Raw genomic sequence first — 115,343 nt, forward strand, 5'->3', positions numbered from 1 at the left:
GTCTATTGATTTTGGTGAAGGTAAGAAGTTGCACCGCCAAGCACTTGAGCTACAAGATTTAGGTCACGCTTTTGATGATGAACTACTGTTCGAAAAGGGTAATTTACTTCTAGAAGCGGGAACTCGTTTAGCGGTAATAGGTGAAAATGGCGTGGGTAAGACAACATTCCTTCGCTGCCTAGTCAACGAGTTAGAACAAAACCACGGCATTGTTAAGTGGTCTGAAAATGCTTCTATCGGTTACTGTCCTCAGGATAGTACAGCTGATTTCGATAACGATTTAAGTATCTTCGATTGGATTTCACAGTGGCGTACAACGAAACATGATGACTTGATGGTACGTGGTATTTTAGGTCGCCTTCTATTCACTGCTGATGACGCCAACAAAAAAGCAAAGAATTGTTCTGGTGGTGAAAAGAACCGCTTACTGTTTGGTAAGTTAATGATGCAAGACGTCAATGTTCTGGTAATGGATGAACCAACGAACCACATGGATATGGAAGCCATTGAAGCGCTAAACAACGCTTTGAAAAAATATGAAGGTACACTAATTTTTGTCAGCCATGACCGCGAGTTTGTATCATCTCTTGCAACATCAATTATTGATGTGAAAGACAAGAAACTTGTCAACTTCCAAGGCACGTATGATGAGTACCTTGCACATCAACAGAAAATGTTAAGCGTCGCATAAAGCATTACGGCTTAGAAATAAACGGCCTCGTTATTGAGGCCGTTTACTATTGATGTTGTGACTACTGAGAACTTGATGCTCAGCTATCACTTAAGCAGTCTTCACATCCTGCTCAGGCACCTGCACGATAGACTCGCTAAGCAAACCCGCATAAATACCGTTATGCGCAATTAGCTCTTGATGATTACCCCGCTCTACGATTTCACCTTGTTCTAGCACTAAAATCATATCCGAATGGCGAACTGTACTCAGGCGGTGTGCAATGGCGATAACGGTTTTCTCTTTAAACAGTCGCTGCATCGCTTTTTGGATCAGATCCTCTGTAATGGAGTCAACAGAACTTGTGGCTTCATCCAGCATCATTACCTGACCGCCCTGTGCAACCGCACGTGCAAACGAAATTAGCTGAGTCTGGCCTACAGAAAGGTTCGAGCCGTTTTTATCCAAACGGAAATCATAGCTTTGAGGAAGTTGTTCAATGAACTTATCAGCAAAAACATAGCGTGATGCCTGCTCGACCTGTTCACGAGTGATAACCTCCTTACCCAGAGCGATATTGAACTCTATACTCTCTTCAAACAGGTAAACGTCCTGCATCATCAATGAAAATAGATGGGCTGAGTCCTCAATCGAAATTTCAGAAAGCTCTATCCCATTTAAAAGGATACTTCCTTCATAACCTTGATATGTTTTTGAGAGCAGACGCAAAATGGTCGACTTGCCTGATCCGGTTGAGCCCACCAGCGCAATCTGATGGCCCTTGTCCAAAGTAAAGGACACATTGTTCAGTACGTAGGGAGAATCCTCTTTATAGCGGAAGCTGACGTTCTTAAATTCAAGGCTGACAAATTCACTAAGCTGCTCTTTCACCTTGTGACTAGGCTGTAGTTGACGCCCTTCTTCTTCCATAGGCTCGACAAAGAGTTCTTCAATATGGTCGAAAGCAGCAAAGGAGCTTTGGATGGAAGCAATCTGCGAGGTAAAGTCCCGGATAGGCACAAAGACTTTTTCCAGCGTATTAATAAACGCGATCAAAACCCCCAAGGTTAAGGCGTTTTGCATCACCTGACCAGAACCATACCAGATCATCAACGCGATAGTGACTGAGGTAACGCCGGAAATAAAGGCAAACAAAATAGCATCATATTTATTTGCTTTCATTTGAGCTTTTAAAAACTCGTCAGTATAGCCTTTGTACTTAGCTTCAACTTCCTCTTCTGCGCGATACAATTGGACTGTTTTTACGCCAATTAACACTTCCTGCAAGAAACCAATACCCCGCGCTAATGCCGAGCGTGTGATTTGATACGTTGCCCGAAGACGGTTTCGAACATACCGAGTGAGAAACATCACGGGCGGCATGATGACCAAGACAATGAGCGTCAGTTGCCAATCGATAAATAACATCATCACCAGCAGTGCTATGGTATTAATGGAGTCTTTAACCAACCCAACAATGGATTGAACGAAGGATTCACCAATAGTTTCCAAGTCACTCGTCAAGCGAGAAAGTGTTACCCCGGTCGGCGTATTGTCAAAATAGCTACGTGGCAATTTCAACACGCGCTCAAACAGCACCGTTCGCATATCCGTTATGGTGTGCTGACCGGTTTTTCGGAGTTGGTACGAATAGGTGGTATCCACCACATAGCTGACAACAAGCACGATAAGCAAATAGAAAATGTGAAGCAGCAATCCATCCATATTTCCCTGAGTAAGGTGAGTATCAATCACCTTTATAATCAACCAAGGGAACAACAGGCTAGTGATCACTGTCAGCGGCAGCATGGCAATACCAAGTAACGCAGACCTTCTGTACTTTTTAGCAAATTTAAAAAAGTGCTTTAAGTATTTAACATCAACACCTTTCAACATGCTTGAGTCTCCGTTTCATTTTGCTGCAATTGCCATGTTTCGTAATAGTAAGGACACGTTTGGAGTAACGTGGCATGGGTACCTTTGGCAATAATCTTACCTTCATGGAGTACGATAATTTCATCCATATACTCAAGCGCATTGACACGGTGTGATACCACAAGTACAGATTGTGTGCTCACCTGGCCAAACAGACCTTCTAGGATCTTACGTTCGGTTTCGTAATCAACAGCTGAAAGCACATTATCCATAATGATCAGGTCACTGGGTTGAAGCAGTGCGCGAGCAATACTTAAACGTTGTTTCTGACCACCGGACAGCATAATTCCTTTTTCACCAACAAGCGTCTGATCACCGTCTTTAAAACGTGTCACATCACTGGCCAGTTGACTCAGTTCAAGCACCTCATCGACTTGCTGTTTCGTAATATCTGCATCACGGCTACCAAAGCGAATATTCTCTTCCACCGTTGCCGAGAATAGATAAGGATCCTGAGTCACAGTTTTTACGAATCGACGTAAATCACTACGCGAAAAAGTTGTTATGTCTTTATCGCCAAGGAGTACGGAATGTGCCGGCACATCAAGGTGGTGGTTAAGGCAATTAACGAGTGTTGTCTTACCTGCACCAATACTGCCCAATACGCCAACTTTTTTACCAGGCGAAATATCGAAGCTAATGTTGTCCAGTATTAGACGGTCTTCATCCGGATAGCTAAAGCTCAGGTTTTGCACCGAGAGAGTTTTGCCTTTCAAGCTATCAACTTCTGATTGAGAAAGTTGCATCGCATCCTGTTCTGGGATTTCAGCATTCAGAATGGTCTGTGCACTGGTTATACCGACCATACCGCGCTGGTAAATGGTGGCAATTCGACCAAGCTGCATGAGTGGCATAGCAAGCAAAACCGAATAGGTAAGAAAAGCAGTAATCTCACCAAGCGTGAGCTGTTGCTGCATCAGCATGTAACCACCTAAACCAAGGATCAGCACTTTCATCAAGTCATTGGCATAATCCAGAACAGGCATAAAAAACACCTGAATACGGGTGATCTTCATTCGACAATGAAGTAATTGCTGATTGAGCTTTTCTATTTCCGTTTTCACCCAAGGCGACATCTGCTGGCTTTTAATCAAATCGATACCGGTTAAGTAACTCATTAATTGCGCTGAAAGAGTCTGTAATCGATGCATATGATCCATATGGAGTGCTTTCATACGCTTAAAGCCGATACGAAAAATAACAAACGCAATCGCAATCGGTATCACCGAATACATCGTCAATTCTGGCGAAATACGCCACATCCAGAGAGGTGTTAACGACAGTGCTAATAACGCATTGAAAAATTGCAGAAAACCCACACCAAATAGCAGCCTTACGCCACTTATGTCATTATTCATGATGGAAATGAGCCTTCCAGAGGCGAATCGGTCATGAAAGCTATTAGGCCGTCGGTTAAGCTTTTTCAGAAGAATATTCTTGAGCGCTGCCTCTGTGATACGACCAGGATTAAGTGCATAAATACGCGATAAAATACGGACCATGACCATAGACACTGCCATGATCACCACAATTCCAACGTAGGTTTTAAGCTGTTGCTGGTCGGCGACGGATGCGCCATCAATCAAATCAATCGCTAGCTGAATATAACGTGGTATTTCTACTTGAAGCCAGTTAACAAGAAAAATGAACACGATCGCAAGCAGATACGACTTACGATTCATACGCAGAAAATGCGCGAAAAACTGTTTTTTAGTCATGTGACTCTGTCTGTCGGGGAGGTTCAATGCCGTAATGTTCTATGCAAGCTTTAACAATACAGTGGCGAGGGTCATCGATTTCTTCTAGTGCGTCCAGTAGCCATTCCGGTAGGCGTACAGGCCGTGTTTTCACACCGGGTTTACGACCACAGCCGGGCCTTGACCCACCTCTGCTTCCGCACTGGTGTTTGTTAGTGTTTTCTTTCAAGGTAAGTCCAGGGTCTATGTCAGTTTGATAAGTGTACACTTATCAAACTAAAATTACATCCGGCACGTTAATTAAAGATAAGACGCACTAACCCTCAGCATAACAATAGGTATTGGTGTCAGGTATTAACTTTAGGTAACGACGCCAAGTATCGATTTATAACTTTCATCGATACCTGCAGTATAATTTGTTTTCCTATCGGTGTTACTGGCCTTATCCTGCGCAACCTTTATGCTTTCAGGTAAATGCCAGTGACAACAACGTCCTCCAATGCTTTATACACCGACCTATCAGGCTACTATGACTTGATGTGTGCTGATATCGACTATCAGGCGCAAAGTACCTATGTACGTCGGTTGCACCAGTTATTCGGCAATGAAGGCAAACGTCACCTTGACTTGGCATGTGGAACCGGGCCTCACATTCGCCACTTAGTTGACAATGGTTATCAGAGCCAAGGGTTAGATCTCAATCAGCCAATGCTTGACCAGGCCAAACTACGCTGCCCTGAAGCAAGCTTTATCCAACAAGACATGTGTGGCTTTACCGTCGAGTCCAAACTCGATTTAATCACCTGTTTTCTCTATTCTATCCACTACAGTGGCGACATTGAGAAACTGAAAGCCTGTATTGCCAGTGCCCACTCTGCACTGCGTGATGGCGGCATGTTTTGCTTTAATGTGGTTGAGAAGAACATGATCGATAACCGCTTGTTCGTTCGCCATAGCGCACAGCACAACGGTGAAGACTTTGTCTTTGCTTCTGGCTGGCATTACCCTGGTGACGGGGAACGTCAATCGCTCAAGCTGAGCATCGAGAAACACAACGGTGATGAAACCCTTCAGTGGAAGGATGAACATCCGATGGTTGCGGTTAGTTTCGAGCAAATGCGTCAATTGCTGTCACCGTATTTTGACGTATACATGTTCGACCACGACTACGAAAAAATCGTCCCACTTAGCAACACATCAGGTAATGCTTTCTTCGTCTGTGTAAAACGAGGGAATAGTGAGCTTGCAGGACAGGAACTGGCAGCATAACCTCTCTTATAGGTTATTCAGGCCGCAGTGATAGACGAACTTCCTGCGGCTTTCCTTTTAATTATTACTGGAAGGCTTCACTCAAATGCCTCAATCAAGTAATTATCGACAACATACGACCATAAATGGCCATGATTGTAGAAAACATCGTGCCCTGACACATTCTTTCCTAGCTGATAAAACTTGAAGTCGACTTGCCCACCCGCCTGCTCGTAAGCGGTGACGAAGCTTTCAATAGTGGTATCTGAATAATATGGGTCGTTATGACCATAAATAAACAGTGTCGGTGTTTTCAGTTTCTGGGCTACATCTTCAAATATTTCGATATTTTGCGACTGGGAATCTATGTTACAAACATCCCCCACCCAACCACCTGAAAAATTGATAACACCCGAAAATGCATCTGGATGCTCTGATGCATACACCAAAGAAAGGATCCCGCCCCGAGAATTACCCGATAGCAGCATCCTTTCTTTATCGACCCATGATTGCTGCATTAGGTAGTCATACGTTGCGTCTAAAGATTGCACCGCATAGTCCACCCCCAGTTTAATCCCTTCACGATCGCACGTATATAATTCGCTATAGCTACCCTCTGACTTACCACGCCCCCTTCTCATCGGAATGATCAGCGCAATATTCTTGCTTACCAAGTACTCGCCAAAGCCCCAAGGGTTAATAGTGTAGCCGATGGGAATAACGTTCGGCCCCGTTGAACCATGATTAAAAATAACAGTAGGGAAAGGCCCCTTACCCTCGGGTTTATAAACGGTCGCTTCAAGATTGATGCTGTTCTTACCAAACAATCCATTATCGGCCATAGGGATCTTAATACTTTCAATATAATCATTAGCGAATGAACCGGTTGTTACGCAAAGCGTGATGCACCCTAAAGCTAGACGATTGTTCATTACATACTCCAAACTAATAGTTGCTTATATGATAAACACAGCAATACCTAAACAGTTTGTGAGCATGCAGGCACATTTTCACACTGAGACAACAGCATTATGCTCTTGATCTAATTATCCAAATTTAACCAACGCACGCCAAAGCAGTTGCAATTGTGCCTGCACGTCAATATCAAGAATCGCATTTAGCTGCGACGTAGTCAGATTTATCAAAATCTCCATGATAGATATGTAGACTAATCAGTAATCTACCATGGAAATAAGCTTCAACGAGAAACGTCTACGGCAGGTCAATTTTGATAAGATCGCCATCGTTCACTTCGAAGTGCAGCGAAACTGTTCCTTGCTGCTGAGTTTGCTTTATTATTTTCACTTCCCGGTTCGGAAAACGATTAGTTACAACCATCTTAAGTTCTGATACGAGCTTTTGTTTGTCATCGACTGACAGGTTTACTCCAAGAGACATGCAACCCCCTAACATCATTAATTCTCTTAGATATAAACGACCAGATAAAAAGTAACTTAACCGACTACTGATTTTTCACTAGCAGTCAAGGCTCATATCAAACCAGTCACACAACCTTAATAAATAGGCTCCTGATTTCAGGAGCCTACATTCAATCAAAATTCATAAAAGTGATTAAGAGTTAACTAGCGGCTAGCATGTTGCGTCCGCAGCACTACATACCTTCTTCTGCACGGTGTTTGGTGCTGGGTCGTAATGGCTCAACACCATGCTAAAGCTTCCCTCACCTCCGGTCATTGCTCTTAATCGCTGTGAATAATCCAGAAGCTCATTTTGTGGAATTCTTGCCTGTAGCGAAGTAAAGTTATTTTCCTCAGACTGAGTACCTAAGATCACACCACGATTAGCGGCTAAATCACCGCTAATGTCCCCCACCGAGTCGGTTGGGATCTGCAGTTTAAGTTCAACAATTGGTTCAAGTACGATAGGACTGGCGTTATTTACAGCATCTAAAAAGGCTTTCTTGCCCGCAATGACAAACGCAATTTCTTTTGAGTCAACAGAATGATATTTGCCGTCATAGACGGTAACTTCAATGTCATGGATTGGGTTACGTGAAATTGCGCCTTCTTCAACCGCTTGGCGGATACCTTTTTCGACCGCTGGAATCAAAGACGTCGGTATTGCCCCGCCCACCACTTTATTGATGAAAACAAAACCTTCCCCGCGATCTAAGGGTCTTACTTTCAATTGCACTTCACCAAACTGTCCAGCACCACCACTTTGCTTTTTATGACGGTAATGCCCTTCAGCCTGTTGGGTGATAGTCTCAAAGTATTCAATACTTGGCTGCTCGGTATTTACATTGAGTTTATAAACTGAAGCCATTTTCTCGAGGGCAATTTTTAAATGAAATTCACCTTGTCCGCTTAGTACAGTTTCATTAGTACGCGTACGATGCTCAAGTCGCAAGGAAGGGTCTTCAGCGGCTATTTTATGGAGGACTTCCGATAGTTTCTGCTCATCTCCCCTTTTGGTTGTTTGAATAGCCAAACTGTACATAGGCGAAGGGAAATCTAGCGTTTTCATCATGACATTATCTTCATCATGCGAGTCATGAACCACTGAATCAAAATTCAAATCATCAACCTTGGCCAATACACAGAAGTCACCAGCGCGTGCATTTGCGATCTCAATGCGTTTCTTACCTTGTAACTGGTACAAATGGCCTACTTTGAACGCTTTACTGTTCTCACCAATATAAAGCTGAGAGCCCGCATTGATTTCACCCTGGAACACTCTTATATAAGCCAACTTACCCAGATAAGGGTCAACACTGACTTTGTATACATGGGCAACGGTATGATCGAGCTTTTCGCAATCAACCCGGATTTGCTGATTGTTTTTCTCCAGCATTGGCGGGTTACCTTCCGATGGCATAGGCATGATTTCAGCGAGGGTTTGCAGGAGTAATGAAATGCCTTGCCCTGTCTCTGCGGAAACAAAACAAATCGGGATCACATGCCCTGTACGTAAGGCTTCCTCAAAGGGGTCGTGTAATTGCTTAGCTGTTAATGATGAACCCTGCTCTAAATACAACTCCATGAGTTTCTCATCGACTTCAATAACCTGATCGATAAGTTGCTCATGTGCTGACTCCACGCTATCCCAAAGTGTAGAAGCTTCATAGTCTGGAGAAAAATAACAATCAACAATCGATTTTCCATCATCAGAAGGCAAGTTTATAGGCAGACATTCTTGGCCAAAATGCGATTGGATCTCATAGAGAATCTGCGGGATTTTATCAGGATTGAGATCAACTTTATTAATAATGATCATTTGGCATTTCTTCTGCAACTTCGCAAAAGAATACAGTTTTTCTGATACTTGATTTAACGGTGTATTTGCATCAAAGACTAAAGCCGTTGTTTCTACCGCTGGATAGATACTCAAAGTGCGACCCAATAGCTCAGGCAAACCGGGAGTATCAATAACATTCATGCGGTGTTTGCGCCAACACAAAGCAGCAGGAGTGGCTTCGATACTGTGTTGATAGTGAATAGATTGGTCATCAAAATCAGTGACAGTGTCACCCTCCTTGACATGACCTAAATGTGTGGAGCATTCTGATTCAAATAGCAGGCGTTCTATCAAGGTTGTTTTACCAACCCCGCTTTGCCCCACTATTGCAATATTGCGAATTTCATTCATCGACATATCAGCCTCCGAAATTGAGAAAGACAAACGCTATTTATCTGCATGTATGGCGGTTTCCCGCCTTGTCGTCTTCCAGGTCAATTTTCGGATGGGTACGTCCATAAGCACAAGCCCAAATCGCCGTAAGGATAATATTAAGAATAACCAAACTACATTATTTCATCGTCTTGAGTAGCTTGCGCTCATTCGCGTTATTTTAATGTGAGTTATTTCATATCAGCGGGAACCGTCTGGTTTTTGTTACAAAAAAAGGCCACTTTTGTGACATTCAACAAACATATTGCTGATATCACAATCGTAGCCTTAGGCAAAAGCAGCGGTTGATTTAACTGGCCATTTCTCGCTTTTGAGAAAGATACTTTATCCAACTCTTTGATGCAGAGCTCGACTCGATATTGTCAGCTTGCTTGGCGAAGATGATCGCTTTTTCAAAGTTATTCAGCTTGTAATAGGCTCTTACCTTGGCCAATGCTACATCGGCGTCATGCTGTTTATCAGATACCTTATCCAGCTCAGCAATCGCCTGCTGGTAATAGCCTTGCTGCAGTAATAGCTGAGCTAGCTGCCATCGGTATTGATTATTCAGCTGCGCGGCTTGCTTCCAAATGGCGATAGATTTATCCCACTCTTTAGCAATTTGCCAATATTGCGCCTGCGAAACAACAAGCTCAACATCAGTCGTTGCCCCATCAAGCTGCGAATACAGGATCGCGGCTCTTTCCGGAATACCGCGCTGCGCATAAAGCTGAGCGAGGGTTTTCAAATCCTGCTGGGAAAGCTCAACACCTTGTCGACGTGCCAACGCCAAAGTATCCAACGCTGACTGTGACTGACCCAAACGCAATTGGATACCAGCAGTCTGCTGCCACCAAACCAATTTATTAGGTTCAAGCACAATCAGCGCTTCCAGTGTTGGCAACGCCACCTTCCACTGCTGCTGTTGTAGTTGGGCTCCTAACTTGATGGTTAGTGGCTGAACATCCATTTTACCAGCGTACTTGGCGTAAGTATTGATAGCCGATATCGTCTGTTTCCACTCAGAAATCTGATAGTGAGACTGAGCGATACGAAGCCACAGTTCATCGGCTTTCTGATTTTCCGGGATATTTTTGCTTAACGCATAGTAATGCGGTAATGCCTGCTTAAACTTTTCACTCGATAGTAAAATATCCGCGAGCATTCGTTGCGTGATCCAAGCTTGCTCATCTTGTAACAACCCTGAATTGACCGCTTCAGTCAAATTTGAGATCGCTTTAGCCGTGTTATCCTGCTGCCAATAAAACACACCCAACATACGTTGAACGTATGCTTTATCGTAATCACGGGATGGGTTTAGTCCTTCCAACAAGGTAATCGCGTCACCAACCTTCTCGTCTTGCTGAAGGTTGTGAGCACGCTGAACCCGACCCGCCGTATACTGTGATAACTCAGCAGAGATCGCTTGTTCAGGGATCAGGCCAAGAGGAAGTGATAAAGCAGCAATTAATGTCAATTTTTTGATCATTTCTCTATCTTAAACTCCAATCTGACCGTTTGACCGACCTGTGCAATCGACTTGCCATCAACGACTTTAGGCTGGTACTTCCATTTTTTCAAAGCCCTCATGGCTTCACGTTCAAATAAACGACGCGGCTTGGCATCAAGCACACTGATATCTGTTGGGCGGCCTTGTGGATCAATCGTAAATGACATTACAACGTAACCTTGGGCGCCCTGCTTCATCGCGCGAGCAGGATACTTGGGCTCAACACGATACAGTGGCATCGCTTGTTGATTAGCACCAAAATCAGAAAAAGTCGGAACATTGATCGCTAAACCGGATACAGAAGCGTCTAGGTTAAGGCTGGGCATCGACGGGCTCACCGTATTTGTCGCAGCCTGATTAGAGGCTTGAGGCGTTGCCTTTGGTGGCGGTTCTGGTGTTTCAGGCTTCTCCGGCACAGCACGTTGACGGCGCTGAGCTTCACGCTCCTGCTCCTCCATCACCATATCAAACGCTAGCAATTGCTTTTCAGTTTCAGGGCGTTGATTGCCGTTATCCACCATCCAGGCCATAAACGTGAACAAGCCTAACGCCATCAAGAATGCGGCGGGAATTGCAATAAGTACACGCAGCATTAGCGCTTCTCCGCTGCCAACGCTATTTTCTGCACACCCGCGCCTTTAGCTGCATCCATTACTCGAACAACCGTACCGTTGTAAGCATGTTCATCAGCTTGGATCACCAAGGATGCTTCAGGTTGTTCAAGCAACAAATGTTCTAACGTTGCCTGAACACGCTCGACATCAACAACACGTTTATCGATATACACATCATTGGCTGACGTGATAGCAATAAAGATACCCGCATCTTTTTGGCTGACGACATTACTGGCTTGCGGACGATTGACTTCGACGCCAGATTCACGAACAAATGAACTGGTCACAATGAAGAAAATCAACATGATAAATACAATATCCAGCATAGATGTCAGGTCTACCTGAGCATCTTCACGAGCTGAAGAAGGACGACTCAGTCTCATTACTGACTCCTCAATAATTTTTCTAACTTAATTTCGCGCTTGTGACAGGACTTCGCTAAGCGAGAATGTACAAACATTCCCGATAGTGCTGCGACCATACCCGCCATTGTCGGTAATGTAGCTAGGGAGATCCCTGACGCCATCAACCTCGGCTGGCTACTGCCTTGAGTGGCCATCACATCAAATACCGAAATCATACCGGTAACGGTACCTAGCAGACCAAGCATTGGACAAATTGCCACAAGAACCTTGATCAAATTAAGGTTCTGGTTAAGAGCAATATGTGCTTGGCTTAACCAACCATCGCGCATTGAGCGTGCATACCAAGATGAATGATCATCCCTTGATTGCCATTTTTCCAGCCAAAGCTGGCGCTGTTTTGGGTAGGTAATGAGCAGGTATAGAACCCGCTCAATAACTAAAATCCAGCAAAACATCACTACCGCAGCTAACCACCAGAGTACCTGACCACCTTGGTTCATGAAGGTCTCTAGCGAGAATTTCCAAGCATCAAAGAATGAAGCTTGCACAAGCGGAACTTCATACAGATTGCTTTCCATTATGCGGTAATTCCTGCTTTTTCAGCTTGCTCAGCGACGAGGCTGATACCTTGTTTTTCAAGAATAGTGCGGATAGTTTCAGCCTGGGTTGTCAACATGTTATGTGCAAGAAGCAGTGGCATCGCCGCTACCAAGCCCAGAACCGTTGTTACCAGTGCCATGGAAATACCACCAGCCATCACGGTTGGATCACCATTACCAAACTGTGTGATCACCTGGAAGGTTTCAATCATACCGGTTACCGTACCCAGCAGACCCAGCATTGGCGCAAGTGCTGCCAACAGCTTAAGCATAGAAAGCCCTTTTTCCAGACCTTGCTGCTCGTCAACAATGGTTTCGAGAAGACGAAGTTCAAGCGCTTCCACACTGCGGTTTTGCTCTTTGTTGTATACGCCAAGTACTCGACCGAGTGGGTTATTGCCTGGAGTTTCAGGTGTTTTAAGCTGCTTTTTGATCTGCTGGCGAATTGCAAACAATTTAGCGCCGCGGAACAGACCAATGCTCAAACCAATCGCCAGTAGGCCAAGGATAATTTTACCTACCACACCACCGTGCTCGATACGATCCTTCAGCTCTGGTGCATTAGCAAGTTGCTCAAGCATGATGCCGCGAGAAGGGTCAACAACCATTGACTGCATGCCACTTTGTTCAAGCTGTGAAAGCTGATTGCTTACAGGGCCATCTTGCGGCTGCTTTAGGTATGGCTTTGCGGTTTCTCGCTTACCATCCCAAGCAAGGTAACCTTGATCACCGATCAAGCCAAGGCTACCTAAACGGTAAGCATCGACATTGGTCGTTTGTCCCTGACCATCAATGAATGGTACAGATACAGCACGCAATTCACGGCTTGCTGAAATCTGCTCTTCAAGCCCTTTCCACAGACCGTTAAGTTCTTCTAGTGAAGGTAGTGTTCTGGCTTCAACGATACTATCGATTACTTGACGATATTCGTTACGGTCAACACCGGTAACAGAGAAACCCATTTCTGAGTCAAGATCTTTTGCCGCCTGACGTACAACGCCAAACAATTCACCCAAGCTACCGGTTTCTAGACGCAACTGTTCTTCAAGCTTTGCCAGATCGTTTTCATTTTTGCTGAAAGTAGCGCTGAATTGATCAGTTTCGCTCTGAAGTTGCTGACGTTGCTTGAGAAGAGCATCACGCTGAGCTTTGAACTCTTGCTCTGTCATTTTGAAACCCTGCTCACGCTCAGCATTATGTTGCTGCTGCACGTTCATTTCTTGGCGGGTATCTTGAACCAATGCCGTGTTGGCAGATAGATCTGAGGCTGAAACCACAGGGATTGAAAACAGGCACAATGCTGCCACTAACGCTTTGATTTTCATGTTACTTAGTCTCCACGTCAACTGAAACTGGCAGGGTAATTAGGCTTGGAGCAGCCTGCTTGGAAGCAATAGCAAATGCCTTGTTGATACCTGAAGCGAAAGAACCATCAAGTGATTGCCAAACTGAGTCTTTTTCATTCCAAGACCAGTATTTGGTACCGTCGAGGCTACGGGCAACAAGAGATATTCGGCCCAAGTACAACATGTCCGCTTCAATCGAACCTGTATCTAGTGCCACTTGCCCTTGATAAATACCCATCTTGGTACCGTAATCAAGTTCGATTTGATAGGCTTCTAAGATACGGCGGTATTTTTCTGCATCACTGATATCAGCCTGAACCATCATTTTTTCAAGCTTTTCAATGCGAGTTAAACGCTGTTCTCGACGGATAGGCTTATCCGTTTCAACATTGGCTTTCAGACCGTTTAGCATACTGTACATCAAAGGAACAACACCCTGTCGGGTATCTTTAATCCCTTCAATCTGCTGATTCAGGCTAGTTTTCTCTTGGTTCTGGCTATCAACCAAGTTAGCCAGATGATCGCGGTAAACCTGAAGATTTTTCACTTCTTCCTGAAGCTGTTCAATTTCAGCTTTCATCGATAGTGTTTCTTCTGCACTGCGATCAATCGTTTTCTGACTGCTCGCGGACGCTTTATTCATTGAGCTCTCTAAATGTCGAGCTTCACCTAAGGTGCTGGCCTGAACACCAGCGGTAAGACCAAGCACCAGTAGTGCCAGGCTAGTTTTCTTAATATTCATTTTAAAATCAATGCACTAATAAAAATTAAAAATCTTCAAACTCTGAAGGCTATACCAAAAACAAATAAACTCACCGAGTGCTAGTCGATGAGTGAAATCAATATACATCAAATGAAAATCGATATCATTTGAATTTACATTAATTAATAATACAGTAAAGGGGGAAGCACACGGCCCTCCCCCTTTATTAATCAATTAGTAACGTACTTGTAACGTGGCCATGTAATTGCGGCCTTCGCCTAATGTCACGTTGGTGTTATCGCCACCCATCATGTAATCAGTATCAAAAACATTTTCCACATTGAATCGAGCAATAAAGTCTAGGTTCTGATCGTAATGAATAGTGTGTGATATGCCCATATCTACACGCGTGTAAGCATCTTTCTTGAACGTGTTAGCATCATCACCGTAGCGCTCACCTACGTATGTCAAACCAAAGTTAACATTGGTGTTGTTCTCAAACGCATATCGAGACCACACTGTCGCACCGAACTCTGGAACATCTGCTGGACGGTTCCCTTGGTATTGTTCGTGGCTCTTGTATTCCGCATCGAGGTACATCGCGTTACCGTGTAGCGAGAAGCGCTCGGTCAGGTAACCTTGTAAAGAGAATTCAGCACCGCGGTGTACTTGCTCACCACCTTGTGTTTTGGTGTACGTACCGTCAGAGTTTTCAATATCAAGGGCGACATCTTCTAGCGCAATGTCAAATACCGCACCAGTGACAAACAAACGCTCGTCAAACAGTTCCCACTTAGTACCCATTTCATACTGTTTACCACTGCGAGGTTTCAGGTGCTCACCATCATTACGGTAAACTTTACCACGGCCACTTGTTACTTCGCCCTGTGGTTCAAAACTTTCAGAATAAGACGCATAAATAGAACCATTGCTTAGCGGATGATAAATCACAGCAACTTTAGGCGTAATCGCATCTTCTACAAGGTCACTGCCTTTAGTTTCTTCACGGTCATAACGTAGTCCAGCCAATGCCTGCCACTGATCATTAAACGTTACCATATCCTGAATATAGAAACCGTAAGAGTCACGCTCCGTTGGGGTTTTAGGGCCGGCATTTTGGTAGTTCAAACCATCTGGTTTCTCAAGAGGCTTACCAACCTCAGCGGTAAGGCCTTTAATCGAGTCTGTTTTGCCCAGATAGTAATAACCTAACCAGTTAGAACCAACTAACAACTGGTGATCAACACCAAGAGCTGTGAACTCACCTACAAAATCCAAGTAAGCCGTATCATACTGCCAGTCATCTAGTCGATCGTAGCCCTGATATTCAAATGTACCGGTTTCTGGGTTGTATGTTTCAGGCTTTGAAAAGCTTTCAGTATCGTGACGCAAGAAGTTCTGATGGTTATAGCTTGCTGACAGGCGCCAAACATCATTAAGTTGTGCGACAACGTCAACACCGTAGTTCTCAACGTTGTTTTCAATCTCTGACCACTGGGCATCCCAGATGTGCTCATTCCCCAGAACGACTTGGCCATCTTTAACGTATGCGCCTGAGTCAACACTGCCCTTATCACGAGTCTTGTCGTAATGAGCAGATACCGTCACATTGTCATTAACGTCATAATCAACAAACAAACCACCGACAAAGCGTTCTGTCGAAGCTGTGCTGCCATCTGTATATGTACGCCAGTTGTCATAGGTTTGCTGAGACACAACGGCACGAGCTCGCAGTGTTTGCGCTTCGTTCAGTGCCCCGCTTACATCAACAACGGTACGTGATTCATTGTCCGAACCGATATCTTGGCTGACATTGATTTGCGTTTCGTATGTCGGTTTCTTTGATACCATATTGATCAGGCCGCCCGGTGCTGATTTACCATACAGCAAACCAGATGGCCCTTTAACGACCTCTACGCGCTCCAGCAGTTCAATCGGCTGGCGGTAATGAGACCAATGCTGTTTTCCATCACGCAGGAAGCCACTACCGCTCTGTATTTCAAAACCACGCAAAGAGTATGTCACACGGTTTCGTGTTTTATCACCAACCGAGACGCTGGAATCGTTTTGCAGCACTTCATCTAGTGAGCTTGCGCGTTGCTCATCAATCAGTTGTTCATCTATAACCGACACTTGACCAGCTGTTTCAAGCTGAGTTGCTTCGATACGCATCGCTGTTGTATTGGTATCTGCCTTGTAACCATAGTCGCGACCCGTTACGACCATGTGCTCATCGACATCAGTCGCCGCTGTGTGCTCTTGGGCATAGACAACAGGTGCCGCTAGGATGGCACCAATAAGTAAAGTCAACTGACTTTTGTTAAACATATTCCGTTACTCCAAATCGTTTGAGATACAGCGCCTTATAATTGATTTCTGTTAGGCGTCTTAGTCGTACCCACATGCATTTTTGTGCTGGGATGGAATATAAGTGATAACCATTACCATTTGCAGTTAATTTACATTCTTTGCATTCGTAAAGAAGTGTAAACTTACGCCAAACGGTTACTGCAATGAGATGTACCCAGCGACTTCAAGATGCAGGAGTCAGAGCTAACTTGGGTATAACGATACAGGAAATGTGTCATTTTCATGGTAGGCAGGTATAATGCGGCGTTTTTTAAAAATTATCGGTACATTTGAAGTGACAGAAGCAAACCTAGATAACGTTCGTCAGCAACTGACAGCCCTTAACCTAAAAGCAGACAAAATGCGTATTGTCACCGTTTCTGCTATGGATGAGGATGTACTTGAATCATGTACATCTAATGAGGGTGAATGTTTTTTTAACAGTTATATGAATGTCATCTACGGTAGAGGTGATCGCTACGTGCTTGGCTACCGCTGTGACGAAGAAGTGATTGATCATGCTATTATCCGTAAAGGCGATAAGTACTATGACCCAACACTGCAAGCTGAAGGCGGCTTCAAAGAATATCAATACGCTATCATGACTGAATTCACTGTCTTCGACATGATGAAGCATGCCAAAAGCAATAAAGATTTTCCGCCAGATGTAGACTACATCTTTAGCAAAGCTGGTAAATTCAAGAACGTGATCGATACTGAACGTCTTAAGAAATAACACTAAGCCCGATGTCGACCATCGGGCTCTTTTATATACTCTAGTTACTTATATATTACGCTTTTGGTAACTGAACCTTGACTCGAAAACCCTCAGAGTAGTTTTCCGCATCCACGCAGCCATTCATGAGAGTTGCAGCTTCCTTAACAATAGCCAATCCCAACCCGTATCCGCCGGATTGCTTTTCACGAGACGACTGTATCCGGGTAAACGGGCTAAATATTGATGTTAAATGTTTAGCTGATATCCCATTCCCCGAGTCTTCAACCCAAAGCTCGAGACCTGTCCCTTCCACATCCCAGACGGATACACAGATCTTTGCTTGCTCTCCAGCATACTTAATGGCGTTACCAATTAAGTTATTTAATATGCGCAGTGTGAGGCTGTTATCGACTAATGCAAGCCGTTCCACGCTTCCCCCAGTGAAACCGAGTGTTTGCTGCCCGATTAAACTATCTTGCATCTTATCGACTTGCAGCACACAGAGTGCGGATAAGTCTGTCGGCGCCAGCCTTAACTGATAACTGGCATTTTCAAGCCTGCTGTATTCAAGGATCTCACTCACCAACTCGTTCATCTCGGTAGATTCACGCTCCAGGCGGTCTAGCAAACCATGATGCTCTAGAGGTAGCTTCCTTCTTAGTAGGTGTAAGGCTAAGTCATGACGTGCTAAAGGTGTTTTTAGTTCATGTGACACATCTCTAATCAAGCATTTTTGTTTTTCAGATAACGCATCTATTCGACGCGTCATATGGTCAAAACTATTTGCCAATGCGGCGAATTCCGTCACAGTATCACCGACTTCATGACTCACCCTTACCGAGAAATCGCCTTCCGCTAGACGATGACTAGCACCTTGAAGCTTATTGAGTGGTTTTTGTAAATACCGAGCCAACAGCAGAGACAAAACGCCTAAGATCAAGCCAGCTATTACTACCTTTATAATGGTAAAGTAGTAGGTAAAGTACCGTGCGGGATGATGATTGTTGGGAAACTGAATGACTAACGTATGCCCCGTCTGCAACGGAATGGCAATAATAGGCTGATTAACCTCATTATCGAAAACCGTATCTATATCCCGAGCATATTGAAGCTTGAACTCAAAATGTGGATGCATGTCTCTGCCACTGACAGCATACTGATTAGCGTCTAAGACAAATAAGTAGTACTTCTGTCCCCGCTCCCAATCAGCAAGTTCATCCATATCACCTTCGGTGACATTCACTTCCGCTTGATAAGCTAGCTCAACCATTTCTGTTCTGATCTTATCCGGAATATGTAACAGCACCCTGATCATCGCTGCTTCAGCAAGATTCTGCAGCAAAAGAATAATAAACAGGCTGATAGCAAATGAAGAAAATAGCTTGAAAGCTAAACCATCTCGATCACCGAGACAAAATGCAGATTTAATTTTGTGAATAACAATACGACTCATTACAAATAACATGAATTTTTTTGCTAGGTTAACATATACTACGAGCAATATTCAGTCGTTTCGGCAATCCAAGCCCAAATGTGGCAAATACGGCAATATGGCACTCTGTTTAACTAAATTTAAGCATCAAAATAACAAATTTAGTTTACACAACTGTCTTATTCGCTATGTATAATGTTTAATTACTGTGGCTATATTGGAAGAGATGTTTGCAAGGAAGCAAAGGATGAAAAACTTTACTATTTTGACATTCTGTTTATTCATCTGGGGTTGCACCTCCGGTGTTCGCCTAGATGTTCCCGACACTTTGGCTAACTCCAATGCCGATAAGGGTTACCTTGCAGGTAGCCTTGGCGTCACAACCGAATGGCCATCTACGGGAGAAGGGATCAGCACCACCCTATTCATACGCCCTGCCGGTCAGTCAGACCAGATTACCTTAACCACTATCCCAAAAACAAAGAACACAGATTTCCAATCGGAAACAGATCAAGGTCAGATTTTCGTCACGGCTTTACCGGTAGGCCGATATGAAATAAACCAAGTCCTCTTCAAAGGAACTAACGGACGTAAATCTGTTCGCTCCAAATCAAACGACGACCTAGGCATATTCTTCAACATTACAGCAAACCAAGTGACCTATATTGGACAGTTTATCACCTCAAGCTTGGTTGCAAACAGTCAACTGTGGAATACACCTTACCCTAGTGGTTTTGGTGTTGTACATCACAGCTATGCCATAGACAGGGATCAAGCCTTGATGAGAGAGCATTTCCCCGTAATAGAATCACTCTCTTTTAATAAAACTGAACTGGATGGATATGAAGCGAATAAACTCGCCTCTAAAGTCATTGAGCAGTAACGTATAGATAATAGTTATTGGAAAGGGATCTCCACCTGGATAAAAACATCTTCGAAGTTACGGTCTTCGTGCCAGCGATAGTCAAATCTCAGCCTTGGTGATTGACCTTTTTCTCCACCAATACCAAAGCTCATTTGTAAACCATACTTTTTTATCAGATCTCTAACTTCTTCCACATCCAGCAAATCATCTTCAGCAAATTTATCAGGCATCCATACACCTAACCCATAAAAACTAGATGATACATTCGAAGACAAAAATGGAGAGTCGAGTTCTCGAGCCCAATTATCCCAAAAGCTCTCTTGTGGCTGCTCTGCGGGTTTCCAATCACTCATGACAGGCGCAGGACTAACCTCAGGTTGTTGGTGGACTTCATATAACTCGGATGGAGAACAGACAACAGCAGAAATACATGTTGAAGTGTTAAAGTACACTGTTGATAAAAGCAAGCCAGAAGATAAAGCCAATACAACCATAATTACTACTTAACCAAACTCACCATAAAACAATCAACACCCAGCAAAGCCTATTTGGCATACCACTTATTATCATAAAGCATTTTAGCGACATTACCGGTTGTTAAATGTGATATTTCGCAACTATTGATAATATGCTCGCGTATTTGCGTACTACGAACCTTTACGGTTTCAGGACATGCAAGTACCTGCCAGCGCTGAATTATCTCATCGGATTTATAGAACTTTCCGAAGTTTAAAAAGTTATCCGGGCCAACAACAAAAGTTAAATTTGATCCAGGATAAATACCTTCTAGGGTTTCAAGCACCGCAAACGTCGTTATTGCTTCATCCCCGACCGCCATATCTCGCTCTAGCGTAGATAGTTCGATGTTATCTTGCGACAAATCTTCAATAAATGCTTCTACGAGTTTACAGCGAGCATCGTAGTCTAACATCTGTTTACCCCAAGCATGGCTGTAGCTAGGAAGCAAAATGACTTTATCAAAATGCGTCAAACGTTCGATGACTGACTTATGGCCAAGACTTGGTGGATTAAATGCACTACCGAAAATGGCAATTGATGCTGTCATGGCTGTAATGTCCTTTTTTTGTGCCGTTTTACTGATTATTTTACTTATTTAACGTAAGAGGATTGATCCTTACATAGAGTTATCGCATATTTTGCAAAAGGTTTAATGCATTTCATCTATTTTTTGCATTAAATAACGCTATATGGTTACAAACTGGGCAAGCCCCTGAGGATTGATTCATTATGGAACAGTTAATCCGCGACGAAATGCGCGTATTACCAGAAATTGATACGGACTTTGAAATTGAACGTCGAATTGCGTTCATTCAGAAGAAACTCAAACAATCAGGATGTAAATCACTGGTTTTGGGTATCAGCGGCGGGGTTGATTCAACTACGCTTGGCCGCCTGGCACAACTCGCTATTGAAGGCTTGAATACTGCCAATCAAACCAATGACTATCAATTCATTGCCGTTCGTTTACCATATGGTGAGCAAAAAGATGAAGATGAAGCGCAACTCGCATTGTCATTTATCAAGCCTAGCCATTCAGTCAGCGTAAACATCAAAGACGGTGTAGATGGTACTCACGCTAGTACTCTATTAGCGCTAGATGGCACCGGCCTTGTTCCCGAGAGCCAAGGGGCTATCGACTTCGTAAAAGGCAATGTAAAAGCCCGTACACGCATGATTGCACAATACGAAATTGCCGGCTTAGTCGGCGGTCTAGTATTAGGTACAGACCACTCTGCCGAAAATATTACCGGTTTTTACACTAAATTTGGTGATGGAGCTTGTGATCTTGCCCCTCTCTTTGGCCTAAATAAGCGCCAAGTCCGTCAGGTAGCCGCAAGATTAGGTGCACCAGAGCAACTTGTAGTTAAGGTACCAACAGCGGATCTTGAAGAACTTGCGCCGCAAAAAGCTGACGAAGATGCGCTAAACATCAGCTACGAGCAAATCGATGATTTCCTTGAAGGCAAAGAAGTTGAACACTCTGTTGCCAATCGTTTGGTTGGGATTTACCAAGCCACGCAACATAAGCGTCAACCGATCCCGACAATTTACGACGAAGAATAATATTCACATTTTGCCACGTTATACATTAAAACGAAAAAGGGCTCATTTCTGAGCCCTTTTTTTATGATGCTTCGGAAAAGCGCAATAGGTTATCGAGTTCCCACCAAATCGCTTCGCATAATCCTTTGCGGTACACCGACTGCTTGAATGCATGGTGCTCTTCTTGATAGATCTGGTAAAAATGATGATTACTATACAAGCTAGCTCTTACATTTGCTAAGCGGTCGCAGGCTTTAACAATTAAAGCAATTCTTGCCGCTTCTTCAACGGTGTCCAATGTAGCCAAACGCTGATTAACGTGCAGCTTTCTTTCTTGCCTACTATCCAGCTTGTCATCCGTCATATAGCTGACCGAATCAGCAACTAGAAACCCAAAGTCAGCAACAAGCTCATCTATCGATGTTTCAGTATCTTCGAGTACATCATGCAGCTGCGCGACAATCATCGCATCGGTGCCAAACGGACTGGCTAAGCGAGAAACGGCATCGAGATGGATATAATATGGGACGTCACCGTACATTTGATCTTTGTGTTTGGCCCGGGCCAAAGTACGCGCCTTGAGGTAACGGTTGTTCATCCTTCCCTCCTTCATCTAAAACCTGACAACGACCACACCCCATTAAATAAGGCCAAAGTGAAAGCAAGGGTGTGATTCACTCTTTCAACGTTAGATTTTACTCACTTTGTAATAAACAAATGAGATTTATTGCACGATTTGATGAAAAAACGGGCACCAAATGGCACCCGTTTCAAATATTCGTTTCAGGGATAAGACAAATTATTCCTGATCGCTTTCCGACTCGGCTTTTTTCGCTTCAGCTTCACGTATTGCATTGGCCACCATCATGATAGCTTCACCGCTGCTGATCCCTTGAGCCATCAGTTCATGGATCTTATCGGCTGCTTCTTGTTGCTGTGCATGAGTCAGTGACGGACCGTTGTTGAGCATAATTCATTTACCCGAAATTAATGAGCGCATAGTGTATTGACTTGTGCCGATATTGTCACCTGCTATTTAACCCGGGCGGCCATCTACACGAGCTTTAGATAAGATAGGGAAATATACAGCAGTGAAAATCGCAAAGGCTAAAGCCCATAGCCCAGCCGAAATAACATATGCCTGAATAGTCAGTGCTGGTTGCATGGCAATAAGCAATGTACGGGCAAGCGTCGCTAAAACCAAAGCAATGAAGGCAACCACTATGATAGGTTTAATCTCTAATGCCCGGCCAGTATGACCCAAAGATACACGAGCAATCATAGCTAGGATCATACACCCGATACCACCAACGGTAAGGGTATGAAGCGCAATGCTATAATTCACACTCCCGAACGAATAGTGAATGGCGAACAACAGTAACCCGATAACCATTGCTAAATACGCGAAGTGTAGCAACCATAGCAATGGCACACGAAGCGTTGACAGGCTGCGCCAACGCAAAAAGCGAATGAGATGCATAATCCCAGTAACAGCAAATAACAGCTGTAATGTCACTTGTGAAATATGGCTTGGTATTGGCAGCAGCACATTAATCAGCAACAACCAACTTGGAACCAATGCTCCAAGCTCTAACCATGCGATTCGCGTAATTTGCTCTGTCTGAGTGCCACGCCAAGTGAAAAAAGGGATTACCCTGCCCCCGACAACAAGGACGATAACACTGATCACCATAACCGTAGCGAACGAAATTGTGCGTAATGGAATGTCAGTCATTCCCAACGCACTAAGGTGGAATAATGCGTTAAGTACCGTCATCAAAACAATCAAAGGTGCAAAAAACAAATTGTTCCATTGCCGGCGAATAATAATTGGATAGGCAAGAAACCCTGCAGCCAAAGGCATCCAGGCCAAATCAATAATCATCCAAATAACGTTTGGGGTGCTTGTAAACATACCCAATCGGGCAACAAGCCAAAATACAAAGATAGCCGCAAGTTTCCCCCCCCTCACACCAGGATTGCCAGTCCAGTTTTGTACGGCGGTTAACAGAAAACCGATAATAATCGCACCAGTGAAACCAAACAGCATTTCATGGCTATGCCACCAAACAGGATTGCTATACATATAGCTTGCTAAAGAGACATTTCCGGCCCAGAAAAGCCCCCACAGCAGCATAGATACAACAGACAGCATACTGGCTGCTAAGAAAAACGGACGGAATGCTAAGCGAAACAACGGCAGTATTTTTTGCTCTTTTTCGCTATCTAGAATTTGCATCATGGTTTCATTACCCACTTTAAACATGCATAAATAATACACCTTTAAAGTTGCAATGAAAATACATCTTTAAATATAAATTTCAGACACGCTTAATTACCAATATAATCACGGTCTTGATCTGAAAATCACATTTCTGAATGTTCTACAGGTCTAGTAATACTTTGAATATCGCGGATGGTTATTTCCCCCTGCCAGCGACTTTGAACAATACCGACACTCAACCAGTACCGTCCATCAGGCAGATCAACATCAGGCAGAGTCGTTGGGAGCTTTCCATCAACATTCTCCGTCCATAACGGGGTCCACGATGTATCATTGAGATCGTAGATATTCATTGAAAGTACCGGTGACGGGCACGCTTTATCAGGAAGGCCATTTTGTTCAATCCGCCAGTTTTGGCTATCAACCCACCCTATTCGTTGTTTACCCAAGGGGCGAGTTAACAAAACCCAGGTTTTATAGCTTTCTTCGCCATCGGCACTAATGATCATCTGGTACACCCCTTCACTGCTCGCTTTTTCTAACCTTTTGGTTTCGATAGCAAAGTAGCCACCTTTTCCCGTATTAGGAGTTGCGGAAAGAACTGACTGTTCAGGCCAGCGAATAAAATCGATGTTGGTGATCCGCTGGTCTGATGTACCAGTAATAGCCAAACGCGGTAATACCTGATTTTGGTTCTGTACCATTTCTCGCTGAATAATTAAACTCGATAGCCAAGGCGGCAAAGCCGTGGCATCGAGGCTACGCCCACAATCTTCAGTGATTGCCAGTTGTAACAGATCATTGAGGTTATTTTGATATTCAATATTGGGCGATTGCTGCCAAGCTTGCACCATTGCGCCAAAGCTCTCGTTGGTTTTACCCTCGAGCAACTTTTGGTGCGCCATGGTAATCAGATCTTGTGACACAAACCAGTTCGCTAGAGCATTCGGCGCCCATAGCGCCGAATGCAAAATCAATAATGAACAGGTAACGGAAAAATTGGACATCCGACTTACGCAGACTTCATTCGGTAACCGACACCACGCAATGTCTCGATCTCAATGCCTGGCAACTTTTGGCGCAGCTGAAGAATATGCGTATCAACCGTCCGCGTTGTCGGATAATGATTATATCCCCAGACCTGATCAAGTAGCTCATCACGTGTAAATACACGTCCAGCATTTTTCGCCAAGAACACCAAAAGCTCAAATTCAGTACGCGTCAAAGTGACAGCGTCACCCGATTGGTTTACTTCACGGCTATCCAAGTCGATTATAATGTCCCCAACGGTCACCGTATTACTCGGTGCCGCTTCAGGTGCACCAGAACGAAGGTGAAGGCGAATTCTCGCCAGCAGCTCTTCTTCGGCAAACGGTTTCGTGAGGTAATCTTTAGCACCCGAATCTAGCCCAATGACTTTATCGGTAACAGAGACCATTGCAGTAAGCAGGATCACTGGCAGCTGTTTTATCTTCAACCAATCACTCAGATAGCTGAGGGAGTCCCCTTCAGGCAACTGACGGTCAAGTACGACAAGATCTGCTTGAGCCCAATGCTCAGCAACATTAGACGCACAATCAGCGTACAGGCAGTGGTAACCTGCCCCTCTTAAGCTCTCGAGTAAACCATCAGCAAGGTTGCGGTCATCTTCAACCAGAAGCAGAGTTTGATTCACACGGTATCTCCAATATAAAAGTGGTCGGAGGGCCAACTAACTTCATTCGCCCTCCCATTCTTCGGATCATCGATTCTACGATTGTCAGCCCAAGCCCTAATCCGCGCTCGCTGACAAAGGGCTTTCTTAATCTTGCCCAGTCTTTAGCACCGAGCTGGCCGTTATCTGAAACGCTAACAATAAGTTTTCCGCTCGAATACGATGATGTTAATTTTACAGGCTTAACGCCATACTTGTGGGCATTAGACAACAGATTGTCGATACAAGTGCCCAACCAATATATATTTACATCTACAGGGCGATCCTCAGCAAGATCCAGTGTGGCTTCATACGGCTCACTCAGGTACTCAACCCATTCATTAAAAGAATCAACATGTTGTACACTTAGCTCTTGTTGATTCGCCTGTAAGTAATCTTTACTTGCCTCTGCAAGTTGTCTTAAGCGTCGAGAATCCTCGGTCAACCGCCTGAACTCATCATATAGGGTTTCTGGTAGCGCATCAAAATGTCTACGAAATCCCTCTACAGTCATCGCCAAGCTTGCAATGGGTGTTCGCAGTTCATGGGTGAGTATTTGAAGGACTAGCATGCGCTCCTGCATCGCCCTGCGGCGAATACGCCACCGATAAAACCCCCAGCCAAACAACAAGCTGATGTTGATTACCAACAAACCGACCAAAAGGTAGAAAGTCAGATGTGATTTATCTTCTTCCTCCCAACAAATATTGCCGCTTTTGAGTATGCAAAAGCTGGTTGTATTCAATCGAGTGAAGTTAACATCAAATTGGCTAAGGACCGGAGACCACCGAGGTTGGTCATACACATGGAACTCATTGCCATTACGGATCCATAACTCACCATTAGAGATAAATGCTTCTGCACCAGCAATATATACCTGAATCTCATCTCGACTCATCCGCTGTAACCGCCCTAAGGCGGTGTTCGTCGGCGCTAAATCGCGCTCTTGAATATGGAGGAAGTCCCCCAGCTTTTCATCAAGATCCGGATGCTTAATCAAATATCTTGATGCATAACTTCCACCACCTGGGTGAATATATCCAGCTCTCGCAAACCAGCCGATAGGTAAAATCGTGTTATTACAAATCGCACGAGTAAAGACCAACGGCTGAGTCAACAGCGGTGTCACAGGCCAAGGTCCTTTACAGGACAATGAACTATTATATAAACGCTGTAAAGATTTCAGCGGATACGTTGCTGACTGCGGTAACAACGAAGACGGTAGCAACAGCTGCGTAGGGAATTGACCCTGTAGTTTTCTGAAATCATAAGTCGCTACTGATTCACTTGCTAATAGCTCTGCTCGAACGCCGTTTAAGCGCTCGGGTAAGTTTTCTGCTGACGCAGTATTGGTGCCGACAAACAGCAGTGAGAACAGTAAGACGAATTTTTTCATAAGTGAAGTCTATCACCCCGCTTTCCCGATTTGTCAGGGCTTTGTCATTAGCCTGATGGATAAATGTGCATTCGATCATGTAAACATTCTCCATAGAAAATCGACAGTTACATGTAAAAACTTAATCTTATCTCTATTTTATTCGAACTAACAAACAATTATAGCGTTAGATGATAATGGAGAGAATGTATCAAACAAAAAGAAAGGGAGCACTAGGCTCCCTTTCTACTATCAACAGAGTTTAACCACTTGTTGCTTAAATATGCTCAAGAATTTTATTACAAGAATCTTTCGCATCGCCGAATAGCATCTGTGAATTTTCTTTAAAGAACAATGGGTTCTGGACACCGGCATAACCCGTATTCATCGAACGCTTAAACACAATCACATGTTTCGCATTCCACACTTCAAGCACTGGCATACCTGCTATTGGGCTATTTGGATCTTCCATCGCTGCTGGGTTAACCGTATCGTTGGCACCGATAACCAAGACAACATCGGTTTCACCAAGGTCATCGTTGATTTCATCCATTTCCAGCACGATATCATAAGGCACTTTTGCTTCTGCAAGCAAAACGTTCATATGGCCTGGTAAGCGACCCGCAACTGGGTGAATACCGAAACGTACATTCACACCTTTCTTACGCAGTTTATCTGTAATCTCATGTACTGGGTATTGAGCCTGAGCAACGGCCATACCGTATCCTGGAGTAATAACGACAGAACGTGCATCTTTCAGCATTTCAGCGACTTCTTCAGCCGATGCCTCTTGGTGCTCGCCATGGTCAACATCTTCAGCCGGAGCTGCACCATCATTACCGAACCCACCCGCAATCACACTGATAAATGAGCGGTTCATAGCTTTACACATGATGTAAGACAGAATTGCACCAGAAGAACCAACCAATGCACCTGTTACTATTAGCAAGTCATTCGCTAGCATGAAACCTGCGGCTGCCGCAGCCCAACCCGAATACGAGTTCAGCATTGAAACGACCACTGGCATATCCGCACCACCAATTGAAGCAACTAAGTGGTAACCAAAAGCAAAAGCGATCAATGTCACGACAATCAGTGCGAAGATCGAACCTTCTGCTTTTACAAACATCACCATTAGCAAGAACGACACAACAATAGCCGCAAGGTTTAACTTGTGGCGATGTGGCAGCATTAGTGCTTTTGATGAAATGGACCCGCTTAATTTACCGAAGGCGACAACCGATCCGGTAAATGTTACCGCACCGATGAACACTCCAAGGAAGACTTCAACCAAGTGGATATTTAACAGTGCACCTGTTAACTCACCATGATCTAAGTAAGTATTGAAACCCACCAGTACCGCTGCCATACCCACAAAGCTGTGAAGGATAGCCACCAGTTCAGGCATCTGGGTCATTTCAACTTTTTTCGCGTAGTAGATACCAATTGCACCACCAATGATCATGGCTAGGATGATCCAGCCAGTACCTTGAGCATCAGGGCCGAAAATCGTTGCAATTAAAGCGATTGCCATACCGGCAATACCGTAATAGTTACCAGAACGTGCAGTTTCTTGCTTAGAAAGACCCGCCAACGACATGATAAATAGTACCGCAGCAACAATGTATGCCGCTTGTACGATTCCTGCAGACATGTGTTACTCCTTATTTATCTTTACGGAACATTTCAAGCATGCGCTTGGTAACGGTGAATCCACCGAATATATTGATACTCGCGATTAAGACGGCAATAAAGGAAAGGAAGGTGACAACTCCTATCCCTTGGCCAATCTGCAACAATGCACCAACGATAATAATGCCTGAGATGGCATTAGTAACTGACATCAAGGGAGTATGAAGTGCATGGGTAACATTCCATACCACGTAATAACCCACAACACAGGCTAAAACGAAAACCGTAAAGTGAGCAAGGAACTCTGCAGGGGCATAGTTAGCTAACCAAGCAAACGCTGCGATACCTGCGGCAATAAAGCCATATTTTTTAACCGGAGATGTTGGCTCTTCTACTTTTTCAACCGCAGCTTTAACAGGTTGAGCTTGCTGCTGAGGCGCTGCAGAAACTTTGATTGGTGGCGCAGGCCAAGTAATTTCGCCTTCTTTGATCACGGTTAAGCCACGTAACACTTCATCTTCAAAGTCGATATCAATGTTACCGTCTTTTTCTTTACAAAGAAGTTTTACCAAATTGACGAGGTTTGTACCGTACAATTGCGACGATTGAGTAGGAAGACGGCCAACCATATCTGTATAACCAATAATCTTCACACCATTCTCAGTGGTGATAACTTTATCGGCCTCGGTATACGCACAGTTACCGCCATTTGCCGCAGCAAGGTCAACAATTACACTGCCCGCCTTCATTGAATCTACCATTTCTTTGGTGATCAATTTAGGAGCAGGACGACCGGGGATAAGAGCGGTAGTAATAATTATATCGACGTCTTTAGCTTGCTCTGCGTATAGACGTTCGGCTGCTTTATTAAATTCGTCAGACATTTCTTTGGCATAACCATCGCCAGTAGAAGTGTCTTCTTGGTAGTCCACTTCTAAAAACTCTGCGCCCATTGATTCGACTTGTTCTTTAACTTCAGGTCGAACATCAAATGCGCGAACAATAGCACCTAAGCTACCTGCAGCACCTATAGCAGCAAGACCTGCAACACCTGCACCTGCAACTAATACTTTAGCGGGTGGAACTTTACCTGCGGCTGTGATCTGGCCAGTAAAGAAGCGACCAAACTCATGCGCAGATTCAACAACAGCACGATAGCCTGCGATGTTTGCCATCGAACTCAATGCATCCAATGCCTGAGCACGTGAGATACGTGGAACCGAGTCCATCGCCATCACATTAATGTTTTTGCTAGAAAGCTTTTCGAGTAGTTCAGCATTTTGAGCAGGCCAAATGAAGCTAACAATGCTAGCGCCATCTTTCATCAACTCAAACTCATCGACACCTGTTTGCTCATTTAATTGAGGAGCGTTCACCTTAAATATCAAGTCAGAAGACCAAACATCTTCTGTTGACACAATTGTCGCTCCTGCAGCTTCATATGCAGCGTCATCGAAACTTGCAAGAATACCCGCATTTGTCTCAACAACGACGCTGAACCCCATTTTTAACAGCTGTTCAACCGTTTTCGGCGTCGCAGCTACTCGCGTTTCATTGGCGAGTATTTCCTTAGGTACACCAATTTGCATTATTAATCCCTAAATTACGGCAAATAAGTAACAATTTTTTATCCAACCACGAACATAATATCAAGCAATTTGTAGTCAAAATACAAAATTAAATTACATAAGCATTGTCATACATAACAAATGTTACCTTCTAACAGTAAGAAAATAACGTTTATAACACCTGGACAGAGGTCAAACCACAAATAAAGTTAATAATGCATGCACTCAACAATGCATAAATCACTAACTTTTCTTAATTTGGCTTGATAAAAATCCATCATCAGCAGTCTGAATAGTGTTTTTGTCGTTTTAAACGCCAGGGAAATGAGGTTGTCCATTGAAGGATACTAAAACAATCACCATTCCCTGATGAGTGTTGCACTACATACATTCGTTGCAGCTCTCTCTACCGTTTGGGAATACCTGCTAGTGGTAGAGAAAACTAGCAGGCCAGAGAATAAATCAACCGAACATATTGTCGCCAGTTTGATCAATAAACATTTTCGCTTTATTAATCATAAAAGACTCAGCATCTGCTTTGGAAGATAACAGATCAGACCTGACAAACACGTGTGTTTTCACTTCGTCTCCATACTGCTTGCAAATTCGCCCAGCAATACGAAACTGCCCCCCTTCAACCTTCGGCTCTGGATAAATCAAATAACCATTGTATTCAACCGGCTCCACATCAGTAGCTTTTGTTTCTTGCTTGCTAAATCCAAATAACTTTGAGAAGAATCCCACTTCAATTATCTCCAAAAATCGCTTTGATACAGTGACATGATGCCATAATCTAATAAAAAAAAATGAAAGCAAGATTAAATTCTTGGAGATCTCTTCCTTCAGTACTAACTCAGTTGGCTAATGCTACTAGATCAGTTGTGGCGATATTTTATTTTGCACGGCATTCAGATAAGGTTTGATAATCACCATATTCATTGACATTACACTACACAGCATCACTCGCCGGTCAGCACAAAAAATAATTTACAAATACAAAAAAGCGCCGGAAAACCAGCGCTTTAGAAGTCTTTTATACCCATCATCCGCTTGCTTAACGGTACATACCGATATCTTTTTGAATGTGTGCAGGTAAGTCTGAAACGTTGTATTGTTTTGTAGTTCCTTTACGCACAAATACAATATCAAATGCGTGTGCAATCAATCCTTTGAAAGTTACCGCATAGGCTTTTTTGTCCATTGCGGTTGGGGTTGCGATGGTGTCAAAGTTCATTGCCTGTGCCATGATTGCCTCTCGTTAGTATTTTTAATCAACTGTAGTTATTTTATGCTGATTGAATCGCAACCAAAAATGACAATAATTCCACAAAAAGATTAGTTTTTATAATGCGTTAATTAAATGTTACAAGGGAAATTCGTGACCTGAAAAATCATGTGAGGTTTATGAATAAACAAACATTAATTGAATATTTTTTGCTTATTGAGCTATTACCTTGCACATCAATCGCTTTTCCCGTAACAATAAATCAACACGCAGTTATTATGGAATTTTTCGATGCTGTTCTTTATCTCTAAACATTCATCGGTTTTACTTATAGTGGCGACCTTTGCTGGCCTCCTTTGGCCAGAGGCTTCACTGGTAGTCTTTCCTGCTTTACCTTATGTATTGTTCTTTCTCATGCTATTCACGCTTCTTGGCATCGAGCAAAAAGCTTTACTGAAAGTATTGAAAGAGAAAAGCTGTTGGATTTACACATTACTCCATAGTGTGGTGATGACGGTGATATCATGCTCGCTTGCAATCTTATTCGGCGCTTCTGATTCATTGCTAATCGCCATCGCTTCCGTCTCAGCGACAGGCTCTTTATTTGCCACGCCCGCCATTGCACGTTCAATTGGGCTAAATGCGCTAACTGCAATGGCAATGACAATTGCAACCACACTTATAATGCCACTCGTTCTATACGTAAACCTGTTTTTATTTCAAAACGATGAGTTTTCATTAGACATTGCTAGCTATCTCATACGCTTGATTGTTTTCATCGTCTGCCCTATGGCATTTTCTGCATTGGTCTACCATTTTGTTCCACGGCCCACCTTAACTCGGATTCACAGCAAATTATCCCAAATTACCATTCTTTTGGTTTTTGCTTTTCCATTTGGTCTTGTTGGCCCATTAAGAGAAGCATTTAATAGCAACCCTTCTATCGCGGTAAATTTCGTTATAATCTCTTTTTGTGTTTGTTTCTTATTTTTTCTTTCCAGCATTTTATTTTACCTACGTCAAGGTAAAGATATTGCACTACTAGCCGCTATTACTTCATCAAATCGAAATGTACTTTTAACTTTTACCGTTGCTGGTACGTCTTTAGGTCCTGACTTTCTTATTCTATTGGGTGCGCTGCAAATTCCGACTTACGCGCTACCTCTCTTCGTAAGGTTGATAAACAACTACATTACAACTCGTCATCTTTCACCTCAAACCAACAACACAAAATAGCATTTGGTGCTCGGTTGAATGCCTGATGTCAAAATTATCAAATAAATAGCTCTCTTCACCTTGCGCGTATTTTTTCTTTTCCTTATAGTGCAAAAGAATTCTCAGGGCGGGGTGAAATTCCCCACCGGCGGTAGTCCTTAAAAAGGAAAGCCCGCGAGCGCTTATGACTTGATTTATCAAGTCATAAGGTCAGCAGATCTGGTACAAGAAGGCATCGCTTTTCCAATCCAGAGCCGACGGTTATAGTCCGGATGAAAGAGGATCTCAGTACAGTACTTGTCTATCAAATGGACAAGGATCTTTTATACAGCATTGTCACTTCCAGTAATGCTGTGTATCTTTTCCTGCCAGTTACTTGTGTGACTGTGCTTGCTGACTTTCCATGCCCTGATTCTGGTAAATATTTATTTTAGGAGTTTCTTACCATGAATCAGTCTCTACTTACCCCATTTGGCTCTGCATTTGAACGTGTTGAAGCTGGTCTCGAAGCTATCCGCCAAGGTCACGGCGTATTGGTTGTTGACGATGAAGATCGTGAAAACGAAGGCGATATCATTTTTGCAGCGGAAACATTAACCAGCGAGCAGATGGCACTGATGATCCGTGAGTGTTCAGGTATCGTTTGCCTGTGCTTAACTGACGAGCGTGTTAAACAGCTTGAACTGCCAATGATGGTAGAAAACAACACCAGTGCAAACCAGACCGGCTTCACCGTCACAATCGAAGCTGCTAAGGGTGTTACAACGGGTGTTTCCGCCGCTGATCGTGTAACAACGATCCACGCAGCCATTGCTGATAATGCTGTACCTGCCGACCTTAGTCGTCCTGGCCACGTATTCCCATTGAAGGCAAACCCAGAAGGTGTATTAGCTCGTCGCGGCCATACCGAAGCAACAGTCGATCTAATGCGCTTATCAGGTATGAAGCCTTACGGTGTGCTTTGTGAACTGACGAACCCAGACGGTACTATGGCGCGTCTACCTGAAGTTATTGAGTTCGGCAAACTACACAATATGCCAGTACTGACTATTGAAGATCTTGCGGCTTATCGCTTGGCCAAAGAAGTCGCCAATTTTGAATCCGTTGAGACATTAACCGCTTAAGCGCTTTTCATAATTGCCGAGTATTGATAATACTCGGCAATATACCAAAGTGACTTGGGTATATAATTTAAGTTCTACATCCCTGCTGAAGGCATGAAATGTATCAGTAATCCCCATGCTGATACCCACCCCACTATCATAGCGACATCACTCCAGTCTTTATTCATCCCTGACCCCAGATTAAATCAATCTTACTTCACAATGTATTAGCCAATATTTATGACCACAAAGACATGATAAAATTCAGCCAACAAATAAAAGCTGTAACCAACATCTCATTATCAACAGAGTACCTATTATTAGAAATAAAAAATCCGGTAGATGACCTACCGGATTAATATGATTTTCTGAGCTAAGAAGAGATCCTAGTCTAAGCAACATGCTCTTGTTCGCATCCACACGGGATATAATTGATCATTGTCTGCTCAAAAGCACCGAACGTTTCTCGGTTTCTAGCGTACTCTTCAAAAGCATCAGCCATCGTAATATTCAAAGGGATAGGCTCAACCTTGGTGTTTACCAGCGCACCATAGCCCTCTTTTCCTGTTGCTGTATATCCAGAAGACACTGACAAATATATCACTTCGTCTTGAACATCTTCCCAACCACCGTTTTTATACAACCTTAACTCCTCAATCCTCTGCCCTTCGGGGGCACAACATCGGTAGGTATACTTCAATCGAGAGGTATAAGGAAAGCTGCCACTACCCGTACCTTCAACACCATTATCAATGGCATTATTAATAGCCCCTTCAAGCGCAGCGCGTAATTGATTGCCACTGACTTCATAAACCATTAATCCAATTGCAAATGGCAACAAGCGACCTGATATATCTGCGGCAGTGATCGGGCCTGCATGCAATGAAGCTCTCACCCCGCCCGCATTATGAATACCGAAGTCCACTGCATGCCCACGCTGCCTTGAAGACCAAACGAAGCTATCAACCACTAGCGGTGCAATTTGGCTAGGACCTTTTTGGTCTGGAATTCGAATGTGGCGCAACGGTTCTGTCAGCACAGCAATTTTTTTAGTCTGCAGTTCTCGAACCGCTGGTCTGTAATTTTGGTTTAGCAAATTCTCTACATGCGGATCTTTAACACAGAAACGGATATTACCTTGTGCATAAAGGTAGTCTTTCACCATCTGGTGAGTTGAGTCGTCTAAGTGTTCACTTCGACTGGCATCTACAGTGAATTGCCGCCCCAGTAGTAGCTTATTATTGCCAGCAACGCTTGCTATCGAGCCGTCAGAATTAAAATCAAGCTCAAGTTGACCTAGAGCTAATGCGTTGCAGCCAGCCTGAACAACGCAGGTACCATTAATCTGTAGCGCATACTCGTCAGATACACTGAAACCAATATTACTAAAGTCACCTTGCATCGTATGGGTGTGGCCGCCAATTATGGCTCCAATACCGTCAATTTGCTCCGCCAATTCCAAATCGCGTTCATAGCCGAGATGGCTTAGGACAACAATTTTATTGATCCCTGCTCGACGAATAGCATCTACTGTTCTCTGTGCTACCAGCGACACATTGAGGAACTGAGTGTCTGGATCCGGGTTCGCGATACCCGCCATGTTTTCAATTGCTAACCCAAACATGGCTACGGGCTCCCCATCAACATCCTTGACGAGATATTGCGCATGCTCATTTTCATTGTCATATGCCAATACGTTAGGTTTAGGCTGCAGGGGATTAGGCTTACTCTGATGTTCTTCAGACAAATCCCAGTTACCTGCTAACAAAGGGAAATGAGCCAGATCCATAAAGTCAGCGACCATCTGGTTTCCCATATCGAGCTCATGGTTACCCAGTGCCATGGCATCGATTTGTATCGTATTGAGAAGATCTGCGTTGGCGACACCTTTGTATAGCGAAAAGAACAAAGTACCTTGAAAACAATCACCCGCGTGAACAAACATAAACTCACGGCCTTGTAATAGAGCCTGTTTCTTTGCCTCTCTCACCGCGGAAGATACCCGAGAGAAACCTCCGCAACTTGCAAACACCGACATTGGTGATTCAGCAGTATTCAAAGGGATCTGCAGAGCAATGGTTGATGGCTCAAAGTGTGAGTGGGTATCATTAATGTGGGCAATAGTTATCTTTGCCGAGCGATGATGTTGTGTCATAAAGCGTTGTTGGCCTCCACAGATAGGGAAACCCTATCTTATATCAAAACCCGTTCGTTCTCAGATTTTTATGAGTGCATATTGAATGTTTGCATTAAACATCGTCAACCAGATCACATTAGGAATTCCGTATTATATTTAAAATTATATTAATTCAATAACAGGCGGATGATGGTGGTGCTATCAATAGTCGCAATCTTGCTTGCCGCCTTAGTAGGCTTTCTCGCCCAGCGGACTGGTCTATGTATGGTACGCGGAGTACATGAGTTAATTGCCCGCCGCCCTGCATTCCTATATGCAATACTATGCTGTGGTTTCTGGTATTGGCTCATTGTTCCCTTTACTGGAAAGGAATGGGTTCCGTTCTTGGCCAACCGCTTTGACGGTACCTTTCATTTTTTATTGGGTGGGCTGCTATTTGGCCTTGGCGCCGCTTTAAACAAAGGCTGCTCAATTTCGACTATCTCCAAGCTGGCAAGTGGTCATTTTTATATGTTGGCAACCATTATTGGTTGGATCGCTGGCTGGTTATTACTACCTACACTAACTCCGCCCATTAGTTACCAGCCACTTAACGAAATACATACCCCCATATTACCCATTTTGATCCCTCTGTTGTTGATGCTATTTATCACTGTTATTCAAACTTCAACCGAACGACGCATGCTAATGTACGGCGTACTGTTCTTTGGAATAACAGCAAGCCTCTTAACCCTTATCGAACCACAATGGTCACCAAGCCAATTGCTGAAAGATATCTCTTATAGTTTTTATCACAGAAGTTCAGAGAATTGGCCTGCACTTGAACGATATTTCATCATTGCTGGTTTGGTGGCTGGTATGGCTATTGGCTCTAAAAGCAGACTTCCACTGAGTGATTTCAAATTTCGCATTAAGCAGCTTCTTGCCCACCTTTTTGCAGGTACTATTATGGGGCTTGGCGCTTCATTGGCCTTAGGTGGTAATGATTCACAACTCCTCATCGCCTTACCGGCATTTTCTCCATCAGGTGCGGTTGCCATTTTATTTATCATCATCGGTATAGCAACGGGACTAGCGATCAGAAAAGTTTATAAGCGAATAACTCAAAAGAAAAAGCCTAATACGAATATGGATAAGTAACTATTTGAATATTAATGTAGATGGATATAAGACCACGCCGGAGTAGCGTGGTTTTATCTACACTATAATGTTACTGCAAACGCTATCAATCAATTATTGGTAGCGTCCATGACGTTGTAAGAATTCAATTTTGTAGCCATCAGGGTCCTGAACAAAGAAAAACTTCGCCAACAACTGGCCATCACGGAAGAATTCTTTAATGTCCGCAGGCTCATAGCCTAGCAGCTCCAACTTCTTGTGCTCAGATTCTAACTCATCAACCGCAACGGCAATATGGCCATAACCACTGCCGTGAGAATAACTGTCAGTACCTTCATTCCACGTCAGCTCTAGCTCCATATCGTTTTCGTCATTACGCAGGTAAACCAAGCTAAAGCCTTCAAAGTCCAGGCGCTCAGCAACATCCAGATCCAATGCTTCTTTGTAGAATTTCAATGACTTATCTAAATCACCGACACGTACCATTGAGTGAATAATTTTAGCCATCTGACATCTCCTTGATAATCAATAAGTTAGTATTTATATTGGTAGCTGACTATAACAACTCGATAATCAGACAACAAGCAGTTTCCCTTTCCCTTTCAAGTAGTTAATTTTCAATATTGTGACAAATACATCGCCAGTTCTCGGCCTTATGAGATAGGCTTAAAGTATAGGGTTAACAAACGTTGGAGTGTCTGTGTTTGTTCCTGTTCATCTATGAGGTGGCTATGCAGTTAAAACGCATTGAAATTTCTGGCTTTCGCGGTATTAAGCGATTATCACTGTCATTCGATGAGCTCACTGTTCTCATCGGCGAAAATGCGTGGGGTAAGTCCTCTTTACTGGATGCTCTCGACATTGCCCTTTCACCAGATGCAACATTTCATACCTTTCAATATGACGACTTTCATGTCGATTACAGCGCCGGCCATGCCAAAATGAGTCACCTTAATATCATCCTTCATTGGCAGGAAGATTACCCCGGTGAGCATAAGGCAAGACGTTACAAAGCTTTTTCTCCAGTTTGGGTGAAAACGAGCAAAGAACAATGCAAGGAGCTGTTCTACCAAATCACTAGTAGCGTCAAAGATGACAAAATTACGACACAGCGCCGATTCCTCAATAAACACGGAGAACCCATTGATTGTGACGATAATGAAAAACTTGCAAAACAATTAATGGTATTACACCCAATCGTAAGAATACGTGATGCTCGTCGGCTAAGAGAATACCCGCCAAACAGTGCTTCAACCGTAAGTACCAGTAATGGTAACGGCTATAGCAACGGTAACACAGACCGACGAAGCGATGATAATACACGGATCCAGCGAAGGCTCGATAATACATGTCGACGCTTAATGACAAAACCCGGCCATGTCAGCCAAGCTGAAATTAAAAGCAGCATCAATGCACTACATACACTGGTTGATCACTATTTTGCTTTCACGCCACATTATCGCAGTCCAAGCTTCGATCGGGCTCACTTCCCTGATCGGGCTCAATACGCTATTAATCCTCTGGAACAACTCACGGAGCCTGAAACCACCAAGCAAAGTCGATTGGTATTGATGGGGCTGCTTAACGCATTTATTCGCGCACGAGGTCCTGTTGAACTAAAACGTATTTCAAGACCTATCATGATCTTTGAAGATCCAGAGGGTCGATTACATCCAACGATTCTTCACCAAGCATGGACATTTATCAGTAAAATGCCGATGCAGAAAATACTGACCACAAACAGCCCTGATCTCTGCTCCGTTGTGCCGTTAGAAAGCATATGTAAACTCATTAGAAAACCAAACAAAACCAAAGTGTACTCCATTATTGAACACCGGCTTAGTCGAGACGAAGAGAGGCGTGTCACTTTCCACCTGCGCGTTCATCGGCCCAGTGCTCTCTTTGCGCGCGCATGGCTTCTGGTTGAAGGAGAAACCGAGGTTTGGCTATTTAATGAACTGGCACGAATATGTGGCTATAACCTAGCGGCAGAAGGAGTGCAGATCATCGAGTTTGCACAAAGTGGACTAAAACCGCTCATTAAGGTGGCACGCCACTTTGGTATTGAATGGCATATGGTTGCTGATGGAGATATGGCAGGTAAAAAATATGCAGATACTGTTAGGAGTATTTTGGGAAATGAAGCGGAACGCCACCGGCTAACCGTATTACCCAAGAAGGATATTGAGCATTTCCTATTTTTCAACGGTTTTGAACCACTGTTTAGAGAACTGGCCAACATTCCAATCGAGTCTCCCGTTGCTCCGAAAAAAATCATTCAACGAGCACTGAAACGACAAGCTAAACCTGATGTTGCCTTGGCAATGATAAAATTTATTGAACAAGAAAATGTCGACAATATCCCTTTGTTACTTAGGTGGATCCTCAAACGTATTGTTGCTATGTCAAGAGGGCAAAACTAATTCCTATACCCAGGCAATTTAAATATATAAAGCCCATCTATCGGAAAGAAATCAGTTATGCTTTTCAAAGAACAATGTCACAGTTCCGACCAAGAATCCCCATTTAGTCATTTTTGCTGTATTGAACAAATGCTTTTCATCTTGTAAATGCATCCAATCGCTGAAGGTAATGTCGTAGGTTGTATCATCGACTGGAACACGTAGTACATACTGCCAGTGTAATGTATTGCCCAAGGCTACTCCCTTCGCCTCACCAACCACATCATCTGCACGACCTGTATACGAACCATCGGTGTGTTGGGTTATCACCCATACACGACGTTGCTCCTCGCCATCATCAAAGACAAAATCTTCCTCAAGTGTTAGCGTGTCATTTACTACCGTTCCTTTGATATCAACAGTAAATCGCCTTGTTTGTTTTCCACTTCGGTCCTGCAACATTCCCCAAGCGGTAATGTCACCTTCAAAATAACTGAACAGGTTGAACACCGGCTTTGTATTCTGATAGTCATTGATAGAGGTACTACAGCCTAATAGTCCAATCAGACACATCACAAGCCACCCAAATTGCCCAATTCTTTTAGTCAAATTCATGGTTGTTGAGCCCTAGCGTTTACCAATTAATTGATAGCGGATTTCTGGGTATGCTGTATTAGGCGATAGCCAGATATGAAGGAATGACTGAGACATTTCGAAATCCTGTAATTCACCAATTTGACGATTCCCTTGGAAGAAAGCCCCCTGGTTGCCATTCATAACAAATATCAATCGGTCTCCTTTCTTCACATCGGGCCATATCTGTTCTAATTGGTTTGTCCAACGACTACGTTTCGATGAACTGATCCCAAGATGACGCCACTGATCGTCAGTCGCCTCAATCAGATCCTTACTATCAATATTGCGGTGATACCGAATAACGAGCGCGAGGTTGTCTCCCTCCCCCTGATACACACCATCAGGTGAGCGTAATTCTGAATCATAAATAACCCATGGCCCCCACGTTAATCGCGCATCACCGACCGCAGGCCAAGCCTGCCAAGGTGACGAAGCGTGAACACTCCATGAAAAGAAACAAAAGGAACTGGCAACAATAACAGTACGAATTAAATTGGAGCATACCTGTTTCATACATCCCCCTAGTAAGGGCATCAGTTATCAAATTAAGCTTCACACACTGCTTTGCGCTTTATCAGCATGACGATCGCTGTAGAAAGAACAAACCAACTCGCAAATAGAATGAATAGTGTGAGTTCAACGCCTAATGGCCATTGCACAGCCTGGAGACGATAACCGGCGAAGTAACTCATGGCCCCACCAACTCCCCCAAGCAAACCTATAAAAGCAACTGAATAATTGGAAATGGTCTCTTTCATGAACCAGACGAATGCACCGAAGCCCAGCCAAAGCATAATTAACCAAATTGGAATCAATAGTGTTTGGAAGTCCAAAACATTAGAAATACTGAGAGCCCCATCCATCAGCACACCGGCGCAAGCGATAGAAAAGGCGTACCGCCCAACTGATGGAAACTTCCACCAGCAGGCAGCAAAAAGAAGCACAAGTACCCACACATAAGCCTGTTGCCCTAATACCGCTATTAACCAATACACATTAAAGATCAGTCCCGCCGCTATAAGCTTTTTACTAGACATTTTAACCACCTTACTGTCCAGTATGGCGTTGGTATTGACGACCTAAGCTTGAGTTAGGTACGCCACCCGCTTCGGCTTGCTACCAACTGAACAGTGCTGATACTTCTTTCTAAGAAACCACCTTCACAGTAGCAAAGGTAGAAACGCCACATTCTAATAAATCTTTCATCGAAGCCTTGCTGCATGTATAGGTCAATATTGCGATTGAAACCTTTATGCCAATCTGACAAGGTTCTCGCATAGTCCATTCCCATATCTTTCAAATCACGAATAACAAAATCCGTGTGCTGAGTCAGGTGTTGAGATAAAACAGTGACAGAAGGTAAAAAACCACCGGGGAATATATATTTCTGTATAAAATCCACACCTTTACTGTAACTATCATAACGTTGATCCGTGATTGTGATTGCCTGTATTGCAAGCAAACCATCGTCCTTGAGTAATGACTGGCACTTTTTGATGTAAGTGGTCAGATACTCTTTACCAACCGCTTCTATCATCTCAACCGATACAATCTTATCGAACTTACCCGTAAGATCTCTATAATCATCAAGCAGTAAGGTCACCTTATCGCTAAGGCCTTCCTGTTCAATCCGCTGTTTAGCCCACTGGTGCTGAGCATCGGAAATAGTGGTCGTCGTTACCTTACACCCATAATATTTTGCTGCATGAACAGCCAACGCACCCCAGCCTGTTCCGATTTCTAACAAATGATCTTCCGACTTAAGATCTAACTGCTTGCACAAACGATCCATCTTGTTGAACTGTGCTTGATAGAGGCTTGTTTCACCGTCCTCGTATATACCAGCCGAATAAAGCATGTTTTCGTCTAGGAATGTACGGTAGAAATCATTACCCAGATCATAATGAGCCAGAATATTTTTCTTCGAAGACTGCTTGCTGTTCCGTCTTGTGTAGTGAAGCCACTTGTCTTTCACAGCTGTTAACCAACCGACCTTTGACTCAATACTGTCAAGAATATGCAAGTTCCTTGCTAATATCCGTACAACCTGTGTTAAATCAGGAGAGTCCCACCAACCGTCCATATAAGCTTCACCGGCTGCTATACTACCGCCATCTAAAATCCGCTTATAAAACCCTTGATGCTTAACGATCAATTGCGCCTGCAGTTCACCAGTTCTATCACCAAATTGATGTGTCTCGCCATTGACTTCTGACACCATCAAACCGCAACCGCTTAGCAGCTCCAAAAAACTAAAGATGATTTTCCTGGCAACGCGGTCAGTACCTGTTAGAGCCAAGGCTCCTTGACTAACTTCACTATTCAACATGGTGCCTCTACTCCTTATTATTTGATGATGGAGGATAATGCTTGTTTTTATTTACCGCTGATTGCGACTGGATGTTTACCGGGTGCGAATAAAATGGCACTTTTTTAAACCACAAACGCAATGCCTGCCAATAAATACCGAAGACGACTTTCACAGTTTGAATAGGCGTTTGTGCAATGTGCCGCCAAAGGCTTGATGACGTCATAGGGAGTCGCTTCAACGACATCGTTGCATCCAGCACCTTGATATCACTTTTACTGTCATGAATATCTAAATGAAGAAATACTGTTGCAGACGGCTCCTTCAATTTCCAATAATAATGCTGAGACATCGGGTTAAATGGTGAAACATGAAAGGCTTTTTTCTCAAGCCATTGTTGTTTATCCCACTGCCCCGCAGCAGGTAAGGCGTAGTAGTGTTTTTCATTCCAAGGAGTATTACTCACTTCGGCCAACACCCAGCGCCATTTACCCTCATCATCGAACACGTAATACATGTTTAATGGGCTGAAATAGAGCCCGGCATAGCGCAACTGACAAAGCATGAAAACATCACCGCTTATTGACTCATTAGTAAGCTCATGCAGCTTTTCAAAAACCGCCGATTTCAACGCTTCTGCTTGTCCTGCCATGTCTGCGTCCATAGATGCCTTGACCTGTTCAGACCCCCTTAAATAATCAGAAACCTTGAATCTTGCAAAGTGGTACCAATGTCGACCGAAACCAAACACGCACTTCTCAAGTTGCCCAAGTTCATCAAGGTTGATAAGAGGCATAAACATTGGATATTGAAACTGATGTGACACCGGCGTGAATCGGCGATGCCTAACAACACCAGAAAATATACCGCTACGCATCATTATCCCCCGCTCCTCACCGCAGGTTCAGCCTTTCTATTAGCTTCATTTGCGTGTTCGGTTATTTGGCTACTTTGACCAAGAGTCTGCTTTGCGATTAATTCAATGACATCTAAAGCACTACGCACACCGTCCTCATGAAATCCGTTGTACCAATAAGCGCCACAATACCATGTGTTATCTACGCCATTGATCTGCTCTCTTCGCTGCTGGGCTTCAATACTTTCTGTGGAGAATACCGGGTGAGAATAAACGAACTGACGCAGAATTTTTTCAGGTGCAATGTGTTCTGTTTGGTTTAGCGTAACGCAAAAGGTTTCTGGTGCTTCAATACCTTGTAAAATATTCATGTTATAAGTTAGCGTGGTCTGCTTATCTTCCCATTGACCACTTTCATTATTACCCAGGTGATAGTTCCAAGATGCCCATGCCGCCTTACTCTTAGGCAATAGCGACGCATCTGTGTGAAGCACGACATCGTTTTTTTGGTACTTGAGGGCACCCAAGATCTGACTTTCGGTCTCGGTGGAATTTGCGAGCATATTCAGGGCTTGATCGCTATGACAGGTGAATATGACATGATCGAAGATTTCATTGATACCATTGGCTGCGACAACAACTTTGCCATGCGTCCGCTTGACAGATGTAACCGGGCAAGCCAGCCGTATCTTGTCTTCAAACGGAACAATCAGGTGCTTAACGTATTCGCGCGACCCTCCGGGTATTACATACCATTGTGGACGATTGCTAACTTCCAGTAACCCATGATTACGGAAGAAATTCACAAAGAAGGTTAAAGGAAACTGGCGCATGTCTGACAATGTAGACGACCATATTGCGGCGCCCATAGGAAGAATATAATTTTCACAAAAGTATCGATTAAACTTATGTAAATTTAGAAACTCACCTAAGGTTTGGCTCATTTCCGTGGCCAAATCGAGGTCTTTTGCTAATTTATTAAATCGAAGAATATCGAAAATAAACCGGTAGAACGTTGGGTTTAAGATGTTTCTTTTTTGTGCAAACATCGACATTAAATTATTGCCATTATATTCCAACCCATTTAACGCATTATGAACGCTGAAACTCATCTCAGTCGGTTTACCACACACGCCTATTTCAGCCAGCAATCGCTCAAAATTCGGGTAGGTTCTGTCGTTAAACACAATAAAACCAGTATCAATGGCATAACGACCACTGGCAACATCAACATCGACGGTCGCAGTGTGGCCACCAATGTAGTCATTGGCTTCAAAAACAGTGATATCATGTTTTTTATCCAAGTAATGCGCACATGTTAAACCTGATATACCACTACCAATAATTGCTATTTTCATGCGGTTTTCCCTGTCATACGTTTTACAGTCGCCAATTGCAACCTGATGGGTAATAGAGCAATAAACTTCAAGAACAAACTGAATTTGAGCGGAAAGTGAATTTCTTTCTTTCCTGCGGTAATACCCTGCCGAATTTTGTCTGAAGCAAATTCCGGGGTCATCAACATCGGCATTGCGAAGTCGTTTTTATCGGTCAATGGTGTTTTTACAAACCCTGGACTCACTAGACTGACCGTCACTCCTTTATTCGCCAAATCCACTGCCAGCGTATTAGCAATATAAGCCACAGCAGCTTTAGATGAACCGTACGCTTCAGCTCTAGGTAACGGAATATATGATGCGGTTGACCCGATTATAACGAGGTGTGTATTTTCATTGAATGACGACTGCAGAGCTTCGATACAGTTTAGTAAACCAAAGATGTTAACCTCATATACTCGACGAAATAGCTCAACATCTATTTGGCCGTGCTCGATATACTCACACGTCCCCGCATTAAGAATAATCAACTGAGGAACGTCAGTGAGTGAAGATAGTTTTTCACGAACATCTTCATTATTTGTCACATCAAAATTGATTGCAGATATGTTCGCATTAGTATCGGTCAACGCTTGCAACCGTTCAGCACTTTGTCCGCACCCTACTACCAGCCAACCGTCATTGGCATAATCGATGGCCAGTTGCTTTCCGATACCTGAGCTCGCCCCTGTAATCAGTACCTGTTTATTCATAGTCATCATTACAGCCTCGCTTTAAGGTAACGCACGATAGGACCTAGCATAGGGATCCCTTCATAGATCATCTCCCCCATATCAAAATAATCTCTATGATGTATGACTTTCCCATCAGCAAATTCCAACCGTGAACAACCATTAACCATCCGGCTTTTTCCTGACTGTAGTCTTGGGTGTTTAAATGTCATTACCCATTGCACATAAGCAATATCGCCACGACAGACATGATCCGTAATATCAAACCGACAATAATCAACAGCGTCGAATAACCGAATAAAATAATCAGAAAGCTGAGGCCAACCCTCCATGCGATGTGCAGGATCTTCAAAAACAATATCGTTATGGTAGATATCTTGAAGCACTGACAGATCTTGCTTATCAAGATTCTGATATATAGTGACGAACTTGTCGGTTAACGCAACGGTATGCTCATCCATAGTGACTCCAAAATTCAAAATTCAAAACCCAGCTCATCATGTATTTATTCAAGTTTGTGGGTTACGTTCATCTTTAGCTGTTTTAAATGACGCGATTGCCAACAATCTTGCCTGCTTATGATCAACAATTGGTTTGGGGTAGTTTATTCTGCCTCTATCAGGCCAGAGGTGTGGCTGATGAATATATTTATCCGGTACGTCTTTTAATTCATACAACCAAGTACGGATAAATTCCCCTTTTGGATCAAAACGTTCGCCCTGAGTTGTTGGATTAAATACCCTAAAGTAAGGTTGTGCATCAGTACCTGTCGAGGCTGCCCACTGCCAGCCTCCGTTATTTGACGCAAAATCACCATCCACTAGTTGAGACATGAACCATTGCTCGCCAGCTTGCCAATGGATAAGTAAATCTTTGGTAAGAAAGCTCGCGGTAATCATCCTTAAACGGTTATGCATCCAACCTGTTTGTTTTAATTGGCGCATCGCGGCATCAACGATTGGGTAACCAGTCTGACCATTCTGCCATGCCGTTAACAACTCGCTAGATGGCTGCCATTTGACATTTTGGGTCCATTGCTGGAAAGGCTGCCCCCGGCACAAATTGGGATATGCCACTAATAAATGGCGGTAGAATTCGCGCCAAATAATTTCATTTAACCAACTAAATGCACCGCTTTCCGGCTCATCCAAGCACATTGGACTTACTGCTAACAGTACAGCAATGCACTGCCGTGGAGACAACATCCCCAATGCAAAATAGGGGGACAAACAGCTTGTGCCATCTATTGACGGTATATCGCGTTGCTGATGATAGTCTTCCACTTTCTCATAGCAGAATGTCACCAATCGCTGACGGATAGTCTCTTCCTCGACAGGCCATCGCATACTGTCAACCGCAGGGTAAGTGACAGACATATCATTCTGTTCAAATTCTTTAATTGGGCAGCTTAAAGGTTCAGGTATTGGCAAAGGTGATGGTGCAAGCGCCCTAAACAGATTCAACCACTCTTTTCTAAACGGAGTGAACACCTTAAAGGCTTCACCTTTTTTCGTTAGCACCTTACCTGGCTCTATAACACAGGAATCGTCAAAGGCGCTGAACTTGATCTGCTGCATGGCAAGTCGGTGACCAACTTTGTCATCACGTTGGAGCTCATTCCATTCATATTGCTTATTACAAAAAACATGCGAGACACTGTTATTTTGCGCCACTTCCAAAATAGCTTGCGGGATCTGCTCGAAATCTGCGACTTCTTTAAATTCGAGCGGTATCCCAAGACTGGAGAGCTGCTCACGCAATACAGGTAAACGACGGCGGATTAAATCCACTTGCATGGGGGAAATATAGTGTTCATGCCATTGCATCGGTGTAGATATATACAGGGCGATCAGTTGATCGCATCGCTTTGCGGCTTCGAACAAAGCCGTGTTATCAACGATACGTAAGTCAGAGCGAAACCAAATTAGCCCTACCTGTTTAAGCTGACTCATGTTGCCACTCCAGTAATTCAGGATGAATAGTGTTAATGCTTCCTGCCGTTAATAGCTCTAACTCCGTCGCATTCAGTAACTGCTGTATTTGACTTAAAACATCTTGAGACAGTTTGTTATCACCCTCTAAAACTATTCTCTTATCGGTCCATGAATTTAACAGAGGCACTAATGGTGTTAGTTTGCCTTTTAACTTTGGCAGCATGGTGACACTGTAACCCATCTCAGATAACTCAACGGCTTTGAGCCAGAAGCGAGAACTTGGCTGTTCATCAAAGCTCACCAAAATACATGTTTTTTTATTGCGTTTGCGTGAAGCCGCAACCAATGACAAACAACGCTCTTGAAGCACACTAGCCCACATCACACTTTGAATATCGACTAAGGGGTTATCAGCTTGCTGTATTTCATTAATAACAACACGTGCAATTTTACTTTCCAGTACCTTCACCGGGTACTCTTTCATCAACTGGATTAACTGTCTATCTAATGAAACAGCATCTAATTTCGCCAATGTCGAGAGGATCTTCCCTATCGCTTTCTGGCTATCATTTTGGCAATCGTCAATATGTGGTGAAAGCTTGCCAAGCATGGGCTTTACTTTCCCGATAGCAACACCCTTATCAAGCCATTCAACGATTTCTTTTATTGTGCTGATGTCCTGTTCGGAATACAGCCGATGCCCTTTCTCTGTTCTTTTAGGGTTCAGTAGCCCATAACGTCTCTGCCAAGCCCTTAGCGTTACCGAGTTAATGCCGGTAATTTCAGAGACGTCTTTGATTGCATAAAATTCTTTTTCAGAGTCCATAGCGTAACTTCAAATCTTCCGGATAAGGGTCAATAAAAGTTTGTAGTTGCAGATAAGGATCCGGGTATTCGCGCAAGTAATGTTTAATCAATGCCATTGGTACAAGAATCGGCTGATGACCATCTTTGTAGCTCATAATCAAATCAGATAGTTCCTGTTTCTGTTCTTTGGTAAGTGAACGTTTGAAATAACCTTGCAGATGCATTAGCACATTGGTTTTATTCTTTCTCGAAGCCCGTTCTTTAATCGCATCCATAAACTGCAATCGATATTCAAGATAAAACTCATTGATATCCCATTCACTTATATGAGCAACCATACTGCCGAGCGCTTTATAGGCAATTGGATTATGTGCCATAAGCACCAACTTATAACGAGAATGAAATTTAACAATGGCATTTGCAGAAAGTTGGTCACGCACCGAATGGTAAAAATCATTCAAGGCAAAGATACGAAACACAAAGTTTTCTCTCAGGACAGGATCATTCAATCTGCCATCTTCTTCTACTGGTAGCCAAGGCATTTTTGCCATTAGTTCACGTGTGTAGATACCGACTGAGCCACCAGGGATGGTGTTATTGTTTGGGATATGAAGCTTAACCCGCTCCATGCCACAGGTTGGTGATTTGGCGCACACTACATAGCCACAAAGATCATCGAATTGCGACACTTTCTGCTTAGCAAAGGCAATCATTTTGTCTGTGTAATCGACGTCTTGATTCTTGCTGTCAACTAAACGAATGTCTTCTGAGGGCAATTGCAACAAGCGAATAGCAGGACGCGGCACCTGCATTCCAATACCCACTTCAGGACAAACAGGCTTGAACGTAAGGTACTTGGCTAACTCGTCAACCATGAAGCGGTTGAGTTTATGCCCGCCATCAAATCTTACTTTCTCTCCCAGCACACAGGCGCTAATTCCAACGGGTATTTGCATGACTATCCCTACCTTGTACAAAACTAATATGTTGTACAAGGAAGAGTAGTAGATTGGATCATTTATACAAATATTTTTTTTGTACAAGCGCAACAAAACGCATATTTAAGTATTACGACACTCTTTCTCTATCCATTGCAAGTAGTCGCTATACCCAGCGGTTATAGGCAGTTGAACGATTTCTGGCGTATCGTAATCGTGATTAGCAAGAATATCGGCTTCTACTTGTGCGTACAGTGCCGATGTCGTTTTGATAATGACTAGCTTTTCTTGGTCTTTAGCGACTTTCCCTCGCCAGTGATAGTAACTTTCTATCGACTGAACTTGCACGCAGGCCGCCAAACGTTTTTCTATCAATGAGTGAATGATTTTTTCACCAACCTCATCATCAGAAAACGTTGTCATCACCACACACCTTTCACCCATTTTCACCTCTACTTACACCGCTTTCAAACATTGTTTTTAACAATAACAAAAGAGGGGGCATAACGCCCCCTCTAGTTTTACAGCCATATTAGAAAAAATATTAATGCTTACATTACGGGCACTTAGAGACCATTATCTGTTCAGGATCGCCGCTTTCAGTAAATTTGAGGCTCCAAACATATTTCCCAGCTTCAGGGAGAGTCACTGCGGTATCTTTGCCATAGCCACCGCGCTTAAGGTTGGCAACCTTACCTGAGGTTAGCTCAAGCCCATCCGCGGTGTATTGTGGTGACCAATCCTTGCTCGCATATTGCATTCTAAATGCACCGGCTTTTTCATCGACAACCACTTGATAGGTGTTGTCACCTACATAGTTGTAGGCACGATTAGGTTTGTGCTTCCAACCAGCATCAGCAAAGTCTCCGACAACATACAAGGTTTTGCCAACGGGGCCAGCACCTTCCACGACAGGATTATCACATTGAGCCATGAATCCCTCCCCCATCAGTGAAGAAGCCGCAGTAACAGTCGCTACTTTCGTCAATCCGGCCGCTGATGGCTGCTCTATCGACAAGAACTTCGCTTCAAAAGGTGCAAGGTTGATTTGATATTCACCATTGAGAGTGCTGTACACTTTACCCGTCATCAAGTCCACAAGCTGACCTTCAGAGGCAATTTCACTCGCTTTCAATACCACAGTTTTTTGATCAGAGATTGTGCTGACCATATAAACTAACGCGTCATCATCAGCTTGTTTATGATCGACATATACCGTCTCGTTGGCAACAATATTGGTGCGCTCACCACGGCTAAGTGCAAGGTGAACCGATCGTAAAGCCATTAATTGAGAAACGTATTGTTTTAAATCTCGCTGACTTTCGTTGAGTACAGCGGTTACCCCATCAACATTACCATTGGTGCGGGCAACGTGGTCATCGCAAAGCCCTCGGACTGCACAATCTTGTTCTACTTTTTGTGCATAACCCTCCAGCTCATCACCGATCTCTTCGCCGTAGTACAGGGTTATTGGTCCTGAGTAAGCCGCCTGGAAAGACAGCGCCGCTTTATGTCTCTCCCAATATTCAGCTTGTTCCGGTGAGGCTATATTGCCTCGTTGCAGTAAGTCACCAAATCGAACCAAATCATGGTTGCCCAGCATCAAATTCGGCTGAGCGTGGGAAGGATATAGACTGTGTAAGTTCATACCTTCGTTTAACCATTTGCCACCTTTATTGCCAACACCATTTTCATTGGCAGCAAACGTCTCAACGACCCGGTAACGTACTGGGAAATCGAAGGCTGAGCACAACGCAGGATCCCCTTCCATGCCATAGCCGGTTTCCTTAATGTAATTCTCGTTATTCCAGATCTCGGCGACCATGTAGCCAAGCGGGTTAACGGTGTCACCCTCTGCATTAACATAAGTAACAGACTTCGATGCTTCATCGACGCTAGCTCGAATAGCTGTCCAAGCTTCGGTTGGCACTTGGTAAGCTTGGTCCAATCGCCAGCCATCAATTTTAAGCTCTTCAATCCAGAACGTTGCCACTTCTTGATAGAAAGCAAGGCTCTCAGGGTAGCTTACCGGGTTATTCTCGCCGACAGGTAGACGCCCTTCTGGAGAAGGGACGACATTGTCTTTATGGTGGCCAAAAACACCATCAAAAAAGACATAAAGCCCCTTTTCATGGGCTTTCTCAACCAGCTCTTTCGCCTGTTCCATGGTGCCAAAGCGCGGATCGACAGCAAAATAGTTACTGGTAAAGTAACCAGTTGCATCCAATCTATCAGCCCAATGGTCTTGCCCATCAACAGGAATAGAGTCAAAGATTGGCGTTAGCCATATCGCATTCACACCCAATGACTCGATGTAATCCAGTGAATCTATGATGCCTTGTAAGTCGCCTTTATGGTGGCTGGTACCATAGCCAGTGCCGTGTCCTATTGCATCATCACCATTAACGAAGCTCTCTACCATAATTTGATAGATACGCAGGTCATCCGCCTTTGTCATCAAGGTGCTATCGCACATATAGGCATTTGAGCTTACGTTAGCAACATCCACAGCATTATCTGCACTATTACAGGCAGCTAAAGATGCAGCGATAGCTACAGCAAGGAAAGATCGTAGGTTCCTTTTCACATCGAGTCTCCAAGTTTGTTATTTGTTTTCTACATTATTCATATCTTTAGGTGTCCTATACCCTCCCCCCCAACGGTTGAGAAAGGCGTAGATGGGGGGCGTAGACACAATTGAAGAAAAAGACGTAGGAACCAGTACTTACGACGAGAGTATTTGGATAGAGAGCCTCTACAAAATGGGAGCTAAAGCAAAATTTCGCAGCGCACCTAGCAACTTTCTAAACCACATACTGTTAGCAGGGGCGAGTTTTTATGTCACTTTTTGTATGGAGTACAATGTTCGTGAAAGAGCGCCCAAATATATAAAAGAATACTGAATCGACCTATTGCGTTTAAAAAAACAGCACCCGCTCACTGAGTAATCATAAACTTGTCTACCATCTGATTTACACTGATACAATACACGCAATCAATTTTGCTTAATGATAGGTATCAAACCATGCAACACGACCAATTTGAAACGCTAGTTAAGGCTCTTTGCGAATTGGACTCTGTTCCACAAATACTTGAGGCACTTAAAGCCAATGAGGATACAGAGATTGCTGAAGCAGCAGCATCACTAACAGGTCAATTCAATCTTGCTGAAATTGATGGTGAGCAACGCATTTACCACGTTTCTCTTCAAGAAAATGATGATGGCGAACAAGAAGAGTACGTCGAGTGGATCATGAATGTGGGTGATGATGTCATCAAATTTGTCGCTTGGTTCTTCTTCGATATGTTCGATGTAAAAACAAAAGACGTTTATCAAGCAGCAGGTCGTACATACCAGCAGCCTAAACGTAGCTAAGCGAAAGCCATAAGTGTCTTATCGGCCGGTTATTCACTCACACTGATAAGACACTTTATGCTTTGAACCGCAACAACTATGAAGTCCATCTGCTCTTAACCCCCATCACCCCGCAAACAATCGCTTACGGTACTCCCTTGGAGAACAACCGTGATATTGGCGAAAACGATGAGTGAAGTTGAATGGATCTTGATAGCCTAATCGCTGTGCAACCATACCAATAGTCCATTCTTGATAGTGAAGTAAATCTACCGCTTTTTCCATCCGAAGCTGAATCAAGCGCTGCTGTGTTGAACAGTTATAAAGCTGCTTGATGATCCTATTTAACTGCTCGGTGCTAAGAAAACACTGCTTAGCAATGCCTTTCACGGTCCAGTTTAGGTGAAGCTGTGACTCAATATCATTAAATACACTTTGGACACGCAAAACCGAATTTGACGGTGCAAGGTTCGCACTTCCCAGCATCAAGCGTGATAACTCGCTAGCAAAGAGTTTTCTGTAACTCGCTCTTCCACCAATTTCGCTATGCAATAAGTTCATAACAGACCACACTTGTTCACAGATTGGGGTATGCTCCACTCGCTGACCGTTAGCCACCAGCGGTAACCACTTATCTCCAGGCTTAAGCAGTACCCAAGCCATTTTCCAACCTTTCTTTTTGTCCGCCAATTCAAACCGAAATGGCAAACCTGCCGGCAAAATAGTTAGAGTATTAGGCAGTAAATAATATTGCCTGTCTGTAAGGGTGAGCAGCCCCATACCTTCCTGGGTTAACAGTATGGTGTGATTAGTTGTTATAACCCGCTCAATCTCATACCCTTCCTCCAATTCCGCTAGTCCTGCCATAAAAAATCCGCTGTCTGTCAGCTCAGGCAGATCAGATTGAGTAAGAAAGCGCTCTTTACAGGCTTGAGCTAGGTAAACCTCTTCTTTCCAATCTGTTTTCGGTTGCGCCATGGCAAAACCCATGGTGACAGATTCACACAGGTTTTCTGTATTTTCTAACATGTCACTCCATTTTCTGGTTCGCTATAGTTGCCGTCCATTACCAAGCCGACCTATTTCTAATTGGTATGATTCGGAGACTGACGATGACAACAATTAAAAAAACACAAACAGCACTGCCAAATGACCTCTTTGCTCGTATAGCAAAGCTGGCTTTTCCCGTTGCTATTCAAAGTGCCTTAGTGGCAATTCTTGCCCTTGCCGATGTGTTAATGGTGAGCGATTTCGGGCAATCAGCCACTGCAGCTGTCGGTATTGCATCGAAATGGCATTTTGTCGCCATTATGATTATGGCGGGCCTAGCTTCTGCCAATGGCATCTTAGTTTCCCAGTATTGGGGGAAAAGAGACAGTGTTCATGCGAAAACGGTAACAATTCAAGCAATGAAGTTGGGTGCGGTCATCATGATACCCGTTACTTTTATCATCACCGTGTTTGCTCCGCAAATCATGCAGCTTCAGACCAATGATATGGCCGTGATCACACAAGGCAGTCAGTACCTATGGTATAGCTTCCCCGTTCTGATCCTGACGCATGTGATTATTACACTGGAATCTAGCTTACGTGCTAGCGATGATGCCATGCTGCCACTTATTTTGGGAGCCATAACCATTGCACTGAATATTGCCCTAAATTTCCTTTTAATCAAAGGCGGATTTGGTATACCTGCAATGGGAGTCGCTGGGGCAGCCCTCGCAACAACAATTGCTAGATTCGCACAGGTTTTAATGATGTGTTCCGTACTGGTTTACCGCCAACATTGGCTCATTGTCAGCCGTTCTATTCGTAATCACCAAACACTTTGGATGACTTACCGTAAACTTGCGATCCCTCAGTCTTTAAACGCATTTATGTGGGCGCTAGGTACTCTTACCTATCAAATCATTTTTGGTCATATGGGGACTACTGAACTGGCAGTATTCAGCATGATCGGTCCTTTTGAGTCACTGCTATATTCGGTATTCATGGGAATTTCCGTCGCTTGCTCGGTATTAATCGGACAGTCTCTGGGGCGAGATGAGTTTGAAAAAGCCCAGGCGATGACGGTATTCTTCCTGAAGTTTGTCCTAATTATTGGTTTAGGCATGGGGCTATTTCTTTACCTCAACCACCAGTTCGTTTTGTCTTGGCTTAACCTAAATCAAGAAGACTTAATGCCGCTTGCGCAGCCTGCAATGTACGTGATCAGTGTGGGGATCACATTAAGGATGCTCAATATGATTATCATCAACGGTATTCTCCGTACTGGCGGAGAGAATCTATTTTGCTTAAGAATGGACTTCATCGCAATGTGGATGATCGGTATTCCCTTTACCGCGTATGGCGCCTTTATTGGTGAATGGTCTTTCGGCTGGGTTTATTTAGCCTTATTGGCTGAAGAAACCGTTAAGCTATCATTATGCTTTAACCGCTACATGAAACGACGCTGGCTTAACAACCTCACCGTTCAACCACAACCAGCTACGGTATAGTCAGTATTTATCAAAAGAAAAAACGGGCTACGTCTATTGAAAGACGTAGCCCGTTAAGATAGAACTATACCCAAATTACTTGGGTATATACCTTATTTTTAGGCTGCGGCTCTACCCACTACAAGTGAAAACAAAAAGATAGATATTACAGCTGCTAGTAATTTAAGCTCGCGTTTTTTCATATGCGCCTCCTTTAACTGGGCCTAGAATCAAACTACGTACCATCATGATGAAGAAGCCTGTCAGCACTAGGTTCAATGCCAACGACAGCATACTGATCGTCACAATAGGTCCACCAAATCCATATCCGATACTGATCATCAATACACCAGCACCAACTTCACCACGCGGCCACATCCCAATTGATAGTGCCAAGCGTTCTTTTAATGTTGCTTCATTTCGATAGCAAAATAGCGGGAACATTTTGCCGATATTCGACACAATAGAAATCATGATGACGTGAAAAGCAATTTCACTCATTTCCATTGCTGGCATTGCTGTAGTAATACTTGAGTTATCTACTGGTTCAACAGCACCAAAGATCTGAGGTAAACTCAAACCAACTAACACCATAAATAGACAAGCTACGACTGTTGACACTTTTACATCTTTTGCTGATTCGTGCTGAGATTTCATCATGCAGCCCAACACAAAGGCTGGCAGCAATACCTCGAAATGAATATCTGTTGAGATGTAGAACATTTCACAAAGGCCAGCTATTAACACTGAATAGCCAACAATCGCCCCGGCAGAAGAAGGAATTTTCCACTTATGCAAATACTTGTAGCCTATAACGAGAAGCGCAAGCATTAGAAGCAGTGTTAAACCAAGCGCCGGACGCCAGCCAACAACCAAAATTGTCAGCGGAACCATCAGCAATACTGTATCAAGATCATCAAAAATGGCTAATACACGGGCCTTCTTGAACATCCAAGTTGCACCAAGCCCAGCAGCCGCAAGCATAGCAAACAGAACACCCGCAGATGTCGGCGCTGCAAAGCGACCTATCACAAGGGTTTCTTTCCATGCATCTGCATTGAACCATAAGTCACTTGGCATCAACACAAAAATGAAATACAGGACGACCGCAATCCAAGGGAATGTTGCCGTGGTCATTGCCACTACGTAGTCCCAGCTGTACTGCTTCAGGTTGTTTTTATCTATCTCAAACTCACGCCCTACATTAATCATGATGTAGGCTAATGCCGACATCGTTACAACCATAAGTATAGGTTGTAAGGCGCTATAGCCATCGATATACAGGGGTAGCAATTGTGATAGGAACAAGCCAACCAAAAGCAAAATTGAATAGAGTATGACTTTTTTCACATTGTCACCTTATTAAGAGTAATCTTCATTCTAAAAAACCGACTTTCTTATTATTGTCGTGAGTATGAATATATTGATTAAACTTATTACGGTGTTTTATTTAGTGTATAAAAAAGTATGATTATGTAATGGAAATATTGAATGTATTTATATCATCAACAAAGGTTAAGTGATTATTTCAGCAATTTACATTATGAAATAGTTTGAAGGTGAAATATGAGCGGTTTTTTGTGGATTCTCAAATATTCGGGTATGGATTTATTGTGGATAGATAATAACCTTAACTCGGGTTTTTCTTCAAGTCTTTTCTGTCTAGCCGATATGAGAAAACATTTACCCATCATTTGACGTACTTATTTACAGTTCACAATATGTACATACGACATTTACTGATTCAAATCAAAAACACATGCCTTGTAGCACATCCAGAGCCTCCAGAGTTACGATTAAATATCAACCTTTTACTGCAAGATAGAAACTGACATCTGCAACATGTGTTTCAATATCATAACTATGATACAGCTCGAAACATGGTCGTTCATCGACCTCCAAACCAGCGGATTGCACATGCTCGGCTAACGTTTTCCAGTGAGAAGGGTATCCCGACTTATGCCTGACGATTTCACGACACTTACAGTATTTACCTGCTGGCAAGATTTGAATAGCAACATCTTCGCTGGCGACAGTTGTCACTGGAACCGTTAAACAAATATCGGTCCTACACTTTGACGATTCTATTTTTTCAGGATCATCATGATAAATGAACAGACACTGCCCACCTTGTAAGTTGTTCTCTCCTGCCCAACGGTATAGAAGCTCAACTGCGGGCTCATAGTTTTCACCATAGGGCCCAGTGACCCTGATGTAGGCTAAATAGGTTTCGGATATATGTTCACTTTTCATCTCATGACCTGCATAACGAACTAGTATTAGTAATGTAATTTCATTAAACCGCACTGGTTCTCAATAAGGTTAGCCTATGTTTGAATGGCTCAAGAATATCTTTAACCCAACTCAAGCCAACCAGGATAATGTTGTTGAACAACAGATGCCTGATGATGAATCTGATGAACTTGATCGATATGCCAAAGGTAGCCCCGCAGACGATTCTCCTTATGAAGGTAGCCATGATGGCGATGGTGACGGAGGGGATTAATCCTCTGCAGTTGATATATATCAATCCCACGTAAAATATCCCAACGCGCTCAACTGCCTCTAACTACAATATTAACGATAGTTAGACAATCAGTCGGAGGCAGTTATGAGCTTGGTACCTCGAGATTCATGGTTCGACTTCTCACATATGTTTGATCACAACTTCCCTACTTTGAGGCATAGACTCAATGCCGATGTCTACTCACCGCGAATCAACATCGTAGAACAAGAGAAGAACTTTGAAATTACCGCGGACTTACCAGGAGTCAATAAAAGCGATATCTCAGTACAGTTATCCAATGGCTCGCTGACTATTGAAGCGGTAACCAAAAAAGACGACCAAGAAGAGAAAGATGGCAAAGTCATTCGCAAAGAGCGCTATGAAGGAAGATTAATGCGCAGCTTCTACCTGGGCCACAATATCCAGCAAGAAGACGTACAAGCACGCTTCAGTGATGGCGTCCTCACAATTGTGGTTCCCAAACTAGAAGGCACATCTCCAGATAGTACCAATGTTGAGATCAATTAATAGTTCTTTTCGAGATACAAAGAAAGAGGCTAGCTAAACTAGCCTCTTTTTTATTAACACAATTTGGAATGAAACATCTCTCTCTAAGCCTTATAATGCACTTTCCTTTAGCAACGCTGTTCTTTACCTCATGGCCAAATCAAAACCTGTAGTCAGTATCGAGACGTATGGTATCCATACAACCTGGGATGCCGAATCTAAGCACTTGCCCAAGATCAAAACCTTTACTATCGACGTGCCTGCAGAGATAGACATCGAGTTCGGTTTTACTGTCAATATTAAGAAAGCCCGTGGCGAGAAGATCCGCTATTGTATTTACCATCCGGGTATTACTGATGACGATGGGGACGAGTTGGAACCGTTCGATGGGGAATTGCATGTGCGTACTAATGACTGGGATTTTTACCTAGGTGATACTATTTGGGCCCCGATAGCGAATAAAATCGGTAAATGGCGCATGACAATTGAACTTGGCGGTAAAGTTGTGGCTGAAAAGACGTTTAACCTTTATGCCAAAGACGAAGCTGATTTCTGGAAAAAACGTGGATATTAATATCCAAGTACAAGCCATACACGTAACACACACTAATTTCTTAGGTTTCTAATGTATACACAACACTCTGCAGATACTGTTATCGTGCTCGACTTTGAGACAACAGGTCTTTCGCCAAACATGGGCGACCGCGCTATCGAAATTGGTGCTGTAAAAATTCAAAATGGCATCGTGATCGATCAGTTTCAACAACTGATGAATCCGGGGTTCCGTGTTAGCAGCTTTATCGAAGGGTATACCGGCATCACCAATAAAATGCTTGAGTCTGCGCCAAGCTGTCATGCGGTTATGGATGAGTTTGCTGATTTCATTCAAGGGTACAATCTAATCGCTCACAATGCATCTTTCGACCAGCGCTTTCTTAACGCTGAGCTTGAGATGCTAAACCGCCAGTACAGCGGCAATTTTGTCTGCTCTATGCTACTGGCACGACGCCTTTACCAAGATGTCCCTAACCATAAGTTGGGTACATTGGTCAGTGAGCTAAACATAGAAAACAATGGCACTTTCCACCGGGCTTTGGCCGATGCTGAAATGACGGCCAGACTCTGGCAACGTTTGGTCAATGAAGTAAAAACGCAGACTAACCTACAAAAGGTTTCGTTTGATACGATGCGAAAATTGAGCAAAACCAGCAAAGCGGCAATACCGGCTTTGTTTAGAAAGCTCGCAGCCTAACTCAAACAGCTCTCTGTACCCTGCTTAATTTAGATACCCAAGCAATTTAACTTGGGTATCCATTCTAATTTGAAACAGCTAATTACAACAATTTAGCCTGTAGCCATTTGGATATATCGTTGATTTGTGAATAACATACCTGATGTTCCATCGGGTATTCTCGCCAGTTTGGTGTAAAGCCCTTCTGCTTCAACGCCTCAACGGCATCTTTACCCATCGTCGGTAAGACAACAGGATCATAGCTGCCATGCATCACTTCAATCTCTAGATCCTTATTCGCGGTGCTAACTTCAATATCATCAGCGGTCGGAAAATAAGTAGATAACGCTAAAAGCCCAGCCAAAGGCTTGGGATACGTCAGTGCAGCTTGATAAGCCACCGCTCCCCCCTGTGAAAAGCCTGCCAAAATTATCCGGTCACTCCTTATTCCACTAGCAATTTCATGATCCACTAGTTTGCTAATGGCACGAGCAGAATCCAGCAGTTGCTGCGTATTCAATTTGCGTCCAGCCCCCATCTCAAGGATGTCGTACCAAGCAGGCATCACCATGCCGCCATTAATCGTGACAGGAATTGACGGCGAATGAGGAAAGATAAAACGAATAGCCGCTTCCGGTGGTAGATTTAGTTCGGGAAGAATCGCTTCAAAGTCATGACCATTGGCACCAAGACCATGAAGCCAAATAACGGAAGCGCTTGGTGTTTCAGTGGGATCAACAATAACGGAAGATAAAAATAGTGTCATTGAGCCTGCGTCCTGCAAAGAATTGATTTAGTGAGTTTATAGTAAAGCCACCCAAGCAGCTATTCACTTAAGTGGCTTATTCTGGAGCGTTACTCAGGTACGACTCGCGCCGTGCGTCCATCGACATTGACTCGCACCCGCTGCCCGACAGTGAACATCATATTTGGGTTTGCTTCTTGAACAATCGCAATAGTCTCACCGGTATCGTCCATTTTGATGGTTAGGTTCACACCATTTCTCTTTGTCACCCCCTCTGCGGCTTTACTACCCGCATAACCACCCAAGACACCACCACCAATGGCTGCAATATCAGAACCAGAGCCACCCCCTATTTTTGAACCAAGAATACCCCCCACTGCCGCACCGGCGATAGCCCCAACCGCTTGACCTTCCCCTTCAATAGTCACAGGCTCCGTTCGTACGATCACGCCAGTTCGAACCTGCTGGATTGTTCGCGTGTCCGCTACGCCATAGGAATCACCATACGGGTTGCTTGAGCACCCCGTCATCCCTAATCCCAATAAACCGAACAACAATACAAGCGGATAAAACAATTTCTTCATGCTGACACCTTATGTCACGTAGGAACCTGACTTAAGTATAGCGGCAACACTTAAAGCCTCTATGCCAGAGTCATGTCGCGAAACATGACTTTATTGAGCGTAAAAATGGATAAATATCCAGCAGCCAGTTGTGTTTCAATCCTTGTGCTATCAAAAACCATTGCATTTTTTCACTAACACTATAATTTACCAGCACTCAGAGATTATAAAGCGATCAACCGCTTTGGCTTAAACACAGGCAATGAAAACGACCCTTTCACTCCCCAAGTTCATTACGCTGCTCTTCGGGCTATCGCTTGTCTCTCTCTCGACCTACATCAGCTTTCTTTTCCAACCAGGCTTTGAACACAGTCGCTATCACTTAACGCTTGCAGTCGCGTCATCAGAGCAAAGATCGGGTGATGAAGAAGAATGGTATTTATCCTCGCTCCATAAGCATGAGCCCATTGGCTGGATAACTCTCAGTTCTCCACCTTCTTCGCAACGGCACCTAGAGCTCCAACAACGTGCACAGCCTGTCGAGTATGCGGTTCAAACTTCGCATCGTCGTCAACTTGTCCGACAATGGGTCATGGTTGCAATGACAGTTACCGCCTTGCCGCTGTCCGCCTATATGGTATTGAAAGTAAACCACCGTCTGGGAGGTTGGAAAGAAGCCAATATTCAATATCGATCAATCGTTGAACATCAACGATTCAAGCCTAACAACACCTGATATTTCTTAGCGGTTCAATACAACCGCTACGCGCATCTGCTTATGCAATGCGCTTTTTGTTATTGCTTGCGAATCATAAAAATATGCTTAATTACAGACCAAGAATTGATTACCCTCTGTTAATCGCCATCACCTCGCTGATCTTACTCGGCTCTCTCACCGTGTGGAGTGCAAGCGGCTTTAGTGAGCCAATGCTCGAACGACATCTTATCCGCGCCTTAATCGCATTGGCTTGTTTGGTGGTTATGTCCGCCATTCCACCGATTAAATATCAGCATGCAGCACCATACCTGTATGGTTTGGCTGTGGTCTTACTGCTTGGTGTAATTGTTATGGGTGACAGTACCAATGGCTCTCAGCGTTGGTTGGCAATTGGCCCGATCCGCTTCCAGCCGTCAGAACTGGTCAAAGTCGCAATACCAATGATGGTTGCTTGGCTATTGGTTGTTGATGCTGGACGACCAGATCTAAAAAAAATTGGTCTATGCTTGCTGGTTACAGGAGTACCGGCTGGACTCATTTTTATTCAGCCTGATCTCGACGGTGCCATCTTCACGATTATCTACGCCCTATTTGTCCTTTATTTTGCAGGAATGAGTTGGAAGATCATCGGCTCATTTCTTGGCGGCATTGCCACTGCCGTTCCTCTGCTGTGGTTCTTCGTTATGGAAGCCTATCAGAAAAAGCGTGTCACTCAGTTTCTTGACCCTGAATCGGACCCACTTGGTGCGGGTTATCAGATCATTCAATCATTGATAGCGATTGGCTCTGGTGGGATAAAGGGCAAGGGATGGATGAATGCCACTCAAGGACATCTTGGCTTTATCCCTGAAAGCCATACCGATTTTATCTTCTCTACTTATGCAGAAGAATGGGGATTTATTGGCACGTTAATATTACTAGGGTTGTATCTGTTTATTACCGGTCGAGTGATCTGGTTAGCTTGTCAGTGTGAATCACCATTTAACCGTCTGGTCAGCGGTGCGTTATCATTGAGCTTCTTCTTGTATGCCTTCATCAATATGGGCATGGTTAGCGGTGTGCTGCCTGTTATGGGTAGTCCTCTGCCCTTCTTTAGTTATGGCGGTACGGCAATGATCACTCAAGGCGTGTGTTTTGGCATCATCATGTCATTGTGTCTCTATAAACCCTACAAGAGTAAATAGAGTCGCTACTGTCCTGATCAAAAAAGCGCGGCCAATGCCGCGCTTTTTATCAACGTTGAATTACTTCACGAAATACATGTCTTTCGCGTAGATATTGCCCTTTGGATTATTGATCGGAAAGCCTTTTAGATCCGCTTTAACCAATCGAGTATGGTTGTAGTGATAAAGTGGGATCACAGGCGCGGCATCATTCAAAATGACTTCTACCTGATGATACAACTGATAACGTTCTGACTGATCAGAAGCAGTTGCCGCCTTCGCCAGCAAGTCATCAAACTTGCTGTTACAAAATCCGGTTTCATTGCTCACATGACCACACTGGAAGCTGCCAAGCACCGATGAGGGCTCAGCAAAATCACCAAAGGCATAAGAACGTGCCAAAGTAAAATCACCCACTGTTTTTGCCGACAAGTAAGCATTCCACTCCATATTGTTGAGGTGAACTTTTACACCTAGTGGTTTCCACATTGAGGCTATCGCCAACGCAATTTTCTTGTGGTTTTCACTGGTGTTGTAAGTCAGCTTAATCGTCAGCGGTTTGCTTTGGCTATACCCGGCCTCAGCCAACAAGCCTTTGGCTGCATTCAAACGTGCCTTCTGATCTTCAGCTTTAAACGAAGGAACTGCTCCCTCATAACCTGCAATAATATCAGGTACTACGGCGTACGCCGCGGGTTCACCCTGACCAGTAATCTTCTCCACAAGTAGCTCTCGATCAATGACCATACTCAATGCACGGCGTACATCAGCATTATCAAAAGGTTCAACGCGGGTATTGAAAGCATAAACGTATGATCCCAGAAGTCGTAGAGCCTGAATCTGCTCAGGGCTTTCTTTCATCAGTTTCTGGTAATACTCAAGCTGGACCCGGTTTGTCATGTGGATCTCACCGGCTTGATATCTTGTAAGCTCAGAATTTTGTGAAGATAAAGCGAGGTAAGTAACCCCTGCAATTATTGTTTTATCATCATCACGATATTGGCTATTTCTAACGACTTCGACCTTTTCATTCGGTACCCACTGCTTCAGCTGATAGGCGCCGTTAGAAACAAAGTACTCGGCACGAGTCCAACTATCTCCGTGCTTCTCTACCGTAGCTTGTGGCACAGGGAAGAAAGTTTTTATACTCATCATACTGATGAAGTACGGCGTTGGGCGAGTCAGCGATACCACCAAGGTTCGCGCATCTAACGCTTTAACGCCTAACTCTGAAGACGGTTTGTTGCCAGCGACAATCTCATCGGCATTAACAACATTGGCAGTTTGCAAGTTAAAGCCAGTACTGTTACCCGTTTTAATATCTACAGCGCGCTGCCAAGCATAAACAAAGTCGCCGGCTGTTAAAGGCGTACCATCTGACCACTTTAGTCCATCACGTAAAACGAAAGTCACCGTTTTTCCGTCTTCGGAGATAGACCACGACTGCGCCTGCCCAGGTATGGTTTCACCAGTGAGGCTCTCGATCACCAAGCCTTCAAAAAGATCGTTGACGATCACATCGCCCGGACTACCTGAGCTGACAAAGCCAGGATCAACAGTATCGGGCTCTGCACCATTGGCCCTTACCAATTGTTGAGTTTGTGCCAGTTCGACACCTGCTGGAACATCAGCGGCGATCAGATTAAACGACGGAAAAACAAGTGCAGCACTGATGGCTGCGGAAAGAGCATACATTTTCACTACAAAGTCCTTTTTAAGCGTTATTTTTATTACTTCCTGTTGTCAGAGTGACCCATAGATAGAACGCTATATTGTCCTTCAAATCAATAAGGAATTAGCATGATGAAATAACTTAGATTAATCGTTGCTATAGTACAAAAAAGACAAAAATCAGCACTGGAAAACGATAAATTTGCAGTATACTTTCCTAGTATTCATCAAGCCCACCTTTTCGTTCACAATACATTGAGCAACATACTGCTCTATATACTCATCGAACACTGATTACTATGCTCGTTACTTCAGAAGATATCTACGACACCAAAACCTTGATTCGCTACCTGAATCAGCACCAAGATAAGATTACGGTTAAACCTGCTCGTTTCGAAAAAGATCAGATACTTCTCAGCCAAGGACAGCAAGTCGACCAATTACTGTTTATTTTAGAAGGCGAGATCAGCTTAAACCGTCAAACTGTACACGGTCGTCGTTTCCAACTAGGTACTTATAAACACAATGGTTTTATTGGCTTAATGGAGCTATTTTCTGAAAAGCCCTGCTTTTATACCGTTTGTGCAAACAGTGAATGTACAGGTTATCTTTTTGATACCAAACAGTTTACCCAACTGATCTACCAAACCCCCGAACTGGCCAAGTTTGTATTCAAGCACATTACCTCTAAATGGTATTTGTCTGTTGAAAAAATGACCCGAAATATCCTTCACACCATCAAATACTGCGTGATTGAGGAACTGCTTTCTTTTGATGAACAAAATCCTGGCGAAAAGCTCTATATCAATAAGACTCTGGAGTCCGAACGGCTTGGTACCAGCATCCGCGTTTATAACCGTATTATCAAACAGCTACAGGTTGAAGGAGCGATTGAGGTAGGTAGAAATTTCATTCTAGTCTGCAACCGAGAGTTGCTGAAAGAAGTTTTAGATAAGGAAATAGACAAATAGCTGACCTAAAGATTTATATGTTACCTATGGGCCAGCTACCAAGTTTTAACGTCTAAAAAATTAGTTCCAGCGTTCGTGCTTTAACATATCTTCCGTTGTGAAGTTAGGATAAGCCTGCTCCCACATCTTCAAGCCATCATATTGATCACTTGAGTATTGTTCGAAAAATGTGTCGAGATCAGCAATCATTTTCACGCGTAGCTCTTCTCGCGGTGGCTCAGACAAGAAACGCTCACCCATCGGATTGCTTAGATCGTACCAGTGATCTTCTGGTTCTTTGTTAACTTCCGGATTCGGATAGTAACGAATAAGTTTCCAATGCCCATTTGAAATCATTCTGGAGTTGCCACGTTCTGCAAACTGATATTCACGCCAGTTTCGTACTCGCTCACCTTTAAGCATGGGTAGCAATGTCTTACCTGGGCCATAACTTGTGTCATAAGATTGCTTGTCGCCAGCGGCTAGATCTAGCACAGTAGCATGTAGATCAAGCAGATCAACGAACTCACCACGTACTTGCTTAGGCCTTACGTATCTTTCTGGCCCTGAAACAACGAATGGTATACGCACTGTTTCTTCATAATAGTTGTACGGGAATGACGCATTTACCTTGCCGTACAAACCATGCTGCCCCATCAACAATCCATGATCAGAAACGAAAGCGATTACTGTGTTCTCAAGTAAATCACGCCCTTCAAGACCATCAATCAACTTACCTAGTTGATCGTCTAGCAAGGTAACTGCGGCTAAGTATTGAGCTAATTGCTCTTCGTGGTCATCTGGTACCAAGGTGAAATCACTCATATGCTCAAGCACAGAGTTACCTCCAAACGCCACAACCTTATGGGCAATACCTCGGTATTTGGTTACCAAGCGCTCTGGAAGTCCTTCGAATGGGAAGTGAGGCTCGACATAGTTGAGGCTGACGAAAAAAGGTTGCTCATTTTCCTGATCAATAAACTTAAACGTTTCATCCGTTAAGAACTGTGCCTGAATTCCGGTGTATTCCATATTCTCGCCATCGCTGGAGAACAAAACCGTACCAGAGTGTAAGTATTGGTTTTTCCAGCCCGCTTCGAGTGCATCATAGCTCAGCCAACGGTCAAACCCCCGAATAGGATCTTTACTATCAGTCGTCGCATGCCACTTACCCATCAAGGCGGTACGATAACCTTCGTCTTTCATTCTCTCAGAAAGGAGTTTCTCGCCATCTAGCCAATTGGCATCGAATTTCGGGTCTTCCGCCAAGAAATCATAGACTCCATGTTGCGAAGGCATTTTCCCAGTATGGAACGATGCACGGGCTGCTGAACTCACCGGCGCCGGTGTCATACCATTTTCGAAACGAACACCATTTTCTGCTAAGTAATCCAGATTAGGTGTTTCAATAATGTCTTGATTGCGAAAGCTCGTTGCCCATTGCCCGAGATCATCAGCCATGATAACGATGATATTTGGTTGATCATTTGTACTCACATTTTCTGTTGCCTGTACAAATGGCGAGCATGACAAGGCCGCCAATGCACACCCTTTGGCAATGGCATTTAATTTAAACATGGCACGTACTCCATTTACTGCTGTTGAGATTCTTTCTTTTTAATGATTTGCATAATCGCTGCAGGTGGGTAATTGTTATCATAAAGCTTTTTCATTAACCCCATATAGGGTAATGAGTATTGAAAAAATGCTTTATAGCCTGCGCAAAGATAGTTTTGATCCGGCTTGCCTGATGATGAAATAGCAAAACGATGCTTAGGGCAGCCGCCATGACAGAGTGAGCGAAATTCACAGCGTCGACAGTCTTGAGAAAGCGTGTCAGATTTAGCCAAACCGAACAGTCGATTGTTCTCACTGCTATTCATTTGGGTGATGCTTGTTTCGTGGATATTACCCAGCTTATATTCAGGGTAAACATAGTGATCGCAGCTATACAGATCACCATTTGCTTCAAGGGCAAATGCGCTGCCGCACTGTGGTGAAAACACACAAATTTGAGCTGGCTGCTCACAAGTTAGAGCAAAGGTATTCTCAAACATTTGGATAAACACATTGCCTATGTCTTGCCTGACCCACTCATGGAATATTTGAGTCAGAAACTCACCAAAAGCGTTTGGCTCGACGGACCATCCACACACCTCCCCTGCAATGTTGCTCTCGGGGTTAATTAGGGTCAGTCCACTGGCTGTACTCTCACTGGCTTTTTGTTCGACCAATGGAGTAAATTGCATATGCTGGCTACCTAATTGTTTTAGGTAGCGATAAACACTCAGGGCGTGTTGAACATTTGCCGTGCTAACCACTGTTAGGGTATTAAATTCAATCTTATATATATTGAACAGCGATATAGCCGCTTCAACTTTAGAGTGGGTCGGTTTTCCTGCACGGGTTTTACGGTAAATGTCATGCAGTTCAGCGGGGCCATCAATCGATATGCCAATCAAGAAACCGTGCTGTTTAAAAAACACACACCACTTTTCATCAATCAGGATACCGTTGGTTTGAAAGGTATTAATCACCTTCTTTCCCTGACGATACTTCTGCTGTAATAACACCGCTTGTTCAAAAAACGCTAATCCACGTAATGTAGGTTCACCGCCCTGCCAGGCAAAGACCACTTCATTACCGCTTTGGGCCTCAATCTGCTGCTGGATGTATGCATCTAAGGTTTCTTCACCCATCATCCAGTTTTCACCGCGTTCTGGATACAGCTTTTCTTTCTCTAAATAAAAGCAATACGAGCAGTCGATATTGCATTTTGAGCCAGTCGGTTTTGCCATGACATGACAGCCTGAAGGCTTCCAAGTTTGTATATTCATCCGCATCCACCGGCACGTTTAATCGTTTGCGTGCGGATGTTAGGCAAGTTCTAACCAGAGAAATAGGACATTTGTCCAAAACGGCCAAACTCTTTTTATTCTGTGATTTTCGGCGACTTTTTGAGTTTTAATGTTCTGCTTCGCAGTAAAGCGTTTAAACATTTGCCATACTTTTTCTTGCTCCAACGCTTATCACGGAAGAAACAGGACTTACAATATGAAAGACGAAACACTCTCGATACACTTTGGTTACGAAACCTGCCCGACAACCAAATCAGTAGCTACCCCCATTTACCAAACTGTGGCCTATGAGTTTGATGATGCCCAGCATGGTGCTGACCTCTTTAATCTAGCAGTGCCAGGTAATATTTATACCCGCATCATGAACCCAACCAATGATGTTTTGGAAAAGCGTATGGCGGCACTTGAAGGAGGTATTGCAGGGCTTGCCGTCAGCGCTGGTAGCGCGGCTATCAACTATGCAGTTCAAACCCTAGCCGAAGCCGGTGATAACATTATTTCCACGCCGCAGCTCTATGGCGGTACTTATACCTTATTTGCCCATATGTTGCCGAAACAAGGGATTGAAGTTCGGTTCGCCCCTGATGATAAGCCTGAGAGCTTAGCCGCTTTGATTGATGAGAATACCAAGGCGGTATATTGCGAGAGTATTGGCAACCCGGCGGGAAATATTATCGACTTAGAAAAAATTGCCGAGCTTGCCCACCAGCAAGGTGTACCAGTGATCGTCGATAACACCGTAGCAACCCCAGCCCTATGCAAACCTATCGAGTTCGGTGCCGATATCGTAGTCCACTCTCTGACCAAGTATGTTGGCGGCCATGGAACGACCTTAGGCGGAATGATCGTTGATTCCGGTAAATTCCCTTGGGCCAAATTCAAAGATCGTTTCCCGGTATTTAACCAGCCTGAAGCGTCGTATCACGGTGTTGTCTACACTGAAGCTTTTGGTGAAGCAGCCTTTATTGGCCGCGCTCGAACTGTGCCACTGCGTAATACAGGCTCGGCTTTATCACCAATGAATGCCTTTATGCTCCTGCAAGGGTTAGAAACCCTACCTCTACGCATGGAGCGCCATACCGAGAACGCGCTTAAAGTCGCAGAGTTCCTAAAACAACACGACAAAGTGAGCTGGGTAAGTTATGCCGGATTATCGGATTCGCCTTACTACCCGCTGGCAGAAAAATACATGAAAGGTAAACCTTCTGCCATTCTGTCATTTGGCCTGAAAGATGGCTATGAAGCTGGCGTGCGTTTCTACGACGGCCTGAAAATATTCAAACGCTTAGTAAATATCGGCGATGCTAAGTCACTAGCATGCCACCCGGCATCAACCACCCACCGACAGCTCGATGAAAGTGAACAGGCTCAGGCCGGTGTTAGTCCAGAAATGATCCGTCTCTCTGTGGGTATTGAACACATCGACGATATCATCGAGGATTTAGAGCAAGCACTAAGTGCATAAAACAGTTCTATACCATTTCAGTTAGGTCATTAATAAGGCTAAGTAATGCAATTTCAGCTTATTTGCATATTTAGCCTTATCCATTTTTCTATAAAGAGCCTCTAAACTTTCAAAGCCATGCCTTGTCTACAAGCTTAAAAATTATTAGTGAAACTACATCTTGAAGTCGCTTGGGTATATCATATTTACAAGAGATTCGATTATGTGGAAAGCAACTTGCAGAATTCAGTAGGTACCAATGACACCCAACCCATTATAAAAATAGCCACCTTTAATTTGTGTAACTACCTCGCCCCGCCCGATGCCTTTTATGACTTCGAAAATATCTACTCGCAAGAACAATGGGATAAGAAACAGACTTGGGTTCTAAACTACTTAACTGAGAACCAACCCGATGTTATTGGCTTTCAGGAAGTCTTCTCTGCTAAATCATTGAAAGCACTAACCCAGAGTGCTGGTTACCCTTATTTCGGCGTTATAGATTCGCCGAACATTGAAGGAGACTACATTTATGATAGCCCGGTTGTTGCCATTGCTTCGCGCTTCCCCATTACAAGCATTCAAGCCGTCATAGAAGAGCCACACCTCAATGCCCCTCTTATGCTCAGTAATGGCTTTGAATTTAGCCGCAAACCATTAAGAGCTACGATTCAACTGCCACAAATAGGCCCGTGTGACTGTTATGTGGTTCACTTCAAATCAAAAAGATCCATTTCCGACGAAGGTTTCTCTCAGCAAAATACTCCTGACGTTTCTGATTATCAAAAAGCCGTTGAAGTTTTACGATCGGAAATGCTAGGCCAATGGGCCTCAACCAACCAAAGAAGCGCCGAGGCTGCGCATCTGATCAATGCTATCTGGTCACGTAAAACCGAATCGGGATATCCAGTTATGCTAATGGGTGACTTTAATGATGAATTAGAGACCAGTGTTTTACACCACTTGTTATCTGATGGTGCTCGGCAAATAAAAGATAACCTTTCACGATCAATTTCACAGCGCTACCGTCTACAACACAGTTGGCAACTGTTCCAATTAAGCCTCTGCCACCGTGAGAATATCGACTACGATCAGAATGGTTCCGTGGATGATATTGCTGACCTTGTCCCCCCAGTCACAACAAAGCACCCAGCTCCGAATACCTTCTATTTCGGCGCAAAAGGCATGGTACTCGATTACATTTTGCTAAGTGGAGAGTTTGATCCAAGCTTCAGTGAAAGTATGGCGGAAGTCTATGACTACCACCTTTATGACCGCCACCTCACCAACTCCTCTTATGATATCGATAGCCACAGCACTGATCATGCCATTGTGATGATCACGCTTCGCATCCGCCAATAGCGATGAATATCAAACCGGTTTAAAGCTGCGCATTTCGTTCAACCAGGCTACAGATTGTAAGATACCCCTCACAATGCAATGCAAATTAATACATTCAACAAGCAATAAAGTGATCAATACTGCAAAAAAAGAAACGATAAACCTTTAGTATTACGCCACTTTATTCATAAAAATCATAAGTTAACATGAAAAAACATTTTTTAGCCACAACCATTCTTTTCGCATTGAGCGGCCACACTTTTGCTGCTGATGGCGATATTGTTGATGTCACTATCCTAGGTACGTCTGACATCCACGGACATTTTATGGCATGGGACTATGCCAGCGATAAAGCTAACACCCGAGGCAGTCTTAGCCAGATTGCCACTAAGGTTAAAGAAGTGCGCGGCCAAAACGGCAATGTCATCTTGGTTGATGCCGGCGATACCATCCAAGGCAATTTTGTAGAAACTTTTAAGGATGAACCTGTTGATCCGATGATGCTCGGCTTCAATGAAATGAGCTATGACGTGTGGGTTCTGGGTAACCATGAATTCGACTTTGGCCTTAAAGTACTCAACCGCTCGCTAACCCAATTTGAGGGAACGTCACTGGGCGGTAATATCAAGCGACCAGATGGCAACCCGTTCCTTCCAGCCCATACCATCATAGAAAGACAAGGCATTAAAATTGGTGTGATTGGCATGGATACCCCAATGACACAAGTATTTGCCGAAGGCACTAACCGCCTAGAAGGTGTTCACTTCACTAACCCGTCACTAGAAGTGAAAAAAGTTATCAAGCAGATTGACGACAAGGTCGATGCCATCGTTCTTGTTGCCCATATGGGTTTGGATAACGAAAATAACATCGAAGCCACGGGTGTGACCGATATCGCTAACGACAACCCTGAGCTAGATGCCATTGTGGCTGGTCACATGCATACCCGCATCGACAAAGCGGTTGTAAATGGCGTTATTATCACTGAGCCAGACAAATATGGCCGCGCCCTTTCTCGCATTGACCTTCAATTCGAAGAAAAAAATGGTCAGTTTACGCTGGTGAATAAAGACAGCTTCACATACAAAATTAACGGCATTAATTCTGATGACAAGATGGATGAGCTGTACTCCCCTTACCATAAAAGACTCCGAGAGCAAGCTAACCGTGTCGTTGCCGAACTAACGGGTGTTGACCTTGTGCCTGAGAACGAAATTAAAGGGATCCCACAGGTACATATCCAAGACACAGGGATCAGCACCCTGTTCCAAGAAGCCAGCATGCACTACGCGCCTAAGGCGAATGTTATTGCACTTCAAATCGACAATGACAAAGCTCAGCTTGATGTCGGTACAATCAAAGCCAAAGACATCGCTTACAACTACCAATATGCGGGTGGTGAAATCACTGTTTATGAAATGACAGGTAAAGAGCTGAAAACCTACATGGAATGGTCAGCAGGCTACTTTAACAGCGTAACGCCAGGTGATGTAACTTACAGCTTCAACCCAGAGCGTCGTGCATCCAAGTACTCTACCAATGACTTTTTCGCTGGTGTTACCTACACCATCGATCTGACCCAACCTCAGGGAAAGCGTATCACTGCCCTTCAATTTGCTGATGGTACTCCTGTTACAGACACAACTCCGATCCGCTTGGGTATGAATAGCTATCGAATGGGCCACCTAACGAAAGCTGGCGGCGTGTTGGAAGGACAATCATTCCCAGTACTATCCGATACTGAAGAAGAATACGGCGAAGAAGCCGGCACTATTCGTAACCTGACTATTCGCTACCTAACAGAAGTTAAACATGGACAGTACGAAGGCAAGCCTATGCACCGCTGGACGCTATCCGGACTAGAAGGCTATGAAAAAGAACGAGATATTGTCAAAACACTGATCAACGAGGGCAAAATTTCCGTCCCAACCAGTGACGACGGTCGCTACACCAATGTCGCTTCTATCAATGTCAAAGCGCTAATGTTTGACTCTGAAAAGAAAGCAAACGCCTTTATCAAGGCTCAAAAGAAATTGCTTAAAGATGACTTAACAGCACATCACGCACAAGAGATTGAGCGTAATATCATTATTGCTAAGGCACTAAATAACGTTTAACGCTTCCGCTCCCGAAAATATCAAGCCCCTCCATAGCAAGGGGCTTTAACTTCCTGTGGACATATCACCCCAATACCACTAAATTTGACAGACCATTGATATGCCACTGTATGAACTAAGATTAAATCTAAGAAATCTTTGCAATACTGCGAAGCAGAAACAGGTGCAGATGATTATGCCAGATACGCAATCTTGCGAACACCTCTGGCAAAACTCAAAGCTACGCTTAACTTAAGGTAACCAATATTCCCTATATGTCTATGTCAGAACACCAACAACCAGATGCCCCTTCTCGTGATACATTGGCGATTCTGTTATTTGAAGGTTTTGATTTACTTCAAGTCTCAGCGGCTATTTCACTATTTAACGCTTTACCAGAAAAGTTCGACATTCTGCTGGTTTCTGATAACGGTGAAATGATGACTAGCCAGCAAGGTATCTCACTCAATGCCGATTTAAGCTACCAGGCATTACTGGCTTATGACATCCTCTATGTGCCTGGCGGAAGTGGGGTCGAGAAGTACATCAAAAATGAACAAGCGCTAGAATGGCTGGCAAAACAAAATCGCCATGACACTCTGCTTTGCTCATCATGCCTTGGTTCGGCCTTGTTGGCACAGGCAGGGCTGCTGAAAGACCATGCGGCAACAACGAACAAACAACATTATCACTGGGTTACGCAATATGGGACGCAGGTTAACTGGGTACCAGTCGCACGCTGGACTCAAGATCAGCGCGTGTTTACCTCATCAGGCCAGACTGCATGCTTAGATATGTTCATTGCTGTGGTGAAAACCTACATCAGTGAAGAAACAGCCAGAAAGCTTGCTATTACAATGGAATACCTTTGGATCAATGATTCTAAAGACGACCCATTCGCACCACTTCACATTGTAGAATAAATGATAAACTCAACAACCTTCTTGCCACATCACATGGCAATTTGCGTCTTTCGCAGCTTGCAGCATTTCGATCAAAGGTGTAGCCCGAGTATGAAGACCTACCACTGGCTCTATATCTAGATCCGCCACATCATCGACATCAACCGCATCTGCATCTGAAGCTTGTTCTTCTAACTGACGAAGGCGATTTACCTCAGTGGTAAGCCTAGATAGCGCATCATCAATGTCTTTCGGATCCAGTGCACCCGGAATGTTTTCGCAATACCCCATGAATTTCAGTAACTGCTTAGCAATATCACCAAACATCACAACATTACCATGCACCTTGCACTTAAAAGTCACTAGCATTATTCCTTCCTCCTTTTATCTCGTCGAGCATAAAGATAGCCTGCAAACCCACCAGATATCGCTCCGAATAAATGGCTCTCATAGCTGATCCACTCACGGGTAGGTAAAAACCCCCAAATCATCGAGCCATAGAAAAACATAACCAAAATAGCAATCGCGATAGATTTCACACTGCGATACATAATGGCGTACATCAATAAATAAGCCCACAAGCCATAAATGATGCCGCTCAAACCAATATGATAATGCATCCGACCAAAAAACCAGACGCCTAACCCACTGCCCACCCAGCTAATCATAAAGATGGCAATTAAGCGCGCAACTCCCGTTCGGGAAACAAGAAAGGCTAATACAGAAAAAGAGAGGATATTGCTGATCAGGTGGCCCCATGACCCATGGAGAAATGGATAGGCAACAATTCCAGTAAACCCATTAAAGTGACGAGGTAACAAGCCAAAGTCAGAAAGATAGCCCGCAGTAATTGCGTTGAAGATATGGATAATCGTGATTAACACCACAACAGTCGCAATAAACTTTATAGAGTCTCTATCTTTCTGATCCAGCTTCATGTTTTACAACCATTAAATATGATCTACCGTAAAAAACATACTACCAAAATGACTGCCTTGATTTGTAATCAATATCAACCTTTTTGCGCTGACGCTTACCCGCAATATGGAAATTTTTACCAAATAGAAGTCTAATTTGATTTAAAGTCTCACTGGCTAACAAACGACGCTCAGAACTATGCCAACAACGATTTGTTGTCAATTTTACTGCAGCGATGGCATCTGGCGAACCATTGATAATTGACTGGCACAAAGCATTCGCACGTACCATAGGCTCTTCTACCACTTCGCTGACTAGGTTAAGCGCATTAGCTTCTTCAGCTTCCAAGATTTCACCGGTCATCGTCAAGCGCATTGCCACATCTTTCGGCACCACTTCACGAAGTGACAGCAAACCGGCCATATCAGGCATCAACCCCCAGCGTATCTCCATGATCGAGAGTTCAGCACCCGGTGAAGCGATACGAAAATCAGCGCCCAAAACTATCTGCATTCCCCCACCCCAGCATTTACCTTCTAATACTGCAATCACAGGGCAAGGTATTTTACGCCAATTTCGGGATACTCGCTGTGCCATATTCGCATTGCCTGGTAACCATTTAGCCAGTAACGAGATTGCATTCGAACGAGATGTCACGACACTTTTCACGTCAAGCCCACTACTGAAATTGCCACCAGCCCCACGAATAATGACGGCTCGAATATCCTTTCGCTTTCGAAGATCACGGCTCACTTTGTCAAGCTCGCGAAATAGCGGCATATCCAACGCGTTACACTTATCTGGCCGATTAAGCACAACAGTGACAACGCCGTTTTCTTCTTCAACTAGCAATCTTGTCCATGACATAAGCACTCCTTTATGTGGTCTGTCCAGTTACACCATGAACATTAACACAAATTCAACAAAGCACCTCATTGAGTGTTCAGCTTTGTGGCTGGCACAAAACCTTTTTTCTCCGCAAGTAGCCGCCACTCAGACGCCGTCGAAGATGAAATAGGCTCAATGGTATCCACACTTGCTGCTACATCGCCGCCGGTACACTTCGTCCCTGTTAGCTCTATCGTTGCCTTGAATAAAGGGTATGTATGACTGCCAGAGATACACCAATCTTCAGCCATCTCACCGCCTTTACTATCACAAACGTCGGCGATAAACCTATGGAAGTCTTCAATTGACCCTTTACCTTCATCCAAACACCATAAACGCTGGTAATGAATGTAGCCATCACGCGGATGATAAACCTTTCCGGGGATCAGTGAAGTAAAGTCCCAACCACCACCTCTAGTCGCGTTAACATATTGGGCCGAAAGACTGGCAATATCTTTTCTTTCATCAACGGTGGGCTTTGAATAACGCTGGCCACTACAGGCACTCACCAGCAAACAACAAATGAGTACCACACCTGTTTTCCCCATATCCACACCTTCTCTTACCTAACATTACCGACTTAATAGACATCATGCTTTTAAATCAACGTTGAAGCGTTAATTGTCAGTGGGTTACGCTTTTCATTTATTCATTAAGCATAGTGAGGATTTGCATTTACCTCTATCTCATTTACTACCACTGAGTATGTTCAAACTAAGCACCCCTTCAATATAACAATTCGCATTAAATCGCCATAATCTCGCCAGTAAGCAATTACACTTCGCTAAGCTATGCTTAAATGAATTGAATCAGTGTAATGTGAGTCAGATATGTACTTAGAGCCTCATTCAAGATTGTTAATAGCAGACACTACAGAAGTGCTGGATGCTTTTCTAGACAATGGGCTACACAAGGAATATGAGATTTATTGTCAATTTCCATTTAGTTTACATATTCAGAAAAAACTAACGAACATTTCACCTATTTCGGTCGAATTTAACGATGGATTCATTATTAATGAAGATACATTATAAACTTTCAATGCTTCTATATCTAAGGTAGTTATAGGTAGTAGTATGGTTAAGCACTTAATTATAATATTTTTTTTCTGTACTAGCGTTGGTTGTACCAAAGATGTAGTCACTGATTATAACTCTGCGGTTAATTACAATAGTTATACAACCTACGAATTTGCACCCTTCTCGACCACACAAGCGACAACCTTAGATGGCAGCAGAATTGAAGATGCTATTACCACCCAGCTTTATACTAAAGGCCTCACTAACGTAAATGAAAATGGTGACTTATTAGTTAGACACTCTATTATTGAGCAAAGTGATTTTCAAACTTACGGTACAACATTTGGTTTTGGGTATAGACATAGGAGTGCTGGTATTGCTTATTCAACACCAACCCAAATAAGGGAATACCGATACGGTAAAATAGTTGTAGAGCTTATCGATGTTAAAAAAAATAATGTCGTCTGGCGATCTACTTCCCAACGTCGCCTAACCGAGACGATGACTCCCTCATCACGGAAAACCTTCATTGATACTCAAATCAATGAAATGTTTAAAGAATACCCACCCCATTAAGATTCTTATCTGAGTGAAATCAGACCGGTATTGAGATGTATTCATACAAAAAAGCCTGATGCTAATCAGGCTTTTTATATAGGTGTGTGACAGAGATTACTTTTCGCGACGCTTCTTCACATCGCCAGCTAGCTGTCGAAGTACCTTCTCGGTGTCACCGAAACCGATACACGCATCAGTAATACTCTGGCCATAGGTTGGCTCTTGGCCTTCAACGATATCCTGACGACCTTCAACAAGGTGGCTTTCAATCATTACACCGAAGATAGCTTTATTGCCTGCTGCAATCTGGCTGCCAACATCTTCAGAAACCAATAATTGACGCTGGTACTGTTTAAGGCTGTTTGCGTGACTGAAGTCAATCATCACTTTTTGACGCAGACCGGCTTTTTCAAGCTGTTCTGTGATGCCATTCACGTGTTCCTGGCTGTAGTTTGGCTCTTTACCACCACGTAGAATGATGTGGCAATCTTCGTTACCGGCAGTCGAAACAATCGCAGAATGACCATATTTAGTAACTGATAGGAAATGGTGAGGCGCGCTTGACGAGCCTATTGCATCAGTTGCAATCTTGATGTTGCCATCAGTACCGTTCTTGAAACCTACTGGACATGAAAGGCCTGATGACAGCTCACGGTGAACCTGAGATTCAGTCGTACGAGCACCAATTGCCCCCCAGCTAATAAGATCACCCATGTACTGTGGTGTGATCATATCTAGGAATTCACCTGCTGTCGGTACGCCCATATCGGTCAAGTCTAACAGCAGCTTACGGCCGATACGTAGACCATCATTTAGCTGGAAGCTGTTATCCATGTATGGGTCGTTAATAAGCCCTTTCCAGCCTACCGTTGTACGTGGCTTTTCAAAGTAAACACGCATAACAACTTCAAGTTCGCCTTTCAGCTCTTCACGAAGTGCTTTTAGCTTCTGGCCATATTCCAGTGCCGCTTTTGTATCGTGGATAGAACAAGGTCCAACAATGACCAACAAACGGTCATCTTCGTCATTAAGGATTTTATGAATCGATTGGCGAGCTTGATATACCGTTTCAGACGCATTTTCAGTTGCAGGGAAACGTTCCAGTACTGCAACTGGAGGGAGAAGTTCTTTAATTTCGCGAATACGAACATCATCGGTTTTATGCATTGTTACTTCCTAATTTACGCACTTGCCAACTGTAAACTTAAGATTACATACTTTGTTGACAGTATATTCCAAATCCAATTGACTTTAACTTATCTGTCTTTTATGTGCAGTGCAAACGCTAATTGGCCAATTTGGTGATTTTTTTTCAGATCGGTTGCTATTTAATCAACATGATGCGTAATAGGGATAATTTCACAGTTATATGCCTATAATCAGTTCATCTCTTTGAATTCCACATTACAAAGCAATAACATAGACTCATAAACACCTTCTCTTTGGAGCGGTCTGGATGACCAAAGAAACTGTTATTTCGTTTCAGAACATCAATAAGTGGTATGGAGATTTCCAGGCACTAAAGAACATCAACTTGACCATTCCCCGCGGGGAAAAGCTCGTCATATGCGGCCCCTCTGGTTCAGGGAAATCTACCTTGATCAGGTGTATCAACGGTCTTGAGCAATTCAATAAAGGGCAACTTGAGGTCGCCGGTCACCCTCTTAATCCGCAACATCTCAAGCGTATTCGTGGTCAGGTGGGTATGGTTTTTCAGCATTTCAATTTATTTCCCCATATGACGGTACGTGAGAACCTCACCCTTGCACCCCGACGTACCCGGAAAATGAGTAAGCAAGAGGCTGATCAGTTGGCAATGGAGTACCTGAAACGTGTGCACATTGCTCATCAAGCAGATAAATATCCTTCACAGCTATCCGGTGGACAACAACAGCGCGTGGCTATCGCCCGTTCACTGTGCATGAAGCCTGATATTCTGCTGTTTGATGAACCTACATCAGCACTCGACCCAGAGATGATCCGCGAAGTACTGGATGTCATGACCGAACTAGCCGATGAAGGCATGACTATGATCTGTGTGACCCACGAAATGGGTTTTGCGCGAAAAGTGGCCGATCGTGTGGTATTTATGGATGAAGGTGAAATTGTAGAGGTTGCCCCACCAGCACAATTATTTGATGCGCCTAAACATCCGAGAACTCAACTTTTCCTTGAGCAGATCTTAAGTTATTAGGGACTTAACTATGGTTCATAATGTTGTTGGTTCATCACGGTGGTTTCACGTTATGGGCCGTATTTCCAAACCTTTTTTTTCGGGGTTATTGCAAGTTGGCCTAGTGGCTTTCTTCTTGATGTGGTTACTCGATACCGGGGCGGATGCGATGAACTACCGCTGGCAATGGTATCGTATTCCGCAATACCTCTGGTTTATTGAAGACGGGCAATGGTTCCCTGCAGAGTTATTAGAAGGGCTAAAGGTCACTTTGAACATCTCTGTCGTTAGTTTATTTTTCACACTAGTCATTGGCTTGGTGACAGCATTACTTCGCCTGTCCGATTCCATAGTTGGGCGTGGTATTGCCAGGAGCTATATAGAACTAATTCGAAATACTCCCTTATTGGTTCAAATTTACTTGTTGTATTTCGTTTTCGGCCCAGTACTTGGACTCGAGAGGTTTACGACAGCGGTATTGGCACTATCTCTTTTCCAAGGCGCTTACACAGCAGAAATTTTCCGAGCCGGATTAACCAATATCGATAAAGGACAGTTCGAAGCGAGTGATAGCCTAGGTTTATCCACTATAGATAGCTATCGTTTTGTTATCTTACCGCAAGTGATTAAGCGTATATTGCCACCGCTGACCAATGAAGCGGTTTCTCTTGTCAAAAATTCTTCTATCGTCAGTGTAATGGCCATATTCGACCTTACAACCGAAGGGCGAAATATCGTCGCGGATACCGCTATGCCTTTCGAAGTTTGGTTTACTGTTGCAGGTATTTACCTTGTTGTCACCCTGACACTATCGGGCCTGGCAGCTTGGCTTGCTCATCGGCTCAACACACCATCACATTAAGCCAATGATTCACTGATAGAATACAAGTAAAACAACACAAAAAAAGCAATCATCAACAGTATATCTGTACAAGGAGAAAGGAAGCATGAAACGATTACTATCAGCATTTATTGCTGTTATGGCACTGACAATGGCCACCGTTTCGACAGCCGCTGATAAAAGTGCGCTTGTTGAAATTAAAGAACGCGGAACACTTCGGGTGGGGCTGTCGACATTCGTCCCATGGGCGATGAGAGACAAGCAAGGCGAACTCGTTGGTTTTGAGGTCGATGTTGCCCGCCGCTTGGCAAAAGATGCTGGACTTAAACTTGAGTTTATCCCAACAGCTTGGGATGGCATTATCCCTGCGTTGCTAGCGGGTAAATTCGACGTTATTATCGGTGGCTTATCTATTACACCAGAGCGCAACATGAGCGTGCTTTTTACCAGCCCATACGCACACTCTGGTGTTCAGCTTGCCGCCCACAAAGATCTTGCCGCAGATAAATCAAGTTTTGAAGACTACAACAAACGCAGTGTTACCCTAGCCGTACGCCGCGGGGCTTTTACCGTACAAACAGCGAAAAAGTACTTCCCAAAAGCAAAACTACGCCAGTTTGATGATGAAGCACAGGCCTTTCAAGAAGTATTGAATGGTAACGCCCACGCCGCTCTCGCCTCATCGCCTAAACCAGAGCACATGGCAATTCAGTACAGTGACAAGCTGTATATTCCTTTTAATGAGCGTTTGAGCCGTGGTTCTGAAGCTTTTGCTATCCGGCACGGTGAATTTGATTTGCTTAATTTCTTCAACAACTGGATTTTACTACGTACCGAAGACGGCTGGTTGAAAGAGCGTCATGATTACTGGTTCACTACCCTAGATTGGGAAGACCAGATCGCACAAGGACAATAAGTGTTGCCGCAAACAAAGACCCAAATCGTGCCGGGAATTAATTTCCCGGCACGACTAAAACTGAACAAACTGGATGCAGTGCTAATCCTACTAATTGTCGCGGCTGTTGGTTGGCTTTGGTACCGTTCATCCGCAGGAATTCATTATCAATGGAACTGGGATAAGGCTTTTACTCTCGTAATGACACCTGGTCGCAACGGCGAACTCCCATACTTCTTTCAAGGACTGTTGGCGACATTGCGCCTCAGCCTATGGGGTATTGTTTTTGCCGGTTTACTCGGCTTGATGCTGGGTTTAGCCCGCCGTTCACCATGGTTCTTCTTAAGGCTTCCAGCACAGGCCTATATTCAGCTGGTGAGAAATATCCCACCACTGGTGTTTGTATTTATCTTCTACTTTTTCATTTCAAGCCAGTTGGTCCCAGCCCTGGGTTTAGAAAGCGTATTGAGAAATACCCCTACCGAAATCAGCTCTTGGCAATCCTTTTTATTTGGTCCCGCCAAGCTGTGGGAAAACCTATTCTCAGGGATCCTATGTGTGGGACTTATTGCAGCAGCTTATATCGCTGAAATCGTTCGATCTGGGATCGATGCGATTGCCAAGGGACAGTGGGAAGCCGCTGATTCGCTCGGCCTGTCTCGATTAGACAGATTCAGGTTTATCATTTTCCCACAGGCTTTGAGTGGTATCGTACCGCCACTGGCAGGTCAGTTCATTTCTTTGGTTAAAGATTCATCCATTATCTCGCTGATTTCCATTCAGGAGTTAACCTTTGTTGGCAGTGAAATTGCCAATTCATCGGGTCTAATCTTCGAAATTTGGCTGTTGGTTGGTGTGGGTTATCTCACCCTGTGCTTTGGTCTCTCAGTACTATTCAGTTATCTTGAAAAGCACTCTCAAAAGCATCACCTGATAAGATAACCGATACGAAAAATACGTATCAGACATCAGTTAATATGGGTCGTGTAAAACTAACTGAAGCTAACTGATAAACAAAAGGGAGCTGACTTATGGCTCCCTCTTTATTTGAAACACACTGAGCTTTCTGTTGTGTAACTCTCGGTCTCCAATGTGCTCCATCCCTATTTTTTTCATTACCTGGCGTGCTGACATATTGCGAATGCAGGTAAAACCGATAATGCTGTGAAAACCGGCCTCGCGAAAGCCATATTCTAAAATCGCCCGACCGATTTCAGTAGCATACCCCTGATGCCAATGGTCCTCACAAATCACCCATTCAATTTCAGCGGTTGATTCATTATCACCATAGGGGTGCAATCCCACTCGGCCAATCAGGGTGTCGCAGTCAGATAAAATTAGCGGGCAGTTAAAGTAACCACTGCGACCATTACCCATTGATAGATCAACATGAAATTTTTGTAACTCATGCCTCGCCTTTTCTTCAGACCAAGGTTCCTCTTCCGTAAAGGTATGAACTGATTGATTGGACATTATCCGGTATAAACCAGCAAGATCGTCTTCATCCCAGGGTCTGGTATAAAGACGTTGAGTTTTAATACTCGGCGACACATCTAAAATCATACTCATCCCTCTTATCAGAGCCTAGCTCATACCTTGCCCTAGGCTCAGTGACTAACAAAAGAAGAAGTTATCTCCCCTTCTTGCCAAATTGTTCTGACCATTCCGGCCACAACGTTTCGAAATCCATATACTCCTCGAGCATATCTGCAACTCGATCTATGCCTTGCTCACGGAGCAAATCAAAATCCGGCGAACACGTTGAAGCTAAACCAGCCCATTTTAAAATAGCATCACAGGCTTCTTGTTGCTCAAAAATACCGTGTAAGTAAGTACCAAACACCTGATTATCAATGCCAAACTTACCGTCTTTGTTACCCGCTAGACAAATTGGCGCATCTTGATCAACCCCTCCTGTCACGCCAGCATGGATTTCATAGCCTCTGACAGGAACACTGTCTTGTTCTGGCATTGTTAGGTTGCCTGCCACTTGCTTCAGCTGTTTATGAGGGGCCAATACTGTCGAAACCGATAAATACCCCAGCCCTCTGCTGGTGCCCGGCTCACCTTCAATACCATCGAGGTCAGTAATGGATTCACCCAGCATCTGATAACCACCACAAATACCCATCACCTTACCGCCTAAGCGAAGATGACGGGCGATTTGTTGGTCCCAACCTTGCTCCCTAAGGTAGTCCAAATCACTACGAACACTTTTAGTCCCTGGAATAATAATAAGATCAGATGGCGGAATTTGCTGCCCTTTACCGATAAATTGCATATTTACTTGCGGGTGCATGCGCAAAGGATCAAAGTCAGTATGGTTGCTAACACGGGTTAACACAGGTACCGACACCCTTAATTGATCACCGTCTGCATCCACCTGCTGTACGTCAATCGCATCCTCTGCTTCCAGCATCAGGCCGTGCAGATAAGGTAGAACACCCAATACTGGCTTACCGGTTTTTTGCTCCAGCCATTCCAGGCCATTCTCCAACAATTTGATATCACCGCGGAACCGGTTGATCACAAAACCTTTTACCCTTGCTTGCTCGCTTTCTGATAGTAAGGCTAATGTGCCATAAAGGTGCGCAAATACGCCGCCACGGTCGATATCTGCCACAATGATCACCGGTACATCAGCCTCTTCAGCAAATCCCATATTGGCAACATCATTTTCACGCAAGTTAATCTCGGCTGGACTGCCAGCCCCTTCGATAATAACGGTTTGGTATTCTTGCTGAAGAATATCGAAAGACTCCATGATCGGACCTAGCACCACTTTTTTATAGTTGTGGTAACCCACCGCATCCATATCAGCCAAGGCCTTACCCTGAACGATGACCTGCGCACCAATATCGGTATTCGGTTTTAACAATACCGGGTTCATGTGTACCGTCGGCTCAATCTTTGCCGCCTGCGCCTGTACCGCTTGTGCACGGCCTATCTCACCACCATCTTTAGTTACCGCACTGTTTAGCGCCATATTTTGCGATTTGAAAGGGGCTACTTTAATGTTTTTTCGAGCCAGCACCCGACACAGACCTGCGGCCAAAACACTTTTACCCGCATCAGAAGTCGTACCCTGAACCATTAAGGCTTTTGTTGTTGATTGCATTTTTCTCACTCAATACTGCTGCTCTACTGGCCACTGGATCTGTGGCCAATGCATTCCATTTTCATCTGTTGTTACCGTGACACGGTAACGCGCTGCATAAGGTAAATCGATACGGTGGAGGTAATTGGTGTTTTCGGGCATCTCCAATAGAATCCGCATCAGTTGTTTCATCACTCCAGCATGAGTCACGAGTAATATTTTCTGGCCTAAATAGTTATCTAATAAAAGATCCCATGCTTGTTGAATCCGACGATCAAACGCTTTCAGCGTTTCCCCACCATGTGGCGTCGATAACCATGGGTTCTGCCAATAGGTTTCTAACAACGAGCGGTGTTGTTGCCACAGGCTATCGTGACTTTGTCCATCCCAGTCCCCGAAATTCATTTCCTTCCAGTGACTAAAATGCTGACAAGGTAAGGCGAACTGCTGGGCAAATTGATTGGCAAACTCACTACATCGTTGTAAAGGAGAAGCAATCACCTGTTCGATATCGTCGAGCCCTTTTACGGCACTCGACATTTGTGACAGACCTGTCGGGGTGATCGGAAAGTCAGTATGCCCCCTCAAACAACCGTGCCCTTCAGGTAGGCCATGACGTAAAATATCAATTCTTGTCTTTATACATTCAGCCATCACGCTCCCTTCAAAAGTTGTGGGATCCCTGCCGTTACAAAAGTGACTCGATCAACTTGTGCTGCGATGGCTTGGTGCAGCCAACCACTTTCATCGACAAAACGTCTCGACATTTCGCCCATAGGCACAATCCCCTGCCCGACTTCATTACTGACTAAGATAACATCCCCTTCTACCTTTTTTAGGACATCAAGAAGTTCAGCCTTATGCTGTTGCCAGTCAATACTGGAATCCTTATTGAATAAGCAATTAGTTAGCCACAGGGTCAAGCAATCAACTAATAAACAGTTGTCGGGTGTCGATGATTCAATAATGGCGTGAGCTAAAGCGGTTGGTTCTTCAACGACAGTCCACTCGTATGGACGGTCTTGCCGATGGCGCTCAATACGCTCAGCCATCTCTTCATCTTCCGCAGTTGCTGTCGCGATATAGGTGACAGCCTTTCCATTTATTTGGGCGATAGATTCGGCGTAACGACTTTTGCCCGATCGCGCTCCACCCAGTACCAACTCAATTGCCATTCATTAACCTTTATCCATTATCACAATGAAAACATGACGTTTTTTCGTTACCATGGTAACTAATCTTATCATTATAACGCTCATTTCAACTTACAATACTATGTTTCATCTTAATGACCTATGGCCAGATGGCCTTGTTTGGCTACTTCTTGCCAGCACCGTAATATCGTTATTCTTGAAACCAAAAATGTGGCCTGCTTTACTATGCCTGACGGCAGTAGCCGCACTATTTTTTTCTCGCATTTCTCCCCTAGCCCTTGGGGTTGTCCTCATTGGACACGTCGTTGCCAAGCAGAGTCAACGTCTAACGGGGGCTTACAAGACGATTTGTCATGGTTTCGTCATTATCTGGGCTGTAGCCTTAGCACTTCATCAGGTCCCCGGTTTTAGCAACCTCTTGGTACTCGACAAAGCCTTCTCCGGTTCAAACAGCATTCCATTTACAATGTATTTAAATTTGGACAAACCGCTGATTGTCTTCGGGCTACTTCTGCTTGTCCCGAGTATGCTCAAACAAACTACTGCGATAACAAAACCGCAATTAACTATTCTTGCCCTGCTGTTTGTTGCGCTTCCTTTCGTTGCCTGGAGCACTGGGGTTGTTAAACCTGAAATTTCGCTACCCACTTGGACTTGGGTCTTTATCATCAACAACTTGTTGTTTACCTGCGTTGCTGAAGAAGCACTGTTCCGGGGCTATATCCAACAACGCTTGATCGAGCAATTTAATCCAACCGTAGGTATTATTGTTACTAGCCTCCTCTTTGGCTTGGTTCACTTTGCCGGTGGTATTTTGTTTATCGCCCTTGCGACTCTTGCAGGGCTGCTTTATGGACTGACATACTTTTGGACAGGTCGACTAGCATTTGCTGTAGTGGTTCATTTTGCTTTCAACTTGGTACACCTATTGTTTTTCACCTATCCAATGGCAAATTAATTAATATGTACGCAATTTATTTCGATATATGAACCATTTCTGAATAGCCAACTCATCATTAATTCAGAACCAGTGTTGCTTAATAGAGCCATCAACACAGGAGAACGAATTATGATTAAGAACACTATTATCGCTATCGCCACTGCCGCTATCATTCTACCAACAGCCGCTTTTGCTGGAGACCATAACAAAAATGAAAGTGCGTTGAATTACTCAGGCCCAGTAGAGACGGTAAGCGTTGCTGAGTTGCTGAATGATACGAGTATGTTTACCGAGAAAAAAGCGATTGTCGAAGGTACGCTGATTAAACAAATCAATGCCGACACTTTCATTTTCAGCGATGGCACTAAAGAAATCCAAGTTGAAATTGACGACGATATCAACATGCCAGCAGCCATCAATGCCACAACAAGACTACGTCTCTATGGTGAATATGAAGGTGGCAATAGCCCAGAGATTGAAGTTGACCGCCTTCAGCTACTTTAAAGCAAGCATTCTTTCGATCTGAGCATTGTCAGCATCCCAAACGCACGGTATAGCCAATCGGCATAACCTTAGGTTATGCCGTTTTTGGCTATTTGTCGTACAAGAGAGCATCAACACCCCAACCAATACGTGACATGAGTCACAATATTTTATCTTGAATATTTATCCTTAAACTCATAATCAATAACTTAAATTCGCCCTAAGTCTTAATTTTACAAAGCGTCACACATCGGAGCAAAGTCTTAGAGAGGCCCGTGTTATAATGCCTGCTGAAAAAAAAAATGAGTCGATACATGTCAGATACTTTGTTGTTTCATAAAACTTACCATCACCCAACCAGTAAAGATTGGGTTGTATTTGTTCATGGTGCCGGAGGTAGTTCATCTATCTGGTTCAAGCAGATAAAAGCCTACAAGCAGCATTTCAACCTACTTCTTCTCGATCTAAGAGGGCACGGTCGCTCAAACAACATGTTTCAGGACATGATCAAAAACCCGTACACATTTAAAACTGTGACGGCTGACATCGTACACGTGTTAAATCACCTTAAAATCCAATCAGCACATTTCGTTGGGATTTCACTCGGTACGATTATTATTCGCAGCTTGGCTGAATTGGCACCAGAAAGAGTGAAAACCATGGTACTTGGTGGTGCGGTTACACGCCTGAATACACGTTCTCAGGTGTTAATTTCAGCGGGCAATATGTGCAAGCATATCATCCCTTATATGTGGCTGTACAAGTTGTTTGCCTACGTGGTTATGCCGCAGAGAACGCAAAAAGAATCGCGCTTGATGTTTGTAAACGACGCTAAGAAGCTATGTCAAAAAGAATTCAAACGTTGGTTTAAACTGGCAACAGACGTCAATCCATTAATGAAATGTTTCAAGGAAAAAGAGCTTCCTATACCGACACTTTATTTAATGGGAGGCAATGACTATATGTTCATCAAGCCAGTAAAAGAAATGGTTGATAAACACGAGCATAGCTACCTGACTGAATTCGAAAACTGTGGTCACGTTTGTAATGTTGAACGCCCTGACGAGTTCAACCAGCACTCTATTGAGTTTATTCAACGCCATACGATGGCTGCATAGAGCTCAATAAAATCAAAGATTTGAACATTCAAAAAAGGCCAGTCATATGACTGGCCTTTTTATATTTCAAGGCGGCAATGAAATCAATTCAAAGTCAGCATTGTTATTTTGATACCGCCACAAGCGCTTGTGCCAAGTAACCCAAATGCTGCTCTTGCAAGCCTGCGATATTAATACGGCCATCACCTACCGCATAAATGGCATAGTCATCACGCAGACGACCAATTTGCTCAGGTGACAAACCCGTTACCGAGAACATCCCTTTATGCTGTTGAATAAAATCAAATTGATCTGTTCCTAACGCCTGAACTTCAGACACTAGCCCTGCACGCAATGCTAACAAGCGTTGCTGCATTTCATTCAACTCTTTTTTCCATGTTTGCGTCAGGGACGTATCATTGAGGATCGTCGATACCAAAGCTGCACCATGGTCTGGCGGCATGGTGTAGGTTGAGCGAGCGAGGTTAAGAATTCGTCCTTTCGCTTTTTGTGCTTCCTGTAGGGTTTCACCAACCAAAATTGCAGCACCAGTACGCTCTCGGTACAAGCCAAAATTCTTCGAGCAGGATGTCGCAATTACCATCTCTTCGATGTTATCAGCCATATATTGCAAACCTGCAGCATCTTGGTCTAACCCATCGCCAAAACCTTGATAAGCAATATCAACAAATGGCATGAAGCCGTTTTTGCTGGCCAACTCGGTTATAGCCTGCCAATCAGAAAAAGTAATATCAGCCCCAGTTGGGTTATGGCAGCAACCATGTAGTAATACCACATCTTTGGGTCCTGCTTTGGCCAATTCTTGCAACATTGCTTCGCTGTTTACCTGTTTTGTTGAAGTATCGAAGTATGGGTAGTATCGAACCTTCAGCCCTGCAGCTTCCATCACGGGCTTGTGGTTTACATAGCTTGGATTAGAGATCCAAACCGTAGTTTCAGGCTCTGCAAGATGAATTAAGTCAGCCAACATACGCAACGCACCACTGGCACCAGGGGTTTGTACTGCAGCCGCTCTTGGCTTGGCGGATGTACCGGTCAAAAGAAGATCCATCATAGATTGATTAAACTGCTCGTTACCTGCAAGGCCAACATATGCCTTCGTTGTCTGGCTCGCCTGTACTTGCTGCTGCGCTAACTGTACCGCCTTCATAATTGGGGTCATCCCCTGGCTATTACGATACACGCCAATGCCAAGATCAACCTTGTTTTCTCGAGGATCATCTCGATATGCAAGAGAAAGCGATAGGATAGGATCTAACTGCGCCTCGGCAAGTTGTTTAAACATGATAAAATTCCGTTTAGTTGTCTTTCATACCTTTCAAGCTACCACTTCAACCTCATTCCGTCATCATGAATTTGCAACATTTTCATTTTCTATAAAATTCAATAATGTGAAGCCCATCGATACCAATTCTTGATCCAGATTAAACCTTTTTAGACTTATATTGCAGACTGGCAATAAACACCTAAATTTAAGGTAGGAAAACTTCGTTTTGTATACTTAATTTGATTGTTACAGATCCAGCACTTTAGTACATGATGGAGGTCAAAATGAAAAACAGAGTCGATGTACGCACCCTGCTCAGTGTTTATGAGAAAATTAAAAGCCAAGGCCAGACCATCGAGTTTGGTAGTCAACTTGATGATATCAAATGTACTGAGTCACCCGACGGCTATAGTGTTAGTCTTGCGGATGATAAAGTCACACTGGATATCAATTTCCACAATACCTATCACTTCCACACCATGAATGAAGATCCTGAGTCGGTGATCAACCAAACTACCACCGAGTTCCATAATAATAACGAAGTGCAAATACAGGAATTTATTGGGAAATTAGAAGAAATCGATAAGAACTATTAAAACACCGACATGCCCTCTTAAGATTGCGCAATTTCCCTTCCCCCTGAAATTGCGCTGTTTTTTTTACTCTCACGATCAGTGAGATTCTGACATCACCCTGACAATATCATGACAGATGCCTAACGTAGGCTGACTAAGATATTTCTATTAATCTTTACCACTGATCAGAAAACGTACAAGCCTATTCAGAATTCATTCACCTTAGCAGAGTTATGCTTTAGGGGAATTCCAAGGGTTCATCAAAATCTAATTGGCAAGCTATCTTGATGGGAATAATGTCATGCAACTACAACAGTTAAAAAACAATCAGGCAGATACCGTTCTTCTCGCATTGGATGAGTGCTACCGTAGGCTGGAAAAAGCCGATATGTCAGCTAAAGACCTTACGCAAGCAGGGTTTACATTAATGTTTAAATCAGCTTATGAATCGCTTGCTAGCCAACAGCATTAATTACGACGACAAGCATTAAAAAAGCTCAAGTTCTTCAACTTGAGCTTTTTTAATGCGAGTGGCATCAATAATCTAGTTTTCCCAATCTCGATTCTGCAGTACAACACGATAACCATCGAGATCTTCAAACGTTTTCCCGACCTGCTCCCAATATGGGTTACTTGACTCAACGACTGAAAAACCAGCATCAATCATTTTTCGACAAGCACGTTCCCAAGCCTGACTGCAATCAACATAAAAAACTAATAAATGTTCATGGCTAGGAGATTGACCCACTACAGAGCCAATCTTGTGAACAAACTCGATATGATATGGGTGATGCTTATGCCCCAGTACGACACCATCAAAACCTTCGTAATCGTCAAATTGCTTCAGTAAATCGAAACCCAGAGCCTGACGGTACATGGCTGCAATTTGGGGTACATTGTCTGTTGGTCTGACCACTCTCAAGGTCGAATCTTGCGGTATCATATTGAAATTTAACTCCATTTAACTTGCTACTGAGGTAGTGTATTCCCCAGCTAAGTCTTATTCAACCACGTTAATAACGACGGCGTACAATTCATGATATAAGTCACATTACTGACATTTCATTCCACGCTGTTTGTTATTGAGTGATTAAGCACAAACGGACACTGAAACCCTAGTAACTGGGGGAAACAAAAAGTGGCATCAACTGCCACTTTTCTAGCTATTTAGTGCCTTAAATCTCCATGTGCTAACAAAGATAAGGCATCAGCAGAATACTTCTGAAAGCTGATGTCGGCCTTTTTGGGAGGGTAAACATACTTAATCACTTTCACAATATATTTTGCGACAACTTCACCTCCGGGGCTTTTCTCATCATACCAAAATGTATCTATATCCTGCTTTTTCCCTATATCCCACTTCATATCAGTACGGACAAACTGATGCTCTGCAGGGATTTGTAATAAATCACGGTACATAATCAGACTCCATTTTTATTTCACTGAAGCCATAATTCCATATTTCATTTATGGGCTTTTCTTCACATGTCACAATTTAAAAAAACAACCAACTACTGACATCACAATCTAAGCCCATACTTAAAATAGGTTTATATTTCTTAGCACCAAAGTGCTTCACCCATATATTTAACCCGCCTTGCAGTGAACAAGCTGTCGCTTATTGGACTCTGCTCGCAGCTCACATCGTGACTTATCCCATAAAAAGCCAGAAGGTACCCGCCCTTTCTCAACAACAAAAAAAGCATCTTCTGTCGGTTCAGTAAGCAGGCCAGATAATGTCTTTTGTTTTAGTTTCGCCCTGCCTTGAGAGTAGAACTGAGCTGAAAATGGTCGCTTATGGATATATATCAATTCACTGTTTTCTTTTTCTACTTGCTGATCCCATTGGGAGAGCAAAACTTTTTCTGACTCTTTACCGGTTAGGTTATAACCCAGTAGTACCGCGGTAAGTACCAGCAAAACAGGCGTTATCAAGCCAAGCTTAAATACTTTATCTGACAGTTTATGCTGGCTATGATACCCCGCGACCAACAAGCCTAACGCAGGCAGACCCGGCATCACATAACTTGGTAATATGTTGCCCGCCATGGTGAACAGCAGCATTGGCGATAGCATCCAGCACCACAGATACCCCATGTAGCCATTGGTAGTTTGCACACCCTCTTCTCCGGGACGGAAGAAGCGTGAGGCCTGATACATTAAAATCGGAGCCCATGGCAGCGCCGCCAAAAACCAAAATAACCAGATAGTACCTCTAACTTCGTCATGTGCCGAACCGTATAAGTCGCCCTCCCATCCACTAACAACGAAGCGCTTAATGTGCTCACCAATAATAAAATAGTTCAAGAAACCTGGGCTTTTCCATTCCGCTAGAAGGTACCATGGTAATGAAATGATCAGGAATACAACGATACCCCCTTTCCAAGGTAAACAACTCGGAATGCAGCGCCACCTTTGCTCTTGAGCAAGCCACATCACCAGACTGATGCCTACCAGCACCATCGTTAACGGGCCCTTTGCCAGCATGCCAATAGCCAAACCGACAAAGAATATATACCCCCAAATCTTGCTACGTTTCTCCCAACTTAACCAAAAGCTGACCATGCTCAAGGTTACAGCTAATGTCAGGGCGGTATCTGTCATCACCGCACCAGAAATCACGATAAACGCCGTTGTCGTTGAGAGAATAGCGGTCGCTAACCATGCCTCATGCTTGTCGCGTGTTTTGGCTGCCAACAACCATGTGATAGCAAGCACAATGACGCCAACAACAAGATGAGGTACTCGAGCAGCAAATTCATTCACCCCCATCAACTCAAATCCACCTGCGCTAAGCCAGGTAAAGAGTGGCGGTTTCCCCCAAAACGGTACGTTGTAGTCAAACATAGGGGTTACCCAATTCCCTGTTTCAAACATGATCCGAGCCATTTCGCCATATCGTGCTTCGGTGGTATCCATTAATGGGTAGACCCCTAATGTGGCTAACCTGACAAGTACCGTGCCAACAGTAAGTAAAATAGTGAACTGGGTTAATGATAATTTAGATAGTTGACGCTTGCTCATGCCTGTACTTCCTCGGCAGTAAACTCTGGAGCGGAGTGGTTTTCTTCCATCACTACAAATAAAGGCCTCTGTTTGGCTTCAATAAACAAGCGGCCGACATATTCTCCCATCAAGCCAATGGAAAGAAGCTGCACACCACCGACAAGCAATACCACAATCATCATTGATGGATACCCTGCTACAGGGTCTCCCCATATTAACGTTTTAGCTAATACAGCAACCGCTAGAAGCAAAGCAGAGAATGACGTCAATAACCCAGCTCCGGTTGCTATACGTAAAGGACGAGTACTGAATGAAGTGATACCTTCAAATGCCAAATGAATGAGTTTGCGGTAATTCCACTTGGTTTCACCCGCAAGGCGCGGGTCTCGGTCAAATTGAAGTGTGACACGTTTAAAGCCGGGCCAGGCAAACAAGCCTTTCATAAATCGAGTTCGTTCAGGCAACTTGTTCAGTTCATCGATAACACGTCGGTTGATTAAGCGAAAATCTCCAACATTTTCGGGTATCGGCATGTCACTCAATCGGTTAATCACATGATAAAAGGCCGCAGCAGTAAAGCGCTTTAACCATCCCTCACCCAACCGTCGACGACGCTGCATATCAACCACATCGAAACCTGCTTGCCATTGAGCCACCATATCTGAAATCAATTCGGGAGGATCTTGTAAATCCGCATCAATCAGCACAGCAGCTTCTCCTGTTACGGCCTTAAGCCCAGCACTCATCGCGGCCTCTTTACCAAAATTTCGGCTCAGTCTTATGCTTTTAATACTGTGGTACTGACTATCAAGATGGCTTGCAATATCCCAACTATTGTCAGAGCTACCATCATCAACGTAAATGATTTCGCAGAATTTACCCAAACCATCAAGCGCTTCACACACCCGTTTATGGCAAATCTGGAGCACCTCTTCTTCGTTATACATCGGTATGATGACTGACAGGAAAGGTGTTTGTTGCCGGGAGTATGACTGGCGTTCCCGGTGTTGGGACAAAACAGTAATGGAGGACATAGCTAACCTCAGGGATGGCATAACATGATTAATACGTCATAGGTTATTGAAAGCGATGTCAGAAAAAGGTCATTGACTCTTTTTTCACACTACGTTGTGTCATGATAAAGTGTCACATAAAGGTGCTTCCATTCGCCTTGAGCACTATTTTTCCATTGATGTTTAGGTACCTGCATGAAGTTACTACTGGTTGAAGATCACCAAGAAATTGCTGGCGTCATTTTTGATTTTTTTGAAATCAAAGGCTTTACGCTCGATTATGCCAACAATGGACAACATGGATTTGAACTAGGAAGTACTGAACATTATGATCTGATCATTCTTGATGTCATGCTGCCCAAAATGGACGGTTTCGAAGTATGCCAAAAGCTAAGAGAGCGTGGCATTGATACCCCAATTCTAATGCTGACAGCTAGGGATACCAGGGAAGATACTCTGGAAGGTTTCTCTCACGGTGCCGATGACTATTTGGTCAAACCTTTCGATCTGGAAATTTTGGAAGCAAGAATCAAAGCCCTCACTCGTCGGCGTATGGGCGAAACAGCCTTGAACCAACTAAAATTTGGCGAAATGACGCTTGATCTCAGTACCCATACCGTTGAACGAGGAAGCTGCAGCTTCGCCCTTAATCCAACACTATTCACTATCCTCAAGTTATTGATGATTAAAGCACCTAAAGTTGTTAGCAAACAGGAACTAATCTCTGCTCTCTGGGGTGACAATGAACCCGAAGGTAATGTGCTTAGGAGCCACATTTATCAATTACGTCATCAAATTGATAAGCCTTTTAAACGCGCGTATATCAAAAATGTCCCTAAAGTGGGTTATCAATTGGTTGATGAGGATTAACCGTGAAACAACATCTGACCAAGGTGAAAAGCGCCAAGCAGCTTACTGTTACCTATTTTTCAATCATCGCCTTCGCGATTATTACTCTGCACTTTTCACTGCTTGATGCGACACTGGAAGATTTTGAGTACATTAATGCTAATAACAGGCTCCTGCATGCTAAAGCCGTCGCCCAAGAAGTCATGCAGGAGCAAAGTGATATTACCCATTTCGCAATTCCACCGTTCACTCAGGCATATCTGGATCCAACGTTACTCCCTCCTCAGATCGCTATCTCCGCTAGCTCACCAAGAGAGAAGACGTTTGAGGTAAAAGCTAGCAACTCTGATGACACTGAATACTTCGCCCTGATAACTACGCTTACCGTTAACGAAAAAAACAAAGAGCTCTACTTACTTTTTTTTGATGATATTTATGAAATCAGTGAAGAGCAAATTTTCTCAAACCAGCTTAAACAACTCGGGATCTCCCTCTTTCTTCTTGTGATCAGCTTCATTGTCGTTCTCAAAGTATCCGATCGCTTGACAAACCCATTAACAAAATTAGCCAACGATATTGATTCTCGCACTGCCGATGATCTAACGCCGATTACTCCCCCATCAGGAATCACATCCCGTGAAGTCCTTCAACTGGTTGGCAGCTTTAATCTTTATGTGAGTCAAATTCAGGCCTTACTCGATCGCGAACGCTCATTCAATCGCTATGCCAGCCATGAGCTACGAACACCACTGATGGTGATGAAAGGAGCAATATCTCTGCTTGGGCAATCAAATGATCCGATGTTTATTGCCAAGCAACAAAAACGTTTGCAGCAAGCCAGTACGGAAATGAATGACTTTGTCACAACCTTATTGTCGCTGACTCGGGAGGAAGATCTGGATAAGGTGTCTCTAAGACAAGTAGCTCCAAAAGAGCTTCAGGACATAGCCGAAGCCCACTCTACGTTACTAACTGGAAAGTCTGTCAGTTGGCATGTAGAAGCATCAGAACCAATAAAAATTAAGATGCCTGAAAATGCGTTCAAGATCTTATTAGGCAACTTAATCAAAAACGCATTTGCTTATACAGAACAAGGCCATGTCATCATTCGTATGACACCAACCATGCTGTCTGTTGAAGATACTGGTATGGGGCTAGAAAGTAGCTCCAGTGCTAAAAAAGGTTATGGATTGGGGCTACTCATTACCGCTGATATCTGTCGTAAATATCAATGGCACCTCAGCCATCAAACCAATGAGTATCAAGGCTGCACAGCAACTATTTCGCTGCCGCCACACGGAAAACCCAACGTTCAGACAGGCTGAAGTTAACCATCATTCCTAACAAAATTCCCGGGATCATTGCTAAATATGGCCACCATATTGCTATATCAATCGATATAAGTGCCGAGGTGGTCTGCTCAAGACTGCTGTTGAGCAACATCCAGTAGCAAACCCAGTTTGGCAAAAAACCTATACTTGAAGCGCTCAAAAACTGTAGCCACTGTTTAAAAGGGTGCTTTTGCTGTGCTCCCTCAAAAGTGAACAGCCTATTTAACCACCAGTTAGAGCTTGCCGCGATCCAAAATGCACACCCTCTAGCCACTTCAACAACAACAAAGTGAGACAGCATGTAAGTAGCTGCAACATCGACTAAAAAACCACATCCACCAACAAAAGCAAATCTTAAAAAACGTATATTTTTCAATGAATTCATTTCTTTTGACTCCAAAACCACTCGCTCCCCCCTCACGATAGCAATGGTAAGGTCAAAAAAAAGTCCAATTTCAATTTGCAGCAGCAGGAAAACACTTTTTTTTCACTCATTGTAGGTATAATAGCGCCAGTTTAATTCTCATCGGTAACTAACGGAAAACTATGAGCAAAGTGTTTACCTTTCTAAAAGGGATGGCTATGGGGGCGGCTGATGTCGTACCGGGAGTCTCTGGCGGAACAATCGCATTTATTACAGGCATTTACGACACACTTCTTGAAAGCATCCGACGCGTTAATCCAAGCTTGATTGGTATTTGGCGTAAAGAAGGATTCAAGTCTGCCTTTAATCATATTAACGGTACTTTCCTGATCCTATTGCTCTCGGGGATCCTAACCAGCATCTTTACTCTTGCTAGAGTCATTACCTGGATGCTTCATACACACCCTATCCCATTGTGGTCATTTTTCTTTGGCTTAATCATCATCTCAGTGATCCATATGTTCAAACAGATCACTCACTGGGGAGCTTCGCGAATCATTGCGGTTATAGCCGGCGCGCTTTTCGCCTACGGCATTACCGTTCTTCACCCGCTAACGCTTGAGCCAACCTACATCAACATTCTATTGGCGGGCTCAATTGCCATCTGTGCAATGATTTTACCGGGGATCTCCGGTAGCTTTATTCTGTTGCTACTTGGCATGTACACACCGATCCTTGGTGCCGCAAAGTCTCTGGATATTGTCACTTTAGGTTTGTTTGCTTGTGGCTGTGTTATTGGTCTTCTTACCTTTTCTCACATTTTGTCGTGGGTATTACGAAACTACCGTGATACTGCGCTGACTTTCCTCACAGGATTAATGCTTGGCACATTAAGTAAAATTTGGCCTTGGAAAGAAACATTGACTTGGAGAACTAACTCAAGCGGTGAGCAAGTCCCACTGATTGAGCAAAATTTGTCCCCTTTCAGTTTTGAACATGTAACAGGTCAGCCTGCTCTACTTGGTTATGCCGTTCTTGCCATGATACTGGGCATCGGCATCGTATGGGGCCTTGAGAAAGTCGCTGACAAATAGCCGCTCTTTGTTTCCTTAAAAAGGATACCATTATGTAAAGCATCTTTAGTCTCTTGACTTAAGGTGCTTTTTTATTTGCGCTGATTTACATAGCTAGACACACACTTTCATTCAGCTTGTTAGTATGACTTCCAACAGCTAAGGCACAGCCTTACAAGTAAAAGATTAACTTCGGTAAGCTGCTATGTCTGCTTATCAAACAAGCTATAGTGAGTGTCAATTATGAAAAAAACATATTTCCTTTACCTAGCCCTCGTTCTATCATCGGCATCTACACTTGCAAACAGCGTGTTGGACTTTCATCTTGCCACTGCTGGCGAAAAATCATCTGCTGCCACCTATCAATTAACGCAGGCTGAGGTAGGTGAACTCACACCACTAGAAATGCAATTAACTACCTCTGGTGACAAGACAGCGACTGCAGCACATACCGTCCATAGTTTACCGGACATCAGCTCACAATCAGTGTTTGATTACCACTACACCTCTGCGAATTAAAAACGTAAAAAAGCCGCCTATTAAATTGGCGGCTTTTGGATTGACGACTATCAACTTACAATGAGTTTTATCGTTTCTTCATTTGAACACAAGACTGCACTTAGTAGTGTTGGAACATCTTCTGAACGTCTTGGTAGTCCTGAGTTTGTGTTAACGAAAGCATTAGAAGAATACGTGCTTTCTGAGGGTTCAGAGAACCTGCAGCCACGAATCCATACTTATCATCATCCACTTCCGCATCCAAGGTTGTTGAACCCGAAGGCGTTCGTGAACTCCGCACAACCATAGTGCCATCTTTACTTGCCTTTGCTAGCTCATCAAAGATGGTATGGAACATGTTACCATTACCCACCCCAGCGCTAACGATGCCATCATAATTCGCTTCCATCATGGCTTTTACTGGTAATGCTGTTGCATTGGCATAGTTATAAACAATACCTACCTTCGGTAAGCTCTCTACCTTAGACACATCAAAAACGGTTTCTGTTGTATGCATGCGCTCTGGACTACGCTGATACTTCACATCTCCATTATGGATGTAACCTAGAGCACCCGTATTCGGTGACTGGAAAGTGTTAACGGCTGTTGTATTGGTCTTGGTCACGTCGCGTGCATCAAATACCGTATCATTCATAGATACCAACACACCACGGCCAGTCGATTCAGGATCCGTCGCTGTAACTACGGCATTGTACAAGTTAACTGGACCATCTGCGCTCATTGCCGTCGAAGGTCGCATTGCACCAACAAGCACAACAGGCTTGTCACTTTTTACAGTAAGATCTAGGAAATATGCTGTTTCTTCCATGGTATCAGTACCATGGGTAATTACGATCCCATCAACATCATCTTTTGCTAATAGCTCATTCACTCGCTTAGACAGTGTTAGCCACACTTCATCATTCATATCTTGCGAGCCAATGCTAACAACCTGCTCACCAGAAATATCGGCTAGCTTTGTCATCTCTGGCACAGCTTCGATCAATGCTTCAACACCAACTTTGCCTGAAGTGTAGTTTGACTCAGTGCTAGATTGACCCGCACCGGCAATAGTGCCACCCGTAGCTAAAATTTGGATGTTTGGTAAATCACCAGCAAAGCTCACTGAGCTTAAACACATACCCGCTAAGAACATCCCTACAGAAACAGCATTCTTCTTCATTGTTAACACCTTATGGGTTTTTATTTCAGTATTGAATCAATGAGTAAGATACTATTCTAAATTGATAATACTTTTGCGGTATACATCACCTTTTATAATATTAAAAAAGTGATCCCAATTACACATTTTGCGTATGAGCTCAAGAAGTTAACTGATTTTCTATACCTTACAAACAGTTGCTAACACCCAATCACAAGATTAACAACCTACAACCGATGTAGCCTTTCACAAGTATTACCCTCCTCACAAAATTCAACACATGTCTAATTTTATTAACCAAGTCAGTGATAAGATTCACAAATCCGTGCAACTTAGATAGATGATACAGACCGTGGTACGCAGCAAACGTTACAAGTATGTTTTCCTTGCCCTTCTGGTTTTTGGAGGAAGTTACAGCTTTTTCCACTACGCCTACCCTGCTATCAAAAATGCGGGGGTTCTCCTATTTATTGGTGAAGATGGCTCTTTCCCATCTCATCATTGCCCTTTGAGCAATGAAGCTTGTGAAATAGCAGGAAAAAGAATTGCGTTAGATAGAGCAACCATCAGACCAATGGAAGCAGCTAAAATTCAAGTAGAGTGGCCATCATTACCTTCAGAAACCGATACCATCGAGTTAACTTTAGAAGGAGAGGAAATGATGATGGGGGTATACCGGCAGACTTTACAACGACAAACAGGTAGCGACCGTTTCTCGGGAGAATTATTATTGCCGTTCTGCGTGTCTGACGAAATGACTTGGCAAGGTAAAATCACGGCAACTGCCAACAGCTCACAACAACCAATATATGTTTCAATAAGGATGATAAAGTGAAATATCAATGGATTATACTTGCATTAGCCTTGACTGCTGGGCTTATCACCAGCGTGATTGTTGATCGCCAATCTCCTGTTGCTCAAACCAGTGAACCTATCAACCTTCTAAAAAGCGGCGAAGAAAACATTGATTTGTATAACCCTAACGACCAACGTATCCGGGTTATCTACTTCGGTTACACCCACTGCCCTGACGTATGCCCAACATCCCTTGCTGTATTGTCTGCGGCACTCAAACAGATCGATGACCAACAGTTAAATAAGTTATGGCCTATTTTTATCACCTTAGATCCAGAGCGAGACACGCCAGAAAAGAGTGCGCAATATGCTCAGTATTTTCATAAAAAAATTATGGGAATGACAGGAAATGCAGATCAGACTAAAGCGTTAGCTGAAAAGTATGGTGTTTTATACATGCGGACAGAACTAGAAGGGTCGGCATTAGAATATGCGGTAGATCACAGCTCTTATTTTTATTTGCTTCGCGCCGATGGCACCCTGGTTGAAAAAGTCCAACATACACTAAACCCGAATATATTAGTCGATGCTTTCAACCGCATTCTGACAGAAGAAAAGGTTGGTGTGTAAATACTGTATTCCGCGTAAATAAACCCGCTCAGGCGGGTTTTCTCATCTTTGAGAGAAAAAAATATCACTCTTTCTTCACTTTAAGCAGCAATTTGCGCAACTTCTGCCATAATGAATTTGCCGACTGGAACTTTTAACAAACAGTCTGTAGTGGCAAACAAAGGAGAATAAAGAAAAATGAACCGTTCATTATCTATCCTTACCGGTATTATTCTGAGTGCAACACTTATCGGTTGTTCTAGCTCAGATGAAGTTGATCAAATGCAGCAACTAACCAATAAAGTTGATATGCTTTCTGATCAGGTAGGCGCATTACAAAGCCAGCAAGATCAAATGGCTGGTGCAGTTAACGATGCTCGTGCAGCATCTGACGCAGCATACCAGGAAGCAATGCGAGCTAACCAGCGTATTGACAATATTGCTAGTTCTTATAGCAAGTAAAACTAAAGAGTGGCGCTTCTCGCGCCACTCTTTATTACCTTCAAGCCCCAACTACTTCCAAGAAGCTATACCCTTTCCCTCTGACCGTCTTTATATGTTGTTTTGGTAACCCTGATTGAACTATTTTGCGACGAATGTTGCTTATATGCATGTCAAGGTTTCGATCAAAAGGACTCAGTTCTTTCTTTAAAACGGATTTTTGCAATTCTGCTTTCGAAACCACTAACCCATTATGTTTAACAAGATACTCCAACAGTTCACTCTCGGTTCCTGTAAATGGTATTCGTCTTAACTGCTCAGTAATACCAATATCACCAGTACAATTAGTTCCACGTTGCTTTTCTAGGCCAACTCGTCGCATTGTTGATTTTATTCTTGCCAACAACTCTGGGACTTTAAATGGCTTCGCCATATAATGATCAGCCCCAGCTTGAAGACCGTCAAGTAATGAAGACTCATCGCCCAACGCCGTTAGCATGATTATTGGCGTTGCAAAACGCTGGCATATTCTTCGGGCTGTCTGCATACCGTCTATATTAGGTAACATGACATCTAAAAGTACAAGATCTACTGGCTGCTCCTGCAAGTAAGCAAGTCCGGTTTTTCCACAATGCTCACAACGAACTTCATAACCCTCTTCCTCAAGCACTTCCTGGAGCAACTCACAAAGAACAATATCATCATCTACAACAAGGATCTTAGCCACAGCAAAACACACTAATTGAAATCATTATCATTTGAACAGCATTATCATGCCTCTCCTCCCTCCAATCAAGAGCATAATTAGGCTAGCACTCACTAAGTGCAGCCAAACCAGCCAGGGGCTTTATTTTCTCTAGCAAAAAGTGAAATTGAGCCACATCAAAAACCTCTATTTTTCATGACGTTTTTATAGATTTTTCATGAATCGAGGTATTGACTTTGCCGTAGCCAGCATGGGGATTAGCTCCCAACCATTTCCCACAGAGTTACTCACAACTTTTGTGGATAACAAAGTTATCCACAGCCTCCCAACACTTACCTAATCGAGTGCTGATATTGCAATTTAGCAATGCTAAATGCTCCCAAAAACCAACCTTTTTTATATAAAAAAGAGACACTGACCCAAAAAAAACCAACAAAGCCACATTATCAACATCAAACTTAAGTCAAAATCATATAATGCTAATATATAAGCCAAATATAGTTATCCAAGCTCAAAAGAAATCGTTTTCATATCCTACCTAAAACTCATCACACCCAACAAATGCGATACTACAAGTAAAAATCAATTTTTTGGTTATTTTTGACATTTACCAAATTGAAAAACAACCATAAAAACGTTTTCTATTTTGAAACCCACAGATAAATAAAAAACACAACACACTGTATTTAAATGGAATATTACACAATAAAGATAAAAACAACAAAACCAAGCAAAAAGCTAATTGACATAATATTTTCAGTCACTAAAATACGCGCCGTTTATCTGGAAATCATAACTATTATTTAAATGACGCTTGAGGTGTTTCAATGGCTGGTGACAACAACTACAGTCTAGGACCTGTGCCGCAGTCGGCACGTAAAGGGGTACTTTCACTTACGATGGTGATGCTAGGACTGACTTTCTTTTCAGCCAGTATGTGGACAGGGGGCACATTAGGAACCGGCCTCTCCTATGATGATTTTTTCCTTGCTGTTCTCATTGGTAACCTTATCCTCGGTATTTACACTTCATTCCTCGGCTACATCGGCGCATCATCTGGCCTCTCCACTCACCTCCTTGCTCGATTCTCCTTTGGCTCTAAAGGCTCTTGGCTGCCTTCTCTACTTCTTGGCGGTACACAGGTCGGTTGGTTTGGCGTAGGTGTAGCGATGTTTGCTATCCCAGTTCATAAAGCAACAGGCATCGATACTAATATTCTCATTCTGATCTCTGGCCTGCTAATGACGGCGACCGTTTACTTTGGTATCGCGGCTTTGATGGTGCTTTCTGCCATCGCCGTGCCTGCGATTGCCCTTCTTGGTGGCTACTCTGTATTTGAAGCTGTCGGTAGCACTGGTGGTATTGACGGACTAAAAGCCATTTCACCTGAAAACCCTATCGAATTTTCGACGGCTCTTGCACTGGTTGTTGGCTCCTTCGTTTCGGCAGGTACACTGACTGCCGATTTTGTCCGCTTTGGCAAGAAGCCCATGGGCGCAGTAATGGTCACCATGACGGCCTTCTTTATCGGTAATTCACTGATGTTTATCTTCGGTGCGGCTGGCGCTGCTGCAACAGGCCAGTCAGACATTTCAGAAGTGATGATTGCGCAAGGGTTACTGATTCCTGCCGTAATAGTGCTTGGGCTGAACATTTGGACCACCAACGATAATGCGCTATACGCGTCGGGGCTAGGTTTCTCAAACATAACGGGATTACCTAGTAAATACCTTTCAATGGCTAACGGTCTGATCGGCACCCTTTGTGCACTTTGGCTCTACAATAACTTTGTTGGTTGGTTAACCTTCTTGTCGGCGGCTATTCCTCCGATTGGCGGCATTATCATTGCAGATTTCTTGAAAAACCGTCATCGTTATAAAGATTTTGCAAATACCGAATTCAAAACAGTTAACTGGGCTGCGATTATCGGTGTGGCTGTTGGTGTTACAGCAGGCCATCTTCTGCCTGGCGTAGTGCCAATCAATGCGGTGCTAGGTGGCGCTATCAGTTACCTTATTCTCAACCCGGTGCTAAATCGCGAAACTAAAGCTTATACAAGCAACGCGTAAGGACGACATAAGATGCAAACCTCAAATATGCTAATAAAAAACGTTACAATCAAAGGCAAGGATGGCCTGCATCAGATTCTGATTAACGACGGTGAGTTCCACTCAATCAAGCCAATGGATGAGCAGATTGACTTTACTGGCCGTATCCTTGACGGCGAAGGCGGTATGGCCGTAGCACCGTTCTGTGAGCCTCATATCCATCTAGATACAACCCAAACTGCGGGTGAACCTAGCTGGAACATATCAGGGACCTTGTTCGAAGGTATTGAGCGTTGGGCTGAACGCAAGTCCATGCTTTCTATTGAAGATGTAAAAACACGTGCTAAGCAGACCCTGAAATGGCAAATCGCCAATGGTGTACAGCACGTACGTACTCACGTTGATGTATCAGACCCAACACTTATCGCCTTGAAAGCTATGCTAGAAGTGCGTGAAGAAATGAAAGAGTGGGTTGACATTCAGATTGTGGCATTCCCGCAAGAAGGTATTTTGTCCTACCCTAACGGCAAAGAACTGCTGGAAGAAGCAGTCAAGCTGGGTGCTGACGTTATCGGTGCAATCCCCCACTTTGAATTTACTCGCGAATATGGCATAGAGTCACTGCATTATGTGTTCGAGTTGGCACGTAAGTTCGATTGCCTCATTGATGTCCACTGTGATGAAATCGATGATGAGCAATCACGCTTTGTGGAAACCCTTGCCGCGTTGGCCCATAAATTCGAAATGGGTGAGAAGGTAACGGCTAGCCACACTACGGCTATGCATTCTTACAACGGTGCTTATGCATCACGACTGTTCCGCCTGTTAAAAATGTCAGGTATCAACTTTGTCGCAAACCCACTGGTCAATATTCACTTACAAGGCCGTTTTGATGACTACCCTAAACGTCGTGGTGTGACTCGAGTGAAGGAAATGCTGGCATCAGAGATCAACGTCTGCTTCGGTCATGATGATGTTTTTGACCCATGGTATCCTCTCGGCACTGCCAACATGATGCAAGTCCTGCATATGGGGCTGCATGTTTGCCAAGTCATGGGTTATGACCAAATCAATCAATCTCTGGATTTGATTAGTACCAACTCTGCTAAAACACTGAACATCCAGCACAGCTACGGCATCGAATTAGGTAACCCAGGTAACCTGCTAATCCTTCCTGCTGAGAATGGCTTTGATGCAGTACGCCGTCAGGTACCTGTACGTTATTCTATCCGTGCAGGTAACGTGATTGCTGAAACACAGCCAGCTGTTACCCATATCGAATTAGCTGAAGGTAAAGAGTCTGTCTCATTCCGTCGCTAAGTCTCTAAATCGCTAATAAATGTCAGCCACCCTACTGGGTGGCTGATTTGTTTTAGGACACATGACTTGTTATCACCTACTGATAACGTCGTCTAAAATACAAAAGCCCTAACAAGCTGGCTAATCCCAAAATATGTACAGTTCCCCCACCACTCGACGATTCCAGTACACAGTTATTGGGGCTGATTCCGGAAACATTGGGATCGCAGTCTTTGTTGACCTCATCCTCTTTGCCTGAGCCGTCGGAATCGGCGTCACCAATAAAGTCGGGCGTTGATATCGGCGCATCAGGTATGGTACCGACAGTCTGCTCTATCCAATCATAATATGTGCCGACCCGCGCATAGAAACCCGGCCTAAGGTATGCCCCGCATAGTGGACTGCCCAGCGGACCTCCACTCACCACACCAATTTGCACCCAACGGTCATCGGGACCTTTTGCCAGTAACGGGCCTCCGCTATCTCCTTTACACGCGTCGGGTCCGTAACCTTGGGAATTGCCATCCTGGTCAAATACAAGATCAGGCGGCAAAGCACATACCTTTGTCTGGTTGGCAGGACTGTCTAAAATATAATGAGTATCGTTGCCTAGCTCTAATCGGTTAAAGCACTCTGTCGTTGGTAAAAACGAAAGCTTGGAGGCCATCAACGTATCAGCAATGTCGGTTCCGTCTTTATTAGTCGAACCCCAGCCTGATACCAGTACATTTTCAGGTCTTAACGTATCATCCCATTGCTCATCAAGTAGATTCTGAATATCGTTGGCCATATCGCTAGTTGCAAGCGTTACCGGTGAAATTGCATCACTTGGAAAACGCCCTTTTATACGGAGCAATGCGATATCGTTATCCAGTGCGAGGCTAAGCACTTCTATAGAGGTTGAACCATCGCTTTCGATCGTGACTTTAATCTCAGGATCTGGCGAATATTTCGGGTAGACAACGACATGAGTTACCGGATAGAGATGGGCTAGCTCGGTGACTTCCGTGGTAAGACTGCCAACCATCACGGCCAACTGATTAGGAGGCACAACACCGTATTTTCCGCCAGCCTGTAGCTGCACGACACAGTGTGCAGCCGTTAATACCCAATTTTCGTTAACAACGCTGCCACCGCAAAAATGAGAAGTATCCTGGGTCGTATTTCTCACCGAAGCCATCCATGAATAATCCTCACTTGGCTTAACTGGTTTACCTCCGACAACATAACTTGATATATCCGATGCAAAACACTCCCCTGCGACAAACAAAGGAAGCAGAGCCAGTCCTTTAAACCACTGCTTTTTCATTATAATCAACTCTGTAATGTAATTTTCTGCTTCTGATAACGCTAACAAAACTAATTACACAACGTTGATATCAAAATATCTTTTGCGATGCATATAAAGAAACTAATCCGTAATAATGCAACAGCAGCACAAGAGTTTTAGCTATGTAGAAATATTAGAAGCGAGGCCTGCTCGCTTTTAATAGCACCACTAATAACACAGAAACGTATTCAGCCTACAATCCGATACTCGAGCAGCTTACGCGTTCAATATCAAAATTCGCATAAGTATCGCCTAACAAGTCGGCTGCTAGTTTCGGGTAGAAGCCATTATCATATGCACGTTTGACCTCATCAATACCAATGGTATATAGCTTAATCCCCAACTTGTTGACTTCATCAGGTACACAAACCGTATCACTTCCTGCACCAAAACAAACGTCACCTGTGGTGTCAATCATGCCGCAACCAGTATCTTCAATCTCAATACCTAGCGATCCCAGCTTATTATCCAAATCGTCCTCAGCCCCTGCAGGAAACTCATCAGGCAATGTAATCGGGTATTCGTTCTCAATACGATCAATACTGGTGTAACCTTGCGCTCCACCAACATCAGCGCCGGTAACCGCAAAGACTTCCGCATTTCCCGACACGGTATTGACCACATCGTCATCATCACACCCAATAAGTGCTAAAGCCGAAAGTAAAAAAAGTGCCTTCTTCATATATATTCCTATAATTTTTCTATAACTACTTGTTTAGGCACTTTGATCTTAGTCTCAATTCAACAATACTCCCCACAATTCTGTTGCAATATTTTTACTTAAGCCTTAAATCAGGCTGTTTTTTAAACGTATGTTAATGAGGGTATTGTGATCTTGATCTTGATTCCTTTCCTTCTCAAAATTAAATGGCATAATAAACAGAATAGTTACCTGTATGGTAGCTAACACCATTACACTTCCTTGGAATTTTCCTATGAGCATTGAATCGATCGTTAAAGAGCGCTCTGGCGCTAAATGTGAACTGTGTAGTTCAGAAGACAACCTGAGCGTTTATGAAGTACCTGCGTCTCCTGATCAAACAGCAGGTAGCTGTGTGATGGTATGTGGTACTTGCCGTACAGAAATCGAAGATGCTGAAGCTCTGGACCAGAACCACTGGCGTTGTCTAAACGACAGCATGTGGAGCCAAGAACCAGCGGTTCAGGTAATGGCTTACCGCTTGCTAAAACGTCTTTCTTCAGAAACTTGGGCACAAGATTTGCTCGATATGTTGTATATGGAAGAAGACATGATCGAATGGGCAGAGAAAGGCATTGCACTTGCTGAGCTTGATGCGATTAAGACTGTTGATGTAAACGGCACTGCTCTACAGGCAGGTGACAATGTAACTATCATTAAAGATCTGCCAGTAAAAGGCTCTAACCTTGTGATCAAGCAAGGTACCGCTGTACGTGGTATCCGCCTGACTGACAACCCTCTGCATGTTTCCGGTAAAGCAGCGGGCACCAATATGGTTATTATTGCTGCATACTGTAAAAAGATGTAATTAAACTGGCAGCCACACACACCGTGGCTGCCAATTCATTTCTCTTCTGTATTTTTCTTCATCCATCACCTCATTTTATTCCTAACATGTTTGCCCTACTTTAAAAAACATGTTTAGATTAGTCACATCTTCAGGCATTTAAGCTCGAAAACCTTTTTTCAGGTCAATATTCAATATTGACTAGATAAGTAATATTTTGTCCGTTAGTCGGGGAGCGCCGAGCGCTGAGACCACGTAGTGGGACCCGTTGAACCTGATCCATTTAATAATGGCGTAGGGAACTAGCTGTACTGCCCTATCTCGCACCCCGCAAAGGTTCGATGGCATTGGCTACCTTACGTCTTTGATAGAGGTAACTATGCCAATTTCTTCAAACACTCCTATTACCCTTACTATTGCTGGCTCTGACAGTGGCGGTGGTGCAGGCATTCAAGCCGATATCAAGGCGATCTCAGCAACCGGTGGTTATGCCTGTTCTGTTATCACAGCCCTTACAGCACAAAATACCCAGGGTGTTACTGGGATTCTAGGCATTGACCCAGCATTTGTAGAACAACAGCTCGATGCCGTATTTACAGACCTAGATGTAAAGGCCGTTAAGATTGGCATGTTAAGTGATGCAAACATCATTCGCATGGTCGCCAAGAAACTGCGCCAATACCAGCCAACATTCTTGGTTATTGATCCCGTCATGGTGGCGACTAGTGGTGACCTTTTGCTTGAGCAAGATGCCATCTCAACGCTCAAATTAGAGCTACTTCCCCTTGCTGATGTGATTACACCAAACCTCCCTGAAGCTGCAGCCTTAATCGGCTCTACGCTTCCAGAAACCGAACAGCAAATGTCTGAAATGATCACTGCTTTACGTGAAATTGGCTCACGTTCCATTCTGCTTAAAGGTGGCCACCTAGAAAAAGATGACTTCAGTACGGATTTACTCATCCTTGAAAATGACGTTATTCGCATGAGCACACCACGAATTGCAACCCGCAATACCCACGGTACTGGGTGTACACTTTCGGCGGCTACGGCCTCCTTCCTTGCCCAAGAATACCCGCTAGAAGACGCGGTTCGACATGCCAAAAGCTATATCACTAAGGCTATCGCTCATGCAGATGAGCTGCAAATCGGCTCAGGACATGGTCCGGTAAACCATTTTTTTTCCGGCCACTTTAAGCCTGAGTAATAATGGAAGCTGTAAACAAAATGAATAACACTCTTAGTGCTGACAAAGCCGTGGGGATGACTATCACTATTGAGCAGCTAACGCTTCGATATAATGATGCAGAGCATCCATTGTTCAAACAGCTAGATGTGACGCTACCAGCAAGAAAATGGACATGCCTGCTTGGTAAAAGTGGCTGCGGTAAAACCACCCTGCTTCGTCACCTTGCCGGTTTACTCGAAGATAATGTGGTCTGGAATGGCAGTATCACGACCAGCAATGCATTACCACTTGGTGGCAATCTGGCCTATATGGCACAGCAAGATCTTCTCTTGCCATGGCTCAATGTTATCGATAATGTTTGCCTGAGTGCACGCTTTGGTTCATCAAAAAACATCGACAAGCAAAAGGCATTATCACTGCTAGATGCGGTAGGACTAGCAGATCAGGCAGATTCCATGCCCAGTCAACTGTCTGGTGGTATGCGTCAACGTGTGGCACTTGCCCGTACCTTGATGCAAGACAAACCAATAGTCCTAATGGATGAGCCTTTCTCTGCACTAGATGCGGTAACGCGGCATAAATTACAGTCATTGTCTGCAACCCTGCTTGCAGATAAAACAGTCTTGTTGATCACCCATGATCCCCAAGAAGCACTGCGGCTTGGCCATCATATTTACATGATGGCTGGCTCTCCAGCATCAATTAAACCATTACCCGTTCCATTAAATACGCCACCTCGCCAATTTGATGGTGAGCTTGCAGCCCTCCAGCAAGGTATTATCAACGAACTGGAGAATGACTATGTCTGATCAATCCATGTCGGCCAAATTGAGCAATCCCTTACTTGAACATCAGACAGCGAATCCACAAGCAGGGAAAGGCGCTACGTCATTGGCCTCGCAGCATCTACTCCGCTTCGTTATTAGTGTGTCTATCATCTTGGGCTTATGGCAAGCCAGCGTAGTTGTTTTCGAGCTTCCATCATTTATCCTGCCAGGGCCTATTGCTGTTCTGACCAAGCTAATAGAGCGTGCAGATGTTCTATGGCACCATACGCTAGTAACTGGGACTGAAGTACTTTTTGGCCTTATTCTGGGCTTGGCAATGGGGTTGTTTTTCGCCCTGCAAATGCTGGTGTTCGAACCCCTTCGTCGTTGGCTGCTACCTATCTTGATCACCAGTCAAGCAATACCTGTTTTCGCCATTGCACCGATTCTGATGCTGTGGCTTGGTTACGGTATTGCATCAAAGATAGTGATGGCAGCTCTAATCATTTTCTTTCCCGTCACCACCTGTTGCTATGACGGTCTACGTCATACACCTAAGGGCTACCTAGACTTGGCTACGACAATGGGGGCAAGCCGCTGGCAATTATTATGGCGTATTCGGCTGCCGGCTGCCTTACCCGCGTTAGCTTCAGGTATACGTGTTGCTGTCGTCGTCGCACCAATCGGTGCCGTTATAGGTGAATGGGTTGGTTCCAGTGAAGGGCTGGGATATCTGATGCTACAAGCCAACGCTCGCATGTTTGTTGATGAGATGTTTGCCGCTTTGTTTATCTTGGCGTTTTTCTCAATCAGCCTGTACTTCATAACCGACCTTTTATTAAAAAAAGCCATTCCATGGCAAAGCCAATAGTTAGCTCCTACAAAAACGGAATGCTTTCTTCGCTCAACAACAAGGAAATAGAATGAAATCCACTTTTTTTAGAGCGGGTAAACCGCAACTTATTGCCGCCGCAGCGTTAATGATTGCTTCTTTTAGCGCTTCAGCCGAAGAGAAAGTGACTCTGATGCTGGACTGGTTCGTTAACCCAAACCATGGCCCGATTATTCTTGCAAAAGAGAAAGGCTGGTTTGCTGAGCAAGGGCTAGAAGTTCAAATTCAAGAGCCCGCAGACCCAAGCGTCCCGGACAAGTTAGTTGCAGCTGGTCGTATCGACCTTGCTGTTTCATACCAAAGTACATTGATTTCCAGTATTGCTGCTGAACTCCCCCTCGTCCGTTCAGCAACATTAATTTCAGGTCCATTGAATTCATTGATCGTGCTAGATAAGTCAGGCATTAAATCAATGGCCGATCTGAAAGGAAAGAATATAGGTGTTGCTATTGGCGGTAACGAGGAAGCAACTATCGGCACCATGTTACGTTCAGAAGGCGTTGATATGGATAGCGTAAAGATTATCAATGTTGGCTGGGCGCTATCTTCTTCTCTTGCATCAGGAAAAGTGGATGCTATTTGGGGAGGCCTGCGTAATTTCGAACTAAACCAATTATCTATCGAAGGCTATGATGCGACGGCCTTTTTCCCAGAAGAGCATGGTGTACCACCATACGACGAGCTGATTTTTGTCGCCAACAAGCATAAATACAATCCTGAAACGATCACTAAGTTCAACACTGCTATTGAAAAAGCAACGGTCTATCTGATCAACCATCCAGAGCAGGCGTGGAAGGAGTTTGTTGCCTACTCACCTGATACGTTAAATAACGACCTGAACCGCCGAGCTTGGGAAGATACATTGACTCGTTTTGCCCTTCGCCCAGGCGCTGTAGAGCTAAAACGCTATGACGAGTATGCCGAGTTTATGAAGCAGCACGACATCATAAAAACGCTGCCTGAAGCCAAAGACTACGTGCTGACATTTTAAACATTACATATTTAAGCTTTAAGGACTCACCATGAACCATCAAGATTTGATCAGCTACTGCCAGCAAGACTGGAATGAATATACCGAGCATGACTTCGTAAACCAATTGGCTATGTCTTCATTGAATAAGCATGCGTATTTGCACTACCTCAAGCAAGATTTCCTATTCCTAAAACACTATGCCCGCGCTTATGCCTTAGCTATTTTTAAATCAACTACCCTTGAAGAAATGCGTGAGCCCCTGCCTAGCCTTACCGCACTACTAGAAACGGAGATGTCGCACCATGTAGAGTATTGCTCAACATGGGGATTGACCGAAGCGGATATGGAGGGAGAGCCTGAGGATTTCGGCACTGTCAGCTATACGCGCTATGTATTGGATACCGGGATGGCTGGCGACCGTACTGACTTATTTGCCGCTCTAGCACCTTGTGCAATCGGTTATGCAGTGATCGGTAAGCGTCTTGCGAGCTGGCAACAAACTGTTTTGGAGGGCAACCCTTATCGCAGTTGGATTGAGCTATACAGCGGTGAAGATTTTCAATCCGGCGTTGATGAAACTATCCGTCGGTTAGACAAAATGCTAGAAGAAATCCCGCTTCACAGCCGACGTGGGCAGCGCTTATGTGAAATATTTAAAACCGCAACGCGCATGGAAGTAGCCTTCTGGCAACAAGGTATGAATGCAGTGCAATAAGTAATGTCATATTGAGAACTTGCAAAAGCCCTGTCAACATTCGCAGGGCTTTCATTTATCAAAGAATATGTTCGGATGCATCAGATAGATGAGTGAATGCCAGGATACACTAGCTCAGCTCCAACTTACGCGATCAAATGTTCTTTAAAGCCAATATCGACTAACTGTTGGAAGGCTTTCCACACATCTTCAGGGATCTCTTGCTCAACCGAATAACCGTAACAGGGGTAGACCTTGATCCTTTGCAGATCTCCTAACATCACATTAATGACATCGCTGTAGGACAAGGTTTCATTTGGGTATTCATCAAAATCAATATTCGGAGAAGTAGCCATAACCTTTTTGCCCGGCCAGTTCTGCTGAAATGTTGCATAGGCACGCCTTTCCATAAAGGGTTTCTGAACTATAATCAGGCTCTCTGGGTCTAGCCCCTTCATTTCAAGCAGCGCGCGGGTGAACTGAACATTTTCACCTGTATTCGTCGATTGCGGCTCGAGTAGAATAGCATGCTGTGGTACGCCCATATCCAATGCCACTTCCGCAAAGGCTTCGGCTTCAGAGCCTTTATACATGCCTCGTGTTAGCTCACCTTCGCCACCAGAAAAAATGATGTATGGTGCATAGCCCTCGAGAAACAATGACGCGGCATATTCTGCCACTCGAATATCATTACTACAGAGCACAAAGATACAATCACTTGGAGTGAGAGTGTGGTTAAGGTGGTGATAGTTCCACACCTTTGTTGCTAACGCATGCACAGTTGATGGCATCGCAATACTCCTTATCGCTGAAGATGCAAACGCTGCCTGAACAACAGGCAGCAAGTGAGGATATAATGAAGGGATTCGATGACTATTGAGTGACAATCACCTTTGCTCATCCATTTGAATTAGCGTAGCCACCACTCTGGAGTCAGGGTGCAACTCTTATCACCTAGCATCAGCCACCCTTGATCGGCCTCAATCGTCAATTGAAGGTTCATTGAACGTTCAACCATAGACTCGAGTTCTGCGAGAGTCTCATCATTGAAGAAAACAACTGAGATATTTCCGTATTGGCTAATCTTTGCCTGATGCTGCTTCCACCATACAGGAGCAGCGTTATCACCGTATGCAACAATGATAACTTTGTCCGACTTATGAGCTGCTTTCTTCAGTCGCTTCTCGTCTGGTAAGCCTAGGTCAATCCAAAGCTCAATATCATCAGTCAGGCTTTTCTTCCATAATGCTGGCTCGTCCGCCTCACAGAGTCCTTTTGTATACTGCAAATCCTCATCAGCATTGAAGCCCCATGCAACTAGGCGAAGCATCAGGCGTTGCAGCGTTTCTGATGGGTGACACGCCAGTGTATGCTGTTTATCGATGTACACATGACGGTCAAGATCCGCAACGTTGAACTGAGCTTTGTAGATAGTGGCTTTAAGTGCCATAAGAATGTCCTGGGAAAATAAAAAAATAATACAAAATGATATGCGCAGTGTAGATTGAACAAAGAGAAGGTTCAATTTCAATTGACTAGCAGACGCTAAAAAAACAATTTAGAGGTAATTTATAGTTAAAAAAAAACAATTAATGAACATTCATACGTTCTTTTAACTGCCATAGTTCATTTTTCAACCAAACCAAACACACTAAGACTGCCTGCAACGAGTTGCTCCTTGGTACACTTAGGCAACCGCTTGATACGATATTCAAGCTGCATGGCCAAGCGTTTATCACCCACGCATTCAGACCAAGATAATTGTAATGGCCCCTTCCCTCTTAAGAATTTGGCCCCGCGTTTGGAGGATTGGTGTTCATTAAAACGTCTTTCGACATCTGTGGTGACACCACAATACAATTGATTGGCTGCCGTCCTAATTAAATAGACCGACCATTTTCCAACTTTATTCAATTCAGTATCAATCTCTTTGGGCTGGTCATGCTGAGAGCCGCTCATGTTTCTGTTTACCCTTACAAAAAAGCCCAGCGTTTGCTGGGCTGATATCATCTACGCAATCTACTTCTGATATTGAACACTCATGACGTTAAAGATTCAAGCAGGGCTTTTAATTCTTCGACTTCTTTTTTAAGCTCTTCAACTTCTTCTTCCAGTGTTGTTAGGCGCTCAGATGTTGGAGAAGAAGCTGTTGCAGCTATCGAAAAACTTTGCTGCTTCAGGGCTTCGATATCCACCTCGCCACTTAACAAATGCATATAACGAAAGTCACGTTTACCCGATTCTTTAGGCAACCTAACAACAAATGGTCCTTTGGAATGTTCAGATAGCTTATCGAGTACTGACTCAACTTCCTTCACATCAGAAAAACTACAAAGGCGATTGGTACGTGTGCGTAGTTCACCCGGCGACTGAGGTCCGCGTAGCAACATTACACAAATAATCGCTTTTTCTTGTTGGCTAAACTGGAAAGTACTGAACTCAGTGTTGCAAAAACGATGCTGGTATTTTGCAACCCGACTCCCTGTTCCCGCGGTAACTTCTTGAATAAATCGCTTTGCTTTTAATGCTTCTATCGTATCTTGCACAGTGGCGTCATCTAATGACATCACTGGTTCACGGTTACTCTTTTGATTACAAGCTGTCGTCAATGCGTTCAGTGTTAATGGGTACTGATCAGGTGTGGTCACCTCTTTTTCAAGCATGCAACCTAACACGCGTGCTTCTGTCTGCGAAAAGCAAATATCCATGATCTTCCCTCACCTTTTTCTTATTTACAATACAAATTCCATTGAGCATAGACGATACCAAGGCTGTATCTGCACAAAGGATTCACTGCTACCCAAGAGAATATATACTGCTTAACAGCAGATTATCATTGCGGTTAGTTACAGCAAGCAGTGAAAAGGTTATTTGGCTGTAAAACAGCCAAATAACGCATGGTAAAGTACAAAGTGTTAAGTAGATCAAAGAATAAGGAGGGACGAAGCTCTCAGGCCCTAGGTAAATTCAGCGGCAACGAAACGATTTCTGCCTTGCTCTTTAGCTTTGTAAAGCACACGGTCGACAATTTGGTACATATTTTCCACTGTCTCCAGGCCAGTTGGTACCCAAGACACCATCCCTTGGCTGACAGTAACAATTTCAGCCGTGGTCGATTTGGAGTGAGGTATTTCAAGCTTCTGTATACACTCTTTAAGTCGCTCACATTCACGAACCGCACGCGTTTTATCACAATTACTCAGGGCGATCACGAATTCTTCACCGCCGTAACGGGCCGCGATTTCGCCGGCTCGACTGAAGTTCTTTTTGAGCTCAGATGAAACCGCTTGTAAGCATCGGTCACCTTCAAGATGCCCATAATGATCATTGAATAGCTTAAAGTGATCGACATCAAGCATGATGAGCGTAAAGGGGAAGT

118 protein-coding genes, 1 pseudogene and 2 riboswitches (2 of these 121 cut by a window edge) are annotated in these 115,343 nt (G+C 43.8%); of the genes and pseudogenes, 47 read left to right on the top strand and 72 right to left on the bottom strand.

The window, feature by feature from the left end; translation table 11 throughout:
• Window positions 1-691: the final stretch of an ABC-F family ATPase gene (locus ACVA58_RS07730; protein ID WP_446509863.1), read on the top strand. The gene continues 914 nt to the left of window position 1, outside the view; only the last 691 of its 1,605 coding nucleotides appear in the window; its start codon lies beyond the left edge, outside the window; the stop codon is at window positions 689-691.
• 90 nt (window positions 692-781) lie between these two features.
• Here the strand turns inward: ACVA58_RS07730 and ACVA58_RS07735 are convergent, their stop codons facing one another.
• Entirely contained in the window at window positions 782-2,566 is a 1,785-nt protein-coding gene (locus tag ACVA58_RS07735) for an ABC transporter ATP-binding protein (RefSeq protein WP_446509864.1), read from the bottom strand.
• Entirely contained in the window at window positions 2,560-4,323 is a 1,764-nt protein-coding gene (locus tag ACVA58_RS07740) for an ABC transporter ATP-binding protein (RefSeq protein ID WP_446509865.1), read from the bottom strand. Before ACVA58_RS07740 ends, ACVA58_RS07735 begins: the two co-directional genes overlap by 7 nt.
• A gap of 459 nt (window positions 4,324-4,782) precedes the next feature.
• On the opposite strand from ACVA58_RS07740, the gene ACVA58_RS07745 reads away from it, so the two are divergent.
• Window positions 4,783-5,571 carry a class I SAM-dependent DNA methyltransferase gene (locus tag ACVA58_RS07745; RefSeq protein ID WP_446509866.1) on the top strand — a complete coding sequence of 263 codons (789 nt, stop codon included), beginning with the start codon at window positions 4,783-4,785 and terminating at the stop codon, window positions 5,569-5,571.
• Window positions 5,572-5,648: 77 nt separating this feature from the next.
• Here ACVA58_RS07745 and ACVA58_RS07750 read toward each other — a convergent pair whose 3' ends face one another.
• From ACVA58_RS07750 to ACVA58_RS07795, 10 genes are all read right to left on the bottom strand, one after another.
• Window positions 5,649-6,482, bottom strand: coding sequence for a dienelactone hydrolase family protein (locus ACVA58_RS07750; protein ID WP_446509867.1), 834 nt, complete (start codon window positions 6,480-6,482; stop codon window positions 5,649-5,651).
• A gap of 280 nt (window positions 6,483-6,762) precedes the next feature.
• Window positions 6,763-6,948 carry a hypothetical protein gene (locus ACVA58_RS07755; RefSeq protein WP_133638210.1) on the bottom strand — a complete coding sequence of 62 codons (186 nt, stop codon included), beginning with the start codon at window positions 6,946-6,948 and terminating at the stop codon, window positions 6,763-6,765.
• Window positions 6,949-7,140: 192 nt separating this feature from the next.
• Window positions 7,141-9,165 carry an elongation factor G gene (gene fusA / locus ACVA58_RS07760; protein WP_446509868.1) on the bottom strand — a complete coding sequence of 675 codons (2,025 nt, stop codon included), beginning with the start codon at window positions 9,163-9,165 and terminating at the stop codon, window positions 7,141-7,143.
• Between the two features lie 325 nt (window positions 9,166-9,490).
• The gene (locus ACVA58_RS07765) at window positions 9,491-10,669 is read right to left on the bottom strand and encodes a tetratricopeptide repeat protein (protein ID WP_446509869.1); all 1,179 of its coding nucleotides are present in this window, start codon (window positions 10,667-10,669) and stop codon (window positions 9,491-9,493) included.
• Window positions 10,666-11,283 carry an energy transducer TonB gene (locus ACVA58_RS07770; RefSeq protein WP_446509870.1) on the bottom strand — a complete coding sequence of 206 codons (618 nt, stop codon included), beginning with the start codon at window positions 11,281-11,283 and terminating at the stop codon, window positions 10,666-10,668. The genes ACVA58_RS07765 and ACVA58_RS07770 overlap by 4 nt, the downstream gene beginning before the upstream one ends.
• A complete protein-coding gene (locus tag ACVA58_RS07775; protein WP_107296501.1) occupies window positions 11,283-11,687 on the bottom strand; it encodes an ExbD/TolR family protein in 405 nt (134 codons plus the stop codon). Before ACVA58_RS07775 ends, ACVA58_RS07770 begins: the two co-directional genes overlap by 1 nt.
• Window positions 11,687-12,247: a MotA/TolQ/ExbB proton channel family protein gene (locus ACVA58_RS07780; RefSeq protein ID WP_255044418.1), complete on the bottom strand. Its 561-nt coding sequence runs from the start codon at window positions 12,245-12,247 to the stop codon at window positions 11,687-11,689. Before ACVA58_RS07780 ends, ACVA58_RS07775 begins: the two co-directional genes overlap by 1 nt.
• A complete protein-coding gene (locus ACVA58_RS07785; RefSeq protein WP_446509871.1) occupies window positions 12,247-13,593 on the bottom strand; it encodes a MotA/TolQ/ExbB proton channel family protein in 1,347 nt (448 codons plus the stop codon). The genes ACVA58_RS07780 and ACVA58_RS07785 overlap by 1 nt, the downstream gene beginning before the upstream one ends.
• 1 nt (window position 13,594) lies before the next feature.
• Window positions 13,595-14,356 carry a DUF3450 domain-containing protein gene (locus ACVA58_RS07790; RefSeq protein ID WP_446509872.1) on the bottom strand — a complete coding sequence of 254 codons (762 nt, stop codon included), beginning with the start codon at window positions 14,354-14,356 and terminating at the stop codon, window positions 13,595-13,597.
• Between the two features lie 195 nt (window positions 14,357-14,551).
• A complete protein-coding gene (locus ACVA58_RS07795; protein ID WP_446509873.1) occupies window positions 14,552-16,645 on the bottom strand; it encodes a TonB-dependent siderophore receptor in 2,094 nt (697 codons plus the stop codon).
• 280 nt (window positions 16,646-16,925) lie between these two features.
• Here ACVA58_RS07795 and ACVA58_RS07800 point away from each other — a divergent pair, with 280 nt between their 5' ends.
• Window positions 16,926-17,402: a hypothetical protein gene (locus tag ACVA58_RS07800; protein WP_446509874.1), complete on the top strand. Its 477-nt coding sequence runs from the start codon at window positions 16,926-16,928 to the stop codon at window positions 17,400-17,402.
• Between the two features lie 55 nt (window positions 17,403-17,457).
• Here ACVA58_RS07800 and ACVA58_RS07805 read toward each other — a convergent pair whose 3' ends face one another.
• Window positions 17,458-18,849 (bottom strand): histidine kinase sensor domain-containing protein, encoded by a 1,392-nt coding sequence (locus ACVA58_RS07805; protein WP_446509875.1) that lies wholly within the window; start codon window positions 18,847-18,849, stop codon window positions 17,458-17,460.
• A 214-nt stretch (window positions 18,850-19,063) separates the two neighbouring features.
• Here ACVA58_RS07805 and ACVA58_RS07810 point away from each other — a divergent pair, with 214 nt between their 5' ends.
• Complete coding sequence (locus ACVA58_RS07810; protein WP_446509876.1) at window positions 19,064-19,699, top strand: hypothetical protein; 636 nt, start codon at window positions 19,064-19,066, stop codon at window positions 19,697-19,699.
• A 14-nt stretch (window positions 19,700-19,713) separates the two neighbouring features.
• On the opposite strand, the gene ACVA58_RS07815 is transcribed toward ACVA58_RS07810, so the two are convergent.
• Both ACVA58_RS07815 and ACVA58_RS07820 read right to left on the bottom strand, forming a co-directional pair.
• The gene (locus ACVA58_RS07815) at window positions 19,714-20,175 is read right to left on the bottom strand and encodes a hypothetical protein (protein ID WP_446509877.1); all 462 of its coding nucleotides are present in this window, start codon (window positions 20,173-20,175) and stop codon (window positions 19,714-19,716) included.
• 50 nt (window positions 20,176-20,225) lie between these two features.
• A complete protein-coding gene (locus tag ACVA58_RS07820; RefSeq protein ID WP_446509878.1) occupies window positions 20,226-20,747 on the bottom strand; it encodes a nicotinate-nicotinamide nucleotide adenylyltransferase in 522 nt (173 codons plus the stop codon).
• A 182-nt stretch (window positions 20,748-20,929) separates the two neighbouring features.
• Here ACVA58_RS07820 and nadE point away from each other — a divergent pair, with 182 nt between their 5' ends.
• Window positions 20,930-21,766, top strand: a complete 837-nt coding sequence (gene nadE, locus ACVA58_RS07825) for an ammonia-dependent NAD(+) synthetase (protein WP_446509879.1) — start codon at window positions 20,930-20,932, stop codon at window positions 21,764-21,766.
• A gap of 61 nt (window positions 21,767-21,827) precedes the next feature.
• On the opposite strand, the gene ACVA58_RS07830 is transcribed toward nadE, so the two are convergent.
• From ACVA58_RS07830 to ACVA58_RS07875, 10 genes are all read right to left on the bottom strand, one after another.
• Window positions 21,828-22,343, bottom strand: a complete 516-nt coding sequence (locus tag ACVA58_RS07830; RefSeq protein WP_446509880.1) for a phosphohydrolase — start codon at window positions 22,341-22,343, stop codon at window positions 21,828-21,830.
• 201 nt (window positions 22,344-22,544) lie between these two features.
• Window positions 22,545-22,715, bottom strand: a complete 171-nt coding sequence (locus tag ACVA58_RS07835; RefSeq protein WP_446509881.1) for a YoaH family protein — start codon at window positions 22,713-22,715, stop codon at window positions 22,545-22,547.
• Window positions 22,716-22,781: 66 nt separating this feature from the next.
• The gene (locus ACVA58_RS07840) at window positions 22,782-24,011 is read right to left on the bottom strand and encodes an NnrS family protein (protein ID WP_446509882.1); all 1,230 of its coding nucleotides are present in this window, start codon (window positions 24,009-24,011) and stop codon (window positions 22,782-22,784) included.
• Between the two features lie 101 nt (window positions 24,012-24,112).
• The gene (locus ACVA58_RS07845) at window positions 24,113-24,976 is read right to left on the bottom strand and encodes a DUF2861 family protein (protein WP_446509883.1); all 864 of its coding nucleotides are present in this window, start codon (window positions 24,974-24,976) and stop codon (window positions 24,113-24,115) included.
• Between the two features lie 5 nt (window positions 24,977-24,981).
• A complete protein-coding gene (locus ACVA58_RS07850; protein WP_446509884.1) occupies window positions 24,982-25,644 on the bottom strand; it encodes a response regulator transcription factor in 663 nt (220 codons plus the stop codon).
• Entirely contained in the window at window positions 25,619-27,058 is a 1,440-nt protein-coding gene (vxrA, locus tag ACVA58_RS07855) for a sensor histidine kinase VxrA (RefSeq protein ID WP_446509885.1), read from the bottom strand. The genes ACVA58_RS07850 and vxrA overlap by 26 nt, the downstream gene beginning before the upstream one ends.
• Window positions 27,059-27,314: 256 nt before the next feature.
• On the bottom strand, window positions 27,315-28,691 hold the full coding sequence (pntB, locus tag ACVA58_RS07860; RefSeq protein ID WP_446509886.1) for a Re/Si-specific NAD(P)(+) transhydrogenase subunit beta: 1,377 nt from the start codon (window positions 28,689-28,691) through the stop codon (window positions 27,315-27,317).
• 10 nt (window positions 28,692-28,701) lie between these two features.
• The gene (gene pntA / locus ACVA58_RS07865) at window positions 28,702-30,258 is read right to left on the bottom strand and encodes a Re/Si-specific NAD(P)(+) transhydrogenase subunit alpha (RefSeq protein WP_446509887.1); all 1,557 of its coding nucleotides are present in this window, start codon (window positions 30,256-30,258) and stop codon (window positions 28,702-28,704) included.
• A gap of 441 nt (window positions 30,259-30,699) precedes the next feature.
• On the bottom strand, window positions 30,700-30,981 hold the full coding sequence (locus ACVA58_RS07870) for an HlyU family transcriptional regulator (protein WP_446509888.1): 282 nt from the start codon (window positions 30,979-30,981) through the stop codon (window positions 30,700-30,702).
• A 310-nt stretch (window positions 30,982-31,291) separates the two neighbouring features.
• Complete coding sequence (locus tag ACVA58_RS07875) at window positions 31,292-31,483, bottom strand: hypothetical protein (protein ID WP_446509889.1); 192 nt, start codon at window positions 31,481-31,483, stop codon at window positions 31,292-31,294.
• Between the two features lie 270 nt (window positions 31,484-31,753).
• Between ACVA58_RS07875 and ACVA58_RS07880 the strand changes: the two genes are divergently transcribed.
• Together ACVA58_RS07880 and ribB are read left to right on the top strand one after the other, a co-directional pair.
• Window positions 31,754-32,698: a hypothetical protein gene (locus tag ACVA58_RS07880; RefSeq protein ID WP_446509890.1), complete on the top strand. Its 945-nt coding sequence runs from the start codon at window positions 31,754-31,756 to the stop codon at window positions 32,696-32,698.
• A gap of 93 nt (window positions 32,699-32,791) precedes the next feature.
• A riboswitch (FMN riboswitch) is annotated at window positions 32,792-32,965 on the top strand.
• 158 nt (window positions 32,966-33,123) lie between these two features.
• The gene (gene ribB / locus ACVA58_RS07885) at window positions 33,124-33,801 is read left to right on the top strand and encodes a 3,4-dihydroxy-2-butanone-4-phosphate synthase (protein WP_446509891.1); all 678 of its coding nucleotides are present in this window, start codon (window positions 33,124-33,126) and stop codon (window positions 33,799-33,801) included.
• 370 nt (window positions 33,802-34,171) lie between these two features.
• On the opposite strand, the gene ACVA58_RS07890 is transcribed toward ribB, so the two are convergent.
• Window positions 34,172-35,935 carry a bifunctional metallophosphatase/5'-nucleotidase gene (locus tag ACVA58_RS07890; RefSeq protein ID WP_446509892.1) on the bottom strand — a complete coding sequence of 588 codons (1,764 nt, stop codon included), beginning with the start codon at window positions 35,933-35,935 and terminating at the stop codon, window positions 34,172-34,174.
• Between the two features lie 168 nt (window positions 35,936-36,103).
• Here ACVA58_RS07890 and ACVA58_RS07895 point away from each other — a divergent pair, with 168 nt between their 5' ends.
• Entirely contained in the window at window positions 36,104-37,057 is a 954-nt protein-coding gene (locus ACVA58_RS07895; protein ID WP_446509893.1) for a YeeE/YedE thiosulfate transporter family protein, read from the top strand.
• A 93-nt stretch (window positions 37,058-37,150) separates the two neighbouring features.
• Here ACVA58_RS07895 and ACVA58_RS07900 read toward each other — a convergent pair whose 3' ends face one another.
• Entirely contained in the window at window positions 37,151-37,543 is a 393-nt protein-coding gene (locus tag ACVA58_RS07900; RefSeq protein ID WP_446509894.1) for a VOC family protein, read from the bottom strand.
• A 224-nt stretch (window positions 37,544-37,767) separates the two neighbouring features.
• On the opposite strand from ACVA58_RS07900, the gene ACVA58_RS07905 reads away from it, so the two are divergent.
• Window positions 37,768-39,459: an ATP-dependent endonuclease gene (locus ACVA58_RS07905; protein WP_446510142.1), complete on the top strand. Its 1,692-nt coding sequence runs from the start codon at window positions 37,768-37,770 to the stop codon at window positions 39,457-39,459.
• Between the two features lie 51 nt (window positions 39,460-39,510).
• On the opposite strand, the gene ACVA58_RS07910 is transcribed toward ACVA58_RS07905, so the two are convergent.
• The 13 genes from ACVA58_RS07910 to ACVA58_RS07970 all read right to left on the bottom strand — a co-directional run bounded on the left by ACVA58_RS07910 (window position 39,511) and on the right by ACVA58_RS07970 (window position 51,572).
• Window positions 39,511-40,011 (bottom strand): DUF3833 domain-containing protein, encoded by a 501-nt coding sequence (locus ACVA58_RS07910; RefSeq protein ID WP_446509895.1) that lies wholly within the window; start codon window positions 40,009-40,011, stop codon window positions 39,511-39,513.
• A 54-nt stretch (window positions 40,012-40,065) separates the two neighbouring features.
• Window positions 40,066-40,587, bottom strand: a complete 522-nt coding sequence (locus ACVA58_RS07915; protein WP_446509896.1) for a chalcone isomerase family protein — start codon at window positions 40,585-40,587, stop codon at window positions 40,066-40,068.
• A 32-nt stretch (window positions 40,588-40,619) separates the two neighbouring features.
• Entirely contained in the window at window positions 40,620-41,111 is a 492-nt protein-coding gene (locus tag ACVA58_RS07920; protein ID WP_446509897.1) for a DUF2878 domain-containing protein, read from the bottom strand.
• Between the two features lie 53 nt (window positions 41,112-41,164).
• Window positions 41,165-42,403, bottom strand: coding sequence for a class I SAM-dependent methyltransferase (locus ACVA58_RS07925; protein WP_446509898.1), 1,239 nt, complete (start codon window positions 42,401-42,403; stop codon window positions 41,165-41,167).
• A gap of 7 nt (window positions 42,404-42,410) precedes the next feature.
• On the bottom strand, window positions 42,411-43,259 hold the full coding sequence (locus ACVA58_RS07930; RefSeq protein WP_446510143.1) for a DUF1365 domain-containing protein: 849 nt from the start codon (window positions 43,257-43,259) through the stop codon (window positions 42,411-42,413).
• A 2-nt stretch (window positions 43,260-43,261) separates the two neighbouring features.
• A complete protein-coding gene (locus tag ACVA58_RS07935) occupies window positions 43,262-44,596 on the bottom strand; it encodes an NAD(P)/FAD-dependent oxidoreductase (RefSeq protein WP_446509899.1) in 1,335 nt (444 codons plus the stop codon).
• The gene (locus ACVA58_RS07940) at window positions 44,593-45,336 is read right to left on the bottom strand and encodes an SDR family NAD(P)-dependent oxidoreductase (protein ID WP_446509900.1); all 744 of its coding nucleotides are present in this window, start codon (window positions 45,334-45,336) and stop codon (window positions 44,593-44,595) included. The genes ACVA58_RS07935 and ACVA58_RS07940 overlap by 4 nt, the downstream gene beginning before the upstream one ends.
• Entirely contained in the window at window positions 45,336-45,767 is a 432-nt protein-coding gene (locus tag ACVA58_RS07945; RefSeq protein WP_446509901.1) for a nuclear transport factor 2 family protein, read from the bottom strand. Before ACVA58_RS07945 ends, ACVA58_RS07940 begins: the two co-directional genes overlap by 1 nt.
• 48 nt (window positions 45,768-45,815) lie before the next feature.
• Window positions 45,816-47,258: a deoxyribodipyrimidine photo-lyase gene (gene phrB / locus ACVA58_RS07950; protein ID WP_446509902.1), complete on the bottom strand. Its 1,443-nt coding sequence runs from the start codon at window positions 47,256-47,258 to the stop codon at window positions 45,816-45,818.
• Entirely contained in the window at window positions 47,245-48,066 is an 822-nt protein-coding gene (locus ACVA58_RS07955) for a MerR family transcriptional regulator (RefSeq protein WP_446509903.1), read from the bottom strand. Before ACVA58_RS07955 ends, phrB begins: the two co-directional genes overlap by 14 nt.
• Window positions 48,056-49,003 (bottom strand): YbgA family protein, encoded by a 948-nt coding sequence (locus tag ACVA58_RS07960; RefSeq protein ID WP_446509904.1) that lies wholly within the window; start codon window positions 49,001-49,003, stop codon window positions 48,056-48,058. Before ACVA58_RS07960 ends, ACVA58_RS07955 begins: the two co-directional genes overlap by 11 nt.
• Before the next feature lie 105 nt (window positions 49,004-49,108).
• Window positions 49,109-49,408: a divalent-cation tolerance protein CutA gene (cutA, locus tag ACVA58_RS07965; RefSeq protein ID WP_446509905.1), complete on the bottom strand. Its 300-nt coding sequence runs from the start codon at window positions 49,406-49,408 to the stop codon at window positions 49,109-49,111.
• Between the two features lie 133 nt (window positions 49,409-49,541).
• A complete protein-coding gene (locus ACVA58_RS07970; RefSeq protein ID WP_446509906.1) occupies window positions 49,542-51,572 on the bottom strand; it encodes an alpha-amylase family glycosyl hydrolase in 2,031 nt (676 codons plus the stop codon).
• Between the two features lie 438 nt (window positions 51,573-52,010).
• Here ACVA58_RS07970 and ACVA58_RS07975 point away from each other — a divergent pair, with 438 nt between their 5' ends.
• Window positions 52,011-52,361, top strand: coding sequence for a hypothetical protein (locus ACVA58_RS07975; RefSeq protein WP_446509907.1), 351 nt, complete (start codon window positions 52,011-52,013; stop codon window positions 52,359-52,361).
• Window positions 52,362-52,466: 105 nt separating this feature from the next.
• Here ACVA58_RS07975 and ACVA58_RS07980 read toward each other — a convergent pair whose 3' ends face one another.
• Entirely contained in the window at window positions 52,467-53,369 is a 903-nt protein-coding gene (locus ACVA58_RS07980) for an AraC family transcriptional regulator (protein WP_446509908.1), read from the bottom strand.
• An 83-nt stretch (window positions 53,370-53,452) separates the two neighbouring features.
• On the opposite strand from ACVA58_RS07980, the gene ACVA58_RS07985 reads away from it, so the two are divergent.
• Entirely contained in the window at window positions 53,453-54,838 is a 1,386-nt protein-coding gene (locus ACVA58_RS07985; RefSeq protein WP_446509909.1) for an MATE family efflux transporter, read from the top strand.
• A 162-nt stretch (window positions 54,839-55,000) separates the two neighbouring features.
• Here the strand turns inward: ACVA58_RS07985 and ACVA58_RS07990 are convergent, their stop codons facing one another.
• Window positions 55,001-56,167 (bottom strand): sodium:proton antiporter, encoded by a 1,167-nt coding sequence (locus ACVA58_RS07990; RefSeq protein WP_446509910.1) that lies wholly within the window; start codon window positions 56,165-56,167, stop codon window positions 55,001-55,003.
• A 453-nt stretch (window positions 56,168-56,620) separates the two neighbouring features.
• A complete protein-coding gene (locus ACVA58_RS07995; RefSeq protein WP_446509911.1) occupies window positions 56,621-57,070 on the bottom strand; it encodes an AraC family transcriptional regulator in 450 nt (149 codons plus the stop codon).
• Between the two features lie 76 nt (window positions 57,071-57,146).
• Here ACVA58_RS07995 and ACVA58_RS08000 point away from each other — a divergent pair, with 76 nt between their 5' ends.
• From ACVA58_RS08000 to ACVA58_RS08015, 4 genes are all read left to right on the top strand, one after another.
• Window positions 57,147-57,323, top strand: a complete 177-nt coding sequence (locus tag ACVA58_RS08000; protein ID WP_446509912.1) for a hypothetical protein — start codon at window positions 57,147-57,149, stop codon at window positions 57,321-57,323.
• A gap of 105 nt (window positions 57,324-57,428) precedes the next feature.
• Window positions 57,429-57,851 carry an Hsp20/alpha crystallin family protein gene (locus ACVA58_RS08005; protein WP_446509913.1) on the top strand — a complete coding sequence of 141 codons (423 nt, stop codon included), beginning with the start codon at window positions 57,429-57,431 and terminating at the stop codon, window positions 57,849-57,851.
• 130 nt (window positions 57,852-57,981) lie between these two features.
• A complete protein-coding gene (locus ACVA58_RS08010; protein WP_446509914.1) occupies window positions 57,982-58,404 on the top strand; it encodes a DUF3859 domain-containing protein in 423 nt (140 codons plus the stop codon).
• A 51-nt stretch (window positions 58,405-58,455) separates the two neighbouring features.
• Window positions 58,456-59,082, top strand: a complete 627-nt coding sequence (locus tag ACVA58_RS08015) for a 3'-5' exonuclease (RefSeq protein WP_446509915.1) — start codon at window positions 58,456-58,458, stop codon at window positions 59,080-59,082.
• 82 nt (window positions 59,083-59,164) lie between these two features.
• Here the strand turns inward: ACVA58_RS08015 and ACVA58_RS08020 are convergent, their stop codons facing one another.
• Together ACVA58_RS08020 and ACVA58_RS08025 are read right to left on the bottom strand one after the other, a co-directional pair.
• A complete protein-coding gene (locus ACVA58_RS08020) occupies window positions 59,165-59,827 on the bottom strand; it encodes an alpha/beta hydrolase (RefSeq protein WP_446509916.1) in 663 nt (220 codons plus the stop codon).
• Window positions 59,828-59,916: 89 nt separating this feature from the next.
• Complete coding sequence (locus ACVA58_RS08025) at window positions 59,917-60,390, bottom strand: glycine zipper 2TM domain-containing protein (protein ID WP_446509917.1); 474 nt, start codon at window positions 60,388-60,390, stop codon at window positions 59,917-59,919.
• Between the two features lie 241 nt (window positions 60,391-60,631).
• Between ACVA58_RS08025 and ACVA58_RS08030 the strand changes: the two genes are divergently transcribed.
• On the top strand, window positions 60,632-61,105 hold the full coding sequence (locus ACVA58_RS08030) for a hypothetical protein (RefSeq protein ID WP_446509918.1): 474 nt from the start codon (window positions 60,632-60,634) through the stop codon (window positions 61,103-61,105).
• An 83-nt stretch (window positions 61,106-61,188) separates the two neighbouring features.
• A complete protein-coding gene (gene rodA / locus ACVA58_RS08035; protein ID WP_446509919.1) occupies window positions 61,189-62,271 on the top strand; it encodes a rod shape-determining protein RodA in 1,083 nt (360 codons plus the stop codon).
• 60 nt (window positions 62,272-62,331) lie between these two features.
• Here the strand turns inward: rodA and ACVA58_RS08040 are convergent, their stop codons facing one another.
• Window positions 62,332-63,945 (bottom strand): peptide ABC transporter substrate-binding protein, encoded by a 1,614-nt coding sequence (locus tag ACVA58_RS08040; RefSeq protein WP_446510144.1) that lies wholly within the window; start codon window positions 63,943-63,945, stop codon window positions 62,332-62,334.
• A gap of 275 nt (window positions 63,946-64,220) precedes the next feature.
• On the opposite strand from ACVA58_RS08040, the gene ACVA58_RS08045 reads away from it, so the two are divergent.
• Window positions 64,221-64,892, top strand: coding sequence for a Crp/Fnr family transcriptional regulator (locus tag ACVA58_RS08045; RefSeq protein ID WP_446509920.1), 672 nt, complete (start codon window positions 64,221-64,223; stop codon window positions 64,890-64,892).
• A 60-nt stretch (window positions 64,893-64,952) separates the two neighbouring features.
• Here ACVA58_RS08045 and ACVA58_RS08050 read toward each other — a convergent pair whose 3' ends face one another.
• Together ACVA58_RS08050 and ACVA58_RS08055 are read right to left on the bottom strand one after the other, a co-directional pair.
• Window positions 64,953-66,449 carry a sulfatase family protein gene (locus ACVA58_RS08050; protein WP_446509921.1) on the bottom strand — a complete coding sequence of 499 codons (1,497 nt, stop codon included), beginning with the start codon at window positions 66,447-66,449 and terminating at the stop codon, window positions 64,953-64,955.
• A gap of 14 nt (window positions 66,450-66,463) precedes the next feature.
• Entirely contained in the window at window positions 66,464-67,708 is a 1,245-nt protein-coding gene (locus ACVA58_RS08055) for an anaerobic sulfatase maturase (protein WP_446509922.1), read from the bottom strand.
• Between the two features lie 217 nt (window positions 67,709-67,925).
• Here ACVA58_RS08055 and ACVA58_RS08060 point away from each other — a divergent pair, with 217 nt between their 5' ends.
• The 4 genes from ACVA58_RS08060 (at window position 67,926) to ACVA58_RS08075 (ending at window position 73,533) form a co-directional block, all read left to right on the top strand.
• Window positions 67,926-69,194 carry an O-acetylhomoserine aminocarboxypropyltransferase/cysteine synthase family protein gene (locus ACVA58_RS08060; protein WP_446509923.1) on the top strand — a complete coding sequence of 423 codons (1,269 nt, stop codon included), beginning with the start codon at window positions 67,926-67,928 and terminating at the stop codon, window positions 69,192-69,194.
• Between the two features lie 216 nt (window positions 69,195-69,410).
• Window positions 69,411-70,535, top strand: a complete 1,125-nt coding sequence (locus ACVA58_RS08065) for an endonuclease/exonuclease/phosphatase family protein (RefSeq protein WP_446509924.1) — start codon at window positions 69,411-69,413, stop codon at window positions 70,533-70,535.
• Window positions 70,536-70,720: 185 nt separating this feature from the next.
• A complete protein-coding gene (locus ACVA58_RS08070; RefSeq protein WP_446509925.1) occupies window positions 70,721-72,631 on the top strand; it encodes a bifunctional metallophosphatase/5'-nucleotidase in 1,911 nt (636 codons plus the stop codon).
• Between the two features lie 254 nt (window positions 72,632-72,885).
• Entirely contained in the window at window positions 72,886-73,533 is a 648-nt protein-coding gene (locus tag ACVA58_RS08075; protein ID WP_446509926.1) for a DJ-1/PfpI family protein, read from the top strand.
• Window positions 73,534-73,542: 9 nt separating this feature from the next.
• Here ACVA58_RS08075 and ACVA58_RS08080 read toward each other — a convergent pair whose 3' ends face one another.
• The 4 genes from ACVA58_RS08080 to ACVA58_RS08095 all read right to left on the bottom strand — a co-directional run bounded on the left by ACVA58_RS08080 (window position 73,543) and on the right by ACVA58_RS08095 (window position 75,866).
• The gene (locus ACVA58_RS08080) at window positions 73,543-73,881 is read right to left on the bottom strand and encodes a DUF1840 domain-containing protein (protein ID WP_446509927.1); all 339 of its coding nucleotides are present in this window, start codon (window positions 73,879-73,881) and stop codon (window positions 73,543-73,545) included.
• Entirely contained in the window at window positions 73,881-74,450 is a 570-nt protein-coding gene (locus ACVA58_RS08085; protein WP_446509928.1) for a rhomboid family intramembrane serine protease, read from the bottom strand. Before ACVA58_RS08085 ends, ACVA58_RS08080 begins: the two co-directional genes overlap by 1 nt.
• 40 nt (window positions 74,451-74,490) lie before the next feature.
• Window positions 74,491-75,297 carry a crotonase/enoyl-CoA hydratase family protein gene (locus ACVA58_RS08090; RefSeq protein ID WP_446509929.1) on the bottom strand — a complete coding sequence of 269 codons (807 nt, stop codon included), beginning with the start codon at window positions 75,295-75,297 and terminating at the stop codon, window positions 74,491-74,493.
• A 65-nt stretch (window positions 75,298-75,362) separates the two neighbouring features.
• Entirely contained in the window at window positions 75,363-75,866 is a 504-nt protein-coding gene (locus tag ACVA58_RS08095) for a hypothetical protein (RefSeq protein WP_446509930.1), read from the bottom strand.
• Window positions 75,867-76,394: 528 nt separating this feature from the next.
• On the opposite strand from ACVA58_RS08095, the gene ACVA58_RS08100 reads away from it, so the two are divergent.
• A complete protein-coding gene (locus tag ACVA58_RS08100; protein WP_446509931.1) occupies window positions 76,395-76,913 on the top strand; it encodes a DUF4136 domain-containing protein in 519 nt (172 codons plus the stop codon).
• 96 nt (window positions 76,914-77,009) lie between these two features.
• On the opposite strand, the gene aroG is transcribed toward ACVA58_RS08100, so the two are convergent.
• Window positions 77,010-78,062, bottom strand: coding sequence for a 3-deoxy-7-phosphoheptulonate synthase AroG (gene aroG, locus ACVA58_RS08105; RefSeq protein WP_446509932.1), 1,053 nt, complete (start codon window positions 78,060-78,062; stop codon window positions 77,010-77,012).
• A 289-nt stretch (window positions 78,063-78,351) separates the two neighbouring features.
• Here aroG and ACVA58_RS08110 point away from each other — a divergent pair, with 289 nt between their 5' ends.
• The 4 genes from ACVA58_RS08110 (at window position 78,352) to ACVA58_RS08125 (ending at window position 81,746) form a co-directional block, all read left to right on the top strand.
• Window positions 78,352-79,089 (top strand): amino acid ABC transporter ATP-binding protein, encoded by a 738-nt coding sequence (locus ACVA58_RS08110; protein WP_446509933.1) that lies wholly within the window; start codon window positions 78,352-78,354, stop codon window positions 79,087-79,089.
• A gap of 10 nt (window positions 79,090-79,099) precedes the next feature.
• Entirely contained in the window at window positions 79,100-79,930 is an 831-nt protein-coding gene (locus ACVA58_RS08115) for an amino acid ABC transporter permease (protein ID WP_446509934.1), read from the top strand.
• A 118-nt stretch (window positions 79,931-80,048) separates the two neighbouring features.
• Window positions 80,049-80,825, top strand: coding sequence for a transporter substrate-binding domain-containing protein (locus ACVA58_RS08120; RefSeq protein ID WP_446510145.1), 777 nt, complete (start codon window positions 80,049-80,051; stop codon window positions 80,823-80,825).
• 3 nt (window positions 80,826-80,828) lie between these two features.
• A complete protein-coding gene (locus ACVA58_RS08125) occupies window positions 80,829-81,746 on the top strand; it encodes an amino acid ABC transporter permease (protein ID WP_446510146.1) in 918 nt (305 codons plus the stop codon).
• A gap of 87 nt (window positions 81,747-81,833) precedes the next feature.
• On the opposite strand, the gene ACVA58_RS08130 is transcribed toward ACVA58_RS08125, so the two are convergent.
• From ACVA58_RS08130 to cobU, 4 genes are all read right to left on the bottom strand, one after another.
• Window positions 81,834-82,367 carry a GNAT family N-acetyltransferase gene (locus tag ACVA58_RS08130; RefSeq protein WP_446509935.1) on the bottom strand — a complete coding sequence of 178 codons (534 nt, stop codon included), beginning with the start codon at window positions 82,365-82,367 and terminating at the stop codon, window positions 81,834-81,836.
• Window positions 82,368-82,434: 67 nt separating this feature from the next.
• Entirely contained in the window at window positions 82,435-83,922 is a 1,488-nt protein-coding gene (locus tag ACVA58_RS08135) for a cobyric acid synthase (protein ID WP_446509936.1), read from the bottom strand.
• A gap of 9 nt (window positions 83,923-83,931) precedes the next feature.
• The gene (locus tag ACVA58_RS08140) at window positions 83,932-84,555 is read right to left on the bottom strand and encodes a histidine phosphatase family protein (protein ID WP_446509937.1); all 624 of its coding nucleotides are present in this window, start codon (window positions 84,553-84,555) and stop codon (window positions 83,932-83,934) included.
• Entirely contained in the window at window positions 84,555-85,076 is a 522-nt protein-coding gene (gene cobU / locus ACVA58_RS08145) for a bifunctional adenosylcobinamide kinase/adenosylcobinamide-phosphate guanylyltransferase (RefSeq protein WP_446509938.1), read from the bottom strand. Before cobU ends, ACVA58_RS08140 begins: the two co-directional genes overlap by 1 nt.
• Window positions 85,077-85,263: 187 nt before the next feature.
• Here cobU and ACVA58_RS08150 point away from each other — a divergent pair, with 187 nt between their 5' ends.
• The 3 genes from ACVA58_RS08150 (at window position 85,264) to ACVA58_RS08160 (ending at window position 87,596) form a co-directional block, all read left to right on the top strand.
• Window positions 85,264-86,013, top strand: coding sequence for a CPBP family intramembrane glutamic endopeptidase (locus ACVA58_RS08150; RefSeq protein WP_446509939.1), 750 nt, complete (start codon window positions 85,264-85,266; stop codon window positions 86,011-86,013).
• Between the two features lie 114 nt (window positions 86,014-86,127).
• Window positions 86,128-86,499, top strand: a complete 372-nt coding sequence (locus ACVA58_RS08155) for a YgiW/YdeI family stress tolerance OB fold protein (RefSeq protein ID WP_446510147.1) — start codon at window positions 86,128-86,130, stop codon at window positions 86,497-86,499.
• A 293-nt stretch (window positions 86,500-86,792) separates the two neighbouring features.
• Window positions 86,793-87,596, top strand: a complete 804-nt coding sequence (locus tag ACVA58_RS08160; protein ID WP_446509940.1) for an alpha/beta fold hydrolase — start codon at window positions 86,793-86,795, stop codon at window positions 87,594-87,596.
• A 103-nt stretch (window positions 87,597-87,699) separates the two neighbouring features.
• Here the strand turns inward: ACVA58_RS08160 and ACVA58_RS08165 are convergent, their stop codons facing one another.
• Window positions 87,700-88,881, bottom strand: coding sequence for an amino acid aminotransferase (locus tag ACVA58_RS08165; RefSeq protein ID WP_446509941.1), 1,182 nt, complete (start codon window positions 88,879-88,881; stop codon window positions 87,700-87,702).
• Between the two features lie 266 nt (window positions 88,882-89,147).
• Between ACVA58_RS08165 and ACVA58_RS08170 the strand changes: the two genes are divergently transcribed.
• Together ACVA58_RS08170 and ACVA58_RS08175 are read left to right on the top strand one after the other, a co-directional pair.
• Entirely contained in the window at window positions 89,148-89,459 is a 312-nt protein-coding gene (locus tag ACVA58_RS08170) for a DUF3081 family protein (RefSeq protein WP_255044914.1), read from the top strand.
• Between the two features lie 280 nt (window positions 89,460-89,739).
• Window positions 89,740-89,910 carry a hypothetical protein gene (locus tag ACVA58_RS08175; protein WP_446505754.1) on the top strand — a complete coding sequence of 57 codons (171 nt, stop codon included), beginning with the start codon at window positions 89,740-89,742 and terminating at the stop codon, window positions 89,908-89,910.
• Window positions 89,911-89,982: 72 nt separating this feature from the next.
• On the opposite strand, the gene ACVA58_RS08180 is transcribed toward ACVA58_RS08175, so the two are convergent.
• The 4 genes from ACVA58_RS08180 to ACVA58_RS08195 all read right to left on the bottom strand — a co-directional run bounded on the left by ACVA58_RS08180 (window position 89,983) and on the right by ACVA58_RS08195 (window position 93,478).
• Window positions 89,983-90,381 (bottom strand): VOC family protein, encoded by a 399-nt coding sequence (locus ACVA58_RS08180; protein WP_446509942.1) that lies wholly within the window; start codon window positions 90,379-90,381, stop codon window positions 89,983-89,985.
• A 224-nt stretch (window positions 90,382-90,605) separates the two neighbouring features.
• Window positions 90,606-90,857 (bottom strand): hypothetical protein, encoded by a 252-nt coding sequence (locus ACVA58_RS08185; RefSeq protein ID WP_446509943.1) that lies wholly within the window; start codon window positions 90,855-90,857, stop codon window positions 90,606-90,608.
• Between the two features lie 168 nt (window positions 90,858-91,025).
• On the bottom strand, window positions 91,026-92,462 hold the full coding sequence (locus ACVA58_RS08190) for a phospholipid carrier-dependent glycosyltransferase (RefSeq protein WP_446509944.1): 1,437 nt from the start codon (window positions 92,460-92,462) through the stop codon (window positions 91,026-91,028).
• Window positions 92,459-93,478: a glycosyltransferase family 2 protein gene (locus ACVA58_RS08195; RefSeq protein WP_446509945.1), complete on the bottom strand. Its 1,020-nt coding sequence runs from the start codon at window positions 93,476-93,478 to the stop codon at window positions 92,459-92,461. Before ACVA58_RS08195 ends, ACVA58_RS08190 begins: the two co-directional genes overlap by 4 nt.
• Before the next feature lie 174 nt (window positions 93,479-93,652).
• On the opposite strand from ACVA58_RS08195, the gene ACVA58_RS08200 reads away from it, so the two are divergent.
• A complete protein-coding gene (locus tag ACVA58_RS08200) occupies window positions 93,653-94,327 on the top strand; it encodes a response regulator transcription factor (RefSeq protein ID WP_446509946.1) in 675 nt (224 codons plus the stop codon).
• 2 nt (window positions 94,328-94,329) lie between these two features.
• A complete protein-coding gene (locus ACVA58_RS08205; RefSeq protein ID WP_446509947.1) occupies window positions 94,330-95,631 on the top strand; it encodes a sensor histidine kinase in 1,302 nt (433 codons plus the stop codon).
• Here ACVA58_RS08205 and ACVA58_RS08210 read toward each other — a convergent pair.
• Window positions 95,585-96,022 (bottom strand): GtrA family protein, encoded by a 438-nt coding sequence (locus ACVA58_RS08210; RefSeq protein ID WP_446509948.1) that lies wholly within the window; start codon window positions 96,020-96,022, stop codon window positions 95,585-95,587. The genes ACVA58_RS08205 and ACVA58_RS08210 overlap by 47 nt on opposite strands.
• A gap of 161 nt (window positions 96,023-96,183) precedes the next feature.
• Between ACVA58_RS08210 and ACVA58_RS08215 the strand changes: the two genes are divergently transcribed.
• Both ACVA58_RS08215 and ACVA58_RS08220 read left to right on the top strand, forming a co-directional pair.
• A complete protein-coding gene (locus tag ACVA58_RS08215) occupies window positions 96,184-97,095 on the top strand; it encodes a DUF368 domain-containing protein (protein ID WP_446509949.1) in 912 nt (303 codons plus the stop codon).
• Between the two features lie 222 nt (window positions 97,096-97,317).
• Window positions 97,318-97,593, top strand: a complete 276-nt coding sequence (locus ACVA58_RS08220) for a hypothetical protein (protein ID WP_446509950.1) — start codon at window positions 97,318-97,320, stop codon at window positions 97,591-97,593.
• 100 nt (window positions 97,594-97,693) lie between these two features.
• On the opposite strand, the gene ansB is transcribed toward ACVA58_RS08220, so the two are convergent.
• Window positions 97,694-98,755, bottom strand: a complete 1,062-nt coding sequence (gene ansB, locus ACVA58_RS08225) for an L-asparaginase 2 (protein ID WP_446509951.1) — start codon at window positions 98,753-98,755, stop codon at window positions 97,694-97,696.
• A 331-nt stretch (window positions 98,756-99,086) separates the two neighbouring features.
• Here ansB and ACVA58_RS08230 point away from each other — a divergent pair, with 331 nt between their 5' ends.
• The 3 genes from ACVA58_RS08230 to ACVA58_RS08240 all read left to right on the top strand — a co-directional run bounded on the left by ACVA58_RS08230 (window position 99,087) and on the right by ACVA58_RS08240 (window position 100,600).
• Window positions 99,087-99,569, top strand: a complete 483-nt coding sequence (locus ACVA58_RS08230) for a hypothetical protein (protein WP_446509952.1) — start codon at window positions 99,087-99,089, stop codon at window positions 99,567-99,569.
• On the top strand, window positions 99,566-100,159 hold the full coding sequence (locus ACVA58_RS08235) for an SCO family protein (RefSeq protein WP_446509953.1): 594 nt from the start codon (window positions 99,566-99,568) through the stop codon (window positions 100,157-100,159). Before ACVA58_RS08230 ends, ACVA58_RS08235 begins: the two co-directional genes overlap by 4 nt.
• A 177-nt stretch (window positions 100,160-100,336) precedes the next feature.
• On the top strand, window positions 100,337-100,600 hold the full coding sequence (locus ACVA58_RS08240; RefSeq protein WP_036821101.1) for an Lpp/OprI family alanine-zipper lipoprotein: 264 nt from the start codon (window positions 100,337-100,339) through the stop codon (window positions 100,598-100,600).
• A gap of 40 nt (window positions 100,601-100,640) precedes the next feature.
• On the opposite strand, the gene ACVA58_RS08245 is transcribed toward ACVA58_RS08240, so the two are convergent.
• Window positions 100,641-101,306 carry a response regulator transcription factor gene (locus ACVA58_RS08245; RefSeq protein ID WP_446509954.1) on the bottom strand — a complete coding sequence of 222 codons (666 nt, stop codon included), beginning with the start codon at window positions 101,304-101,306 and terminating at the stop codon, window positions 100,641-100,643.
• An 806-nt stretch (window positions 101,307-102,112) separates the two neighbouring features.
• Between ACVA58_RS08245 and codB the strand changes: the two genes are divergently transcribed.
• Together codB and ACVA58_RS08255 are read left to right on the top strand one after the other, a co-directional pair.
• Entirely contained in the window at window positions 102,113-103,354 is a 1,242-nt protein-coding gene (gene codB, locus ACVA58_RS08250; protein ID WP_446509955.1) for a cytosine permease, read from the top strand.
• Between the two features lie 12 nt (window positions 103,355-103,366).
• Entirely contained in the window at window positions 103,367-104,653 is a 1,287-nt protein-coding gene (locus tag ACVA58_RS08255) for a cytosine deaminase (protein WP_446509956.1), read from the top strand.
• A 76-nt stretch (window positions 104,654-104,729) separates the two neighbouring features.
• Here the strand turns inward: ACVA58_RS08255 and ACVA58_RS08260 are convergent, their stop codons facing one another.
• Window positions 104,730-105,941 (bottom strand): S1 family peptidase, encoded by a 1,212-nt coding sequence (locus ACVA58_RS08260; protein WP_446509957.1) that lies wholly within the window; start codon window positions 105,939-105,941, stop codon window positions 104,730-104,732.
• Window positions 105,942-106,155: 214 nt separating this feature from the next.
• Entirely contained in the window at window positions 106,156-106,644 is a 489-nt protein-coding gene (locus ACVA58_RS08265) for a hypothetical protein (protein WP_446509958.1), read from the bottom strand.
• A gap of 253 nt (window positions 106,645-106,897) precedes the next feature.
• Between ACVA58_RS08265 and ACVA58_RS08270 the strand changes: the two genes are divergently transcribed.
• The 6 genes and pseudogenes from ACVA58_RS08270 (at window position 106,898) to tenA (ending at window position 111,985) form a co-directional block, all read left to right on the top strand.
• Complete coding sequence (locus ACVA58_RS08270; protein WP_446509959.1) at window positions 106,898-107,470, top strand: PhnA domain-containing protein; 573 nt, start codon at window positions 106,898-106,900, stop codon at window positions 107,468-107,470.
• Window positions 107,471-107,668: 198 nt separating this feature from the next.
• Window positions 107,669-107,767: riboswitch (TPP riboswitch) on the top strand.
• A gap of 61 nt (window positions 107,768-107,828) precedes the next feature.
• Window positions 107,829-108,656: a bifunctional hydroxymethylpyrimidine kinase/phosphomethylpyrimidine kinase gene (thiD, locus tag ACVA58_RS08275; protein WP_446509960.1), complete on the top strand. Its 828-nt coding sequence runs from the start codon at window positions 107,829-107,831 to the stop codon at window positions 108,654-108,656.
• A 20-nt stretch (window positions 108,657-108,676) separates the two neighbouring features.
• Window positions 108,677-109,447, top strand: a complete 771-nt coding sequence (locus ACVA58_RS08280) for an ABC transporter ATP-binding protein (RefSeq protein WP_446509961.1) — start codon at window positions 108,677-108,679, stop codon at window positions 109,445-109,447.
• Window positions 109,448-109,559: 112 nt separating this feature from the next.
• Window positions 109,560-110,276: pseudogene (locus tag ACVA58_RS08285) on the top strand (ABC transporter permease); the annotation flags it as partial.
• 52 nt (window positions 110,277-110,328) lie between these two features.
• On the top strand, window positions 110,329-111,288 hold the full coding sequence (locus tag ACVA58_RS08290) for an ABC transporter substrate-binding protein (RefSeq protein ID WP_446509962.1): 960 nt from the start codon (window positions 110,329-110,331) through the stop codon (window positions 111,286-111,288).
• A 31-nt stretch (window positions 111,289-111,319) separates the two neighbouring features.
• Window positions 111,320-111,985, top strand: a complete 666-nt coding sequence (gene tenA, locus ACVA58_RS08295; protein ID WP_446509963.1) for a thiaminase II — start codon at window positions 111,320-111,322, stop codon at window positions 111,983-111,985.
• Between the two features lie 125 nt (window positions 111,986-112,110).
• Here the strand turns inward: tenA and ACVA58_RS08300 are convergent, their stop codons facing one another.
• From ACVA58_RS08300 to ACVA58_RS08320, 5 genes are all read right to left on the bottom strand, one after another.
• Window positions 112,111-112,755, bottom strand: a complete 645-nt coding sequence (locus tag ACVA58_RS08300; protein ID WP_446509964.1) for a YdcF family protein — start codon at window positions 112,753-112,755, stop codon at window positions 112,111-112,113.
• A gap of 119 nt (window positions 112,756-112,874) precedes the next feature.
• Window positions 112,875-113,414 (bottom strand): YaeQ family protein, encoded by a 540-nt coding sequence (locus tag ACVA58_RS08305; RefSeq protein ID WP_446505745.1) that lies wholly within the window; start codon window positions 113,412-113,414, stop codon window positions 112,875-112,877.
• Between the two features lie 176 nt (window positions 113,415-113,590).
• The gene (locus tag ACVA58_RS08310; protein ID WP_446510148.1) at window positions 113,591-113,923 is read right to left on the bottom strand and encodes a GIY-YIG nuclease family protein; all 333 of its coding nucleotides are present in this window, start codon (window positions 113,921-113,923) and stop codon (window positions 113,591-113,593) included.
• An 80-nt stretch (window positions 113,924-114,003) separates the two neighbouring features.
• Window positions 114,004-114,672 carry a YceH family protein gene (locus tag ACVA58_RS08315; RefSeq protein WP_446509965.1) on the bottom strand — a complete coding sequence of 223 codons (669 nt, stop codon included), beginning with the start codon at window positions 114,670-114,672 and terminating at the stop codon, window positions 114,004-114,006.
• Window positions 114,673-114,921: 249 nt separating this feature from the next.
• A protein-coding gene (locus ACVA58_RS08320; protein ID WP_446509966.1) for a GGDEF domain-containing response regulator crosses the window boundary here: on the bottom strand, window positions 114,922-115,343 show its 3' portion. The gene runs 526 nt beyond the window's last position; 422 of the gene's 948 nt are visible here — the last part of the coding sequence; its start codon lies off the right edge, out of view; the stop codon is at window positions 114,922-114,924.

This window comes from Photobacterium sp. DNB22_13_2, assembly GCF_052873915.1.

Excerpts from the sequence above, each read along its gene's own strand:
- ACVA58_RS07735 (WP_446509864.1), bottom strand. The coding sequence starts at position 2,566 with ATGTTGAAAGGTGTTGATGTTAAATACTTAAAGCACTTTTTTAAATTT.
- ACVA58_RS07740 (WP_446509865.1), bottom strand. The coding sequence starts at position 4,323 with ATGACTAAAAAACAGTTTTTCGCGCATTTTCTGCGTATGAATCGTAAG.
- ACVA58_RS07750 (WP_446509867.1), bottom strand. The coding sequence starts at position 6,482 with ATGAACAATCGTCTAGCTTTAGGGTGCATCACGCTTTGCGTAACAACC.
- ACVA58_RS07755 (WP_133638210.1), bottom strand. The coding sequence starts at position 6,948 with ATGTCTCTTGGAGTAAACCTGTCAGTCGATGACAAACAAAAGCTCGTA.
- fusA (WP_446509868.1), bottom strand. The coding sequence starts at position 9,165 with ATGTCGATGAATGAAATTCGCAATATTGCAATAGTGGGGCAAAGCGGG.
- ACVA58_RS07765 (WP_446509869.1), bottom strand. The coding sequence starts at position 10,669 with ATGATCAAAAAATTGACATTAATTGCTGCTTTATCACTTCCTCTTGGC.
- ACVA58_RS07770 (WP_446509870.1), bottom strand. The coding sequence starts at position 11,283 with ATGCTGCGTGTACTTATTGCAATTCCCGCCGCATTCTTGATGGCGTTA.
- ACVA58_RS07775 (WP_107296501.1), bottom strand. The coding sequence starts at position 11,687 with ATGAGACTGAGTCGTCCTTCTTCAGCTCGTGAAGATGCTCAGGTAGAC.
- ACVA58_RS07780 (WP_255044418.1), bottom strand. The coding sequence starts at position 12,247 with ATGGAAAGCAATCTGTATGAAGTTCCGCTTGTGCAAGCTTCATTCTTT.
- ACVA58_RS07785 (WP_446509871.1), bottom strand. The coding sequence starts at position 13,593 with ATGAAAATCAAAGCGTTAGTGGCAGCATTGTGCCTGTTTTCAATCCCT.
- ACVA58_RS07790 (WP_446509872.1), bottom strand. The coding sequence starts at position 14,356 with ATGAATATTAAGAAAACTAGCCTGGCACTACTGGTGCTTGGTCTTACC.
- ACVA58_RS07795 (WP_446509873.1), bottom strand. The coding sequence starts at position 16,645 with ATGTTTAACAAAAGTCAGTTGACTTTACTTATTGGTGCCATCCTAGCG.
- ACVA58_RS07800 (WP_446509874.1), top strand. The coding sequence starts at position 16,926 with ATGCGGCGTTTTTTAAAAATTATCGGTACATTTGAAGTGACAGAAGCA.
- ACVA58_RS07805 (WP_446509875.1), bottom strand. The coding sequence starts at position 18,849 with ATGTTATTTGTAATGAGTCGTATTGTTATTCACAAAATTAAATCTGCA.
- ACVA58_RS07810 (WP_446509876.1), top strand. The coding sequence starts at position 19,064 with ATGAAAAACTTTACTATTTTGACATTCTGTTTATTCATCTGGGGTTGC.
- ACVA58_RS07815 (WP_446509877.1), bottom strand. The coding sequence starts at position 20,175 with ATGGTTGTATTGGCTTTATCTTCTGGCTTGCTTTTATCAACAGTGTAC.
- ACVA58_RS07820 (WP_446509878.1), bottom strand. The coding sequence starts at position 20,747 with ATGACAGCATCAATTGCCATTTTCGGTAGTGCATTTAATCCACCAAGT.
- nadE (WP_446509879.1), top strand. The coding sequence starts at position 20,930 with ATGGAACAGTTAATCCGCGACGAAATGCGCGTATTACCAGAAATTGAT.
- ACVA58_RS07830 (WP_446509880.1), bottom strand. The coding sequence starts at position 22,343 with ATGAACAACCGTTACCTCAAGGCGCGTACTTTGGCCCGGGCCAAACAC.
- ACVA58_RS07835 (WP_446509881.1), bottom strand. The coding sequence starts at position 22,715 with ATGCTCAACAACGGTCCGTCACTGACTCATGCACAGCAACAAGAAGCA.
- ACVA58_RS07840 (WP_446509882.1), bottom strand. The coding sequence starts at position 24,011 with ATGTTTAAAGTGGGTAATGAAACCATGATGCAAATTCTAGATAGCGAA.
- ACVA58_RS07845 (WP_446509883.1), bottom strand. The coding sequence starts at position 24,976 with ATGTCCAATTTTTCCGTTACCTGTTCATTATTGATTTTGCATTCGGCG.
- vxrA (WP_446509885.1), bottom strand. The coding sequence starts at position 27,058 with ATGAAAAAATTCGTCTTACTGTTCTCACTGCTGTTTGTCGGCACCAAT.
- pntB (WP_446509886.1), bottom strand. The coding sequence starts at position 28,691 with ATGTCTGCAGGAATCGTACAAGCGGCATACATTGTTGCTGCGGTACTA.
- pntA (WP_446509887.1), bottom strand. The coding sequence starts at position 30,258 with ATGCAAATTGGTGTACCTAAGGAAATACTCGCCAATGAAACGCGAGTA.
- ACVA58_RS07875 (WP_446509889.1), bottom strand. The coding sequence starts at position 31,483 with ATGGCACAGGCAATGAACTTTGACACCATCGCAACCCCAACCGCAATG.
- ACVA58_RS07880 (WP_446509890.1), top strand. The coding sequence starts at position 31,754 with ATGCTGTTCTTTATCTCTAAACATTCATCGGTTTTACTTATAGTGGCG.
- ribB (WP_446509891.1), top strand. The coding sequence starts at position 33,124 with ATGAATCAGTCTCTACTTACCCCATTTGGCTCTGCATTTGAACGTGTT.
- ACVA58_RS07890 (WP_446509892.1), bottom strand. The coding sequence starts at position 35,935 with ATGACACAACATCATCGCTCGGCAAAGATAACTATTGCCCACATTAAT.
- ACVA58_RS07895 (WP_446509893.1), top strand. The coding sequence starts at position 36,104 with ATGATGGTGGTGCTATCAATAGTCGCAATCTTGCTTGCCGCCTTAGTA.
- ACVA58_RS07900 (WP_446509894.1), bottom strand. The coding sequence starts at position 37,543 with ATGGCTAAAATTATTCACTCAATGGTACGTGTCGGTGATTTAGATAAG.
- ACVA58_RS07905 (WP_446510142.1), top strand. The coding sequence starts at position 37,768 with ATGCAGTTAAAACGCATTGAAATTTCTGGCTTTCGCGGTATTAAGCGA.
- ACVA58_RS07910 (WP_446509895.1), bottom strand. The coding sequence starts at position 40,011 with ATGTGTCTGATTGGACTATTAGGCTGTAGTACCTCTATCAATGACTAT.
- ACVA58_RS07915 (WP_446509896.1), bottom strand. The coding sequence starts at position 40,587 with ATGAAACAGGTATGCTCCAATTTAATTCGTACTGTTATTGTTGCCAGT.
- ACVA58_RS07920 (WP_446509897.1), bottom strand. The coding sequence starts at position 41,111 with ATGTCTAGTAAAAAGCTTATAGCGGCGGGACTGATCTTTAATGTGTAT.
- ACVA58_RS07925 (WP_446509898.1), bottom strand. The coding sequence starts at position 42,403 with ATGTTGAATAGTGAAGTTAGTCAAGGAGCCTTGGCTCTAACAGGTACT.
- ACVA58_RS07930 (WP_446510143.1), bottom strand. The coding sequence starts at position 43,259 with ATGCGTAGCGGTATATTTTCTGGTGTTGTTAGGCATCGCCGATTCACG.
- ACVA58_RS07935 (WP_446509899.1), bottom strand. The coding sequence starts at position 44,596 with ATGAAAATAGCAATTATTGGTAGTGGTATATCAGGTTTAACATGTGCG.
- ACVA58_RS07940 (WP_446509900.1), bottom strand. The coding sequence starts at position 45,336 with ATGATGACTATGAATAAACAGGTACTGATTACAGGGGCGAGCTCAGGT.
- ACVA58_RS07945 (WP_446509901.1), bottom strand. The coding sequence starts at position 45,767 with ATGGATGAGCATACCGTTGCGTTAACCGACAAGTTCGTCACTATATAT.
- phrB (WP_446509902.1), bottom strand. The coding sequence starts at position 47,258 with ATGAGTCAGCTTAAACAGGTAGGGCTAATTTGGTTTCGCTCTGACTTA.
- ACVA58_RS07955 (WP_446509903.1), bottom strand. The coding sequence starts at position 48,066 with ATGGACTCTGAAAAAGAATTTTATGCAATCAAAGACGTCTCTGAAATT.
- ACVA58_RS07960 (WP_446509904.1), bottom strand. The coding sequence starts at position 49,003 with ATGCAAATACCCGTTGGAATTAGCGCCTGTGTGCTGGGAGAGAAAGTA.
- cutA (WP_446509905.1), bottom strand. The coding sequence starts at position 49,408 with ATGACAACGTTTTCTGATGATGAGGTTGGTGAAAAAATCATTCACTCA.
- ACVA58_RS07975 (WP_446509907.1), top strand. The coding sequence starts at position 52,011 with ATGCAACACGACCAATTTGAAACGCTAGTTAAGGCTCTTTGCGAATTG.
- ACVA58_RS07980 (WP_446509908.1), bottom strand. The coding sequence starts at position 53,369 with ATGTTAGAAAATACAGAAAACCTGTGTGAATCTGTCACCATGGGTTTT.
- ACVA58_RS07985 (WP_446509909.1), top strand. The coding sequence starts at position 53,453 with ATGACAACAATTAAAAAAACACAAACAGCACTGCCAAATGACCTCTTT.
- ACVA58_RS07995 (WP_446509911.1), bottom strand. The coding sequence starts at position 57,070 with ATGAAAAGTGAACATATATCCGAAACCTATTTAGCCTACATCAGGGTC.
- ACVA58_RS08000 (WP_446509912.1), top strand. The coding sequence starts at position 57,147 with ATGTTTGAATGGCTCAAGAATATCTTTAACCCAACTCAAGCCAACCAG.
- ACVA58_RS08005 (WP_446509913.1), top strand. The coding sequence starts at position 57,429 with ATGAGCTTGGTACCTCGAGATTCATGGTTCGACTTCTCACATATGTTT.
- ACVA58_RS08010 (WP_446509914.1), top strand. The coding sequence starts at position 57,982 with ATGGCCAAATCAAAACCTGTAGTCAGTATCGAGACGTATGGTATCCAT.
- ACVA58_RS08015 (WP_446509915.1), top strand. The coding sequence starts at position 58,456 with ATGTATACACAACACTCTGCAGATACTGTTATCGTGCTCGACTTTGAG.
- ACVA58_RS08020 (WP_446509916.1), bottom strand. The coding sequence starts at position 59,827 with ATGACACTATTTTTATCTTCCGTTATTGTTGATCCCACTGAAACACCA.
- ACVA58_RS08025 (WP_446509917.1), bottom strand. The coding sequence starts at position 60,390 with ATGAAGAAATTGTTTTATCCGCTTGTATTGTTGTTCGGTTTATTGGGA.
- ACVA58_RS08030 (WP_446509918.1), top strand. The coding sequence starts at position 60,632 with ATGAAAACGACCCTTTCACTCCCCAAGTTCATTACGCTGCTCTTCGGG.
- rodA (WP_446509919.1), top strand. The coding sequence starts at position 61,189 with ATGCTTAATTACAGACCAAGAATTGATTACCCTCTGTTAATCGCCATC.
- ACVA58_RS08040 (WP_446510144.1), bottom strand. The coding sequence starts at position 63,945 with ATGTATGCTCTTTCCGCAGCCATCAGTGCTGCACTTGTTTTTCCGTCG.
- ACVA58_RS08045 (WP_446509920.1), top strand. The coding sequence starts at position 64,221 with ATGCTCGTTACTTCAGAAGATATCTACGACACCAAAACCTTGATTCGC.
- ACVA58_RS08050 (WP_446509921.1), bottom strand. The coding sequence starts at position 66,449 with ATGTTTAAATTAAATGCCATTGCCAAAGGGTGTGCATTGGCGGCCTTG.
- ACVA58_RS08055 (WP_446509922.1), bottom strand. The coding sequence starts at position 67,708 with ATGAATATACAAACTTGGAAGCCTTCAGGCTGTCATGTCATGGCAAAA.
- ACVA58_RS08060 (WP_446509923.1), top strand. The coding sequence starts at position 67,926 with ATGAAAGACGAAACACTCTCGATACACTTTGGTTACGAAACCTGCCCG.
- ACVA58_RS08070 (WP_446509925.1), top strand. The coding sequence starts at position 70,721 with ATGAAAAAACATTTTTTAGCCACAACCATTCTTTTCGCATTGAGCGGC.
- ACVA58_RS08075 (WP_446509926.1), top strand. The coding sequence starts at position 72,886 with ATGTCTATGTCAGAACACCAACAACCAGATGCCCCTTCTCGTGATACA.
- ACVA58_RS08080 (WP_446509927.1), bottom strand. The coding sequence starts at position 73,881 with ATGCTAGTGACTTTTAAGTGCAAGGTGCATGGTAATGTTGTGATGTTT.
- ACVA58_RS08085 (WP_446509928.1), bottom strand. The coding sequence starts at position 74,450 with ATGAAGCTGGATCAGAAAGATAGAGACTCTATAAAGTTTATTGCGACT.
- ACVA58_RS08090 (WP_446509929.1), bottom strand. The coding sequence starts at position 75,297 with ATGTCATGGACAAGATTGCTAGTTGAAGAAGAAAACGGCGTTGTCACT.
- ACVA58_RS08095 (WP_446509930.1), bottom strand. The coding sequence starts at position 75,866 with ATGGGGAAAACAGGTGTGGTACTCATTTGTTGTTTGCTGGTGAGTGCC.
- ACVA58_RS08100 (WP_446509931.1), top strand. The coding sequence starts at position 76,395 with ATGGTTAAGCACTTAATTATAATATTTTTTTTCTGTACTAGCGTTGGT.
- aroG (WP_446509932.1), bottom strand. The coding sequence starts at position 78,062 with ATGCATAAAACCGATGATGTTCGTATTCGCGAAATTAAAGAACTTCTC.
- ACVA58_RS08110 (WP_446509933.1), top strand. The coding sequence starts at position 78,352 with ATGACCAAAGAAACTGTTATTTCGTTTCAGAACATCAATAAGTGGTAT.
- ACVA58_RS08115 (WP_446509934.1), top strand. The coding sequence starts at position 79,100 with ATGGTTCATAATGTTGTTGGTTCATCACGGTGGTTTCACGTTATGGGC.
- ACVA58_RS08120 (WP_446510145.1), top strand. The coding sequence starts at position 80,049 with ATGGCACTGACAATGGCCACCGTTTCGACAGCCGCTGATAAAAGTGCG.
- ACVA58_RS08130 (WP_446509935.1), bottom strand. The coding sequence starts at position 82,367 with ATGATTTTAGATGTGTCGCCGAGTATTAAAACTCAACGTCTTTATACC.
- ACVA58_RS08135 (WP_446509936.1), bottom strand. The coding sequence starts at position 83,922 with ATGCAATCAACAACAAAAGCCTTAATGGTTCAGGGTACGACTTCTGAT.
- ACVA58_RS08140 (WP_446509937.1), bottom strand. The coding sequence starts at position 84,555 with ATGGCTGAATGTATAAAGACAAGAATTGATATTTTACGTCATGGCCTA.
- cobU (WP_446509938.1), bottom strand. The coding sequence starts at position 85,076 with ATGGCAATTGAGTTGGTACTGGGTGGAGCGCGATCGGGCAAAAGTCGT.
- ACVA58_RS08150 (WP_446509939.1), top strand. The coding sequence starts at position 85,264 with ATGTGGCCTGCTTTACTATGCCTGACGGCAGTAGCCGCACTATTTTTT.
- ACVA58_RS08160 (WP_446509940.1), top strand. The coding sequence starts at position 86,793 with ATGTCAGATACTTTGTTGTTTCATAAAACTTACCATCACCCAACCAGT.
- ACVA58_RS08165 (WP_446509941.1), bottom strand. The coding sequence starts at position 88,881 with ATGTTTAAACAACTTGCCGAGGCGCAGTTAGATCCTATCCTATCGCTT.
- ACVA58_RS08170 (WP_255044914.1), top strand. The coding sequence starts at position 89,148 with ATGAAAAACAGAGTCGATGTACGCACCCTGCTCAGTGTTTATGAGAAA.
- ACVA58_RS08175 (WP_446505754.1), top strand. The coding sequence starts at position 89,740 with ATGCAACTACAACAGTTAAAAAACAATCAGGCAGATACCGTTCTTCTC.
- ACVA58_RS08180 (WP_446509942.1), bottom strand. The coding sequence starts at position 90,381 with ATGATACCGCAAGATTCGACCTTGAGAGTGGTCAGACCAACAGACAAT.
- ACVA58_RS08185 (WP_446509943.1), bottom strand. The coding sequence starts at position 90,857 with ATGTACCGTGATTTATTACAAATCCCTGCAGAGCATCAGTTTGTCCGT.
- ACVA58_RS08190 (WP_446509944.1), bottom strand. The coding sequence starts at position 92,462 with ATGAGCAAGCGTCAACTATCTAAATTATCATTAACCCAGTTCACTATT.
- ACVA58_RS08195 (WP_446509945.1), bottom strand. The coding sequence starts at position 93,478 with ATGTCCTCCATTACTGTTTTGTCCCAACACCGGGAACGCCAGTCATAC.
- ACVA58_RS08200 (WP_446509946.1), top strand. The coding sequence starts at position 93,653 with ATGAAGTTACTACTGGTTGAAGATCACCAAGAAATTGCTGGCGTCATT.
- ACVA58_RS08210 (WP_446509948.1), bottom strand. The coding sequence starts at position 96,022 with ATGAATTCATTGAAAAATATACGTTTTTTAAGATTTGCTTTTGTTGGT.
- ACVA58_RS08215 (WP_446509949.1), top strand. The coding sequence starts at position 96,184 with ATGAGCAAAGTGTTTACCTTTCTAAAAGGGATGGCTATGGGGGCGGCT.
- ACVA58_RS08220 (WP_446509950.1), top strand. The coding sequence starts at position 97,318 with ATGAAAAAAACATATTTCCTTTACCTAGCCCTCGTTCTATCATCGGCA.
- ansB (WP_446509951.1), bottom strand. The coding sequence starts at position 98,755 with ATGAAGAAGAATGCTGTTTCTGTAGGGATGTTCTTAGCGGGTATGTGT.
- ACVA58_RS08240 (WP_036821101.1), top strand. The coding sequence starts at position 100,337 with ATGAACCGTTCATTATCTATCCTTACCGGTATTATTCTGAGTGCAACA.
- codB (WP_446509955.1), top strand. The coding sequence starts at position 102,113 with ATGGCTGGTGACAACAACTACAGTCTAGGACCTGTGCCGCAGTCGGCA.
- ACVA58_RS08255 (WP_446509956.1), top strand. The coding sequence starts at position 103,367 with ATGCAAACCTCAAATATGCTAATAAAAAACGTTACAATCAAAGGCAAG.
- ACVA58_RS08260 (WP_446509957.1), bottom strand. The coding sequence starts at position 105,941 with ATGAAAAAGCAGTGGTTTAAAGGACTGGCTCTGCTTCCTTTGTTTGTC.
- ACVA58_RS08265 (WP_446509958.1), bottom strand. The coding sequence starts at position 106,644 with ATGAAGAAGGCACTTTTTTTACTTTCGGCTTTAGCACTTATTGGGTGT.
- ACVA58_RS08270 (WP_446509959.1), top strand. The coding sequence starts at position 106,898 with ATGAGCATTGAATCGATCGTTAAAGAGCGCTCTGGCGCTAAATGTGAA.
- thiD (WP_446509960.1), top strand. The coding sequence starts at position 107,829 with ATGCCAATTTCTTCAAACACTCCTATTACCCTTACTATTGCTGGCTCT.
- ACVA58_RS08280 (WP_446509961.1), top strand. The coding sequence starts at position 108,677 with ATGAATAACACTCTTAGTGCTGACAAAGCCGTGGGGATGACTATCACT.
- ACVA58_RS08290 (WP_446509962.1), top strand. The coding sequence starts at position 110,329 with ATGAAATCCACTTTTTTTAGAGCGGGTAAACCGCAACTTATTGCCGCC.
- tenA (WP_446509963.1), top strand. The coding sequence starts at position 111,320 with ATGAACCATCAAGATTTGATCAGCTACTGCCAGCAAGACTGGAATGAA.
- ACVA58_RS08300 (WP_446509964.1), bottom strand. The coding sequence starts at position 112,755 with ATGCCATCAACTGTGCATGCGTTAGCAACAAAGGTGTGGAACTATCAC.
- ACVA58_RS08305 (WP_446505745.1), bottom strand. The coding sequence starts at position 113,414 with ATGGCACTTAAAGCCACTATCTACAAAGCTCAGTTCAACGTTGCGGAT.
- ACVA58_RS08310 (WP_446510148.1), bottom strand. The coding sequence starts at position 113,923 with ATGAGCGGCTCTCAGCATGACCAGCCCAAAGAGATTGATACTGAATTG.
- ACVA58_RS08315 (WP_446509965.1), bottom strand. The coding sequence starts at position 114,672 with ATGGATATTTGCTTTTCGCAGACAGAAGCACGCGTGTTAGGTTGCATG.